At 65.9% G+C, this 112314-nt stretch carries 110 protein-coding genes and 1 pseudogene (1 of these 111 cut by a window edge); 51 read left to right on the top strand and 60 right to left on the bottom strand.

Annotation, left to right across the window (positions count from 1 at the left end; all coding sequences use genetic code 11):
• Positions 1-556: the start of a histidinol-phosphate transaminase gene (gene hisC, locus AC1D14_RS04195; protein WP_230120837.1), read on the bottom strand. Its footprint begins 563 nt before the window's first position; only the first 556 of its 1119 coding nucleotides appear in the window; the start codon lies at positions 554-556; the stop codon falls past the left edge of the window.
• Positions 557-695: 139 nt separating this feature from the next.
• On the opposite strand from hisC, the gene AC1D14_RS04190 reads away from it, so the two are divergent.
• Positions 696-1124, top strand: a complete 429-nt coding sequence (locus tag AC1D14_RS04190; protein ID WP_230120835.1) for a phage holin family protein — start codon at positions 696-698, stop codon at positions 1122-1124.
• A gap of 18 nt (positions 1125-1142) precedes the next feature.
• On the opposite strand, the gene AC1D14_RS04185 is transcribed toward AC1D14_RS04190, so the two are convergent.
• Positions 1143-2618, bottom strand: a complete 1476-nt coding sequence (locus AC1D14_RS04185) for a hypothetical protein (RefSeq protein WP_230120833.1) — start codon at positions 2616-2618, stop codon at positions 1143-1145.
• 503 nt (positions 2619-3121) lie between these two features.
• On the opposite strand from AC1D14_RS04185, the gene purB reads away from it, so the two are divergent.
• From purB to AC1D14_RS04165, 4 genes are all read left to right on the top strand, one after another.
• Positions 3122-4564: an adenylosuccinate lyase gene (purB, locus tag AC1D14_RS04180; protein ID WP_230120831.1), complete on the top strand. Its 1443-nt coding sequence runs from the start codon at positions 3122-3124 to the stop codon at positions 4562-4564.
• Positions 4565-4670: 106 nt separating this feature from the next.
• Complete coding sequence (locus AC1D14_RS04175) at positions 4671-5336, top strand: histidine phosphatase family protein (RefSeq protein WP_230120829.1); 666 nt, start codon at positions 4671-4673, stop codon at positions 5334-5336.
• A 112-nt stretch (positions 5337-5448) separates the two neighbouring features.
• Entirely contained in the window at positions 5449-5952 is a 504-nt protein-coding gene (locus tag AC1D14_RS04170) for a GNAT family N-acetyltransferase (RefSeq protein WP_230120827.1), read from the top strand.
• 106 nt (positions 5953-6058) lie between these two features.
• Entirely contained in the window at positions 6059-6493 is a 435-nt protein-coding gene (locus tag AC1D14_RS04165; RefSeq protein ID WP_230120825.1) for an acyl-CoA thioesterase, read from the top strand.
• 92 nt (positions 6494-6585) lie between these two features.
• On the opposite strand, the gene AC1D14_RS04160 is transcribed toward AC1D14_RS04165, so the two are convergent.
• The 3 genes from AC1D14_RS04160 to AC1D14_RS04150 all read right to left on the bottom strand — a co-directional run bounded on the left by AC1D14_RS04160 (position 6586) and on the right by AC1D14_RS04150 (position 9803).
• Positions 6586-7647 carry an FAD-dependent monooxygenase gene (locus AC1D14_RS04160; protein WP_230120823.1) on the bottom strand — a complete coding sequence of 354 codons (1062 nt, stop codon included), beginning with the start codon at positions 7645-7647 and terminating at the stop codon, positions 6586-6588.
• Between the two features lie 86 nt (positions 7648-7733).
• Positions 7734-8921: a 4-hydroxybenzoate 3-monooxygenase gene (locus AC1D14_RS04155; protein WP_230120821.1), complete on the bottom strand. Its 1188-nt coding sequence runs from the start codon at positions 8919-8921 to the stop codon at positions 7734-7736.
• 102 nt (positions 8922-9023) lie between these two features.
• Positions 9024-9803, bottom strand: a complete 780-nt coding sequence (locus tag AC1D14_RS04150) for an IclR family transcriptional regulator (protein WP_230120819.1) — start codon at positions 9801-9803, stop codon at positions 9024-9026.
• Positions 9804-10037: 234 nt separating this feature from the next.
• On the opposite strand from AC1D14_RS04150, the gene AC1D14_RS04145 reads away from it, so the two are divergent.
• The 3 genes from AC1D14_RS04145 to AC1D14_RS04135 all read left to right on the top strand — a co-directional run bounded on the left by AC1D14_RS04145 (position 10038) and on the right by AC1D14_RS04135 (position 14386).
• Positions 10038-11363, top strand: a complete 1326-nt coding sequence (locus tag AC1D14_RS04145; RefSeq protein ID WP_230120818.1) for an MFS transporter — start codon at positions 10038-10040, stop codon at positions 11361-11363.
• A 156-nt stretch (positions 11364-11519) separates the two neighbouring features.
• On the top strand, positions 11520-13928 hold the full coding sequence (locus AC1D14_RS04140; RefSeq protein ID WP_230120816.1) for a molybdopterin oxidoreductase family protein: 2409 nt from the start codon (positions 11520-11522) through the stop codon (positions 13926-13928).
• The gene (locus AC1D14_RS04135) at positions 13925-14386 is read left to right on the top strand and encodes a hypothetical protein (protein WP_230120814.1); all 462 of its coding nucleotides are present in this window, start codon (positions 13925-13927) and stop codon (positions 14384-14386) included. Before AC1D14_RS04140 ends, AC1D14_RS04135 begins: the two co-directional genes overlap by 4 nt.
• An 18-nt stretch (positions 14387-14404) precedes the next feature.
• Here AC1D14_RS04135 and AC1D14_RS04130 read toward each other — a convergent pair whose 3' ends face one another.
• Both AC1D14_RS04130 and AC1D14_RS04125 read right to left on the bottom strand, forming a co-directional pair.
• Positions 14405-15454 (bottom strand): FUSC family protein, encoded by a 1050-nt coding sequence (locus AC1D14_RS04130; protein ID WP_230120812.1) that lies wholly within the window; start codon positions 15452-15454, stop codon positions 14405-14407.
• 129 nt (positions 15455-15583) lie between these two features.
• Positions 15584-16549: an SMP-30/gluconolactonase/LRE family protein gene (locus AC1D14_RS04125; protein WP_230120810.1), complete on the bottom strand. Its 966-nt coding sequence runs from the start codon at positions 16547-16549 to the stop codon at positions 15584-15586.
• A gap of 202 nt (positions 16550-16751) precedes the next feature.
• Here AC1D14_RS04125 and AC1D14_RS04120 point away from each other — a divergent pair, with 202 nt between their 5' ends.
• From AC1D14_RS04120 to AC1D14_RS04095, 6 genes are all read left to right on the top strand, one after another.
• Positions 16752-17627 (top strand): ACT domain-containing protein, encoded by an 876-nt coding sequence (locus tag AC1D14_RS04120; RefSeq protein ID WP_230120808.1) that lies wholly within the window; start codon positions 16752-16754, stop codon positions 17625-17627.
• A 386-nt stretch (positions 17628-18013) separates the two neighbouring features.
• Positions 18014-19378, top strand: coding sequence for an MFS transporter (locus tag AC1D14_RS04115; protein WP_230120002.1), 1365 nt, complete (start codon positions 18014-18016; stop codon positions 19376-19378).
• An 83-nt stretch (positions 19379-19461) separates the two neighbouring features.
• Positions 19462-20145, top strand: a complete 684-nt coding sequence (locus tag AC1D14_RS04110) for a GntR family transcriptional regulator (protein ID WP_230120003.1) — start codon at positions 19462-19464, stop codon at positions 20143-20145.
• Entirely contained in the window at positions 20142-20933 is a 792-nt protein-coding gene (locus tag AC1D14_RS04105; protein WP_230120004.1) for an aspartate/glutamate racemase family protein, read from the top strand. Before AC1D14_RS04110 ends, AC1D14_RS04105 begins: the two co-directional genes overlap by 4 nt.
• A 53-nt stretch (positions 20934-20986) precedes the next feature.
• Positions 20987-22423 (top strand): amidohydrolase family protein, encoded by a 1437-nt coding sequence (locus tag AC1D14_RS04100; RefSeq protein WP_476968077.1) that lies wholly within the window; start codon positions 20987-20989, stop codon positions 22421-22423.
• An 8-nt stretch (positions 22424-22431) separates the two neighbouring features.
• Complete coding sequence (locus AC1D14_RS04095) at positions 22432-23160, top strand: maleate cis-trans isomerase family protein (RefSeq protein ID WP_230120006.1); 729 nt, start codon at positions 22432-22434, stop codon at positions 23158-23160.
• 130 nt (positions 23161-23290) lie between these two features.
• On the opposite strand, the gene AC1D14_RS04090 is transcribed toward AC1D14_RS04095, so the two are convergent.
• From AC1D14_RS04090 to AC1D14_RS04015, 16 genes are all read right to left on the bottom strand, one after another.
• Positions 23291-24208 carry a diacylglycerol/lipid kinase family protein gene (locus AC1D14_RS04090; RefSeq protein ID WP_230120007.1) on the bottom strand — a complete coding sequence of 306 codons (918 nt, stop codon included), beginning with the start codon at positions 24206-24208 and terminating at the stop codon, positions 23291-23293.
• A gap of 82 nt (positions 24209-24290) precedes the next feature.
• Complete coding sequence (locus AC1D14_RS04085) at positions 24291-25664, bottom strand: NAD(P)(+) transhydrogenase (Re/Si-specific) subunit beta (RefSeq protein ID WP_230120008.1); 1374 nt, start codon at positions 25662-25664, stop codon at positions 24291-24293.
• Positions 25661-26017: an NAD(P) transhydrogenase subunit alpha part 2 gene (locus AC1D14_RS04080; protein WP_230120009.1), complete on the bottom strand. Its 357-nt coding sequence runs from the start codon at positions 26015-26017 to the stop codon at positions 25661-25663. The genes AC1D14_RS04085 and AC1D14_RS04080 overlap by 4 nt, the downstream gene beginning before the upstream one ends.
• Positions 26017-27207, bottom strand: a complete 1191-nt coding sequence (locus AC1D14_RS04075) for a Re/Si-specific NAD(P)(+) transhydrogenase subunit alpha (protein WP_230120010.1) — start codon at positions 27205-27207, stop codon at positions 26017-26019. Before AC1D14_RS04075 ends, AC1D14_RS04080 begins: the two co-directional genes overlap by 1 nt.
• Before the next feature lie 195 nt (positions 27208-27402).
• Complete coding sequence (locus tag AC1D14_RS04070; RefSeq protein ID WP_230120011.1) at positions 27403-28242, bottom strand: IclR family transcriptional regulator domain-containing protein; 840 nt, start codon at positions 28240-28242, stop codon at positions 27403-27405.
• An 87-nt stretch (positions 28243-28329) separates the two neighbouring features.
• Positions 28330-29013 (bottom strand): 3-oxoacid CoA-transferase subunit B, encoded by a 684-nt coding sequence (locus AC1D14_RS04065; RefSeq protein ID WP_476968076.1) that lies wholly within the window; start codon positions 29011-29013, stop codon positions 28330-28332.
• A gap of 1 nt (position 29014) precedes the next feature.
• Positions 29015-29704, bottom strand: coding sequence for a 3-oxoacid CoA-transferase subunit A (locus AC1D14_RS04060; RefSeq protein ID WP_476968075.1), 690 nt, complete (start codon positions 29702-29704; stop codon positions 29015-29017).
• 2 nt (positions 29705-29706) lie between these two features.
• A complete protein-coding gene (locus tag AC1D14_RS04055; protein WP_476968074.1) occupies positions 29707-30906 on the bottom strand; it encodes a thiolase family protein in 1200 nt (399 codons plus the stop codon).
• Positions 30903-31400, bottom strand: a complete 498-nt coding sequence (gene pcaC, locus AC1D14_RS04050) for a 4-carboxymuconolactone decarboxylase (protein ID WP_476968073.1) — start codon at positions 31398-31400, stop codon at positions 30903-30905. Before pcaC ends, AC1D14_RS04055 begins: the two co-directional genes overlap by 4 nt.
• Complete coding sequence (locus AC1D14_RS04045; RefSeq protein WP_476881170.1) at positions 31397-32215, bottom strand: alpha/beta fold hydrolase; 819 nt, start codon at positions 32213-32215, stop codon at positions 31397-31399. The genes pcaC and AC1D14_RS04045 overlap by 4 nt, the downstream gene beginning before the upstream one ends.
• Positions 32208-33677, bottom strand: a complete 1470-nt coding sequence (locus tag AC1D14_RS04040) for a lyase family protein (protein ID WP_476968072.1) — start codon at positions 33675-33677, stop codon at positions 32208-32210. Before AC1D14_RS04040 ends, AC1D14_RS04045 begins: the two co-directional genes overlap by 8 nt.
• Complete coding sequence (gene pcaG, locus AC1D14_RS04035) at positions 33674-34255, bottom strand: protocatechuate 3,4-dioxygenase subunit alpha (protein WP_230120018.1); 582 nt, start codon at positions 34253-34255, stop codon at positions 33674-33676. The genes AC1D14_RS04040 and pcaG overlap by 4 nt, the downstream gene beginning before the upstream one ends.
• The gene (pcaH, locus tag AC1D14_RS04030; RefSeq protein ID WP_476881172.1) at positions 34248-35159 is read right to left on the bottom strand and encodes a protocatechuate 3,4-dioxygenase subunit beta; all 912 of its coding nucleotides are present in this window, start codon (positions 35157-35159) and stop codon (positions 34248-34250) included. Before pcaH ends, pcaG begins: the two co-directional genes overlap by 8 nt.
• 12 nt (positions 35160-35171) lie before the next feature.
• Entirely contained in the window at positions 35172-37160 is a 1989-nt protein-coding gene (locus AC1D14_RS04025) for a bifunctional sugar phosphate isomerase/epimerase/4-hydroxyphenylpyruvate dioxygenase family protein (RefSeq protein ID WP_230120019.1), read from the bottom strand.
• On the bottom strand, positions 37160-38041 hold the full coding sequence (locus AC1D14_RS04020; protein ID WP_230120020.1) for a shikimate dehydrogenase: 882 nt from the start codon (positions 38039-38041) through the stop codon (positions 37160-37162). Before AC1D14_RS04020 ends, AC1D14_RS04025 begins: the two co-directional genes overlap by 1 nt.
• A 149-nt stretch (positions 38042-38190) precedes the next feature.
• Complete coding sequence (locus tag AC1D14_RS04015; protein ID WP_476881173.1) at positions 38191-39090, bottom strand: IclR family transcriptional regulator; 900 nt, start codon at positions 39088-39090, stop codon at positions 38191-38193.
• A 227-nt stretch (positions 39091-39317) separates the two neighbouring features.
• On the opposite strand from AC1D14_RS04015, the gene AC1D14_RS04010 reads away from it, so the two are divergent.
• Positions 39318-40637 (top strand): MFS transporter, encoded by a 1320-nt coding sequence (locus AC1D14_RS04010; protein WP_230120021.1) that lies wholly within the window; start codon positions 39318-39320, stop codon positions 40635-40637.
• Positions 40638-40787: 150 nt separating this feature from the next.
• Here AC1D14_RS04010 and AC1D14_RS04005 read toward each other — a convergent pair whose 3' ends face one another.
• Positions 40788-41855: an ATP-dependent DNA ligase gene (locus AC1D14_RS04005; protein WP_230120022.1), complete on the bottom strand. Its 1068-nt coding sequence runs from the start codon at positions 41853-41855 to the stop codon at positions 40788-40790.
• A gap of 121 nt (positions 41856-41976) precedes the next feature.
• Between AC1D14_RS04005 and AC1D14_RS04000 the strand changes: the two genes are divergently transcribed.
• Positions 41977-42948, top strand: a complete 972-nt coding sequence (locus tag AC1D14_RS04000) for a TIGR03885 family FMN-dependent LLM class oxidoreductase (protein WP_476968071.1) — start codon at positions 41977-41979, stop codon at positions 42946-42948.
• Complete coding sequence (locus AC1D14_RS03995; protein ID WP_476968070.1) at positions 42945-44639, top strand: alpha-amylase family protein; 1695 nt, start codon at positions 42945-42947, stop codon at positions 44637-44639. The genes AC1D14_RS04000 and AC1D14_RS03995 overlap by 4 nt, the downstream gene beginning before the upstream one ends.
• A gap of 70 nt (positions 44640-44709) precedes the next feature.
• Here AC1D14_RS03995 and AC1D14_RS03990 read toward each other — a convergent pair whose 3' ends face one another.
• Positions 44710-46440, bottom strand: a complete 1731-nt coding sequence (locus tag AC1D14_RS03990; RefSeq protein ID WP_230120025.1) for a glycoside hydrolase family 13 protein — start codon at positions 46438-46440, stop codon at positions 44710-44712.
• A 210-nt stretch (positions 46441-46650) separates the two neighbouring features.
• Here AC1D14_RS03990 and AC1D14_RS03985 point away from each other — a divergent pair, with 210 nt between their 5' ends.
• Positions 46651-46887 (top strand): hypothetical protein, encoded by a 237-nt coding sequence (locus AC1D14_RS03985; protein WP_230120026.1) that lies wholly within the window; start codon positions 46651-46653, stop codon positions 46885-46887.
• Positions 46888-46892: 5 nt separating this feature from the next.
• Here AC1D14_RS03985 and AC1D14_RS03980 read toward each other — a convergent pair whose 3' ends face one another.
• The 4 genes from AC1D14_RS03980 to AC1D14_RS03965 form a co-directional block, all read right to left on the bottom strand.
• Positions 46893-47180, bottom strand: coding sequence for a MoaD/ThiS family protein (locus tag AC1D14_RS03980; RefSeq protein WP_230120027.1), 288 nt, complete (start codon positions 47178-47180; stop codon positions 46893-46895).
• Between the two features lie 9 nt (positions 47181-47189).
• Positions 47190-48320: a WD40/YVTN/BNR-like repeat-containing protein gene (locus AC1D14_RS03975; protein WP_476968069.1), complete on the bottom strand. Its 1131-nt coding sequence runs from the start codon at positions 48318-48320 to the stop codon at positions 47190-47192.
• Positions 48321-48379: 59 nt separating this feature from the next.
• Positions 48380-48658, bottom strand: coding sequence for a hypothetical protein (locus AC1D14_RS03970; RefSeq protein WP_476968068.1), 279 nt, complete (start codon positions 48656-48658; stop codon positions 48380-48382).
• A 422-nt stretch (positions 48659-49080) separates the two neighbouring features.
• On the bottom strand, positions 49081-49545 hold the full coding sequence (locus AC1D14_RS03965) for a DUF6194 family protein (protein ID WP_230120030.1): 465 nt from the start codon (positions 49543-49545) through the stop codon (positions 49081-49083).
• Between the two features lie 61 nt (positions 49546-49606).
• Between AC1D14_RS03965 and AC1D14_RS03960 the strand changes: the two genes are divergently transcribed.
• From AC1D14_RS03960 to AC1D14_RS03950, 3 genes are all read left to right on the top strand, one after another.
• On the top strand, positions 49607-50197 hold the full coding sequence (locus AC1D14_RS03960) for a dihydrofolate reductase family protein (protein WP_230120031.1): 591 nt from the start codon (positions 49607-49609) through the stop codon (positions 50195-50197).
• 138 nt (positions 50198-50335) lie between these two features.
• Positions 50336-50800, top strand: coding sequence for a phage tail protein (locus AC1D14_RS03955; protein WP_230120032.1), 465 nt, complete (start codon positions 50336-50338; stop codon positions 50798-50800).
• A gap of 211 nt (positions 50801-51011) precedes the next feature.
• The gene (locus AC1D14_RS03950) at positions 51012-51233 is read left to right on the top strand and encodes a hypothetical protein (RefSeq protein WP_230120033.1); all 222 of its coding nucleotides are present in this window, start codon (positions 51012-51014) and stop codon (positions 51231-51233) included.
• 497 nt (positions 51234-51730) lie between these two features.
• On the opposite strand, the gene AC1D14_RS03945 is transcribed toward AC1D14_RS03950, so the two are convergent.
• Positions 51731-52699 carry a LysR family transcriptional regulator gene (locus tag AC1D14_RS03945; protein WP_476968067.1) on the bottom strand — a complete coding sequence of 323 codons (969 nt, stop codon included), beginning with the start codon at positions 52697-52699 and terminating at the stop codon, positions 51731-51733.
• Between the two features lie 212 nt (positions 52700-52911).
• Between AC1D14_RS03945 and AC1D14_RS03940 the strand changes: the two genes are divergently transcribed.
• The 7 genes from AC1D14_RS03940 to AC1D14_RS03910 all read left to right on the top strand — a co-directional run bounded on the left by AC1D14_RS03940 (position 52912) and on the right by AC1D14_RS03910 (position 57816).
• The gene (locus tag AC1D14_RS03940) at positions 52912-54198 is read left to right on the top strand and encodes a glycine cleavage T C-terminal barrel domain-containing protein (RefSeq protein WP_230120035.1); all 1287 of its coding nucleotides are present in this window, start codon (positions 52912-52914) and stop codon (positions 54196-54198) included.
• Complete coding sequence (gene purU / locus AC1D14_RS03935) at positions 54185-55087, top strand: formyltetrahydrofolate deformylase (protein WP_104174840.1); 903 nt, start codon at positions 54185-54187, stop codon at positions 55085-55087. The genes AC1D14_RS03940 and purU overlap by 14 nt, the downstream gene beginning before the upstream one ends.
• A 2-nt stretch (positions 55088-55089) precedes the next feature.
• Positions 55090-55938: a bifunctional methylenetetrahydrofolate dehydrogenase/methenyltetrahydrofolate cyclohydrolase FolD gene (folD, locus tag AC1D14_RS03930; RefSeq protein WP_230120036.1), complete on the top strand. Its 849-nt coding sequence runs from the start codon at positions 55090-55092 to the stop codon at positions 55936-55938.
• Between the two features lie 83 nt (positions 55939-56021).
• Complete coding sequence (locus AC1D14_RS03925) at positions 56022-56303, top strand: MFS transporter (RefSeq protein WP_476968066.1); 282 nt, start codon at positions 56022-56024, stop codon at positions 56301-56303.
• Positions 56300-56650 (top strand): MFS transporter, encoded by a 351-nt coding sequence (locus AC1D14_RS03920; RefSeq protein WP_476968094.1) that lies wholly within the window; start codon positions 56300-56302, stop codon positions 56648-56650. Before AC1D14_RS03925 ends, AC1D14_RS03920 begins: the two co-directional genes overlap by 4 nt.
• A gap of 136 nt (positions 56651-56786) precedes the next feature.
• Complete coding sequence (locus AC1D14_RS03915; RefSeq protein WP_476968065.1) at positions 56787-57359, top strand: MFS transporter; 573 nt, start codon at positions 56787-56789, stop codon at positions 57357-57359.
• Between the two features lie 175 nt (positions 57360-57534).
• Entirely contained in the window at positions 57535-57816 is a 282-nt protein-coding gene (locus tag AC1D14_RS03910; RefSeq protein WP_104174759.1) for a hypothetical protein, read from the top strand.
• A gap of 51 nt (positions 57817-57867) precedes the next feature.
• Here AC1D14_RS03910 and AC1D14_RS03905 read toward each other — a convergent pair whose 3' ends face one another.
• On the bottom strand, positions 57868-58338 hold the full coding sequence (locus tag AC1D14_RS03905; RefSeq protein ID WP_230120039.1) for a MarR family winged helix-turn-helix transcriptional regulator: 471 nt from the start codon (positions 58336-58338) through the stop codon (positions 57868-57870).
• Between the two features lie 85 nt (positions 58339-58423).
• On the opposite strand from AC1D14_RS03905, the gene AC1D14_RS03900 reads away from it, so the two are divergent.
• The 5 genes and pseudogenes from AC1D14_RS03900 to AC1D14_RS03880 all read left to right on the top strand — a co-directional run.
• Positions 58424-58795 carry a DoxX family protein gene (locus AC1D14_RS03900; RefSeq protein ID WP_181038908.1) on the top strand — a complete coding sequence of 124 codons (372 nt, stop codon included), beginning with the start codon at positions 58424-58426 and terminating at the stop codon, positions 58793-58795.
• A gap of 165 nt (positions 58796-58960) precedes the next feature.
• On the top strand, positions 58961-59530 hold the full coding sequence (locus tag AC1D14_RS03895) for an NADPH-dependent FMN reductase (protein ID WP_230121445.1): 570 nt from the start codon (positions 58961-58963) through the stop codon (positions 59528-59530).
• A gap of 58 nt (positions 59531-59588) precedes the next feature.
• The gene (locus AC1D14_RS03890; protein ID WP_230121446.1) at positions 59589-60221 is read left to right on the top strand and encodes an NADPH-dependent F420 reductase; all 633 of its coding nucleotides are present in this window, start codon (positions 59589-59591) and stop codon (positions 60219-60221) included.
• Positions 60222-60532: 311 nt separating this feature from the next.
• Positions 60533-60715, top strand: a complete 183-nt coding sequence (locus AC1D14_RS03885) for an NAD(P)-binding domain-containing protein (protein WP_230121447.1) — start codon at positions 60533-60535, stop codon at positions 60713-60715.
• A gap of 329 nt (positions 60716-61044) precedes the next feature.
• Positions 61045-61746: pseudogene (locus AC1D14_RS03880) on the top strand (DUF4113 domain-containing protein); the annotation flags it as partial.
• Between the two features lie 18 nt (positions 61747-61764).
• Here AC1D14_RS03880 and AC1D14_RS03875 read toward each other — a convergent pair.
• Positions 61765-61965, bottom strand: a complete 201-nt coding sequence (locus tag AC1D14_RS03875) for a hypothetical protein (protein ID WP_230121448.1) — start codon at positions 61963-61965, stop codon at positions 61765-61767.
• A gap of 167 nt (positions 61966-62132) precedes the next feature.
• On the opposite strand from AC1D14_RS03875, the gene AC1D14_RS03870 reads away from it, so the two are divergent.
• The 4 genes from AC1D14_RS03870 (at position 62133) to AC1D14_RS03855 (ending at position 65936) form a co-directional block, all read left to right on the top strand.
• Entirely contained in the window at positions 62133-62642 is a 510-nt protein-coding gene (locus AC1D14_RS03870) for a universal stress protein (protein ID WP_230121449.1), read from the top strand.
• Positions 62643-62936: 294 nt separating this feature from the next.
• Positions 62937-63281 carry a metal-sensitive transcriptional regulator gene (locus AC1D14_RS03865; protein WP_230121450.1) on the top strand — a complete coding sequence of 115 codons (345 nt, stop codon included), beginning with the start codon at positions 62937-62939 and terminating at the stop codon, positions 63279-63281.
• A 64-nt stretch (positions 63282-63345) separates the two neighbouring features.
• A complete protein-coding gene (locus tag AC1D14_RS03860) occupies positions 63346-63576 on the top strand; it encodes a heavy-metal-associated domain-containing protein (RefSeq protein WP_230121451.1) in 231 nt (76 codons plus the stop codon).
• A gap of 32 nt (positions 63577-63608) precedes the next feature.
• Positions 63609-65936 carry a heavy metal translocating P-type ATPase gene (locus AC1D14_RS03855; RefSeq protein WP_230121452.1) on the top strand — a complete coding sequence of 776 codons (2328 nt, stop codon included), beginning with the start codon at positions 63609-63611 and terminating at the stop codon, positions 65934-65936.
• 8 nt (positions 65937-65944) lie between these two features.
• Here the strand turns inward: AC1D14_RS03855 and AC1D14_RS03850 are convergent, their stop codons facing one another.
• Complete coding sequence (locus AC1D14_RS03850; RefSeq protein WP_230121453.1) at positions 65945-66217, bottom strand: DUF2277 domain-containing protein; 273 nt, start codon at positions 66215-66217, stop codon at positions 65945-65947.
• 212 nt (positions 66218-66429) lie between these two features.
• On the opposite strand from AC1D14_RS03850, the gene AC1D14_RS03845 reads away from it, so the two are divergent.
• A complete protein-coding gene (locus AC1D14_RS03845; RefSeq protein ID WP_230121454.1) occupies positions 66430-66693 on the top strand; it encodes a hypothetical protein in 264 nt (87 codons plus the stop codon).
• Positions 66694-66792: 99 nt separating this feature from the next.
• On the opposite strand, the gene AC1D14_RS03840 is transcribed toward AC1D14_RS03845, so the two are convergent.
• The gene (locus AC1D14_RS03840; protein ID WP_230119169.1) at positions 66793-67830 is read right to left on the bottom strand and encodes an EamA family transporter; all 1038 of its coding nucleotides are present in this window, start codon (positions 67828-67830) and stop codon (positions 66793-66795) included.
• A 97-nt stretch (positions 67831-67927) separates the two neighbouring features.
• Here AC1D14_RS03840 and AC1D14_RS03835 point away from each other — a divergent pair, with 97 nt between their 5' ends.
• On the top strand, positions 67928-68473 hold the full coding sequence (locus AC1D14_RS03835; RefSeq protein WP_230119165.1) for a CGNR zinc finger domain-containing protein: 546 nt from the start codon (positions 67928-67930) through the stop codon (positions 68471-68473).
• 22 nt (positions 68474-68495) lie between these two features.
• On the opposite strand, the gene AC1D14_RS03830 is transcribed toward AC1D14_RS03835, so the two are convergent.
• The 3 genes from AC1D14_RS03830 to AC1D14_RS03820 all read right to left on the bottom strand — a co-directional run bounded on the left by AC1D14_RS03830 (position 68496) and on the right by AC1D14_RS03820 (position 70969).
• Positions 68496-68867: a hypothetical protein gene (locus AC1D14_RS03830; protein WP_230119164.1), complete on the bottom strand. Its 372-nt coding sequence runs from the start codon at positions 68865-68867 to the stop codon at positions 68496-68498.
• Positions 68868-68951: 84 nt separating this feature from the next.
• Positions 68952-69548 carry a hypothetical protein gene (locus tag AC1D14_RS03825; RefSeq protein WP_230119163.1) on the bottom strand — a complete coding sequence of 199 codons (597 nt, stop codon included), beginning with the start codon at positions 69546-69548 and terminating at the stop codon, positions 68952-68954.
• A gap of 68 nt (positions 69549-69616) precedes the next feature.
• A complete protein-coding gene (locus AC1D14_RS03820) occupies positions 69617-70969 on the bottom strand; it encodes an MATE family efflux transporter (protein ID WP_230119162.1) in 1353 nt (450 codons plus the stop codon).
• A 108-nt stretch (positions 70970-71077) separates the two neighbouring features.
• Here AC1D14_RS03820 and AC1D14_RS03815 point away from each other — a divergent pair, with 108 nt between their 5' ends.
• From AC1D14_RS03815 to AC1D14_RS03805, 3 genes are all read left to right on the top strand, one after another.
• Positions 71078-71650, top strand: a complete 573-nt coding sequence (locus AC1D14_RS03815) for an antibiotic biosynthesis monooxygenase (protein WP_230119161.1) — start codon at positions 71078-71080, stop codon at positions 71648-71650.
• A 170-nt stretch (positions 71651-71820) separates the two neighbouring features.
• Positions 71821-72255 (top strand): DoxX family protein, encoded by a 435-nt coding sequence (locus AC1D14_RS03810; RefSeq protein ID WP_476968064.1) that lies wholly within the window; start codon positions 71821-71823, stop codon positions 72253-72255.
• Between the two features lie 328 nt (positions 72256-72583).
• Positions 72584-73555, top strand: a complete 972-nt coding sequence (locus AC1D14_RS03805) for an acyl-CoA thioesterase (protein WP_230119159.1) — start codon at positions 72584-72586, stop codon at positions 73553-73555.
• Positions 73556-73567: 12 nt separating this feature from the next.
• Here AC1D14_RS03805 and dnaB read toward each other — a convergent pair whose 3' ends face one another.
• A complete protein-coding gene (dnaB, locus tag AC1D14_RS03800) occupies positions 73568-74950 on the bottom strand; it encodes a replicative DNA helicase (protein WP_230119158.1) in 1383 nt (460 codons plus the stop codon).
• 687 nt (positions 74951-75637) lie between these two features.
• On the opposite strand from dnaB, the gene AC1D14_RS03795 reads away from it, so the two are divergent.
• Positions 75638-76105 (top strand): hypothetical protein, encoded by a 468-nt coding sequence (locus tag AC1D14_RS03795; protein ID WP_230119157.1) that lies wholly within the window; start codon positions 75638-75640, stop codon positions 76103-76105.
• Positions 76106-76109: 4 nt separating this feature from the next.
• Positions 76110-76676, top strand: coding sequence for a hypothetical protein (locus AC1D14_RS03790; protein WP_230119156.1), 567 nt, complete (start codon positions 76110-76112; stop codon positions 76674-76676).
• A gap of 90 nt (positions 76677-76766) precedes the next feature.
• On the opposite strand, the gene AC1D14_RS03785 is transcribed toward AC1D14_RS03790, so the two are convergent.
• Entirely contained in the window at positions 76767-77159 is a 393-nt protein-coding gene (locus AC1D14_RS03785) for a TFIIB-type zinc ribbon-containing protein (protein WP_290369767.1), read from the bottom strand.
• 48 nt (positions 77160-77207) lie between these two features.
• Positions 77208-77834, bottom strand: a complete 627-nt coding sequence (locus tag AC1D14_RS03780) for an FMN reductase (RefSeq protein ID WP_476968093.1) — start codon at positions 77832-77834, stop codon at positions 77208-77210.
• 175 nt (positions 77835-78009) lie between these two features.
• Here AC1D14_RS03780 and AC1D14_RS03775 point away from each other — a divergent pair, with 175 nt between their 5' ends.
• Complete coding sequence (locus AC1D14_RS03775) at positions 78010-78432, top strand: DUF1801 domain-containing protein (protein ID WP_476881182.1); 423 nt, start codon at positions 78010-78012, stop codon at positions 78430-78432.
• A gap of 112 nt (positions 78433-78544) precedes the next feature.
• On the opposite strand, the gene rplI is transcribed toward AC1D14_RS03775, so the two are convergent.
• The 4 genes from rplI to rpsF all read right to left on the bottom strand — a co-directional run bounded on the left by rplI (position 78545) and on the right by rpsF (position 80324).
• A complete protein-coding gene (gene rplI, locus AC1D14_RS03770; protein ID WP_230119153.1) occupies positions 78545-78997 on the bottom strand; it encodes a 50S ribosomal protein L9 in 453 nt (150 codons plus the stop codon).
• A 17-nt stretch (positions 78998-79014) separates the two neighbouring features.
• Entirely contained in the window at positions 79015-79254 is a 240-nt protein-coding gene (rpsR, locus tag AC1D14_RS03765) for a 30S ribosomal protein S18 (protein WP_003800144.1), read from the bottom strand.
• Positions 79255-79387: 133 nt separating this feature from the next.
• A complete protein-coding gene (locus AC1D14_RS03760; protein ID WP_018775330.1) occupies positions 79388-79963 on the bottom strand; it encodes a single-stranded DNA-binding protein in 576 nt (191 codons plus the stop codon).
• A 55-nt stretch (positions 79964-80018) separates the two neighbouring features.
• The gene (rpsF, locus tag AC1D14_RS03755) at positions 80019-80324 is read right to left on the bottom strand and encodes a 30S ribosomal protein S6 (protein WP_015939036.1); all 306 of its coding nucleotides are present in this window, start codon (positions 80322-80324) and stop codon (positions 80019-80021) included.
• A gap of 323 nt (positions 80325-80647) precedes the next feature.
• On the opposite strand from rpsF, the gene AC1D14_RS03750 reads away from it, so the two are divergent.
• Positions 80648-80983, top strand: coding sequence for a YnfA family protein (locus AC1D14_RS03750; RefSeq protein WP_476968063.1), 336 nt, complete (start codon positions 80648-80650; stop codon positions 80981-80983).
• 106 nt (positions 80984-81089) lie between these two features.
• On the opposite strand, the gene AC1D14_RS03745 is transcribed toward AC1D14_RS03750, so the two are convergent.
• From AC1D14_RS03745 to AC1D14_RS03670, 16 genes are all read right to left on the bottom strand, one after another.
• Complete coding sequence (locus tag AC1D14_RS03745) at positions 81090-82511, bottom strand: amino acid permease (protein ID WP_230119151.1); 1422 nt, start codon at positions 82509-82511, stop codon at positions 81090-81092.
• 258 nt (positions 82512-82769) lie between these two features.
• Complete coding sequence (locus tag AC1D14_RS03740) at positions 82770-84092, bottom strand: M18 family aminopeptidase (RefSeq protein ID WP_230119150.1); 1323 nt, start codon at positions 84090-84092, stop codon at positions 82770-82772.
• 21 nt (positions 84093-84113) lie between these two features.
• A complete protein-coding gene (locus AC1D14_RS03735) occupies positions 84114-85064 on the bottom strand; it encodes an intradiol ring-cleavage dioxygenase (protein ID WP_230119149.1) in 951 nt (316 codons plus the stop codon).
• Between the two features lie 95 nt (positions 85065-85159).
• Entirely contained in the window at positions 85160-85867 is a 708-nt protein-coding gene (locus AC1D14_RS03730; RefSeq protein ID WP_230119148.1) for a response regulator, read from the bottom strand.
• Positions 85864-87159, bottom strand: a complete 1296-nt coding sequence (locus AC1D14_RS03725; RefSeq protein WP_230119147.1) for a sensor histidine kinase — start codon at positions 87157-87159, stop codon at positions 85864-85866. Before AC1D14_RS03725 ends, AC1D14_RS03730 begins: the two co-directional genes overlap by 4 nt.
• Before the next feature lie 22 nt (positions 87160-87181).
• Positions 87182-88069: an ABC transporter permease gene (locus AC1D14_RS03720; RefSeq protein ID WP_230119146.1), complete on the bottom strand. Its 888-nt coding sequence runs from the start codon at positions 88067-88069 to the stop codon at positions 87182-87184.
• Positions 88070-88073: 4 nt separating this feature from the next.
• A complete protein-coding gene (locus tag AC1D14_RS03715) occupies positions 88074-89018 on the bottom strand; it encodes an ABC transporter ATP-binding protein (protein ID WP_230119145.1) in 945 nt (314 codons plus the stop codon).
• Positions 89019-89159: 141 nt separating this feature from the next.
• Entirely contained in the window at positions 89160-90662 is a 1503-nt protein-coding gene (locus AC1D14_RS03710) for a phosphatase PAP2 family protein (protein ID WP_476968062.1), read from the bottom strand.
• Between the two features lie 74 nt (positions 90663-90736).
• A complete protein-coding gene (locus AC1D14_RS03705; protein ID WP_476881187.1) occupies positions 90737-91930 on the bottom strand; it encodes an MFS transporter in 1194 nt (397 codons plus the stop codon).
• A 266-nt stretch (positions 91931-92196) separates the two neighbouring features.
• The gene (locus AC1D14_RS03700) at positions 92197-93879 is read right to left on the bottom strand and encodes an ABC-F family ATP-binding cassette domain-containing protein (RefSeq protein WP_230119142.1); all 1683 of its coding nucleotides are present in this window, start codon (positions 93877-93879) and stop codon (positions 92197-92199) included.
• A 124-nt stretch (positions 93880-94003) separates the two neighbouring features.
• On the bottom strand, positions 94004-96007 hold the full coding sequence (locus AC1D14_RS03695) for a penicillin-binding transpeptidase domain-containing protein (RefSeq protein WP_476968061.1): 2004 nt from the start codon (positions 96005-96007) through the stop codon (positions 94004-94006).
• A 112-nt stretch (positions 96008-96119) separates the two neighbouring features.
• A complete protein-coding gene (locus AC1D14_RS03690; RefSeq protein ID WP_230119140.1) occupies positions 96120-97559 on the bottom strand; it encodes a phytoene desaturase family protein in 1440 nt (479 codons plus the stop codon).
• Entirely contained in the window at positions 97552-99021 is a 1470-nt protein-coding gene (locus tag AC1D14_RS03685) for a glycosyltransferase family 87 protein (RefSeq protein ID WP_230119139.1), read from the bottom strand. Before AC1D14_RS03685 ends, AC1D14_RS03690 begins: the two co-directional genes overlap by 8 nt.
• A gap of 177 nt (positions 99022-99198) precedes the next feature.
• Positions 99199-99336, bottom strand: coding sequence for a hypothetical protein (locus AC1D14_RS03680; RefSeq protein ID WP_230119138.1), 138 nt, complete (start codon positions 99334-99336; stop codon positions 99199-99201).
• A gap of 741 nt (positions 99337-100077) precedes the next feature.
• A complete protein-coding gene (locus AC1D14_RS03675) occupies positions 100078-100659 on the bottom strand; it encodes a histidine phosphatase family protein (protein WP_476881193.1) in 582 nt (193 codons plus the stop codon).
• The gene (locus AC1D14_RS03670; protein WP_230119136.1) at positions 100660-102180 is read right to left on the bottom strand and encodes a CCA tRNA nucleotidyltransferase; all 1521 of its coding nucleotides are present in this window, start codon (positions 102178-102180) and stop codon (positions 100660-100662) included.
• A gap of 196 nt (positions 102181-102376) precedes the next feature.
• Here AC1D14_RS03670 and AC1D14_RS03665 point away from each other — a divergent pair, with 196 nt between their 5' ends.
• The 5 genes from AC1D14_RS03665 (at position 102377) to trxA (ending at position 108657) form a co-directional block, all read left to right on the top strand.
• A complete protein-coding gene (locus AC1D14_RS03665; protein ID WP_230119167.1) occupies positions 102377-102877 on the top strand; it encodes an NUDIX hydrolase in 501 nt (166 codons plus the stop codon).
• 71 nt (positions 102878-102948) lie between these two features.
• On the top strand, positions 102949-105099 hold the full coding sequence (gene murJ, locus AC1D14_RS03660; RefSeq protein ID WP_476968060.1) for a murein biosynthesis integral membrane protein MurJ: 2151 nt from the start codon (positions 102949-102951) through the stop codon (positions 105097-105099).
• A gap of 173 nt (positions 105100-105272) precedes the next feature.
• Entirely contained in the window at positions 105273-107033 is a 1761-nt protein-coding gene (locus AC1D14_RS03655; RefSeq protein ID WP_476968059.1) for an ABC transporter substrate-binding protein, read from the top strand.
• A gap of 302 nt (positions 107034-107335) precedes the next feature.
• Positions 107336-108292 (top strand): thioredoxin-disulfide reductase, encoded by a 957-nt coding sequence (gene trxB, locus AC1D14_RS03650; RefSeq protein WP_476881197.1) that lies wholly within the window; start codon positions 107336-107338, stop codon positions 108290-108292.
• 38 nt (positions 108293-108330) lie between these two features.
• The gene (trxA, locus tag AC1D14_RS03645) at positions 108331-108657 is read left to right on the top strand and encodes a thioredoxin (protein WP_230119132.1); all 327 of its coding nucleotides are present in this window, start codon (positions 108331-108333) and stop codon (positions 108655-108657) included.
• Positions 108658-112314: the final 3657 nt, after the last annotated feature.

Below are 112314 nucleotides of genomic sequence, written 5' to 3'. Positions count from 1 at the left end.
GCTCGGTTTCCTCAGCCGTCAGGATGGGACCGGTGGGGTTGTTCGGTGTGCAGAGCAGGATCACCTTGGTGCGCACCGTGACGGCCGCGGCCATGGCATCGAGATCGTGCCTGCCATCCGCCGTGAGGGGAATCCGGACGCTCTCGGCACCTGCCAGACCTACACAGATGGGATAGGCCTCAAACGACCGCCAGGCGTAGATGACTTCGTCGGCCTTGCCGTCGTCGTTCTGGCCCGCAAAAGTGGTCAGCAACTGGTTAAGGGCGCCGAGGCTGCCCGCGCCGGTGACGATGTCCTCGGCGGGCACGTCCAGGAATTCGGCGAGCGCGGTCCGGAGCTTCGTGCTGAGCGGGTCCGGGTAGCGGTTGAAGTCGGTCTGGGCCGCAATGGCCTCGACGACGGCCGGAATGGGCGGCAACGGGTTTTCGTTGGACGACAGTTTGTAGCTGGCCAGCCCGTCGACGGCGACGGGCGGCTTGCCTGCGGCGTAGCGGGGCAGCCGGTCAACTACCGGTCTCGGCCTGACGCCGCCCGCCATGGTCTCTGATGAAGTCATGCCAACTAGCCTACTTCGCCCTTTCTGTGCCCCGGCTCCGGCCGGACCCGGGGCACCGTCCGGACCCCAGTCCTGCGACCCGAGGCGGAGGGTCTCCGCCCGCGGACCCGTTCCAAGCTCGATGTGACAGCATGGGCGCATGCGATCTTTCATCGTGCGGGTGCTCATCAACGGACTGGCGCTGTGGATTGCCAGCTGGATTCTGCCCGGACTGGACATCTCCACTGCGGCCACCACCGAGGCCGTGGCCAAGACGGGTGTCAGCCAGGGCACCAACGCCATCGGCATCATCCTGGCCTACCTGTTCATTGGGCTGATTTTCGGCGTGGTCAACGCCTTCGTCCGGCCCGTCATCAGCTTCCTGTCCCTGCCCATCACCATCCTCACGCTCGGGCTGTTCACGATCGTGATCAATGCGGCCATGCTGTACCTGACGTCCTGGATCAGCAGCTACACGCCGGTGCATTTCACGATTGACTCCTTCTTCTGGACGGCCGTGCTGGCGGCGATCGTCATCACCATCATTTCCCTGGTGGCCGACAGGATCCCCGGGGCGCGCCGCCGGTAAAAGCGGAATGACAGGGGTTCATCGGCCGCCGGTGGGCCGGATGTCCGCTTGCCTGGGCAATCGCCGGTCCACGTACCGCCGTGTGGCTACCGGCGCTTGCGGTGCGCGGACCAGCTGGAAGCGAGTGGCGGTTGCCGCTCCGCCGGCGCCCACGACGCCCGCAAGCGCGGCGGTGGACGCCACGAGCGACGCGTCGCCGCTCTCCGAGATGGCCCTGGCGCCGGCTTCATAGTTGGCCAGTCTGTGGCCCGGTCCCAGACCGGGCTCCTCCCCCAGAGGCGTCAGCACCCGGTTTTGGACTGTCACCGTAACGCGGTCCCGCGTGTCGGGGCTGGGCACCCCGTCCGCTCCCGGAACCCAGTCCTGACGATGTTCGAGATGCAGCGTGCTAATGCCCGGCTCGGGGTTGATGCCGCCTACCGGTGATCCTGCCGTCAGCACGTACTTGAGGTCATATTCCGCGAGGAAAGCCTTATCTTGGCTGAGGTTCATGGCGTGAATTCCGCCCTGGCTGTAGCCGACGGCCACGACTTGGGCACCAGCCTCCGCGCCGGCCTGCCGCAGCGCGTCCCGGATCGCGGCCCCCGTGTGTTCAGAGCCATACCCCAGGCCTTCGGCGATGCCGTACTCGTCGAAGGGGTTGGAACCGCCTGCGGCACCCGGCTGCGTGCCGGGAATGATGACGATGAAAGCCTCGTGACCGCCCTGTTCCGTCCGGATGATCTCGATCTTGCCGAGGCCGTCCTCATCCACGGTCTCGGCCCTGGCCAGAAGGCCGGCAGACGAAGCGTCAAGGGTGATCGCCGACGTGGATGCTGCTGTTGCAGTGACAGGGCGAGGCCTGAGTTGCGGCATCACACCGCCGGCAAGCATGCGGATGACATCGGGGACGCCGGATCCCTTCATCCCGGTGGCCGCCGCCATAGTGACGGCTCCGAGGAGGGCCGGAGAATTCACCCCCAATAGGGCAAGGAGGACCGCGTAGTTGCCCGCGACCTCCTCCATGCTGTCCCGGTTCAGCAGCCTGCTAAAGTCCGCGCGGAGGGGATCGCCCAGGCCTCCGAGATGCAGATCCATTATTTGAGCCGGCAGGAGCCTCAGCGCATCGATGCCGGAGCGGAGGCTGGCCAGGCTTCGCTGTTCGGCGGCTTCATAGTCGCGCTTGCACGCCTGAACCTGGCTGGCGATGTCCTGCAGTTCCTCGCGCACGGCCGCGACGGCACGCCGTCCTTCCCAGACGCCCGTGACTGCTTCCATCCCGCTGGACGGCGAATCATTCTGGTACGGGCCCAGTGCCGTCCAGACCCTATGCGCATCCAGTTCCACGGCAGCCAGATCCCGGGCAAGGGCGTTGAGCTCGGTCGCCCCTGCCGAGAGTTCCTCGAGTTGGAATGCGATTCCGCCTGCACCGCCGCGTACCAAAAGGAATCCGTCCGAGGCCGGCTCGACCGGCAGCAGCGGGCCTCCACTTTCAGACGGCGTAAGTTCGGCCATCAGAACCCGCCAGCCGCAGTCCGCGGGGAGGACAAGGACACATTGTTGGCGTGCCTTCGCACGGACGCAGCGGCCGAGTCCATCCGCTCTCGGGCCCGGCGCAGGGCTCCGGCCTGCAGTCCTGCGCTTTCCCGGAACGCCCTGCCCGCCGGTGACTGCCAGCCAGACAGCTGCAGGCGCGACAGCCGTGAAAGCGCCTCCTCAACCTGTCCTGCGCACGCCTCCAAACGCCGCGCCAGCAATTGGACTTCAAAGCTGCGTGATGAACACGCCGCGGCGTCAGCCGCGCTGATGCTGGCACTCATCCGGTTACTCCTCCTTCTTCTGCCGCACCCGGCACCCGCCGGTTTTCCCTCCTGCCTCCGACGCTACGGAGCGTGGCTGCGCTCCGGAACACCCGCCGTCGGCTATGTGGACAGACGTCGGGGGTGCGTCCTGTTGGGGAGAAGTCACAACGAACCGCGCGCTTTAGCCGGCGCAGAAGTTCGTGAAAGAATCAGGGCATGCCTGAAACTGCCGCCACAGCTGATACCCGTACGCCCTCCGGACGCCTGGCCCTCGCCGCGTCTCCGGAACAGATTGCGCTCGGCCCGCTGGACGGCCGCTACCAGTCCGCCGTCGCGCCCCTCGTTGACTACCTGTCCGAGGCCGCCCTCAACCGCGACCGCGTGGCCGTCGAGGTGGAGTGGCTCATCCACCTGACCAGCAACAACGTCCTACCCGGCGCTGGTCCTCTCACCGCGGACCAGCAGGACCGGCTCCGCAAGATCGTCACCGAATTCGACGCCGCCTCCGTCTCCGAACTAGCCGAAATCGAGGCCGTCACGGTCCACGACGTCAAGGCCGTGGAATACTACATCGGCCGCCGCCTTCCCGCGATCGGCATCGAGAACCTGACCGCCATGGTGCACTTCGGCTGCACCTCCGAGGACATCAACAACCTCTCCTATGCGCTCGGCGTCAAGGGTGCTGTGGAGGACGTGTGGCTGCCGGCCGCGCGGGCCCTCGTGGCCCAGATCAGCAAGATGGCCGAGGACAACCGCGCCGTCCCCATGCTGTCCCGCACCCACGGCCAGCCGGCCACGCCCACCACGCTGGGCAAGGAACTCGCGGTCATCGCGCACCGCCTGACCCGCCAGCTGGACCGGATCGCCAAGACCGAGTATCTCGGCAAGATCAACGGTGCCACCGGCACCTACGCCGCCCACGTCGCCTCCGTTCCCGGTGCCGACTGGCAGCAGGTCTCCAAGTCGTTCGTCCAGGGCCTGGGCCTGACCTGGAACCCGCTGACCACCCAGATCGAAAGCCACGACTGGCAGGCCGAGCTCTACGCCGACGTCGCCCGCTTCAACCGGATCCTGCACAACGTGTGCACGGACATCTGGAGCTACATCTCGATCGGCTACTTCGCGCAGATCCCCGTGGCGGGCGCCACCGGCTCCTCCACGATGCCGCACAAGGTCAACCCGATCCGCTTTGAAAACGCCGAGGCCAACCTGGAGATCTCCTCCGGGCTCCTGGACGTGCTGGGCTCAACCCTCGTGACCTCCCGTTGGCAGCGCGACCTCACGGACTCCTCCAGCCAGCGCAACATCGGCGTGGCATTCGGCCACTCACTGCTGGCGATCTCCAACGTGGCCAAGGGCCTGGACCGCCTTGACGTGGCAGAGGACGTGCTCGCCGGGGACCTCGACACCAACTGGGAAGTCCTGGGCGAAGCGATCCAGATGGTCATGCGCGCCGAGGCGATTGCCGGCGTCGAAGGCATGGAAAACCCGTACGAGCGGCTCAAGGACCTCACCCGCGGGCAGCGCGTGGACGCCGCCCGGATGCAGGAATTCGTCCAGAGCCTCGGGCTGTCGGCGGATGCCGAGGCCCGCCTGCTCGCGCTGACGCCGGGCAAGTACACGGGCATCGCGGACCAGCTGGTGGACCACCTGAAATAAAGTACGACGGCGGTGCCGGGCCTCGCTGCCCGGCACCGCCGCCGTTTCCGGCCGCGTTTCCAGCGTGTCCCGCTCACCTTCACGACGACGAAAAGGAATGCGAACCATGAGGCTCCTGCTCATCCGCCACGGAGAGACGCCCGGGAACGTGCTGGGGCAGCTGGACACCGCCCACCCCGGACCCGGGCTGACGGAACTTGGAGAACGCCAGGCGGAAGCTCTGCCGAAGGCGCTTGTGAAAGAGCCGATCAGTGCGCTATACGCCTCCACGCTGCTCCGGACCCAGATCACCGCGGCGCCGTTGGGCCGCGAACTCGGGCTGGACGTCAAGGTGCTGGACGGAATCCATGAAATCGAGGCCGGCGCCCTTGAAAAGCTCACGGACCACGAGGCTCACCGGCGGTACATGACAACGGTCTTCGCCTGGGCCAACAAAGACTTCGGCAAGCGGATGCCTGCCGGCCCGAACGGACACGAGTTCTTCGAGCGCTACGATGCCGCGATCGCCAAAGTGACCGCCGGAGCCTCGGACCCCGGTGCCGTGGCCATCGTCAGCCACGGGGCCGCCATCCGCGTCTGGGCAGGCCTCCGGGCGGACAACATCGACATGGAATTTGCGGCGCGGCACGTGCTCGCGAACACCGGCATTGTGGCACTGGAAGGCGATCCCGACGCCGGCTGGACCCTGATCCATTGGGATGCCAGCCCCGTGGGCGGCCTGGCCCTGGCTGACCCCACTGCCGAAGACCCGATGGGACGCTCGGCAGGGTAGCCGGCGGCCTGGTTGCGGCACTGTTCTCTGGACGCTTACGCACGGGAAACACGGCGGAAACGGCGGCCACCTAGGCTTGATATGCATAACCCTTCGGCGAATCGAGGCAGAGATGCAGACCAATCCCAGGCTCAACATTCGGAAAGTCAGCTGGTCCAACCCGGTGGGTGCCGATCTGCGGGCGGCGCAGCAGGCGGAACTCGATGCCCGCTTCGGCTGCACCGACCACGAGCCCGGGCCGAAGCCGTCGGAGGTGGACACCGCCGTCTTCCTGGTGGCGTACGACAAGGGATCGGGCCAGCCGGTGGGCTGTGGAGGGTTGCGGCTACTCGATTCGAACACCGCCGAAATCAAGCGCCTCTACGTTCTGCCCTACACCCGGGGCTCCGGCGTGGCCAGCTCCATCCTGGCGGCCCTCGAGGCGGAGGCCCACGCCCAGGGCATCACCCGCGTCACGGCCGAAGCCGGCTCGGCCCAGCCGGACGGCCGGAACTTCTACGAGAACTCCGGCTTCGAACCGGTGTCCAACTTCGGCCCCTACATCGGCGTCGAGCACTCCTACTGCTACGCCAAGTCCATCGACTCCCACAGCGCGGCGCACACGGCCATGGCTTGACCCGCCCTCATGCCCACAACCGGCCCTGGCCCGCAAGACCGGCCCGGGGCAAGGCCGCGGCCGTCACACTCGGAGCCGGCCGGCCGCCGTCGGCTAATCTCGCTGTATGGCAACCGCAGACATCACTTTCCGCACGCGCAAATGGGTGCGCCCCGAGGACCTCAACGCCAACGGCACGCTGTTCGGCGGAAGCCTGCTGAAGTGGATCGACGAGGAGGCGGCGATCTACGCCATCCTCCAGCTGGGCAACGGCCGTGCGGTCACCAAATACATCTCCGAGATCAACTTCGTCAGCTCCGCGGTGCAGGGCGACCTGGTCGAAATGGGCCTGACCGCCACGCGTTTCGGGCGCACCTCGCTGACCATGCGCGCCGAGGTGCGCAACATGATCACGCGCCAGAGCATTCTCACCATCGAGGAGATTGTGTTCGTGAACCTCAGTGCGCACGGCAAACCAGAGCCGCACGGCTACACCGAGATCACCTACGACCGCGACCGGATCCCCACGCACCACCTCACGGAGACGCTGGAGCAGGACTAGGGCACCGCCGTCGGGCATCCACTCTGTAACCGGCCCTTGCCCGTCCGTCCGGGACCAGGGCCGCCTGTGCGGGCCGGGACCGTCCGTCCGGGTCAGGAACGCCCGACGGCGCCTGCCGGGCTTTGCTGGGTGGCGAGCCTAAGCAGCCGGTCGCGGACGGGCTGCGCACGTTCGGCGAGCGCGAGGCGCGTCATGCCGGAGGAGCCCAGGCGCAGCAGCTGCGTCCGCAGGACCCGCTTCCTGTTGTAGGCCCTGAGCGCCTCAGCAACGGACCGCGAGTTCAGCAGCTCGGCCAGGGTGACGGCGTCCACCAGCGCCTCGCAGGCGCCCCGCCCAAGGTTCGGCGTCATGCCGTGCGCGGCGTCGCCCACCAGCACAGCACCCGGCCGTTCATAGCTGCCGAGGATTGGAACCGTCCAGATCCGCTGGGCGAGGGACGTCGCCGGAGTGGCCGTTTCCAGCACCTGCCTGATGGCGGGCGCGCTTCCCGCAAACCGGCCCCGGGTCTGCTGCAGCGCCTCGGCAACGTCGACGCCTGACGGTCCAAGGTCCGAACGGAATGAGGCGTACCAGTAGGTCCTGCCGCCCGAGGCCGGCGTAATGCCGAACAGCTTCCCCCGGCCCCAGTATTCGCCGCCGGAATCCGCGGCGACCGGATCGGCAAGGACACCTCGCAACGCCAGGTAGGGCGACTGCGTGGCTTCCGAGCGTCCACCCCAGAAGGCGCGCCGGACCACGCTGTGGACACCGTCGGCACCCACCAGCAGGCCTGACGCCAGCGGCCCCGACGCCGGTATGTCCTCCACCCGCGTCGCCACCCGGCGCACGCTGCGGGGAACCGCGGCCCCGAGCAGCCCGAGGAGGTCGGCCCGGGACACGCCCAGCACTCCGCGCACTTCCGGCGAGATCCAGGAATTGCCTGCCGCATCCCGCAGGGCCATCCCGCCGAACGTAGCGGCCACGCCCCTGATGTGCGGCAGGATCCCGAGCAGCGCCAGCGCACTCTGCGCCTCCGGCCACATGGCGAGAGACGATTCCACCGTGGGCGGACCGGGCCGCTGCTCGTGGATAGTGACGTCGAAGCGCTGAGGGTCCAGGCCCGCGGCGAGCGCCAGGCCGGCAACGCCGCCCCCGATGATGGTTATGGCTTCCATGGACCGATGTTAATCCCCGACGGCGGTCTGCAGCTTGACCGGCCCTGGCCGGGGCCGGTTGTGCGGAGAGAGGGATGCGGACCGAGCTAGGCGGAAGGCCAGCCCGTGTAGGCCTCGGCAAGGTAGGCCTGCCCGTGCCGGGACGACACCACCGAGTTGAGCTCGCCCAGCTGGCGCGCCCGGGAGAAATCATCGGCGTCCGCCGGGGTGTGCAGCATGGACGTCATCCAGTACGAGAACTGCTGCGCCTTCCACACGCGGTCCAGGGCGCGGTCGCTGTACGAATCCAGCAGGACCGACGAGCCGGTCCTGTAGAAGCTGTCGAGGCCCTCGAACAGCACTTTGACGTCGTGGATCGCCAGGTTCAGGCCCTTGGCGCCGGTGGGCGGCACGGTGTGCGCGGCATCCCCGGCCAGGAAGAGCTTGCCGTGGCGCATTGGCGTGTGGACGAAACTGCGGAACTTCAGGACCATCTTATCGATCACTGGCCCTTCCTTAAGCTCGAAACCGTTGCCATTGACCCGGCTCCGGAAGGCCTCCCAGATCCGCTCCTCGCTCCAGTTGTTCACGTCCTCGTTCGGGTCGCACTGGAAGTACATCCGCTGGACGGTTTCCGTGCGCTGGCTGATCAGTGCGAAACCCTTCTCAGAGTTGGCATAGATGAGTTCGTCGGAGCTGCGGGGCGCCTCGGCCAAGATGCCGAACCAGGCGAAGGGGTACTCGTGGAAGTACCACTGGCGGTGCGCTTCGGGGATCTGGAACCGGCAATGGCTGCGGGAACCGTCCGCGCCGGCGATGAAGTCTGCCTGCAGTTCGTACTCAACCCCGTCGGCGTCCGTGAACCACACCCTGGGATTGCCCTCGATGTCGTGCACCGTGGTGTCCGTGACGCTGTAGCGGACGTCTCCGGCGTCGGCCTCCCTGCGGGCAGCGAGGTCCATGAAAACGTCAGTCTGCGGGTAGAGCCAGACACTCTCCCCCACCAGGTCCTTGAAGTCGATGCGGTGGCTCTCACCGTTGAAGCGCAGTTCGATGCCATCGTGCCTGTCGCCGTCGCGGAGCACCCGGTCGGAGACTCCGCTGTCCACGAGCATGTTGACCGTGCCGTGTTCCAGGATGCCGGCGCGAACGGTCTCGGAGATCTCCTGGCGGCTGCGGATCTCGATCACAGTGGATTCGATGCCCGCCGTCGCCAGCAGATGGGAAAGCATGAGGCCGGCGGGGCCTGCGCCCATGATGGCCACCTGGGTGGTGATGATTTTGCGTGCTGCCATGTCGTTCCTCGCTTCGTCGCGGGGCCCTCTGCTGGATCACTCTGGACCACTGGGCCGTAAGTTCTTGTGGCTAACAGTGTGCGCCGGGGAGTGTGTTCGGCGTTACAAGGATTCCGTTGATCGGAATTGAGTCAACGTGCCGGCGTCACCAAGCCGCCGCCCGATGCCGCGGGCCGCGGTCTGCAACGCCGGGACCAGGGCCTGGAGCCGCACCTCCCGCAGGGGAACAACTACGCCGAGCGCGGCGACCGCCAGTTTCCGGCCGTCCAGCACGGGGACCGCAATGCCCCACGTATCGGGGTCGATCACACCGGCCAGCTGGGCATAACCCTGATGGGCGGCCTCGCTGAGCAGTGCCCGGAGTTCCTCCGCCGTCACCTTTCCGGCCGGATCAGTGAACTGCTCAAGGTATTCCGTCTGGACGGACCGGGGCTGGTGCGACATCAGCGCCAGCCCGGCCGAGGACACGTGCACGGCCAGGCGCCCGGCGATCTGGGCACGGTTTGCCACGGAACCACGGCGGGACAGGCGCTCCACAAAGAGCGCCTCCCAGCCGTCGAGCACGGCGAGGTTCACGTTTTGGTTGAGCACATGCTGGATGTCTTCCATGAACGGCATTGCCGCCTGGCGCAGCGCCAGGGTGGGCGAATTGCGGTTGACCAGCTCCCACAGCCGCAGGCCCAACCGCACCGAGCCGCCGGCCCCGGCCTCGAGCAGGCCGTGCTGTGCCAGCTGCCGGACCAGCCGGTGGGCCGTGGTGAGGGGCAGCCCCGCCCGCTCGGCCAACTCCGAGAGTTGCAGGACGCTGACACCCTCGGGAAAGGCTGCGATGACGCGGACCACCCGGTCCACCACCGAGTCTCCGGAAACTGAGTTGGCCAAGGCGTTCTGCTTCCATTCAACGGTATAAGTTGTCCCAGATTACACCCGTGGGTGATACAACTCTCATGTCGGACGACGCCGCGGCCTGCGCGGCCGCCCGACCAGTTGCGCAGTTTCCGCTGCCGGACAGTCACTCGAGACCACTACTCGGACCTATGGCTCGAAGCAGTGGCTCCGGACAGCCCCCACAGACAGGCTCCACCCGAACAACTCAACCCGAACAACGAGGTTCCGATGTCAACGCTCTCAGTCGCCCGCCGTTCACAGTGGCCCGTTTGGCTTTGCTGGCTGGCCATGATGCTGGACGGATTCGACCTGGTGGTGCTGGGCACCGTCATTCCCACCCTGATCAAGACCCACGAACTCGGCTTCGACGCCGTGGGAGCCACTTATGCAGCCACCATCTCCCTCGTTGGCGTGGGCATCGGCGCGCTGTTCATTGCTCCCCTCTCCGACCGGTTCGGACGCCGCCGCCTGCTCGTGGCGTGCGTAGCCTGGTTCTCCCTCTTCACCATCGCCGTGGTGTTCGCCCCCAACGTGGCTATGTTCGGCGTTTTCCGGCTCCTCGCCGGCGTGGGCCTCGGCGCCTGCCTGCCGGCTGCACTGGCGTACATGAACGACTACGCCCCGGCCGGCACCGCCGGGAAGTCCACTACCCGGACCATGACCGGCTACCACGTGGGCGCCGTGGCCACTGCGTTTCTAGCCATCATGGTGGTGCCGGACTGGCGCATCATGTTCGTGGTGGGCGGACTTGCCGGCTTCGTTCTGGTGCCGTTCCTCTGGTTCCGGCTCCCGGAAACACTGCCCCCTGTACATGCGCAGGAGGGCGCCGAACTCCAGGACGCGGAAGTCCGCCCGCCCCAGACGAACGCCCGCACACACCGCCCGATCGCAGTCCCCGCCGCCGAGCCCGAGGCTGCGCCTGCGTCCCTGCTGCCCGCCGATCCGGCCGGCCAACGCGCCAGCTTCCGCGACCTCACAAAGAAGCCCTATCCGCTGGTGGCACTCGGCATTGCAGTGGCATCGTTCATGGGGCTCCTCCTCGTGTACGGCCTGAATACCTGGCTGCCGCAACTCATGTCCGCTGCCGGATACACCGTAAGCACCGGGCTGGTCCTGCTGCTCGTGCTCAACGTCGGCGCCGTGGTGGGCCTGATCGTGGCCGGCATCCTGGCGGACAAGCACGGCACCAAGAAGATCGTCCTGCTCTGGTTTGGCCTCTCCGCCGTTTTCCTCGCCGTGCTCAGCGTCAAAATCCAGAGCGAGTTCCTCCTCAACGCCGCCGTCTTTGTCACAGGCGTCTTCGTCTTCAGCTCGCAGGTCCTGGTCTATGCCTGGGTCAGCCAGCTCTTCCCGGCCCGGCTCCGCGGGACCGCCCTCGGCTTCGCCGCCGGCGTGGGACGCTTTGGCGCCATCATGGGCCCTGCCGTGACCGGGACGCTGGTGGCGGCAGGCATCGCGTACCCGTGGGGCTTCTACGTCTTCGGCGCTGCGGCCCTCCTGGCCGTCGTCGCACTGGCGACCGTCCCCCACGCGATCACTGCGGCACGAACCTGATCTCCGTTTGACCGGCCCTTGAGCGCATGACCGGCCCCGCCAGGGCCGGTCGTGCGGGCCAGGGCCGGTCGTGCGGGCCAGGGCCGGTCAAACGCGCGAGGGCGGCGAGTACTCTAGGAACACCAAGCGCACTTACCATCGCTGGAGGGTGAACCGATGACGGACCGGATTACGGAGATCTGGGGCGAGCGAACACCTTATGGGAGCGGCCAGGACTGGCCCGAGCGGGTGGACCAGTTCCTGGCGGAGGGGCTGACCGGGGACGACGTGGACCAGTGGGTGCAGTCGGCCTGCGTCCTGTGCAGCAACGGCTGCGGGTGTGACATCGCCGTCAAGGACGGCCGCATGGTGGGCATCCGCGGCCGCGTGCAGGACCGGGTGAACCGCGGCCGGTTGGGGCCCAAGGGGCTGTACGGAAGCTGGCAGGGCGAGACTCACAAGGACCGGCTGACCCGCCCGCTGATCCGGGTGGACGGCCAGCTCGTGGAGACGGACTGGGACACCGCCATGGGCCGGATCGTGGACCGGAGCAAGGACCTGCTGGCCAGCAAGGGACCGCTCAGCCACGGCTTCTACACCAGCGGCCAGCTGTTCCTGGAGGAGTACTACGCCCTGGGAATCCTTGGCAAGGCCGGGATCGGAACGCCGCACATGGACGGCAACACGCGGCTGTGCACCGCCACTGCCGCCGCGGCCTTGAAGGAATCCTTCGGCGCGGACGGCCAGCCGGGCAGCTACACGGACATAGACCACTGCAGCGCCATGTTCCTGTACGGCCACAACATGGCCGAGACGCAGACGGTTCTCTGGTCACGGGTGCTGGACCGGCTGGACGGCCCCAACCCGCCGCGGCTGGTGTGCGTGGATCCGCGCGACACGGAGGTGGCCCGCCGCGCCGAGGTGCACCTGCCGGTTCATCCGGGGACGAACCTTGCGCTGATGAACGGCCTGATCCGCGAACTCTTCACCAACGGTTGGATCGACGAGGACTACATTGAGCGGCACACGGCCAACGTGGAGCAGCTGCGCAGCGTGGTGGACCCCTGGACGCCGGAAAGGGTTGCCGAAACGTGCGGTGTGGACGCTGCGGACGTCCGCCGCGCCGCCGAAATTTTCGGTACGAGCGACAGGGTGCTCTCCACGGTGCTTCAGGGCTTCTACCAGTCGGCCCACGCCACGGCATCGGCCTGCCAGGTCAACAACCTGCATCTGCTCCGCGGCATGCTGGGCTCCCCCGGCCGCGGCGTCCTGCAGATGAACGGCCAGCCCACCGCGCAGAACAACCGGGAATGCGGCGCCGACGGCGATCTGCCCGCCTTCCGCAACTGGGAGAACGAGGAGCACGTCCGGGAGCTGGCCGGTATCTGGAACGTGGACCCCGGCATCATCCCGCACTGGGCACCTCCCACCCATGCCCTGCAGATCTTCCGCTACGCCGAGCAGGGATCGATCGGGCTGCTGTGGATCTCGGCGACGAATCCGGCAGTGTCGATGCCGCAGCTGAGCCGGATCCGGGACATCCTCCGGAAGGACAGCCTCTTCCTGGTGGTGCAGGACATCTATCTTTCCGAGACCGCCCAGTGCGCCGACGTCGTCCTCCCATGCGCGGCCTGGGGCGAGAAGACCGGAACGTTCACGAACGTGGACCGCACCGTCCATCTGTCCGAAAAGGCCGTGGATCCGCCGGGCGAGGCGAAGAGTGATCTTGATGTCTTCCTCGACTATGCGCGCCGGATGGAGTTCAAAGACAAGGACGGCCGGCCGCTGCTTGACTGGTCGGGCCCGGAAGACGGCTTTGAAGCATGGAAGGAGTGCTCCCGCGGCCGGCCCTGCGATTACACCGGGCTCAGCTACGCGAAACTGAAGGGCGGCAGCGGCATCCAGTGGCCCTGCACCGATGCGCATCCGGACGGCATCGAGCGCCTTTACACCGACGGCGAATTCCCCACCACCCCGCAGTATTGCGAGTCCTACGGGCACGATCTCCTCACCGGCGCCACCACCGGCGAAACCGTCTACAAGGCAACGGTCCAGCCCGGAAAGGCGTGGTTCAAGGCACTGGACTACAGTCCGCCGCACGAGGAGCCCGACGCCGACTACCCGCTGCGATACACCACCGGCCGGACGGTTTATCACTTCCACACACGCACCAAGACCGGCCGCAGCCGCCGCCTGAACGACGCCGCCCCCGAGCCGTGGATCGAAATGTCCGTCCAGGACGCGGCAAGCGCCGGCTGCAAGGAAGGGGACATCGTCCGGGTCACCTCGCGCCGTGGCCGCCTCGAAGTGCCCGTGCGGGTCGGGGACATCCGCCCGGGTACCGTTTTCGCACCGTTCCACTACGGGTACTGGGACACGCCCGACGGCGGAACGTCCGAGGGTGGTTCGCCCGCCAGCCCCACCCGGGCGGCCAACGAACTCACCATCACCGAATGGGATCCGGTGTCCAAGCAGCCGGTCTTCAAGAATGCCGCGGTCCGGGTCGAAAGGTTGCGTGCCGGCGACGGGCCGTCCAAGGCTCCGGACACCGCGGCATCCCGCCCTGCCACAGGAGGCCAGCCGTGAAACTGCCTGTCTACATCGGTATGCTCGACGAGGCGGAGGCGACCCTGGCGGCATCGCTCCGGGTGGTCGCCGAGGGCCACGTGGACGAGCCCGACGTGCACTTAATCCTTCAGACGCTGGCCAAGAAGTGCGACGTCCACCGCGAAGCCCTGAAGCCGGTCATCGAACGCTACGGCGAAGATGTCGAGGGCGAAGAGGAGCACCGCCTGACGGCCAACGGCGTGACGGAGATCCGCTCGGGGCCCCTCGCCCTGCTGCTGGATCTGCAGGACCTGTACGTGCTGGTCCATCACATCGATGTCACCTGGATGTTGGTGGGCCAGGCCGCCCAGGGGGACCGGGACGAGGAACTCCAGCGCATAGTGAAGCAATGCGAGGGAGACACTGAACTGCAGATCAGGTGGCTCAAGACGCGGATGAAACAGGCGGCACCGCAGGCCCTCCTCGTGGCCGAATGAGGCTCGGCCGCATGAGGGCTAGCGCCGCAGCCGCGCCCAGGCGGTAGGCGCGAGCACCACGGCAATACCGACGGCGGCGCCAATCACCGTTTCCACGATCCGGTCCCGGAGCAGGAGATCCGGGTGAGCCGGAGCCGCCAACAGGGTCGAGATCAGCGCGAGCGGCGTCACGAAGACCTGCGCCAGGACGTAGTTGCGGGCGATAAACAGCTCGGCGCCGAACTGGCAGAGTGCGATCACGAGGACGGTCTGCCATGGCACGGGATGCAGCAGCAGGATGCCCGCGAGCAGGATGAGGCCAAGCACTGTGCCGATGATTCTCTGGACGCCGCGCGCGACGCGGTGCCGCGTAGTGCGGCCCACCAGGGGAACCACGGCCGCCACCATGGCCCAGTAGTTGTGGCCAAACCCAAGCCATTGCCCCACGAGGGTTGCCAGGGACCCGGCCAGGCCTGCCGCGACCAGGTAGCCCACGGCCTCAAGCCACGCGGACCGCCGCTCGTCCGGCGTGATCCTCACGGGCGGAGGCATGTCCCACGGCGTCCGGCGGCTGCGCAGCACCCGGGAGGACAGGCCCAGCAGCAGGCAGAAGACCGTGGTCAGAAGGGCCACCAGCATGCATTGCCACAGCGGCGGCTGGTTGGGGATGGAGGCGATCGCGGCGAAGGCGAAGATGTGAAAGAGGGAGCCGGCCGGCCGGTGCCGCCACCTGGCGATGACCAAGGAGCAGGCACCGGCAACCAGCGTGGTGGCCAGGACCAGGAGCCAGCTGCTCGCGGACGCCGAGAGCCCCAGCGCGTCGCTGCTCCGGGCCGACAACGTGGCCAGGAGCATGACCAGGAACATGAGCGACCCGGCCCGCACCTGGATGAACAGACGCTTCCTGTGCAGCTCACCGCGGCCGTAAATCCCTGTGAACGCACCGAATGACGCAAAGATTGCCAAGTCCAGGCGGTCCAGCAGCACGAGGGTGATCAGCGGGACGAAGACCCCCACTGCGCACCGGATGGCGACGCGATGGTCCTTGTTTGCCGGAGCAACGGTGAACATCTCGGCCAGCAGCTTCACGGTGGATTGGCGCCTTTCGTAGCGGTTAGGAACTCACGACGGCGGCGCTGGCGTCCGATTGTAAGTTTACTTGGCTGCTACCCTCCCTCCCGGTGAAACGGGGCGTCGATGGTGTTGCGTTTGTCTCCGTCAGTCGAGCGAGCGGCCCCGCGCGTCCACCACGACAACCTCGAAGGTCTTCGCGTTCGGAACCCCGAACTTGGCGTTGACGGCGGCGAGGTCATCGCCGAAGAGTGCAACCGTCGTCGGGACGTTGAAGTGCTGGCTCTTAATGACCTCGCGCAACTTTGCGGTTGATTCGTGGAAGTTCACGCGGAGGCGGCTGATCTGGTTGGAGGCGTTCTGCACAGCCCAGACCGTGCTGCCCTTCACCAGGATGCCGTCGACATTCGGCAGTTTCACGCCCTTGATTTCGGCACTCGCCCCGGTCCGTGGGCTGACCGTGTACAGCGCCTTGTTGTCGGAGTGGGAAACCACCAGTCGGCGCGCGTCACTGGAATAGGCGATGCCGTTGAGGTTGAAGCCTTTCGTGAGCGCGGCTGCCGGCCCTGTCAGCTTCAGAGTCCGGAGTTTGCCAAGGCCACCGTCGTGACCAACGGGGACGAAGTACAGCTCAGCCGCCTGGGAGTTGGTGAACCAGGCGCCATCGGAGGTCAGAGCCACGTCGTTGATGAAAGACGCCTTCTTCGTTAGTTGGTACGTCTTGACCGTCTTCTTGGTCTCGGTGCTGTACACATAGGCCTGACCGGTGGGCCCGCCGGCAACGAAGAGAAGGTCGTTCCGGGTATCGGCCTTCATGCCCACCGCCACCCGGCCGTCAGGCACGTCGATGAACTTCTTCGCGGTGCCCTTGTGGATGTCGCCGCGGAATATGTCCCCAGTGACAAGGTCGCCCGCGAAAAAGGTGTTGTCTTCGCCGGCCGCGATGCCTTCAGCACCTTTGGCGCCGGGAAGGACGATGACCGAGTGTCCGTCCTCTGACTGCGGCTGGCTGGCGGCCATGACGGGTGCCGGGACCAGCAGCGACGCCAGGGCGATCAGCCCGATGGCGGCACGGCGGCGTGCAGAACCAGAATTTCCTGTGCTGAGGCGCATTTTGCTCTCCGGAGTTGGCTGTTTTCCGTGCGAGCTGGCCGGTGCACGGGAGCTCCGCACGATGGTCTCTTCAGTGTAGATTCGGCCGTTATGGCTGGCCAGAGCGCGACGCAACAGGAAACCCCTGTCCGGCCGGAAATTCTTCCCGAGATCGGAACCCCCGGGCAATGCTCCCGTAACAGCAGCCAGACACGATGAAGGCATGAAGCCTAAAGCACCGATTCCTGCCGCGGCTGAATTGAGCTGCGAAGTGTGCGGCCAGATGCCCGAGCCTCCCAAGACCCGCCTCACGGTGGCCAATGTCGCCGTCATGCTCCCCATCGAACTGCTGGTCCATGCCCTGGTGGTGCAGACACACCTGCCCTACCTGGCAAAGGTCCTGGTCCTCACGCTCACGGCCACCGTCCTGGTGATCTGGGTGGCGGAACCGTCGGCGGCGCGGATCCTGCGGCGCTGGCTTCACGCGCCCGCGCTGCGGCACCGGCGCCGGCTTGGCGCCGCTCCTGCCCTGTGGCGGGCCAGGACCGTTCTGCGGGACCAGCCCGGCTCCCTGAAGAAAATCACCCGGTCGCTGGCGCTGCTGGACGCCAATATCCTGAGCATTCATGTCCATCCCGTCCGCGGCGGCGTGATGGACGAATTCGTACTGTCGGCACCCGGGGAACTTGGCGAGCGCGAGCTGCTCGACGCGCTTGAAGACGGCGGCGGCAGGCATCCGCAGGTGTGGCCGACCACCGCCCTGGCGATGGCTGACGGGCAGACCAAGGCGCTGAGCCTCGCTGCGCGCATCGCCGCGACCCCCGGGGAGCTTCCGCTGGCTGTCGCCGAGCTGCTGTCCGCACGGATCCTCGATCCCGGTGCCGAATCCGCCCAGCTTCCGGGGGAAACGAACGACGCCGGGACCCTCCTTAAGATTCCGACGGCATGGCACGGACCCATCACCTTCTACCGCCCGGGCGAGCCTTTCACGCCCGCCGAATCGGCCCGGGCGCACCGGCTCGCGGAACTCGCCGAGATCCTGGCGCATGTGCCGGCGACTGAGGAAGGGATCCGTCCGGCGACCGCGCAGTCAAGTTAGACGGCGTAGCCAGGCCAGAGACAAGCCGCCGGCGGAAGCCGGCGGCTTGTTCCCTTGCGTCCGGGCATTTCAAGCGCGTCCGGGTCTTGGCCAGTCACAATCGGTAAATAGGGCCGGCGGCGGCCATCTGTCCCGAAACCCTTGACAGTGGGCCGCATCACTTCTACCTTGGATTTTGGGATCCCAAAACGGGATCCCAAATGAGATCCGAACAGGATCCCAGGAACATCAGGTATCGCCAGTGCTTCCGCCACTCAGACTTTGCCCTCCAGAATTCCCGCCGCCCACCCCGCGGCCGCACGTCTCCACCAGCATCACCCCCCAACAAATTTCAGATTCATCCAGCTCGATTCCCTGTCCGTAAACTTCCCCGTGAAGGAGAAGCTGTGTCCATTCCCAATACCGAAACAGTGACCGCAGAGGCTCAAGGCACCACCGGCCCCTCAGCCAACGGCAAGCCCGGCAAGGACGGCGTGCAACGGCGCACCAACGTCCGCTGGAAAATGTTCCTGCTCCTGCTCGTCCTGGTTTCCGTCAACTACATCGACCGGGGCTCCATCTCGGTAGCCCTGCCCATCATCCAAAAGGAGTTCAATCTCGCCCCTGAGCTTGTGGGCCTGCTGCTCTCCGCATTCTTCTGGACCTACGCCCTCATGCAGATCCCGGTCGGCCTGCTGATCGACAAGTTCGGTCCCCGCAAGGTGATGACCGCCTCCTGCGTTGGCTGGGGCGCCGCGACGGCCGCCTCGGGCATGGCCGGCGGCTTCCTGAGCATGTTCATCGCCCGCCTCGGCATCGGCATCACCGAAGCCGGCGTCATGCCGGCCGGCGGCAAGCTCAACGCCATCTGGATGCACAAGTCGGAGCGCGGCCGCGGTGCCACCATCCTGGACGCCGGTGCCCCGCTGGGTGCAGGCTTGGGCGGCATCCTCATCGCCGGCCTGATCGCCTCCACCGGCAGCTGGCGCAGTTCGTTCGTCATTGCCGGTGCCGCAACGGTCCTGATGGGCCTGGCCGTCTGGTGGTACGTCCGCGACAATCCGCGGCAGCACCGCGGCGTCAATGCCGCCGAAGCCGAGTACATCGAAGCCTCGCACGCTGCCGAGGATGCCGAAGCCGAGCTCGACGGCAGCAAGGGCAAGCGCGCCCTGCTGCCTTACCTGAAGTTCCGTTCCTTCTGGGCCATGTGCTTCGGCTGGCTCGGCTTCAACGGAGTGTTCTACGGCCTGCTGACCTGGGGCCCGCTCTACCTCGCCCAGGCCAAGGGCTTTGACTTGAAGACCATTGGCTGGTCCACGTTCGTGATCTTCGGGGCCGGCTTCGTGGGTGAAATCCTGGGCGGCACCATCGCGGACAAATGGCGGGCAACCGGCGCCTCGGCCAACCTCGTGATGCGCACACTCCTGGGCATCTCCAGTGTCGTGGTCATCGGCGGACTGGTAGGCGTCACGGTGGTCGCAGATCCCACGACGGCGGTTGTCCTGCTGTCCGTGGTCATGTTCTTCCTCCGCTGGGTGGGCCTCTTCTGGAGCATCCCCTCCATCCTGGGCGGCCGGACCAACGCCGGCGTGCTGGGCGGCGCCATGAACTTCAGCGGCAACATCTCCGGCTTCGTCACCCCGATCGCCGTGGGACTGATTGTCGGCGCCACCGGCTCCTACACCTGGGCACTGCTTTACTTCGTCGGATCCGCCATCATCATGGGCGTCTCCGTCCTCACCCTGAACTACAACAAGCGGCTTCCTGTCTAGGCCAGCCAGCCTAAGCTAGGCACCGCAGCACCTCCTCCCGCCGCCGGGAGCGCAACGTCACCCGAGAATCCGAATGGAGCACCATGCTTACCGCAGAAGAGACCCAGGACAAGGAACGCCCCCTCCGCGAGGCCGTCCGGGATACCCTCCGCACCCGGATTTTTGAAGGGCACTACGCTCCCGGCACGCGGCTGGTGGAACGCGATCTCGCCACAGAATTCAATGTGTCACGGCTCCCCGTCCGGGAAGCCCTGCGCATGCTCCGCATGGAAGGCCTCATCAGCGACCGCGGTGCCCGGGGCGCAGAAGTCAGCAGCCTCAGCTCCAAGGACGTCGAGGATCTGTTCGACGTCCGGGAGTCGCTCGAGGTGCTGGCCTGCCGGCTGGCAGCCGTCCGCGCCACCGGGGAGGACCTCGCCCGCCTCAAGGGCCTGCTCGATGAGGCGGAGCGCTGCCTCACCAAAGGTGCCGTGATGGAGGCGCACCGCGCCAACAGCGAATTCCATGACGCCATCACCGGCATCGCCGACAACAACTTCCTCAAATCGGCGCTGGAACCCCTCCAGGGCCGCATGCACTGGCTTTTCCGCCACGTCAGCGACCTGCCGGAACTGATCCAGGAACACCGGGAACTTTACGGTGCGATCGCCAGCGGCGACCCGGACCGGGCGGCTGCCCAGTCAGCGTCGCACATCGGCAAGTACCGCGAGCAGTTCCCCGAGGACTTCCAGAAAACCGAACCCACGCTGCATCGGAAGAAAAAATGAAACTGCTCGTCATCAACCCCAACATCAGCGACGACGTCACCGCCCTCATCGAGTCCGAGGCCCTGCGCTCCGCCTCGCCGGATACCGAGCTGGTGGTCCGCACCGCCGGGCGCGGCGTGGAGTACATCGAAACCCGCTTTGAGTCCCTGATAGCCGCCTGTGCCGTCGCCGAGATCATTGCCGAGCACGCCGGCGAAGTCGACGGCGTCGTGGTGGCCGCGTTCGGCGATCCCGGCATGCCGGCTCTGAAGGAACTCGCCGACGTGCCCGTCATCGGCATCACCGAGGCAGCCCTCTGCGCGGCCGCCCTGCAGGGGCACCGGTTCTCCATCATCGCCATTTCGGACCGGATCCGGCCGTGGTATCTGGACTGCGTGGAGCGCTTCGGCCTCGGGGGCCGGCTGGCATCCATCCGTTCCATCAATGAATCCCTGAACGCCATCGGCTCCGTGCAGCAGGACTTCAAGGAAACGCTGCTGGCACTCAGCCGGCAGGCCGTCGCAGCGGACGGGGCCGACGTCGTCATCCTGGCAGGTGCGCCGCTCGCCGGACTTGCCCGCGAACTCCGGGGGCAGATCCCCGTCCCCGTGGTGGACGGCATCTCCGCCGGCATCCGCATGGCGGAGGCCGTGGTGGGGCTCCAGTCCGGACACCACCGCGCCGGCGCCTTCGCACCGCCGCCCGTCAAGGCCCGCAGGGGGCTCTCGGAAAACCTCGACGCCGCCCTCACCACAGCGCAGAACGCCGCCCAGAGCACAGCCCACGCCGCCGCGGCCCCGTCCCACTAGTCCAACCGGCCCCACCAGCTTCCCCTACCGGCTTCGTCCCAAGGAGGACAAAGATGTCCCGCACTCCAGAACTCGTCATCGCCAACGGCACCGTGGTCAACAGCTTTGGCCGCCGGAACGCCCACATTGTCGTCCAGCACGGCAGGATCTCCCGGCTGGTCGATGCCTCCGAGCCCGCCCCCGCCGCTGCCCGCACCATCGACGCCACGGGCCGGCTCGTCATCCCCGGTGGCGTGGACGGCCACTGCCACGTGGCCCAGGTAACCGGACGCTTCCGGACCCTGGACGACTACCGCACCACCTCCACGGCAGCGCTGTGGGGCGGCACCACCACCATCATCGACTTCGGCATACCCCGCGACGCCCAGGAAACCCCGCTGGCAGCAGTGCTCAACAAGAAGGAGCTGGCGCGGGATTCCCGCTGCGACGTCGCCCTCCACGGCTCGGTGGTCAGCTGGGACGAGACGGTGCCGTGGCAGCTCGAACAGCTCGCCGCCAGGGGCGTCCGCTCGGTCAAGATGTACACCACCAACCGCGGCACCACCATGGCCGACGGGGACACCATCCTGAAGGTGATGCGCGAGATGGTCCGGCTGGACGGCCTCACCTATATCCACGCCGAACACGACCCCATCATCAGCGACTGCACGCAGCAGCATGCCGACGACGGCAGGATCGGCATCGAGCACCTGCACCGGACGCGCCCGGAGCTGGCCGAGGAAATCTCCGTCAAGGAAACGCTGGCCATGGCCGAATACACGGGCGCTCCCGTTTATTTCGTGCACCAGTCCACGCCCGGTGCCGTGGACCTGGTCAGCGAGGCCCGCGCCCGCGGCCAGGAGGCCTACTCGGAGACCTGCCCGCACTACCTCACCCTCGATGACTCCGTATACGGGGCGGCGTTTCCGGAGTGGTACGCCTGTTGCCCGCCGATTCGCAGCGCCGAAACCGTTGCCGCCCTGAAGGAACGGCTTGCCGCTGGCGCCATTCACACGGTCTCCTCGGACCATTCCTGCTACGACCTCTCCCAGAAGCGCGAGCGCACGGACGACATCCGTGCCATGCCGCACGGCCTGCCCGGCGTGGAAACACGGATGCCCGTCACGTTCAGCGCGATGATGGAATCCGCCGGGAACACCGTGGAGGACTTCGTTGAGGTCTTCTCCGCCGGACCGGCCCGGATCAACGCCGTCCCCCGCAAGGGGACCATCGCCGAGGGCTTCGACGCCGATCTCGTGGTCTTCGATCCCGCCGAACAACGCACCGTCGATGGCGCTAACCTGCACATGGGCACGGACTTCTCCCCGTTCGACGGCGTGGCACTCACCGGCTGGCCCGCGGTGGTGGTGTCAGCCGGACGCGTGGTGGTGGACGGCGACGGCTTCCACGATCCGGGACCCGTAGGCCGCTTCGTGGCCCGCAACGGCTTCCGCGAACACACCGCGGCAGCACCGGAACCGACCCCCGCGACCCTCTCTGCAGCACAGTAGGAGCATCCATGCCGTCCACAACTCGTAAGACCCGCATCGGCATGATCGTGCCGTCCTCCAACACCTGCCTGGAGCCGCAGAGCTACCGCATCCTGGGCGACCGGGATGACGTCACCATCCACTTCACGCGTATTCCCGTCACGCGGATCGCCCTCGACGATTCCTCGGACAAGCAGTTCGATCCGGCCGTCATGCGCGAAGCGGCCCGGCTGCTCGCGACGGCGGACGTGGACGTCATCGCCTGGAACGGCACCTCGGGCTCGTGGCTGGGAGCCGGCCATGACCGTGAGCTCGTTCGGGAAATTGCCGATGCCACCGGCGTTCCGGCCACGACGTCCACACTCGCCTATCTCGAGGCGTTCCGGTCCTTCGGCACCGAGCGGATCGGGCTGTTCACGCCGTACACGGAGGACGTCAACCACGCCATCATGGCGTCCTACGAGCGGGACGGCATCAAGACCCTCGGCCACCGGGCCCTGGGCCTGAGCGACAACGAGTCCTTCGGGCGGGTCACCGACCAGGAAATGCGGCCGGGCTCGCTGGACCTGGCGGCAGCCGCACCGGACGCCCTTATCTACCTGTGCACCAACCTTTACGGCGCCAACATCGCGGCGGAGATCGAGGCGGAAACCGGCGTTCCGGTGCTGGACTCGGTGGCCGTGACCCTGTGGCACTGCCTCAAACTTGCCGGGTCCCCCTTGCTCGCACCAAGGTGGGGCAGGCTGCTCGCGGACTGACCCCAGCCCGCTGGATTACAGCAGCCCGGACAAGGCAGACGGCGGCGGCCCGCCCACTGGGAGCGGCCCGCCGCCGTCGACATTTGACGCTGCAGCACGGCGCTGCCGTGCCGCTGCCACGCCGGGCGGGCTACATGCGGATCTTGAGTGCGCCGGGATCCAGCCTGATGGCCAGGTGCTTTCCGGCTCCCACGTGGTCACCGTCCAGCTGGAACTCCTGCTCGTGCTCCAGGGTCACCTCTGCGGACTTCCCCTGGAAGTACTCGGCCGATTCGGTCTCGTTCTTCCGCCGGCCAAAGATCCCGGCCGCCACGCCAAGCCAGCCGAGCCTGCCGCGGGGGGCAAGAATGAGCAGATCGAGGACACCGTCGTCGATCTTGGCCTCCGGAAAGATTTCGATTCCGCCCATGATCCGGCCGCAGTTGCCGATCATCACGCTGCGGATGCGGCGCTTGACCGGGTGTTTGCCGTCCACCTGAATGGTGGCCTTGACCGGCTTGCCGGGCAGCTTCCGGATTCCCGCCTCAACGTAGGCGAGCCAGCCCATGCGATCCTTGAGGACATCCACGGTGTCCGCCATGATCGCGGCGTCATAGCCCACGCCGGCCATCACCAGGAACACATTCTCGTCCTCGGAGTGGTCGAAGCTGCTCCTGACCACGTCCACGGTGCGTTCGGTGCCGTTCAGCACGTCGTACGCGGCTGCGACGGGGTCGCTGATGTCCACACCCATGTTGCGGGCCAGCAGATTCCCGGTCCCCAGGGGGATGAGCCCCAGCGGAGTGCCGGTTCCGGCGAGCACCTCGGCAACGCAGCGCACGGTTCCGTCGCCGCCGGCGGCGATGACGACGTCGACGCCCGCCTCCAGTGCCTCGCGCGCCTGCCCGACGCCGGGGTCCTCCTCCGTGGTTTCCAGCCAGAGCGGCTCCGCCCAGCCCTGTGTGTCACAGAGGCGGACCAGCGAGGCGCGGAGGTCGGAACCGACGGCCTTGACGGGGTTGATAACCACGGCTGCCCGTTGGGGTGAGGAGGCTTTGTTGGTTGTCATGGTGTCCTTCGACTTCAGTAAGGGCGGTTAGGCTGCGGAACTCAAATCGTAACCGCGTTGGCTGGAAATCCGCTGCAGCTGCCTACAGCGCTTTCACCGCCCCGAGCACCTTGGTAAGGGATTCCTTCGCGTCGCCGAACAGCAGCGTGGTCTGCGGCTCGTACATAAGATCGTTCTCGATCCCGGCGAATCCTGGCCGCAGTGAGCGCTTCAGGAAGACCACCTGCCGCGCGTCGGCGACTTCGAGGATGGGCATGCCATAGATCGGCGATCCGGAGGACGTCTTCGCGGCGGGGTTGACGACGTCGTTTGCGCCCACCACCAGCGCGACGTCGGCTGTCTTGAATTCGGAGTTGATCTCGCCCATCTCCTTAAGCGACTCATACGGCACATTGGCCTCGGCCAGCAGCACGTTCATGTGCCCGGGCATGCGCCCCGCCACCGGATGGATGGCGAAGTCCACCTTGATGCCGCGGGACTCCAGGGCCTGCGCCAGTTCGGCCGCGGTGTGCTGCCCCTGAGCCACGGCGAGGCCGTACCCGGGCACGATGATCACCCGCTGCGCGTAGCCCAGGAGCACCGCAACGTCCTCAGCGCTGGAGGAGCGCACGGGGCGGTCGCTCACCGCCGTCGACCCCGCCGTCGAACCTCCACGGAAGGCCCCGAACAGGATGCCGGCGACGCTGCGGCCCATGGCCGCCGCCATGGCCCGGGTGAGGATGGTGCCCGAGGCGCCCACCAGGGTGCCCGCCACCACCAGCAGCACGTTGCCCAGCACCAGGCCGGAGGCCGCGACCGCCAGGCCGGTGAAGGCGTTCAGCAGCGAGATCACAATGGGCACGTCCGCCCCGCCCACGGGCAGCACCAGCAGCACGCCGGCCAGCAGCCCCAGCAGCAGGAGCACCAGCGCGAGCGCCAGGGAACCGCCAAGAACCACCGCGACGGCGGCGCCCACCGCCAGGAGCAGCACGCCGCCCATGAGCACCGGCAGGCCCGGGAACACCACCGGGCGGGTGGTCATCAGCTCCTGCAATTTAGCGAACGTGATGCCGGAGCCCGCGAAGGACACGGCTCCGACCAGCAGGGTGAAGACGATGGCCAGGCGCACCCAGGGATCGTCGGCTTCCGGGAGCTCGAGCAAGGCCACGAGCGCGGCCGCGCCGCCACCCACGCCGTTGAAGAGCGCCACGAGCTGCGGCATCTGGGTCATCTTGACGCGCCGGGCCACCGGTGCGGCAACCCCGGATCCCACCGCGATGGCACCCAGGATCCACGGGACGTTGTCCAGCCTGGCGGAGAAGAAGACAGTCACGACGGCGATCAGGGCGCCGAATGCGCCGATGAGGTTGCCGCGGCGTGCGGTTCGCGGCGAGTTGAGGCCCTTGAGGGCCAGGATGAAGCACGCGGCCGCGGCAAGGTACAGCAGCCCGGTGAGGGTGGGGTCGAGGAGTGTCACCGGGCGCCGTCCTTGCTGTCGGACGCTTCCGACCGCGGCCGGTGGCCATCCGGCGGGACCGGCCTGCCACCGTTGCCCCTGCGGCCCCGGAACATCTCCAACATCCGGTCCGTCACCACGAAGCCGCCCACCAGGTTGGCGGTCGCGAGAACCACTGCGAGCAGGGCCACGGCCAGCACCCAGGGATGCGCGGCCTGGCCGGCGACGATGATGGCGCCCACGAGGATGATGCCGTGGATGGCGTTGGCGCCGGACATCAGCGGCGTGTGCAGGGTGCTGGAAACCTTGGAAACCACCTCGAAGCCCACGAAGACCGCCAGCACGGTGATCGTCAGCAGGCTGATGCCGTCCATCACACCACCCCCTCGTTCTCGGACGCCTTCTCGGCCTCGTCTTCCTGGCCGAGCGCCGCGAGTGCCTCTGCCGTCTGCGCATGCCGCACCACGCCGTCGTGCGTCAGGCAGGCACCGGCCACCACGTCGTCGTCGAAATCCGGGGCCACCGTGCCGTCGCAGGTCATCAGTGCCAGGAGGTTGGCCACGTTCTTCGCGTAGAGCCGCGAAGCGTCTGCGGGCATGGCGGACGGGGCGTCCTTCAGCCCTACGAGGGTGACGGCACCTCTTCCGTCGGCGGTCGGAATGTGCACGTCCCTGCCCGGCAGGGAGCCCTCCACGTTGCCGCCGGACTCCGCGGCGAGATCGACGACGACGGATCCCGCGCGCATGCCCTGCACCATCTCCCTGGTCACCAGGAGCGGTGCCCGCCTGCCGGGGATGGCCGCCGTCGTGATCAGCACGTCCGCTTCGGCGACATGCGGTGCCAGGAGCTGGCGCTGCAGCGCGCCGCGGTCCGCGCTGAGCTCCCGCGCGTAACCGCCGGACGCTTCGGCCGTTTCAAGGTCCAGTTTGATGAAGGTGCCGCCCATCGACGTCACCTCTTCCGCAGAGGAGGGTCTGATGTCGTTGGCCGAGACGCGCGCGCCGAGCCTCTTGGCCGTGCCGATGGCCTGCAGGCCGGCCACGCCGACGCCGAGGACCAGCACCCGCGCCGGCGGGACGGTTCCGGCCGCGGTCATGAAGAGGGGGAAGAACCGGGGCAACCGGATGGCCGCCTCGAGCACGCAGCGGTAGCCGGCCACGAGGGCCTGCGAGGACAGGGCGTCCATGGACTGGGCACGGGAGATCCGCGGCACGAGCTCCAGGGCGAACGAGGTGATGCCACCCTCGGACAGCGCCCGGACGGTGGCCAGCTCGGACGATGGCGAGGCCAGGCCCACGGTGACGGCCCCCCGGCGCAAGGCCGCCGCCGTCGGAGGCTCCAGCGGGTGGACATGGGCGTACACGTCGAGGTCCCCGATGTCGAGGTCCTGCACAATCTGGGCGCCCGCCTGGCGGTAGTCGTCGTCACCGTGCCCGGCGAAGACCCCCGCCCGGGACTCAACCAGCACCTCGAGGCCCAGTCCCGCCAGCTGCTTCACGGTCTCCGGCGTGGCGGCAACCCGCCGCTCGCCCTCCCGGCGTTCCCGCGCTATGCCCAGCTTCACCCGCCACTCCCCTTCCAACGGGTGCAGCGGCTCCTGCGTCGTGGGCTCTTCCCCTCGGGGCTCTTGCCTTGGGGCGGAACTCGCAAAGCGGCGCTGCTGCACGTAGTTGGCTAGAGTCTATGGCCCAGCGGCGCTGCGCGGCAGTAGCGGGGGCGTTACGGCTGGTGAACTCTTGGACCCGCCCGGGTCAGGCGTTCAGTGTCCGGTGGAGAAGTCCGAGGAAATCTTTTCCGCGGTGGCCACGATTTCCTTGCGCACGGAGTCCAGGAACGCCTCAGGGTCGGGCTGGGCCGCGACGGACTGGGCTTGGAGCGACACGTTGACCGCGGCCACGGCTTTGCTGCCGTGGTAGACCGGTGCGGCCACCGACATCAGGCCGAGTTCGAGCTCCTGGTCCAGCAGGCACCAGCCCTGGGCGCGAACGGTGTCCAGGACGGCCAGGAGGTCCTTCACGGTGCCGATGGCGCGGGGCGTGAGTGGCTTGATCTCGGCAGTCGACAGGTATTCCTTCAGCTGCTCGGGCGGGAGGGCGGCGAGGAGCACCCTGCCCATGGACGTGGCGTAGGCCGGGAAACGAGTGCCCACGGTGATGCCGATGTTCATGATCCGGCGCGTGGTGACGCGGGCGATGTACGCGATGTCCGTGCCGTCCAGCACCGCGGCCGAGGTGGATTCCCCCAGCTTGAGGGACAGCTCTTCGAGGTGCGGCTGGGCAAGCTGCGGAAGGGAGAGCCCGGAGAGGTATGCGTACCCGAGCTGCAGCACCTGGGCCGTGAGCGCGAAGGTCTTGCCGTCGGTGCGGACGTAGCCGAGCTCCACGAGCGTGTGCAGGAAACGGCGGGCGGTGGCGCGGGTCAGGTCGGTGCGGGCGGCCACCTCGGTGAGGGTCATGACGGCGTGGTCGGTGTCGAACGAGCGGATCACGGCCAGGCCGCGCGCCAGCGACTGCACGTACTGGTCGCTGGCCGTGGGCGCAGCATCAGCTTTCGGCGTGCGGCGTGCCTTCGGTGCGGTCCCTGCTGCTGCGTCGGTCATGGTTATCTATCCTATTGGCGCGAACGAACACTTGCGGCCCCCTCCCCCTGGCGCGAACGGGGATGAGGGGGTCGGGTTTCGACCGGCTCAACCAGCGACGGCGGGGGCTGCTGTAAGGGGCACCGGCACCAGGGCCTGGAGTTCCTCGAGGGTGCAGCCGAAAGTTTCGCGGACGGTGACGCCGTCGGGTCCCGTGAGGAACACCGCCTTGTCGGTGTACACCCGGGTCACGCAGCCCACGCCGGTGAGCGGGTAGGTGCACGCCTCGACGATCTTGGATGCGCCGTCCCGGGTCAGGAGCGTCATCATCACGAACACGTCCTTGGCGCCGGTGGCCAGGTCCATCGCTCCGCCCACGGCAGGAATCGCGTCCGGGGCGCCGGTATGCCAGTTCGCGAGGTCACCGGTCGCCGAGACCTGGAACGCGCCCAGGACGCAGATGTCCAGGTGCCCGCCGCGCATGATCGCGAACGAGTCGGCGTGGTGGAAGTAGGACGCCCCGGGCTGTTCGGTGACGGGGATCTTGCCTGCATTGATGAGGTCGCCGTCGATCTGGTCGCCCTCGGCGACCGGGCCCATGCCCAGCATGCCGTTCTCGGTGTGGAGCGTGATGTTCTGCTCCGGCTGAAGGTAGTTGGAGACCAGGGTGGGCTGGCCGATTCCGAGGTTCACGAAGGAGCCGGGTTTGATGTCCCGTGCCACGAGGCGGGCGAGGTCGTCGCGGCCCAGGGGCGTCTCGCTGGTCTGAAGGGATGCTGTCTGTGCGTTCATCTCAGGCCACCTGTTCTGTCTTGCCGGCGGCGGTGTTCACGCGGACAATGCTGTTGACGTAAATGCCGGGGGTCACGACGTTCTCCGGGTCCAGCCCGCCCGTGGGCAGGATCTCGGAGACCTGGACGATCGTGTGCTTGGCCGCTGCGGCCATGATCGGGCCGAAGTTCCGTGCGGTCTTGCGGTACACCAGGTTTCCGACGCCGTCGGCCTTGAGTGCCTTGATGAGGGCGACGTCGGCGTGGATGGGGGTCTCGAAGACCTGGCCGCGGCCGTCGATGATCCGGGTTTCCTTGCCCTCGGCCAGCATGGTGCCGTAGCCGGTGGGCGTGAAGAAACCGCCGATGCCGGCGCCGGCGGCCCGGATGCGCTCGGCCAGGTTGCCCTGCGGCACGAGCTCCAGCTCAATCTCGCCGGCCTTGTACTTGGCGTCGAAGTGCCAGGAGTCGGACTGCCGCGGGAACGAGCAGATCATCTTGCGCACCCGCCCTTCCTTGATCAGCAGGGCCAGGCCCTGGTCGCCCTGGCCGGCGTTGTTGTTCACCACGGTCAGGTCAGTCGCGCCGCCCTCCAGCAGCGCGTCGATCAGTTCAAACGGCTGGCCGGCGTTGCCGAACCCGCCGATCATCACCGTGGAGCCGTCCTTGATGCCGGCAACGGCCTCGCCGACGGTGTCAATGAAATGCAGCATGGTCAGCCCTTAACTCCCGAAGTAACGTTCTCAAGCACCACGGCGAGGCCCTGCCCGACGCCGATGCAGATCGCAGCGACGCCCCAGCGCTCACCGGACGCTTGCAGGCTGCGGGCGAGCGTGCCGAGGATCCGGGCGCCGGAGGCGCCCAGCGGGTGGCCCATCGCGATGGCGCCGCCGTGCCGGTTCACCATCGAATGGTCGATGCCCCAGGCGTTGATGCACGCCAGGGACTGCGCGGCGAACGCTTCGTTAAGTTCGACGGCGCCCACCTGGTCCCAGCCGATGCCCGCCTTCTCGAGGGCCTTATTCGCCGCCTCCACCGGGGCGTAGCCGAAGTACTGCGGATCGTTGGCATGCGCGCCGCGGCCCGCGATCCGGGCCAAAGGCTCCATGTTCAGCAGCCCGGCGGCGTTCTCGGATCCGATCCAGGCCGCAGACGCGCCGTCGGACAGCGGGGACGCGTTCCCGGCGGTGACGGTGCCGTTCTCGGCGCGGAACACGGTCTTGAGCCCGGCGAGCTTCTCCACCGAGGACCCGGCACGGATGCCTTCGTCCCGGACCAGGTCCGTGCCCGGCACCGGCGCCACGAGGTTGTCATAGAACCCCTCGTCCCAGGCCGCAGCCGACAGGTTGTGGGAGTTCGCGGCGAACTCGTCCTGTTGCTCGCGGGTCACGCCGTACTTCTCGCGCAGCCGCTCGGTGGCCTCGCCCAGGGAAATGGTCCACTCCTTCGGCATCGCCTTGTTCACCAGGCGCCAGCCCAGCGTGGTGGACGCCAGGGTCATGTCGCCGGCCGGGTATGGTCTTTCGGTCTTGGGCAGCACCCAGGGTGCCCGGGACATGGATTCGGCGCCGCCGATGAGCATCAGCTCGGCGTCCCCTGCGTTGATCTGGCGGGAGGCGATGATCGCCGCATCCAGGGATGAGCCGCAGAGCCGGTTGACCGTGGTGCCCGGGATCGAGACCGGTAAACCGGCCAGCAGCGTGCCCATCCTGGCGATGTTGCGGTTCTCCTCACCGGCGCCGTTGGCGTTGCCGAAGACGACCTCGTCGATCCGCTCCACGTCGAGCTGCGGCGCGCGCTTTACGGACTCGCTGATCACATGCGCGGCAAGGTCATCCGGGCGGACCCCGGCAAGGCCGGAGCCGAACTTACCGAAAGGGGTGCGTACGGCGTCGTACACAAAAGCCTGATTCATGCGTTGTCCATTTCTGTGTTGTCCATTGCTGCGTTGTCCATTGCTGCGTTGTCCATTGCATGGAAGACCTGCTGGGCGGTCTTGAAGGCGGTGTTGGCGGAGGGGACTCCGCAGTAGATGGCGGTCTGAAGCAGGATTTCCTTGATTTCGTCCCTGCTCAGGCCGTTGGTGATGGCGGCGCGGATGTGCATGGCCAGTTCTTCCCAGTGCCCGTGCGCCACCATGGCGGTGATGGTGACGGCGGAGCGCATCTGGCGCGGGAGGCCGGGACGGGTCCAGATCCCGCCCCACGCGATGCGGGTGATCATGTCCTGGAAGTCCTCGGTGAAGGAGTCCTTGTTGGCGTTGGCGCGGTCCACGTGCGCGGCGCCGAGCACCTCGCGCCGGACCACCATGCCGCCGTCGTAAATTTCCTGGCTGGTGGCGTCCGGCTGGACTACACCGTTGCGTTCTGGCCCGTTGCGTTCGGGGGCGTTGCGTTCGGGGGCGGTCACTTGGCTTCCCCCCGTGATTCGCTCCAGGTGATGAGGCTCCGGAGCAGCTCGGCAACGTGGGCGGGCGCCTCGGCCGGAGCCAGGTGCGCCACGCCTTCAAGGGTGACGGCCGAGGCCGTGCCGCCCCCTGCCGTAATTCCTGCCGCCACTTCTTCGGCCAACGCCGGCGTCGCCACACCGTCCTCGGCGCCCGCGACGGCCTGGGTGGGGACGGTGATGCTGCCGAGCTGGTCCCGGACGTCGAAGCCGGCCAGGGCCTCGCAGCAGAAAGCGTAGCTGAACCGGTCGGCGTCGCGGAGGGCGTGCAGGAGGCGGCTGCTGAGCTCCGGTTCGCGGTCCATGAACCCCGGGCCGAACCAGCGCTCGGCCGAACCCTGGATCATCACGGGAGTTCCCTGCGTCCTGACTGTTTCAGCACGTTCCAGCCAGCCCTCCGGTGTGCCGAGCTTGGCGCCCGAGCACTGCACGGACAGACTCTTGAGGCGGTCGCCGTGCTTGATGCCGAGCTGCAGGCCGGTGGCTCCGCCGAGGGAGACGCCTGCGTAGTGGAATCTCTCGCCGGGGGCGAGCGAGTCGACAAGCCCGACGACGGCGTCGGCGAGGTCCGCGACGCTGAACGTTTCCGACGCGGCAGGCGACACACCATGCCCGGGCAGATCCCAGGCCACGATGTCAAAGTCGCCGCCCAGCAGGGAGCCGGCCTGGGTCCAGAGCACCGAGGAGGTGCCGAGCGACGGCCCCACCACCAGGAGCGGTTTCCCGCCCAGAGCGCGCTGGGGCGAAAGCAGCACTGCCTTCACTGTTGGTCTAGCCACGGGAGTCTCCGTTTCGGTCTGTTTCGGTTGGGGTTGGCGCATAGTCGGGGAAGGCGGCCAGGATCCGGCGGGAAATTTCGGCGGCCTGGCCGAGGTAGCTCGCGGGGTCCAGCAGTTCGTCCAGCCTTGCGTCGGAGAGCCGGTCAGCCGGAACCGCTTCCCGAAGGAGCCGGCGGTACGTGGCGCCCTGTTCGGCGGCCGGCACCTCCAGGGTTCTGTCCACCACCGACTGAAGCTGCTGCTTTCCGTCACCACCGGCCCCGCCCTCACCCAGCAGGGGCGCCACTGCTGCGGACACGCCCTCGCTCAGGAGCAACGGCCCGGACAGGTCCAGGTTGCGGCGCATGCCCTCCGGGAAGACCTGCAGCCCTTCGGCCAGTTCGCGGACGTGACCGGCGGCCCCCAAGGCCAGGGCGAGCAGCCGGCGCAGGGCCGGCCATTCGGTGTGCCAGGCGCCGTCGGGGCGTTCGTCGTTGAAGGTGGCGGCGGCCAGGTGCATCTGGGCGGCCAGGCCGGGAGCCTGGAGCGCTGCGCTGCGGACCAACACGGAGAGCACCGGGTTCTGCTTCTGAGGCATGGCCGAGGAGACGCCACGGCCGGGTGCCCGGGGTTCGGCCAGTTCAGCCACCTCGGGCCGGCTCAGGAACAGGACGTCCGCGGCGATCTTGCCCAGCGCGTCCACCACCGCGGCCAGGGAATCCCCCAGCGCGGTGACGGTGAACCGGTTGGTGTGCCACGGTGCCGGTGTTCGGGCGAGACCCAGCTGCGCGGCCAGGTCGTCCGCGAGGCCAAAGGGGTCCGTGGCCGAGCCCACGGTCAGCGCGGTGCCGGCGGCCAGCGTTCCCGCAGCGCCGCCGGTCTGCACCGGCAGCTCGAGTGCCTCGAGCCGGCGTGCGGCGGCGGCCAGCCCGTGGAACCACTGCGCAGCCTTCAGCCCGAACGTGAACGGCAGTGAATGCTGCGTCAGGCTCCTGCCGACGCACAGCGTGTCCGTGTGCTGTCGGGCCAGGCGGGCGAGCGCCGTCGTCGTGCCCTTCACGTCTGCGAGCAGGGCCGAAACGGTGTTCCGGGCCAGCAACATGAGGGCGGTGTCCAGCACGTCCTGGCTGGTCAGTGACGTGTGCACGGCGCGGGCAGCACCCACGTTGCTCGTATCCAGGGCTATGACCTGCGCGCGGAAATCCGCCAGCAGCGGGATCACCGGGTTGCCGCCGCCCTGCGCCCGGCGGGAAATATCGGCAAGATCGTAGCGGGACGCGTCGGCCGCATGGGCTACTACGGCCGCTGAGCCGGCCGGAACGAGATCGGCCTTCTCCAGCACGGCGGCCCAGCCGGCCTCGACGGCGAGAATCGCCGCCAAGAACGCACGGTCACCGGTCAGTGCCGCCACCAGGGGCGACGCCGACACGGGACTGAGCAGCCCGACGTCACCGTCGGTGCCGGCTGGCTGGGGAGTGGTCACTGGGCGGCACCCTCGGTTCCGGTTCCCTCGAAGTCGAGGAAGACGGTTTCGCCCTCGCCCTGGAGACGGATGTCCCAGGTGAGTCCGCCGTCGGCGTCGCGGCGGGCAATCAGCGTCTTGCGGCGCTCGGGGTCCAGTGAGGACAGCAGCGGGTCCTTCGCCAGTGCTTCCTCGTTCTCCGGCAGGTAAACGCGCGTGAAGAGGCGGTTCATCAGGCCGCGGGCAAAGATGGCGACCGAGATGAAGGCGGCTGCGCCGGGCTCCGTGGGGCCGGGGTTGACCGTGGTGAAGGTGTACACGCCGGAGTTGCCCACGGCGCTGCGGCCGAAGCCGGTGAAGGTGTAGCCGTCGCGGACCAGCGACCCGGTGCGGCGGACAATGTTGCCGTCGGAATCCGGCTGCCAGATCTCGAGGATGGCGTCGGGAATGGCGTGCCCGGCGCCGTCGTACACGGTGCCCTGGAGGCGGACGGACCCCGGCGAGCCGGGAGCCAGCAGCTCGCGGTCCTTGTCGTAGGGCAGCGCGTAGCCGTAGAAGGGGCCCACGGTCTGGCCGGGTGTTGCGGTGAGTTTACTCATGGTCGTCTCCGTCTGCTCCGAGGGCCTCGTTTTCGGTCCAGGTCCGCTTGGAACCGGTCAGGACTATGTCCCAGTTGTAGCCCAGGGCCCATTCGGGCTGGGTAAGGTCGTGGTCGTAGTCGGCCACGAGCCGGTCACGGGCGTCCTGGTCAACGATCGACTGGTAGATCGGGTCGAGCGGGAAGAGCTGGTCCCCCGGGAAGTACATCTGGGTGACGATCCGCTGGGTGAACTCCGTGCCGAACAGGGAGAAGTGGATGTGCGCGGGCCGCCAGGCATTGAGGTGGTTCTTCCACGGGTAGGCGCCGGGCTTGATGGTGGTGAACCGGTAGGAGCCGTCCGGGCCGGTGATGCAGCGGCCCACACCGGTGAAGTTTGGGTCCAGGGGTGCCGGATGCTGGTCGCGCTTGTGGATGTAGCGGCCGGAGGAGTTGGCCTGCCAGATCTCCACAAGCTGGCCGGCCACGGGGCGGCCGTCGCCGTCCAGCACGCGGCCGGCAACGATGATGCGTTCGCCCTGGGGCTCGCCGTTATGCTGGATGGTGAGATCCGATTCCAGGGCGTGCACGTCCTGGTGCCCGAACGCCGGGGAGTACAGCTCGATGGTCTCCGGGTCTGCGTGGTGCAGGCTCTTGGTGGGGTGGCGAAGGATGCTGCTGCGGTACGGGGCGAAGTCCAGCCGCGGCTGGGTTTCCCTCTTCGCACCGCCCTTCACTGCCTCGGCGTAGGCCTCTCCGAGTGCCTTGATCTCCGCGCTGAGGTCCTGCTGGGTTTCCACGAAGGGTGCAGGCGTCTGGGCGGCAGTCTGGGGCGCAGCAGTCTGGGGCGCAGCGGGCACTGCGTCGGACAGGTCCTCGGTGAGCGCATCGGCGTTGTACGTCTCAAGGTTCAGGTCTTCAGGCACAGCAGCCTCCTTTCAGTAGGTGATGGTGTTGGTTGGGCTGGTCAGTTGGTGCAGGTGGTCATACTGGACGGCGTGGCGTACCGGAGCATTGGGCGCCCCGTAGCCGTCGTAGTTGCCGCGGCGTTCCACCATTTCGAAGAACACGCTGCCCACGGTGGCGGTGTAGAAGTGCAGGAACTCGCCGTCCGCGTCGCGGTCGTAGAGCAGGTTGAGCTCCTGAAGCGTGGCCAGGAACGCCGGATCAAGCCCGAAGCGGGCGTCCAGGTCCTCGTAGTAGTTCGCCGGGATCTGCAGGAAGTCCAATCCCCTCTCCTGCGCCGCCCGGGCGGTGGCCACGAGGTCGTCCACGGCGAACGCGATGTGCTCCTGGTAGGTCTTCCGCTGGCCCGTAACCGACGCGCCGGCGCCCGTTTCGGAGGCCCCATCCTGCTGGATGACCGGTGCCAGATTCAGCACCAGCCGCACGGCGCGGTCGGAGGTCTGCATGACCTGGGAGCGGACCAGTCCGCTGGGGCTGGCCACCTCCGCGTACGGCTGCGGTTCCAGGGCCAGGGCGCTGGTGTAGAAGAGGACGGCCTCGTCGAAGTGCTGCCATGGCTGCGCGAGGTTCACGTGGTCGATCACCGCATTCCGCGCACCGGAGGGGACTTCCAGCCCCCCGACGGACCCGCGGGTCTCGCCAAATTCGTTGATCCAGGCGGCGATGCCGTCCGGGCTGCCCTGGCACAGGAAGATCTCGGTGGAGTCCGGGGCCGCGAAGCCCTGGAACACCTCTTCGTCGGCCTGGCTCTTGCGCGGCACTGCGGGCGCCTTGAGTTGCTGGGCGCGGGCCGAGGCAATGACCGGGGAGTCGACGTCGAACCCGACGGCGGCGATGGCCGGCGCGCCCGAGCCCACGGCACCGGGGGCCTGTTCGTTGATGATCACCCGGGCGTGGCCCATGGTCCACAGCTGGACGTCCTTGGTGCGGTGGCGGCCGTTAAACTCGAAACCGAGCTGCCCCAGGACGGTTTCCAGTGCGGCGGTGTCCGCGGCCTTGACCTCGGCGAAGTTGAAGCCGGCCGGTTCGGCCACCTGCGGGAGCGTGGCCAGTTCCATGGGGTAACGACGGCGGCCGGCAGCTTTGGCGCCCGCCCCGCCACTGGCGGTTCCGGCCCCGTTAAGAGCGGATGCCGCGTTGGCATCCAGCCACTTGGCGCTCTGCTCCTCCAGCCAAATCAGCGAGCGCATGGCGTCCACGGCGGTGCGCTCGACGTCAGACTGGCGGAACACGTCATTGAACACCTCGAGCGACACCGGTCCGGTGTAGCCGGCGCGGACCACGTGGCCCATGAACTTGGCGAGCTCGAACTGTCCTTCTCCCGGGAACACGCGGTAGTGGCGGCTCCAGGACAGCACGTCCAAGGAGAGCTTGGGGGCGTCCGCCACCTGGACGAAGAAGATCTTGTCCGGGTCGAAGTCCTCGATGGGCGCGGTGTCCCAGTCGCGGGACAGGATATGGAAGGAGTCCAGGCATGTGCCGAGGTTGGGGTGGTCCACCATCTCCACCAGGCGGTGCGCGTGCTCGTAGTCATTGACGTACTTGCCCCAGGCGAGCGCCTCGTAGGCCACCTTGACGCCGTGGTCGCCGGCAAGGGCGGCGAGGTCGGCCAGTTGCCCGGCGCGGAGGCCGTCGTCGTCGATCGTGGCTGTGGCCACGTTGGAGCAGACCAGGATGGTGTCCATGCCCAGCCGGGACATCAGCCCGAACTTGGCGTCGGCCCGGCGGAGGTTAGCGGAAAGCAGGTCCTCGGTGACGCTGTCGAAATCGCGGAACGGCTGGTAAAGGTCCAGTGTGAGGCCGAGGTCCGCGGCCATCTTGCGGACGTCCTCCGGGCTCAGCGGTGAGGTGACCAGGTCCTGTTCGAAGATTTCTATGCCGTCGAAGCCCGCAATGGCGCAGGCCTGCATCTTTTCCTTCAGGGTGCCGGAGAGGCACACGGTGGCGATGCCGGTGCGCATCAGACGGCCACCTCTTCCGCCGCGATGAGTTCCAGGAAGTGGGCGCGCATGCGCTCGGCGTCGGCTTCCAGGCCGGTGAAGATCCGGAAGGCGTCCGCGGCCTGGCCCACGGCCATGCGGCCGCCGTCGAGCACTTCGCAGCCCTTGGCACGGGCCTCGCGGACCAGTTCGGTCTCGATGGGGCGGTATACGATGTCCGCCACCCAGTGGCGCGGTTCCACGAGGGCCATGTCCAGGGGCGTGCCGGGGTGGGCTGCCATGCCCACTGGGGTGCAGTGCACCAGGCCGTCGGCCGAAGGCATGAGCTGCGGCAGCTCCGACGTCGTGCGTCCCGTGATGGTGCGGTCGGGGAAGAAGCCGGACAGCTCGGCGGCGCGTTCGGCGCTCCGCGCCGGGTCCATGTCCACGAGGTCCAGCGTCTGCACGCCGGCGGTGAGCAGGGCGTAGGCGACGGCGGACCCGGCACCGCCCGCTCCCAGCTGAACTACGCGGTCCAGCTTGGCGTCCGGGAGCCCGGAGGCCAGGGCGGCGGCAAAGCCGGAGAAGTCGGTGTTGTGGCCGATGAAGCGGCCGTCCTGGATCACCACGGTGTTCACGGCGCCAAGCTTTTCGGCGTCGGGTGCGATCTCGTCCAGGTGCTCCAGGACCAGCTGCTTGCACGGGTGGGTGATGTTCAGCCCGTTGAAGCCCAGCCGGTAGGCGCTCTGCAGCAGGTCACCGATGGACGTGGCGGGAAGGTCCAGCTCGCGGAGGTCTATGGGGCGGTAGAGGTAGCGGAGCCCTTGGACATCGCCTTCGCGCTCATGCATGTGGGGGGAAAGTGACGGCATCACGCCATCGCCGACCAGTCCCACGAGGTAGGACTCAGTTCGATTGCTCATGCGTGCGGCTCCTTTGACTGCGGCACACGGCCGGCTGGGGCACTCGGGCGCCTGCCGCTGGCCAGGTGATAGGGATTACAGTACAACAAAAGTTCATATGATGCACTCTTGTTCTTGATACGAACAAATACGTGATGAATGAGCGCGTATTACCGCTGAGGCAGGCGTGCTGCCAGCTCGGCAGCCGCCTCCTGCAGCAGCGGAACGTGAGCCACGAGGGCGTCCATGCTGAGCCGAAAGACGGGCACGGCGGTGGCCAGCGAGGCGAAGGCGACCCCCTGGGAGTTGAAAACCGGCACTGCCACGGCGCGCATTCCAAGCTCGTTTTCCTCGTCCATGACCGCGAAGCCCTGGCGCCTGACCTTGTCTATCTCGGCACGGAAGACACCACGGTCGGTGATGGAGACATTCGTCAGCGGATCCAGCGGCAGCTCCTCCAATAGCCGCTCGCGATCTGCGTCCTCGGCGAAGGCCACAAGCGCCTTGCCCACCGACGTGGTGTGGAGGGCGCCGAGGAAGCCCGGATCGCTGGTCACGCGGAAGGTCTGCGGGCCGTCCACCTTGTTCACCGTGAGGTGGTGGATGCCATCCCGGACGGACAGGATGGTGGCCTCGCCCGTCTGTTCCGTGACGCGCCGCAGAATGGGAAGCGCGGTGCCGGCGAAGCCGTGGTGGTTGGACACCCGCTGGCCGAGCTGGAAGATCCGCAGGCCGAGGTGGTAGCGGCGGCCGTCCGGCTCGTAGTCCACAAAGCCGTCCCGCGTCAAAGAACCCAGCAGCCGGTAGGTGGTGCTGAAGGGAAGGTCGGCGCGCCGGGAAAGCGCGGAGGCACTGGCGCCGCGCGGCTCGTCCCCCAGCAGGACCAAGAGGCCCAGGGCCTTGCCCACCATGTCCGTGCGGGAGTCATCCTTTCCCGGCTTGGCGGACTTGGCCTTCAGGCCTCCCTCCGCCGCCGATGCTTCGTCGGGGAACCGGGCATCATCCGGGGCCTTGATTTCTTCCGGGGGCTGGATGCCGGCGTCATTGCCTGTGGCTTCTTTCACACTCATAACTCGATGTTGCCACAATGTGAGAGCTATTTCTAGATGGTGAACAATCTTCTTGACAAGTGACTGCCCTCACAGCCATAGTTGCTGTATCGCACAAGTAGCTCTCACCATGTGGCTACTTAGTCCGGGTCTTTCCAAGGACCTCCAGCCGCCCTTTCCCCATCCAGGACGGCGGCTGCGACCCTCCTGATACATCCGCGACAATGTCGTCACACTGAAGGAACACCATGAGCCAGACACTCCCGTCCATGACGCCGGGCACTGTTGCCCCGGCCGGGACCCCGAAGAAGGCAGCCCTTGCCAGCTTCCTCGGCAGCGCCGTCGAGTACTACGACTTCTTTATCTTTGGCTCGGCAGCTGCCCTAATCTTCCCTAAGGTCTTCTTCCCGGACGCCGACACTAACGCGGCCATCATGTCCTTTGCCACGTTCGGCTTTGCCTACGTGGCGCGCCCCGTGGGTGCCGTCATCCTGGGCCACTTCGGCGACCGGGTGGGCCGCCGCAAGGTCCTCATGTTCACCCTGCTCCTCATGGGCGCCTCCACCTTCGTGATCGGCTGCCTGCCGGACTTCAAGACCGTTGGCTGGTGGGCCCCGGTCCTCCTGGTGCTGGCGCGCCTCTGCCAGGGGCTTTCCGCCGCCGGCGAGCAGGCCGGAGCCTCCTCCATGACGCTCGAGCACGCCCCGGACAACCGCCGCTCCTTCTTCACCTCCTGGACCCTCACCGGCACCCAGGGCGGCCAGATCCTCGCGGCCCTCGTTTTCATCCCCGTCCTCGCCCTGCCTGACGAGATCAAGTACGGTATCGGCTGGCGCATTCCGTTCTGGCTCAGCGCCGTGGTGGTCATGGTTGCCTTCTTCATCCGCCGCACCCTGCACGAGCCGCCGGCCTTCGCGGAAGCCCAGAAGACCGCCCAGATCGCCAAGCTTCCCGTTGCCGACCTGCTCAAGAGCCACTGGCGCGACGTACTCCGCGTCATCTGCTGCGCGTTCATCGCCGCCGTCTCCACCGTGTTCGGCACCCTCGCCATCAGCTACGCCAAGACAGTTGCCGGCGTGGACGGCACCACCACCCTGTGGCTTGTGGTCGGCGCCAACCTCGTGGCCCTGGGCACGCAGCCGCTGTTCGGCAAGCTCGCAGACAGGATCGGCCGCAAGCCCGTCTTCATCTACGGCGCACTCTCCAGCGCTGTCCTCACCCCGGTCTTCCTGCTCAGCCTCGAATCCCACAGCGTCCCGCTGATGTTCCTGGCCGCCATCGGCTTCTTCTCGTGCGGCTATGCAGCCTCGAACGCCGTCTGGCCGTCCTTCTACGCTGAAATGTTCAGCACCAAGGTCCGCTTCTCCGGCCTCGCGATCGGCACCCAGCTCGGCTTCCTCATGGCAGGGTTCGCCCCCGCCATCGTGGCGGCCATGGGCGGCATCAAGCCCGGCGGCTGGGTCCAGATCAGCATCTTCACGGCCGTGATCTGCGTCGTTGCGGCCGTCTCGGCCCTGACGGCCAAGGAAACCTTCAAGGTTCCCACCAAGCAGCTCGGCCTCAAGTAACCCGACCGGCCCGGGCGCGTCCCGCCGTCGTGACCCCGTTTGCCCGCCAAACGCCTCACGCCACGGCGAGTCCCCGGCCTACTCGGCCTGTTCGGCTTCAAAGAAGGTCACGACGGCGGCCCTCCCCTCATGAGGGGCGGGCCGCCTTTCTCATGTGGCCAGCACCTCGGCGAGGTCGAACTTCACGGGCTCCTCGAGCTGCTCGTAGGTGCACGTGTCCGGGTCCCGGTCCGGGCGCCAGCGCACAAACTGCGCGGTATGACGGAACCTTTCGCCCTCCATGTGGTCGTACTTGACCTCCACAACGCGGTCGGGACGCAGCGGCGTGAAGGAAAGGTCTTTGCCTGCGCTCCAGCGGCTGCCCTCGGCCTTGCGCGGCGTGCGCGCGCCTTCCTCCTGTTTGGCCCAGGCCCACGGGTGTTCATCGAAGCTGGTGACCAGCGGCTGGAGTTCCTCGAAGAGCTCCCGGCGCCGCTGCATCGGGAAGGCGCCCACCACACCGACGCTGGCCAGTTCGCCGCCGGGCTTGTACAGGCCCAGGAGCAGCGAACCGATCGCGTCCGGCCCGCTCTTGTGCACCCGGTAGCCGGCCACCACGCAGTCGGCAGTGCGCTCGTGCTTGATCTTGAACATGACCCGCTTGTCCGGCTGGTACACGCCGTCGAGGGGCTTGGCGATGATTCCGTCCAGGCCTGCGCCTTCAAACTGGTGGAACCACTTCCCGGCGATCTCCCGGTCCTGCGTCGCGGCCGTCAGGTGGAGCGGTGGAGCGGCGCTGGCGAAGACCTGTTCCAAAGCTGCGCGCCGCTCGGTGAACGGCCGGCCGCTGAAGTCCTCATCCCCCAGGGCCAGAAGATCGAACGCCACAAACTTCACCGGTGTCTGTTCTGCAAGGAGCCTGACGCGGCTGGCCGCAGGATGGATCCGCTGCTGCAGGGCGTCGAAATCGAGCCGGTCCCCTGACGCGCCCACCAGCACGATTTCGCCGTCGAGCACGCACCGCGGGGGCAGGTTGGCCTTGAGCGCCTCCACCAGTTCGGGAAAGTAGCGCGTCATGGGTTTTTCGTTGCGGCTGCCGATCTCCACGTCGTCGCCGTCGCGGAAAACGATCGACCGGAAACCGTCCCACTTCGGCTCGTAGCTCATGGCGCCGTCCGGAATGGCGGGCACCGCCTTCGCGAGCATCGGAGCAATGGGGGGCATGACCGGCAGCTGCATACGCCCCATTCTTGCCCGGGGGCCATCCCGGCGCCAGCCCCCGCGGCCCGGCAATCCTCCGCAGCGGACCTTTCCACACCGGGCCCTCGACACAGCCACCGGCCGCCGGTAGACATTAACGATGGCAGCCATCGGTTTTCACGCGTCGCATGAACAGATCAGCCCGGGACAGCTTCTGAAGGACGTCCAGCGTGCCGAGGAGGCAGGCTTCGACGCCGCCATGTGCTCGGACCACATCGAGCCATGGTCCGCACGGCAGGGGCATTCCGGCTTTGCGTGGTCCTGGCTGGGCGCCGCGCTGGCCACCACCGGACTGCGGTTCGGCGTGGTCAACGCCCCGGGCCAGCGGTACCACCCCGCCATCATCGCCCACGCCTCGGCCACGCTGGCGTCGATGTTCCCGGGCCGGTTCTGGATGGCGCTGGGCAGCGGGGAGAACATGAACGAACACATCACAGGTGACCCGTGGCCGCAGAAAGACACCCGCCAGCGCCGGCTGGAGGAATGCGTGGACGTCATCCGCCGCCTGCACGACGGCGGGGAGGTCACGCACCACGGGCTGGTCACCGTGGAGCAGGCAAGGATCTGGGACGTTCCGGTGCCCAGGCCGCAGCTCATTGCCCCGGCCGTCAGCGTGGAGACGGCGCGCCGTTCGGCCACCTGGGCTGACGGGCTGGTGACCGTGAACCAGCCCCACGGGAAGCTCAAGGAGATGCTCGCCGCCTACCGGGACAACGGCGGCCGCGGCAAGGCAGTCCTGCAGATCCACCTGTCCTGGGCGCCCGGGGAGCAGGACGCGGTGGCCATTGCACTGGACCAGTGGCGGACCAACGTTTTCGCCCCGCCCATCCCCTGGGACCTGCCCACCGCTTCCCATTTCGACGGCGTCAGCGCAGATGTCGGGGAGGAACAGGTCCGGAAGTCGGTGAATATCTCGACCAGCCTTGACCAGCACGCCCAGTGGCTCGGTGAGTACGCCGAGCTCGGCTTCGACGAGCTGTACCTGCACTTCGTTGGGCAGGATCAGGCCCCGTTCATCGATGCCTTCGCCGAAAAGGTGCTGCCCCAGCTGCGGACGGTACCGGTCGCATGAGAATCGCTGAAACCTCGGACCTGTGGTGGAAGAACGCCGTGATCTACTGCCTCGACGTCGAGACATTTTTCGACGACGACGGCGACGGCACCGGCGATTTCGCCGGGCTCACCCAGCGCGTGGACTATCTCGCGGCGCTGGGCGTGAGCTGCATCTGGCTCATGCCGTTCTATCCCTCGCCTGACCGCGACGACGGCTACGACGTTACCGATTTCTTCAGCGTGGACAGCCGGCTGGGCACCATGGGTGACCTCGTGGAGTTCATCCGTACGGCCAAGGACCGCGGGCTCAGGGTGATCGCGGATTTCGTGGTCAACCACACCTCGAACCAGCATCCGTGGTTCCAGGAGGCGCGGAAGTCCGTGGACAACCCGTACCGCGACTACTACGTGTGGCGGAAGGACACACCGCCGGACACGTCCTCGGAGGTGGTGTTCCCGGGCGAGCAGACTTCCATCTGGACCCAGGACGACGCCACCGGCGAGTGGTACCTGCACATGTTCGCGGAGCACCAGCCGGACCTGAACGTCACGAACCCCAACGTCAGGAACGAGATCGCCAAGGCCATGGGGGTGTGGCTGCAGCTCGGGCTGGACGGGTTCCGCCTCGACGCCGTGCCGTTTTTCCTGGAAACCCGCGGCGAGCCCAAGGACGAGGCGGCCAAGATCGACCCGCACGACTACCTCAGCGCCCTGCGCAGTTTCCTCAACCGCCGCAACGGCAGCGCGGTCCTGCTCGGCGAGGTGAACCTGCCGTACAAGGAGCAGCTGGAGTACTTCGGCGGCGCCGAGGGCAACGAGCTGAACATGCAGTTCGACTTCATGTCCATGCAGCACATGTATCTCTCGCTGGCCAGGCGGGACGCCCGACCGCTCGCGGAGACGCTGAAGAGCCGCCCGCAATTGCACCCTGACAACCACTGGGCCATGTTCGTCCGCAACCATGACGAGCTCACGCTGGACAAGCTTAGCGACGGCGAGCGCGAGGAGGTTTTTGCCGCGTTCGGCCCGGAGAAGAACATGCAGGTCTACGGCCGGGGCCTCCGGCGCAGGCTGCCGCCGATGCTTGACGGCGATACCGGCAGGATCAAAATGGTCTATTCGCTGATGTTCTCCCTGCCCGGCACTCCCGTGCTGTACTACGGCGAGGAAATCGGGATGGGCGAGGACCTGCGGCAGAAGAGCCGGGCCGCCGTCCGCACGCCCATGCAGTGGAACAGCGAAAAGAACGGCGGCTTCTCCGAAGCCCGGGCATCGCAGCTGGTGGCGCCGCTGGTGCGTGGGGAGTTCGGCCCGGACAAGGTCAACGCGGCGCAGGCCAAGCGGGATCCGGAGTCGCTGTGGAACTTCATCGCCACACTGATCCAGCGCTACCGCGAATCCCCGGAGCTGGGCTGGGGCGACTTCGCCGTCATCGACCAGCCCGAGCCGGCGGTCTTTGCCCACTCTTGCAGCTCGGCGGGAGCAACGCTGGTGCTGCTGCACAACTTTGGCCAAGACACGGTGAAGGTCAGCGGCACAGTGGGGCCGAAGGAGGCGCCCCGGGCGGCCTTCAGGGGCGCCGTCCTGCTGGACCTGCTCGACGGCGGCAACGTTCCATTGAAGCCCGACGGCGGGTTCACCGTGGAGCTGGGACGCTACGGCTACCGCTGGTTCCGCGTCCACCGGCCTGGCGACCGCCTGGCCCCGTGAAACCGCCTGGCCCCCTGCGGGCGCGTGTCCCCATGGGAGCGCCGCCCCGCGTCGTGGCCTCTCGGCGCCCCTACAGCCCCCGGCGGAACACCTTCACTGCCCAGGGACGCAGCCCAAGGCCGGGCTCGGCCGGGTAGTTGCCGAGCACCTGTCCGGCATCTTCCCAGGAGCCGTCGATGTCGGCGCGCTGTTCCGTTCCGGAGAAGTTGCCAAGCACCAGCATCTCGGCGTCCGGCAGCGAGCGCCGGAATGCATAGACGTGCTCGTCGTCGGGCAGCAGCATAGTGAAGTCGCCGTAGGCCACCACGGGGTCCGCATGGCGCAGCGCGATGACCTTCCGGTAAAAGCTGAAGACCGACTCGGGGTCATCCACCTGGGCAGCGGCGTTGATGGAATTGGCGTTCGGGTTCACCGCGATCCACGGGGCACCGGTGGTGAAGCCGGCGTGCCGGCTGGCATCCCACTGCACCGGCGTGCGGGCGTTGTCCCGGTTCAGGGGCGCCAGAGCGGCGAGGACCTCGGCATCGGTGTGCCCGAGGTGGGTTGTTGCCTCCCGGTGGTGGTTCAGGACCTCGATGTCGCGGTAGTCGCTGATCGCGCCAAACGACATGTTCGTCATGCCCAGCTCCTCGCCCTGGTACACATACGGGGTGCCGCGGTGCAGATGGAGGATGGCGGCGAGCATCTTGGCGGAGAGCTCCCGGTACTGGCCGTCGTCACCGAAGCGGGATACGGCGCGGGCCTGGTCATGGTTGCCCCAGTAGAGGCTGTTCCAGCCGCGCTCCCCGAGTCCTTCCTGCCAGCGGCCCAGGGACTTCTTCAGGTCGGTGAGCAGGAGCTTCTTGGGACGCCACTTATTGCCGCCCTCCTGGTCCAGGGCCACGTGTTCGAATTGGAACACCATGTCCACTTCCTGGCGTCTGGGGTCAGTGAAGAGCGCGGCGTCCTCCACCGTCACTCCGGGCATCTCGCCCACAGTGAGCAGTTCCTTGTCCCGCCCGGCGAACACTTCCTGGTGCATTTCCTGCAGGAACTCGTGGATCCGCGGGCCACAGATAAAGTGCGGGCCGCCGTCGCCGTACAGCATGCCTTCAGCAATCGGTCCGTCCGGCAGCGACTGCTCCTTGGAAATGAAGTTGATGACGTCCATCCGGAATCCGTCCACGCCACGGTCCAGCCACCAGTTCATCATGTCGTAGATGGCGGCCCGCACTTCCGGGTTTTCCCAGTTCAGGTCCGGCTGCTTCCGGGAGAACAGGTGGAGGTAACACTCTCCGGTGGCGGCGTCGTACTCCCAGGCGGGGCCGGAAAACGCGGAGCCCCAGTTGTTGGGTTCCGCCCAGGCCGCCCCAGGCTCAGCACCGGACCGCGGCGGCCGCCACCAGTACCAGTCGCGTTTCGGGTTGTCCTTGCTCGAGCGCGACTCCACGAACCACGGGTGTTCGTCCGATGTGTGGTTGACCACGAGGTCCATCACGAGCTTCATGCCGCGGGCGTGCAGTCCTTCGAGGAGCTCATCCAGCGTTTCCAGGTCTCCGAAGATGGGATCGATGTCGCGGTAGTCGCTGATGTCGTAGCCGTTGTCGTCCTGCGGTGAGCGGTACACGGGGGAAAGCCAGACGACGTCGACGCCCAGCGTCTGCAGATAGTCGAGCCTGCCGATGATGCCACGGAGGTCCCCCACCCCGTCGCCGTCAGAATCGGCGAAGCTGCGCGGATAGATCTGATAGACCACTGCACTCTTGAACCACTCGCGGCCTGCTCTGAAGGCCGCTTCTGCCTCGGTTTCCTGGATCGTCATTGCTGGTCCCTCCTGGTCGGCGGCGTGACGGATGCAAGCCCACTGAAAGTCTGCTGGCTCTGCTTTCGGCGGTCAATGGCATGCTGAAACCGGAGCGGCGCGGGAAACTAACCGCGTGCTAACGGGCAGGAAACGCAGGCGCAACATTCCCCCGCCACACTGGAAGTGCCGGCAATAGCAGGCACCAGCTCCAGCTCGGGAGGCCACGCCATGTTGAAGGAAGCCAAAGCCCACATAACCCGCGTCCGCGCCTTGGACCAGCTCCACCGCGGGGACGAGATCGAAGCCCGCCTCTCGGTGGGTCCCAGTTACGACGACGTCGTCATCCGCCGCGGCAGCGTCCAGGAGACGGCGCCCGGGATCGGCGTCGTGTGGATCATGGACCATCACACCGGGATGCGCCGAGCCATCAATACGGATGAGTGCAGCGTTTGGCGCGTCGCCTGAGCCAGCTATCCCCCGGCCACGGACTGAATGATCAGCACTTCCTGGCCGGCAGCGACTTCCGTATCCAGGCCCTGGAGACGCCGGACCTCGTCGCCGTTCACGTAAATATTCACGTAGCGGCGGAGTGCACCGGTTTCGTCCCGCAGCCTCCTGGCAAGCACCGGGTAGTCCCCGGTCACGGAATCCAGCACCCGGCCCACAGTCACCGTCCCGTCGGCGGGCGCAGTCAGCAAGGACTGCCCGCCGGCGAGCGGCTGAAGGACGCTGGGAAGCACCACGCTGATCTCACCCACAACGGATCCTCATGCGGAGGCCGGCGCGGGAACCGTGGCATCCGCCACGACGGCAGCGCGCACGCACAGGACGTCCGGCAGGTGGGACGCAACCTCCGCGAAGGTTTCGCCCTCGTCTGCGCTGGCGTACACCGAGCCTCCGCGCGTTCCGAAGTACACCCCGGCAGGTTCGGCGGAATCCACGGCCGCGGCGTCACGGAGCACGGCGTTGTATTCGGACTGCGGCAGTCCCGCATCCAGCCGCTTCCAGGTGTCGCCGGCGTCGTCGGTGCGGTGCACGGCGAGCTTCCCCTCGGGCGGGATCCTTTCGCCGTCGGCCTTGAGCGGAACCACCCAGGCCGTGCCCGCCCTCCGCGGGTGCGTCAGCATCACGAAACCGAAGTCGGCGGGCAGCCCCTCCGCGATTGATTGCCAGCTCTCGGCATTGTCGTCACTGCGGTACACGCCGTGGTGATTTTGCGCGTAAAGACGGCCTTCGACGGCGGCATCCGCTGCAATCTTGTGGACACACTGGCCGAACTCCGGGTTGGGGTCCGGCATGAAGTAGGCCGAAATTCCCTTGTTCCGGGGCTCCCAGGACGTCCCGCCGTCGAGCGAGCGGTAAACGCCGCCCGTGCTCATGGCGATGTGCACGTTGTCCCCGGACGGGTTGACGACGATCGAGTGGGCGGCGGCGCCGCCATAGCCGGCGCCCCATTCGCTGCGGTGGGGGTGGTCCCACAGTCCGCGGTTCAGCTCAAAGTGTTCGCCGCCGTCGGTGGACTTCCAGACCGAAATCGGCTCGGCGCCGGCCCACACCACGCCGGGCCGCGACTCGGCGTCGGGGTGGATCTGCCAAATGCGTTCGACGGCGGCGTCGGTGCCGTCGGGGAACTTGATGGCACCCTGTTCGGGCTCGGTCCAGGTGGCGCCGAGATCATCCGAGTGGGCCACGGTGGGGCCCCAGTGTTCAGACCGCACGCCCACCATGATGCGGGTGCGGCCGTCCCGCGTGTCGATTCCGATGCTCGGTATCTCGCTCATCAGGAAGTGCGGGCCGGAGAGGGACCATTGCTTCCGGTCCTGGCTGGTCGCCAGCCAGAGTCCTTTTTTGGTCCCGATCGCTAAGAGGTAAGTCTCTGGGGTAGCCATGAACCCCATGCAACCACTCCGGCAGAGAGGCCGCAATGGTTTTCCAGGCAATCAGAAGGAACCGCGCCTCAGCGCTTGGTTGCGGTCCGCGTCCTGGCAGCCGCGCGCAACTGGCCGCGCCGGTGCTTGCGCCACCACCGCCGCACCAGGTCGAAGGCGGCCAAAAGTCCGGCGAGGGGCGACAGAACGGCCAGGGCGTAGACGAAGAGCAGCCATGTCAGCGTTGCCAGGGGAGGCTGATTCTTGCTCAAGAGCGACAGCCCGCCAAAGAGGCCGGCAGTCCAAAAGAGCACCACGAACACCAGCACGGCAGCCGCGGGAAAGTACTCATTCCGTACGATTCTCATCAGGGTCCCCATGCCTGCTCCTCCTACCGTCCCCGCACAATTGGCCTGTCCGTTCCAGTATGCGGCGCCCGGACCGGACTTCCCGCGCGCCACGGGCCGATGTGATCAAACCGACCCCTGCCGGGCCGGCCGACCTGCGTCAGGGGGTCCTTGGCGTGACCCGAACGCCGGCGACTGCCCCTGAGACGTTGCCGGACGGGAGCCGTGCGAGCCTGGCAAGGAGGGGCCGCATCCCCAACCGGTCGAGTATTCGCAGCCGGTGACGCCAGCAACCAGCAGCACGGCCGCCAGAACTATCTTCCCGCAGCGGCCCTGTCGGTTTCCCCCAAAACGTGACATGCACCGAGCGTGCACAGGAGGTGGATCACGGACGTGGGACGCCTGCATCAATGTTCGGCATCAAAGTTCGGTGCGGAGCACGCCTAGCGGTTCATTCTGCGTTCGAAGCGGGCGCGAGCGAGGTCGTAGGCCTGGCGGAGCAGCGTCCGGGCGGTCTGGGCTGTCGATGGTCCCGGATTGACTATGGCCAGCCACCCCAGGGATCCGTAGACAGGATGAGCAATTACACTGTCAGCGACGCTTGGATCAACGTCGTCGGCCGGCTCCCCTGGTTGGTGGCCGGTCCACTCAACGAAGGCGGCCCTTCCGGCGGCAATATTTACGCGGAAGAATCCTGGCCGGTCAAGGCGCGACTGCTCATCTTCGGGGTAGTCCTTTGCCACGATCGTCGCAAAGGGTTGAGTTGCTTGGGGCATGATGCCGTCGGGGGCGTAGTAGAAGAATGTGTCACCCCAGGCAAGTTCTGGCGAGCCATCTCCTTGGCCGGCCGTGACGGCCAGTGCACCGTCGAAGCTTTTCACCAAAGCAATAATTTCATCGATGGTCATGCCTCAAGCATTTCATTTAATTTGGTCGTCCCGATCAGCCGAGCGGTGTCATGATGGGCGCATGAGCCAAGTCACGTGCGATCTGACCATCTCCCTCGACGGATTCGCCGCCGGACCGAACCAAAGCCTGACGGACCCCCTGGGCGAGGGCGGAGAGCTCCTGCACCGGTGGCAGTTCGAAGAACCCGAGCCCAACGCAGCCGCGCTCGACGGCATCCTCGCGGCCGGCGCCTACATCATGGGACGGAACATGTTCGCAGGGCGCGGGGCGTGGGATGAGGAATGGCGGGGCTGGTGGGGTGAGGAACCGCCCTATCACGCACCCGTGTTCGTTCTCAGCCATCATCGACGCGAGCCTCTGGAGATGCAGGGCGGCACCACGTTCAACTTCGTGACTGATGGGATCGAATCCGCGCTGGCCCAGGCGCGGAAGGCCGCTGGCGGCAAGGACGTGGCCGTTGCCGGAGGAGCGCAGACCGTCCGCCAATTCCTTTCGGCGGGGCTGATCGACGAGCTGCGGCTCCACATCGCGCCCATCGTCCTGGGAGCGGGCGAGCGGCTGCTGGACGGCGTCGAGAATCTCAAGCTTGAGCCGACGGAAGTGAGCGGTACCCGCCTCGTCACCCACGTGCGCTACCGGGTAATCCGCTGAAAATCCGACGAAACTCCGGAGTAGCTTGCTGACCGGCCTGTCACGGGGCTCTGCACGGTACGCACGTACGCGTTCTGCCGTCCGGGCGGCACGCCGTCGCGTTAGCATTGGTCCCGACACGTCTGACCAGGAGGATGCATGCCGTACACCGTTGACTTCGAGAACGTTTCTACTGTCGGCTTGGAATCGTCTCCGGTCGCCGAGGCCCTCGCCGGGTTGCGCGCCAACGAGGCCCGCTATTACCGGAACAAGTACGACCATGCCTTCACCGTGAGCCCTGCAAGCGAGGTTCCGGAGGTGGTCGACCGGGTGAGCCGGATCCTCCGGGACGAGCGCGACATCGTCATTGGATCCCGGCCGCTGGAAGCGACCGCCTTCGAAGTCGACGGCTTGCGGATGGCCTACGTTTTCTACGAGTCGGGGCTGTCGATCAACGTCATGTACAGCATCGAGGACGGCGGGAAGCGGGCGGTCGGGTTCAAGCTTGCCGAGGGCATGGAAATTCCGGAGGAGTTGGCGCCGCGCTTCAAGTTCGCCCGCCAAAAATCGAAGCTGGCTGGCGTTATTCGCGGCTCCTACTTCGTGATCAAGGGCGAGTACTGACCGGGGGATGGCCCTCATGTCCGGATTGTCGAGCATCAAGCGCATGCTCCGGGTCATGCGGCGCTGTTGATTGAGGAACGCGGGGTTCTCGTCGCCGGTCACATGCTTTCTGATGTCTTGATTCCGATGCTCGACTTGAACGACACCGCTGACCCGATCGAGGATTGCCTCGCCGCGCTGCGGCTGCTCGAGGGCGTGGTGGGCGACGTCGATGTCCCCGTCCCCGGCCACGGGTCCATCGGCGGAGCTGATCAGGTACGCGCACGGATCGACCAGGATCGGGCGTACGTGCACGCCCTGCGTGACCCATGTTGCCAGCGATCCGCGGGTCGGGCCGTCGGCTATGCCGGGCTGGGACTGGGTGGGCGGCGTGCACGCACGGCAACTCCAGCAGCTCGCCCGAAGAAACCAGCGCGACGGAACGCCCGGCTAGCCATCGCATACCGGGCACTGCGGGCTGTCCCCGCGCACCCCGCGACTGGACGAACTGCTTCGAGCCTGCCCGGAGCCAATTGGTCGAAGTATGCAAACTGTCCGACCCCGGGGCTACACTAAAGTATCGAACATATATTCCCATTAGCCTGGGGTGGGTTTTGGGCGTCTGAACTGCGGTTTTACTGCCCAGACAGGTGTCCTTGACGCCAAGATGGAGAAGGTCGAAGCACGTTCATGCGTGGTCCAGACCCACGCGCCTGGACAGGGCTGACGTGCCGCCCCGTGGCAGAGCGGGCATGCCTTCTTCATAGTTTTCATGGCTGGAGCGTATGGCCAGGGTCGGCCATGGTTCGGCTGCGGATCATGGCCGGGCCTCACAACCGGCCAGGGAGTTTCTCGAGATGGGCGCCCTGCTGGGTGTACTGACGGCTGGTGCATGTCCACAATCCGCCACTTAGAGGTCCAACTGCTCGGACACGCGGGCTTCCGGGCCGGCTAGTCGACTGCTATTGCTTGCTGCACGCCACGTAAGGCAGCCCCTCTGACGTACTTCGGGTAGGGGTACTGCGTCAGGGACGTGGCGATTATTTCACGGAGCCAGTCCACGGGAGGAGATGGGATGTCGCGTCGGTAGGTATACAGGGTGACGCGGCCGGGTGCGATGTTGAAAGGGAGCGCAAACTGGCGGACCGATCCGTGGGACTCGATGATGTCGGCGAGGGCTTTGGGTACGACGCTGATGTGGTCTGTCACGGCAAGGGTCTGCGCGACCACGGCAAAACTTGGGAGGGTGATGGTCACGGAGTCACGGACGCCCAGTTCGGCCAGCCTGTGGACGACATGCTCGTGCCCCAACGCCTTCGACACGACAACATGTTTTTCGGCGGCGATTTCCTCCATCGATGGGTTGTCGGAGATGCGCGGGTGCGTCCTGGCACAGACGCCCACGTAGGGCATGTCCATAAGGTGCTCACCCAGCACGTCACTCTCGGGTATGGCAGGGATCCCGATTGCCGCGTCGATTTCGTTGCGCCGTAGTCGATCGTGGAGCTGGGAGATGTCCAGCGGTATGACGTCGAGACGAACATTCGGCGCGGCCTCCAGCACGGCCGAAACGATGTAAGGAAACAGTGCCATGAGACCGAGGTCGGTCATCATGAGCCGGAACCGGTGGGACGTGCTGGCAGGATCGAATTCGGAGACGCCTTGAACCGCTGAGTCGATCATCCGGAGTGACTGACTCAATTCCGGATAGAGACCACTTGCCGTCGGTGTCGCTTCCAGGCCCTTCGGTCCGCGGTGAAAAAGCGGATCTCCGAAGAGTTTGCGCAACTTCGACAACGCATAGCTCACGGATGGCTGGCTGATGGCCAGGATTTCCGCGGCCTCGGTGACGCTGCGTGTCTCGTATACAAGCACGAAAACCCGCAGAAGATTCAGATCATACTTGCCCGGTTCGTCCATACAGCAAGGCTAGAGGATTCCCCCTTCTCTGTATAGAGAATATCTATATCAGCATACCTACATTCTATTTGCTAAATATCGGTGGGAAATCTAGCCTTGAATCAGTGGTGATCTACACCACAGAACGACCAGGTCAAAGTTGATATCCGTTCAGCCGGCACTCCGAGCAAACAACAATCCTTTGGCCGACCTAGCTATTAGAGGTGGCAACGATGAAGTACACCGTCGACTCAATGCGCACGGCACCGGAGACTTACGCCTGGAGCCGCTTCGGGCAGCCGGAGTACACGAACTGGCTTGACGAGAGCATGTCGTGGAAGGAGACCTGCTACATCGGCGACTGGTCCTTCCTGTGGCAGCACCGGTTCACCGGTCCCGACGCGCTCCGGCTGTTTTCCGACATCACCGTGAACAGCTACAAGAAGTTCGACATCGGCCAGTCCAAGCACGCGATCCACACGAACAAGGACGGCAAAGTCATTCATGAAGGCGTCCTCACCCGCTTTGGCGAGGAAGAATTCGTCGTCCATGGCCGCGGCGGTTTCTGGGCCGCATTCAACTTGGAACGCGGCGGCTACGACGCGCGGGGAACCAAAGAGGACTGGTTCATTTTCCAGGTCTCCGGCCCCAACGCCGTAAAAGTTCTGCACGAGCTCACCGACTCCCGGGACCTCCTGGAAGCAAAGTACATGCACGTCGTGCCCATCACCGTGGCCGGGCACAGTATCTACGCACTGCGCCAGGGCATGGCAGGTGAGGTCGGCTTCGAACTTCAGGGACCCAAGGAAATTGCCCAGGAGATCTACAACGCTGTCCTCGAAGCCGGCAAAGTCCACGGCATCCGTAAACTGGGCGGCCGGGTCGCCCTGATCAACCACCTTGAGGCCTGCTTCCCCACCATCGCCACGGATTACATCCCGGCCATCTTCGACGAAGACATGGCCGAGTACCTGGAGTACTTCCGTGCCGCGATGCCGGCTTTCGCCCAGCCTGCCTACATCGCGGGCAGCTACGACGGTCAGGACATCAGCGAGTACTACCGCAGCCCGGTGGAACTGGGATGGGGCAAGGTCGTCAACACCGAACATGAGTTCCTTGGCCGCGTTGCATTGACCGCCGAAAAGGCATTTCCGAACAGGGTCATCCGGACCCTTGAGTGGAACGGCGAGGACGTCGCCGATGTCCAGGCATCCCTCTTCCAGGAAGGGGACCACTACGACTTCATGGAAATGCCCCGTGACCAGCGAGGTTTCATGTGGGCAGACCGGGTCGAGATCGACGGTCAGCTCGTCGGGGTCGCGACATCACGCGGATACTCCTACTACTTCCGCAAGATGCTCTCGCTGGCAACCGTCGATGTGGAGCACTCCGAGCCCGGCACCGAGGTAACCGTCATCTGGGGAGCCCCGGGCCACCCCCAAAAAGCGATCCGGGCCATTGTCCGCCCGGCCCCCTACAAGACCGACAAGTCACGAGGTGATCTCCTTGCAACCGTCTAGCACCACCCTCCCGGCCAAGCCCGCCGCAACTGGCGGCACCGCCGATAATGGCTGCCTTAACGTCAGCTGCCCCGATCAGCCCGGAATCGTCGCCAAGCTGACCCAGCTTCTCGGTGCCCACGGGGCGAACATCGTATCCCTCGACCAGTTCACCACCGGGCCCGAAAACGGCACGCTGTACCAGCGCACGGTCTTCCACCTTCCCGGGTTCGCCGCTAAGCGGGAGACTTTGGAAGCGGACATCCAGACAAAACTCGCCGAACCGCTGCAGATGGAGTGGAAACTCACTGACACATCCAAGCGCAAGCGGGTCGCGATCTTCGCATCCAAAACCGACCACTGCCTGCTGGACTTGTTGTGGCGGCACCGCCGCGGGGAAATCCCCATGGACATCGTCATGGTCATCTCCAACCACCCGGATCTGGCCGACCAGGTGCGCCCGTTCGACATCCCCTATTTCTACGTACCCGTTAGCGGGGATAAGAAGGACGCAGAGCGCAGGCACCTGGAACTCCTGAACGGCAACGTGGACCTCGTAGTCCTTGCCCGCTACATGCAGATCATCTCCGCGGAATTCCTCGACGAAGTCCAGGTCCCGGTGATCAACATCCACCACTCGTTCCTGCCCGCGTTTATCGGCGCCGGACCGTACCAGAAAGCCAAGGACCGCGGGGTCAAGCTCATCGGAGCGACGGCCCACTACGTGACCAAGGACCTGGATGAGGGACCGATCATCGAACAGGACGTCATCCGCGTCTCCCACCGTGAATCGACCCCGGAGCTGATGCGCTTCGGAGCCGACGTCGAACGAAGCGTACTCTCCCGTGCGGTCACGTGGCACTGCCAGGACAAGGTCATGCGCGACGGCAACACAACGATTGTGTTCTGACCATGACAGCACACATCATCGACGGCAAAGCACTCGCCAAGAAGATCCGAGAAGAGCTGCGCGCCGACGTGGAAAGCTTCAAACGTTCCACGGGCGGGCCCATCGGTCTGGCGACCGTTCTGGTCGGGGATGACCCGGCCTCAGAGGTCTATGTAGGCAGCAAACGCAAGCTCTCCAAGGAGGCCGGCATCGAGGACCTCCACCGCCGGCTGCCAATGGATGCCACCCAGGAACAGGTGGCTGCGGCACTGGACGAACTCGCAGCCGACCCCGCGGTCTCGGGCATCCTGCTCCAGCTTCCCCTCCCTTCGCATCTGGATGCCAAAGCCCTGATCGACCGGATCCCTTGGGAAAAGGACGTGGACGGGCTGACGACAACCAGCGCCGGGCGCTTGGCACGCAGCGTGGAAGGGCTGCTGCCGTGCACGCCGCAGGGAGTCATCTCCCTGCTCGAAGACGAGGGTGTTGAGTTGCAGGGCGCCAACGCCGTTGTCGTCGGGCGCTCGGACCTAGTCGGAAAACCGCTGGCCCAGCTCCTGCTGCAAAGGAACGCCACAGTGACCATCGCGCACTCGAAGACGAAGGACCTGGCGGCCGTCACGCGCCAGGCCGAGGTGGTCATTGCCGCTGCCGGTGTTCCCCACCTGATCGGCGCTGAACACATTTCCGCAGGGGCTGTCGTGATCGACGTCGGCATCCACCGTTCCGGTGAAGGGCTCATCGGTGACGTCGACTTCGACGCCGTCAGCAAGATCGCGTCAAAGATCACCCCGGTCCCCGGCGGTGTCGGTCCGATGACGATCGCCGAACTTCTCCGCAACACACTCAAAGCAGCACAGCTCCAAAACTAATCACGCAATTTGCCGGCCTATTGAGGCTGGGCCGGCCCCCACCGCGCGCCCGCACGGTGGACCTCCCCTCCCAAGGAATCCCCATGTCCCAAACCAGTGTCGCCACCGTCGTCGGCAGCGCCAAAATCTCCCGTTTCCACCTCAAGGCAGCCGCCATTTGCGCACTGCTTATGATCGCCGATGGATACGACCTTGTATCCTTTGGCTCCGTCATCCCCCACCTAATGAAGGACTGGGGCACTGACCCCATCACCCTCGGCGTCGTGGGTTCCACGGCCCTTGCCGGCATGTTCGCCGGCGGGCTTGTGGTCGCACCACTGGCTGACAAGTACGGCCGCCGCAAACTCATCGTCGCCGGGGGCTGATCCTCGCCAGTATCGCTGCGTTCGCGTGCGCGTTCGCCGACACCCCGCTGGTACTGGGTGCGTTGCGCTTCGTCGTAGGCGTGGCCCTGGGCGCGTTGGTTCCAAACTTCATGGCGCTCACGGGAGAACTCTCTCCCACCAAGTCCAAGGCGTTCTTCGTAGCCACCGTCTCGGCGTTCTACGCAGTTGGAGGAGTCGGCGCAGCGCTGCTGGCCATCTACATCGAGCCGGTACTGGGCTGGCGCGGAGTGTTTTACGTGGCCGGCTTGTCCATCCTGCTGGTGCCCGTAGTGCTCAAGCACCTTCCTGAATCCCCGGAATACCTGGCCCACGTCGGCCAAGCGTGAACGCCTGGACGCGGTGATGAAGCAGATCGAACCCAGCTAGAGTCTGAATACAGTAATCGCACTCCCGACCCCGGCCTCCGGCAAGTCCCGCATCGCGCAGCTCTTCACTCACGGGAACGCCCTGGCGACCTCACTCATGTGGGTCTTCTTCATCATGACGATGGTCCTCAGCTACGCCTTGAACACCTGGCTACCCAAGCTGATGCAAAACGCCGGCTTCGAGCTCGGCCCTGCCATGTGGACGCTCGTTATCCTCAACGCCGGCGGCCTGTTCGGCTCAATCGCAGGCGGCTGGATCGCCGGACGGACCTCCTACCGCAAGACCCTCGTTGGCTACTTCGCCCTGGCCATCGTGTCCTTAGTCCTTCTGTCCATAAAACCCAACGCGTTCATGTTGAATGTCCTTCTGTTCACTGCTGGAGCCGCAGTGATCGGGATCCTGGCCATCATCCATGCCTTCGCAGTGGAGTTCTACCCGGTCCACATCCGCAGCACCGGCGTCGGCTGGGCCACCGGCACAGGGAGAATCGGCGCCATAGCAGGTCCCATTCTCGGAGGCGCTCTGGTCGCGTCGGGCCTTCCCCTACAGATGAATTTCGTGCTCCTGACTATTCCCGCAGTTCTCGGCGTCACCGCAGTCATCATCGTTACAGCGCGCCGATTCAAATCAGCAGCCACCAAAGGCGAAAAACCCGTCCTCGTACCCTGACCACCCAACAACCCGGCGTCCCCGATCGGCAACAAACAGACACTGGATGGAAAAGATCGGAACAGATTCCATCAGGTCCCCGTCTCTGGACAAACAATCCCAGAGGCGGGGATTCCGGGCTCATGCCGCTGGCGTTTCCGCCAGCACGCTCGCGCCGGATCAGAAGGAGCCTCTTTTGCACCACAAACACACACTTGCAAGCGCAGGCGACCATTCCCTGCTGCTGGCGAGGCCGGAGTCCGGAACCTCACGACGGAAGCTGGTCCTAGCCACCGACTGGACCACACTGGTCACCGGCGAGAAGGTGTGGACCCGCACCCAGACCCCGCCCCACACAGCAGGATGGGTCGATGAAGTCACACCGGATGGAAGCATCGCCTGGATCGTTACGAGCGGAGCCATTCGGCGCATGTATCACCACAGCGATGGTGACGAGCTGTGGACGGGCCAGGACTAGGCCGGCCGCCCAACCCATGAACGGATGCTTACGCGTGGAGGCAGCCAGTGCTCATGATTCCTGTTCGAGTTCTGCCAGTCGCGCCCGCACCTGGTCGCCGAGCCCGCAGATCAAGTCGAGCTGCTCCGGGGTGAGGTGGTCGATCAGAACCTTGCGCACGTCCATCACGTGCGGCGCGGCGGCAGCCTCGATGACCTCGCGACCTTGCGGTGTGATGACCACGACGGCGCCGCGCTGGTCCGCCGCGCAGCGTTCACGGCCCACGAGACCGCGCTTTTCCATCCGGGTCAGATGCTGCGAGAGCCGGCTCTTCTCCCAGCGCAGAACGTCGCCTAGCGCAAACGCCCGCAGCCGCCCGTCCGGCGCCTCCGACAGGTGGGCCAGCACCTCGTAATCGGCGCTCGACAGACCGCTGCGCTGGCGCAGCTGCCGCTCGATGTACTGGGACAGATCGGCCTGCATCGTCATCAGGCTGCGCCAGGCACGCTGCTCCCGGTGGTCCAGCCAACGTTGATCACTCATATCTGTCACGTTACCCCATGGTTGACATGTTAACCATTCGACGCCTATGGTTTGGTTAACACATAAACTACCTGGAGGTTTTGCCGTGACCATCACAGCCATCGTTCTCAGCGCTCTGCTGGCCCTCGCCGCACTGGGCGCGGGCATCCCGAAGATCAGGCTCAAGGGCGATATCCCGCGCCAACTGCAGGAACACATGGGCGCCAGCGCCTCCCTCACCCGGTTCATCGGCCTGGCCGAGGCCGCCGCGGCGATCGGACTGGCGGTCGGAATCTTCTGGCACCCGCTTGGCATCGCGGCCGCTGCCGGCCTGGCCGTCGTGTTCGCCGGAGCGATCGCCTACCACCGCCGCGCCGGCGACTACGCCAACCCCAAGACCCGGGGCCCGGCGATGGCCCCGGCCGTCCTGGGCCTGGTCTCCGTGGTAACCGTGGCCACCTTGTCCCTGACTGCATAAACCACGCGCCCAGCGGAACCCGTGCCTGGCGCAGGCGCAGGTTGCCATGCCGTCGGCAGATCGCTCCGCCGCCCGGCCCGCCCCACTCCAACCAGAGCCCCCCTCACTCTGAACCAGCACCGTCCGCCCGGACGCGTGCCTCAACAAGCAGCACCAGGAGACGCCATGTCAATCCACATCCTTGCCCTCGTCGGTTCCGTACGCGCCGGATCACACAACGGCCAGCTCGCCCAGGCCGCCGCCAAGCTCACCCCGGAGCTAGTCGAGCTGTCCATACAGGAAAACCTCGAGCAGGTGCCCTTCTATAACGAGGACCTCGACAGCGAGGGGAGCATCCCGCAGCACGCCGCAGCCCTGCGGGAGTCCGCCGCGCGTGCCGATGCCCTCCTGCTGTTCGTCCCCGAGTACAACGGCACCATGTCAGCCGTTCTGAAGAACGCCATCGACTGGCTCTCCCGCCCCTACGGAGCCGGCGCCCTCTCCGGAAAGCCCGTCGCCGTCATCGGCGCCTCGGGCGGCCAGTACGGCGGCGTCTGGGCACACCAAGATGCCCGGAAGGCAGCAACAGCCGCGCAGGCCAATGTGATTGAGGACATCACCCTCTCCATTCCCAACTCGCTGACACGGTTCGCCGACACCCACCCGATCGACGACAGCGAGATCTCCACCGAACTCAAGTCCGTCGTCGCGCGCCTTGCCAAGGCGGCCGAACGCACCACCGCAGCGCACGTCTGACCGACTCCCACCCCCCGACACCCTCCTCAGCTTCGACTATGAAAAGCAGGCACACATCATGAGCAGCATCAGTATCATCGGTCTTGGAACCATGGCCCGAATCCTCGGCACCCGGGCGGTCGCCGCCGGCCACAGCGTCCAGGTCATCGGCCGTGACGGTACCAAGGCTGCCGCCCTGGCCGGCGGACTCGGTAGCCATGCCACAGCAGGGACGATCGCAAGCGGCGCGCTCACCGGTGACATCGTCATCCTGGCTGTGCCGTACACCAGCGCCTCGTCCATCGTCGGCCAGTACGGGGACGCCCTGACCGGCAAGGTCATCGTCGACATCACGAACCCCTTCGATCTCACCACGTTCGCCGCGCTCGTCACTCCCGAGGACAGCTCCGCCGCACAGGAGATCGCAAAGGCCGCCCCTGCGGGGGCGCATGTCGTCAAGGCGTTCAACACGCTCTTCGGCGGCGTCCTCGCGTCCGGTGAGGTCGAGGGCCGCCCCCTCGATGTGTTCATCGCCGGTGACGACGCCAACGCCAAGGCGTCCGTGTCCTCGTTCGTCGAGAGCCTCGGACTGCGCCCGTTGGTCACCGGTAACCTGAAGACCGCGCACTGGCTGGAAGGAGCGGGTCTGCTGCTTCTCGGTCAGGCCCAGCGGCAGAAGAACTTCTCCCTCAGCATTAAGTTTCTTGGCTGAACCCACGTCAAAGCGCCGCTCCCGATCCGGATCGGCCGGGACAACAACGGAGTAACCGGGCCCGCGGGACCAGATCGACCAATCCGGCGACCGGTGCGGAGACTCGATCTCTGAGATCGAGTCCCCGCTCGCCCCACTCCTCGACCCGATGCCGCACAGGCGGCGCGTGATGCAACCACTCACAAGGTGGGCTCCCGGCCAGGCCCCCGGCCGGCCGCACGGCCGACAACACCCCGATACGCCGACGCATGGCCCCGGCACGCACGCATGGCGGTGCGTCGGGCAACCCCAACCAGCGAAGGAACGAGCCCATGAAGTCCGGAATGATCGATTCGGGAACGCTCTCCCGCGCCATAGCCGGTCACTCAGTAAAGGCCGGTCACGACGTGGTCTTCAGCAATAGCCGCGGCCCCGAGACGCTCAAGGAAATCGTGAACGCCTTCGGGCCGGACCTTCACTTGCCCCACCTCTGGCGATACCGCTCCCAGTACTGATCCGCTGCGCTGAGAAAGTTCGCTTGCGAGTTCGCTCGGTGACAATCGGGTAACCCTCAAGCTCAGGAAGTCGCATGCCCTGCGCCAGAGCCGCGACGATAATCCTTGCCGGCGGTGCGACGACCCGGACACCCGCAGATAGAACGACGCCAAAAACCGCTGCGATTCACGGCCAGGACGGTGCACGATCAAGTGCACGGAGACGCGGGGACTACTGTGACGTCAACGCCGGGCCTCGCGCAGCGCTCCATGCGCCCGTGCCAGCCGATCCTGCAGACGGCGGTTCTCGTCCGTCAGCTGCCGGATGCGTTGGTGGGCAAGCTGAAGCCCGGCTCACCAGGCGCCTGAACGCCATCGGCATCCACTCAATCCTTGACCTCAGCCGCGCAGACCCCGTGATGATCAGGGACCGGTTCTCCGTGGTCACGACGCGGACCGTGCTCGAACTGCAGGGAACACCCTGCATCCCACTTGAGGAAGAACGGATCGGGCGGGATCAGCTGATCTTTTCCCGCTCCTTTTCCACGCCCATTACAACGTCCGCTGAGCTGCGCCAGGTCCTGAGCGTCTACGCACAACAGGCAAGCGCACGGCTGGCCCGGCATGGGCTGCAGGCCAAGATCCTCACCGCATTCGCGGGCACATCAGAGTACAACCCGCAGGATAAGTCCTTTCCGTCCGTGTGCATTCGGCTGCCGATGCCCACCGCCGACCCTGTGCTCCTGACACGGGCAGCGCACGGGCTCCTGCCCGCCATCCAGGATGGCAGCAAGTATGTCCGCGCCGGGATCATGGTCACCGACCTTCGGCCAACCGGAATCCAGAAGCCCCTGGAACTGTTCGAGAACCTTCACGAGGAGGGCAACATCGGCCCACTCGTGGAGGAAATCAGCCGCAGGTACGGCAGGGGCGCAATCGGACTCGGGTTTGCCGGGCTGCGCAGCGGCGTCGATTGGAGCATGAAGCGCGACATGCGATCACCCCGCTACACGACGCACTGGGATGAGATGCCGGTTGTCAGGGCAGCCTGATGGGCTCTGAGGTTGCCCTCAGTCCACGAATTCAGATTGAGTCTCGATGAAATCCCACTCTGCTTCAGTCAGGATGCTTTGCGGGGTGTCCGGATGAGGGCCCCCGGCTTCTGCGATTCCCTGCACAACAAAGAGCGGAAGTTCCTCGGCCCTGAGGTTTTCCCGGAGCCACTCCTTGCTTTTCAGGTCCAGATCAAGCCACCACATGTAAATCTGCATGTCCCGCCGCCTCTCTACGACTCAACGCTATGCGTGCTGCACCCCAGACACAAGGGACAAAACGGTGGCCTCGCCGCCCCGGTTTACGGGATCCGCCACGCGGCCGCCGGCAGGCAACCGCCCAGTTCAAGCCTAGTTATTCCCTGTGCCGGGGAACACAATGGAGTATGTCCCCAGAGCGCTTCAGCGGCCCGCCTCCCCTGCTCGTCGGCGTAATGCCGGGCCAGCATCCCGAAGTCCTCAAGACGGCAGCCACGCTGGCCCAACAACTCGCTGCGCCGCTCCTGTGCGCCTACGTGGACGAGGCAAGCTACCTCGTGGAATGGGATCCGGCGCGCTCTGCCCACCGCCTTTCGCTGCATCCGGACAAGGACGATGAGGACATCCGATCCGTGACGGAGGGCCTCAAATCCGTCATCGGCTCCGCAGTCCGGCCCGGGCCGCCCACGGAGTGGACGCTGCGCACACTTGCCGGCGATCCCGCCCGGGCGCTTGGAAGACTTGCGGCCGAGGTCAACGCACCGATGATTATTGTGGGCACGGCCGAGCGCGGCTGGGCACACCGGATCACGGAGGCGCTTAATGGGTCCGTGGGTGACTGGCTCAGCCACCACCAAAACCGGCCCGTCCTGGTGGTGCCCTTTCGGAGACCCGCCCATGAAGACGGTTCCGACTAGAGTTGCGGCGCTCAGTAGCCGCGTAATTCCCGGTGCTGTCGTGGCAAAATTCACCCCCTGAAAAGTAAAGCGAAAGTAGTTATTCGAGGTGGTGGCGAACTTCATTACCGGCAAGTAAGCTGGTGTTCGCAGGTTGATTTAGCGTCTGCCCAAAAAGCTGCTCCGGAGTGCGTATCCCCCAATAACGCACTCCGGAGCTTTTTTGTGCCCACTGGCGGCCGAGGGCACCAATGCGGGGCCCAAAACCAAAAGCGGGTCATTGACTCATACCCCCCAGGGGTATAGCTTGGACTTATGAGCACTCCTGAAGGACCGCCACCGGCGGTGCACGAAGAGTCACCGCCGCAGCATGGCTACACTTCGGACAAGGACGCCTATCTCCGCCGGCTTCGCCGGATCGAGGGCCAAGTGCGGGGAATCGCCCGCATGGTGGAGGAAGACAAGTACTGCATCGACATCCTGACCCAGGTCTCGGCCGTCACCAAGGCCTTGCACGCCGTCAGCCTGGGCCTCGTCGAGGAACATATCGGCCACTGCGTTATCGGCGCGGCCGCCGAGCCTGACCCTGACCTGCGTGCCGAGGCCATAGACATCAAAGTGAAAGAAGCCGCGGACGCCATTGGACGCCTGCTGCGGTAGCGGCAAGACCACCAACCGAAGCCAGCTGACCGACCCTGTCAGCCAGTTAATGAGGAGCCAGCAAATGAGCACCATCTCCACCACCGTCCACGTTTCCGGCATGACCTGCGGGCACTGCGTCTCGGCCGTCAGCGAAGAGCTGGAGTCGCTCGCCGGCGTCGAGGAGATCGACATCGCCCTCAATGCGGGCGGCCTCTCCACGGTCACCATTACCTCCACCCAAGAGCTCTCCCCGTCCGAAATCGGGGAAGCCGTGGCTGAAGCCGGCTACCTCGTGGTGGCGAACGAGGCCTGAATCCCACCCGGCGAAACCAACCAGGAACCGAAATGAGCACCGAGCAACTGCCGGGCAGCCCCGAGGACAGAGTGATCGAACTCGCGATCGAGGGCATGACGTGCGCATCCTGCGTCAACCGGGTGGAAAAGAAACTCGGCAAGCTCGACGGCGTCCAGGCATCGGTCAACCTCCCCCTGGAATCCGCCCACGTCACAGTCCCGGCCGGAATCACAGACCAACAGATCACCGACCAGGTAGCCTCAGCAGGCTACAAGGCCCGGATTAAGCCAGCCTTACAACCTTCGGCCGCCGCGGCGGAGCACCAAGGCGACCACGAAGACCACATGGCACACGGCGGCACGGCCTCGGCACTGAAGCCGCGCCTGGTCGCCGCGGCCATCCTCACGGTCCCCGTCTTCCTGATCTCGATGCTCCCGACCTTCCAGTTCCCGAACTGGGCCTGGGTGGTGGCTGCCCTGGCGTTGCCGGTGGTCAGCTGGGCGGCGTGGCCGTTCCACCGGGCGGCGGCCATCAATGCCCGGCATCTGGCATCCACCATGGACACGCTGGTATCCCTCGGCGTCATCGCCGCCTACGCCTTCTCGCTCGCGCAGCTCCTCGCGGACCCGGGCATCACCGGGAATCCAGCCATGGAACGGATGGAAGGCACAGGCTCCGGCGGCCTGTACTTCGAGGTCGCTGCCGTCGTCACCACATTCCTGCTGCTGGGCCGGTTCCTTGAGGCGAACGCCAAAGCCAAAGCCGGGGACGCCCTCAAGGCGCTGCTCAACCTCGGCGCCAAGGATGCCACGGTGCTCGTCAACGGCGCAGAAGTGAAAATTCCGGCCGCTCAGCTCTCCGTGGACGACGTCATTGTGGTGCGGCCCGGTGAGAAAATCGCCACCGACGGCGTCGTTGTCAGCGGTTCCTCCGCCATCGACGCGTCGCTGGTCACCGGAGAATCCGTACCCGTTGAAGTGGGCCCCGGCAGCCCCGTCACGGGTGCCACCATCAACGCCTCCGGCCGGCTGCTGGTCCGTGCCACGCGCGTCGGCGCTGAAACCACGCTGGCCCAGATGGGCAGGCTCGTGGCCCAGGCCCAGACCGGCAAGGCCCCGATCGCCAGGCTCGCGGACCGCATCAGCGCGGTGTTCGTGCCCGTCGTCCTGGCCATAGCCGTCCTCACGTTCGCCGGCTGGCTGCTGGTTGCCGGCCCGGACGTCAGCGGTCAAGAGCTGCGTACGGCGTTCACGGCAGCCGTGGCGGTCCTCGTGATCGCCTGCCCCTGCGCCCTGGGTCTGGCCACTCCGGTGGGCCTTCTGACCGGAACCGGGCGCGGCGCGCAGCTGGGCATTCTCATCAGGGGCCCTCAGGTGCTGGAGGACACCCGCACGGTGGACACCATTCTGCTGGACAAGACCGGCACCGTCACCAGCGGGCAGCTTGCCGTTGACGCCACCCTTTCCTTTCCCCCGTTCAGCGACGCCGATGTACTGCGGCTCGCCGGCGCGGTGGAAGCTGCCTCGGAGCATCCGATAGCGCACGCCATCGCCGCTGCCGCACGGGCCGACGTCCCTGCCATGAGCCTCCGGACGGACGACGGCGCCGGGCTCCCCGCCGTCGTCGGCTTCCGTTCAGCACCGGGCGGCGGAGTGGTGGGCACCGTGGCAGGGCGGCCGGTGGTCGCCGGCCGGACCGGCTGGCTCGAGGAAAACGGCGTCGGCCTGACCCCCGAAAACCACCGCGCACTCCGCTCCGCCGAACACTCCGGGGCCACAGCCATCTGGGTCGCGGTGGACGGCGGGGCCGCGGGCATCATCTGTCTGCGCGACACCATCAAGCCCGGCTCCGAGGCAGCAATCAGCCGGCTCAAGGGGCTTGGGCTGCGGCCCATCCTGCTGACCGGTGACAATGGCGCCGTCGCCGCGCAGGTGGCTGCCGCCGTCGGGATTCCCGCGGACGACGTATTCGCCGGCGTCCTGCCCGAGGGCAAGGTGGACGCAGTCCGCCGACTGCAGGCCGGCGGCGCAACGGTGGCCATGGCGGGTGACGGCGTGAACGACGCCGCTGCGCTGGCTCAGGCGGACCTGGGCATCGCAATGGGCTCCGGCACCGACGTGGCCATCGAGGCAGCGGACCTCACGGTCATGGGCGACGACCTCGGCCAGGTGGCGACCGCCATCGAGCTTTCGCGCCGCACGCTGGCCACCATCAAGACCAATCTTTTCTGGGCGTTCTTCTACAACGCCGTAGGCATCCCGGTAGCTGCGCTGGCGCTGCTCAACCCGATGATCGCCGGCGGTGCCATGGCCGCAAGCTCAGTGCTGGTGGTGGCCAACTCGCTCCGGCTTCGCAGGTTCGCCCGGCCTGGGAAGTAGCGGCGGGGTCAGGCGGCGCCGAAGCGGACCGCCGCCCTGGCCTTGGCCTTCGCAGCTTCCTCGGCCCGGTCCTTCGCCGGCGCGTGCGTCACGAGGGCGTCGAGCAGGTGCTGCGTTGCGTGCGCCACCTCATGCACGGCACGTTCGAAGGCTTCCTCGTTGGCCTTGGAGGGCTTGGTGCTGCCGCTGATCTTGCGCACGTACTGCAGGGCCGCGGCGTGCACCTCCTCCGACGTGGCGTGCGGTTCGTAGTTGTGAAGTGTATGGATGTTCCGGCACATACCCCCATGCTAGGCTCTGGACCGCCTGGGATCGACCCTCCGGGCACCATTCGGGAGGGGCGCGGCACCCATGGGAGGGCTGCATGGGGAGCGGTGCCCATCGACACCGTTTTGGGTTGGAGGATAGCTTTTAGGCAATGGATCTTCCGGACGAGCCGGAGGCCGCTGGGGATGCCGACTGGATCGGGTCCGTTGATTGAAGGAGATATCGAATGGCTATTTGGGGTGCAGACATTGCCCAGCTGAAGAACCTGGGCACCAAGCTTCAGGCGGGTTCGGCTGAGATCGAAAAGCAGAAGTCCCTGCTGACCAAGGTGCTCCAGGGCACCGACTGGAAGGGCCCGGACGCAGACAAGTTCCGCAGCGAATGGTCCGGACAGCACGCCGCCGCCCTTGCCAAGGTTGCGCAGGCGCTGGAAGAGGCCGGCAAGCAGGCCTCCCGCAACGCCACCCAGCAGGAAGAAGCTTCCCGCTAAGGCAGGATTCACGGGAGGGCCGGACGCCATGGCGTCCGGCCCTCCCGCCGTATAAGCATGCGCCGAGGGCGCCGTGCCGGACTCTTGGCGGAAAACGTCCTAGCGGACGGGCTCGACGTCGTTCGCGTGGTCGAGCGGCGCGGTCACGGCGGCCCCTGGTTCCGTCTGGCGGCCGGATCCCCTGAGCTCGTCGAGCCGGACCAGCACCACGCCGCCGACGATGAGTACCCCGCCGACCAGCTGGATCGCTCCCGGCAGTTCCCCCAGCAGCATCCACGCCCAGATCACGGCAAACAGCACCTCTGTGAGGGAGACGAAGGAGGCCACCTTGGAGCCCAGGGCGCGGGCCGCCATGATTCCCGATACATAGGCCACGACGGTTGCGAGCACCACGAGACCACCCAGCGAAACCCACCACGGCGTGGTCCAGGGTCCCAGTTTCGTGTCGGCAGTGCTGAAGGCCATGGGCAGCAGGCCTGTGGCTGCCGCCAGCCACATGACTGCGGCCCCGACAAGAAGCCCGCCCGAGGCCAGCACGATCGGCGGAAGCGTGTCGTTTTCCTTTGCCGTGATGAAGAAGTAGATGGCCAGGCAGACGGCTGCCGCCATCCCCCAGAGCACGCCGACGACGTCAACCTTCACGGCACCGGTAAGGTCCAGCACCAGGGCCAGTCCGCCGAGCGACAGCAGGGTACCGGCGATGGTGAGGGGCCGCGGGCGCCTCCGGCTCGCTGCCCAGAGCCACAGCACGATGAGCACCGGGGCGAGGTACTCCAGCAGCAGAGCCACGCCCACGGAGAGCCGGGAAACCGCGTTGAAGTAGAACAGCTGGCACGCCGCCACGCCGATCAGGCCAAACAGCACGATGGTCAGCCAGTTCTCCCGCAGCTGGTGCCAGCGTCCGCGGAGTGCCGGGATGGCAGGGATCGCAAGGATGATGGCTGCGCCGGTCAGCCGGGCCGTGACTGCGGCGCCAGGGGTCCAGCCGGTTTCCAGGAGTGCTTTCGCGAATGATCCGGAAAGCCCGAACACGGCCGAGGAAAAGAGGGCCGTGCCGAGGCCTGACGCCATGAAGCCCCGCGCGCGGGCGGCTGCCGGGGCGGCCGGAGAGATCGAGGGGCCTGCCTGGAGCGGCATCTTGGCACGGTTGCTGGCTGCAGGCACAGCTGCCTCCTGTCAGGAGTAAAGTGGGGTATTGGTCATGACATTACGCCGGGCACTGTAAGGAGTCAAGATGGTTTTTGCCCCTGACACGGAGGTGGCGCTGCGCACCGCGGTGAACCTGATTAACAGCGCGGCAAACGGGGAGGAAAAGCTCGCCACCGTGACGGACCTGGACCAGTTCCTGGCGGCGGAGGGCTTCACCGGGTCGCGGACGAAGGACGCTGCCGAACTGGCGAGCGTGCAGGCTCTCCGGACGGAGCTCGCAAGGCTCTGGACGGCCGACGAAGATACAGCCGTGGAGGGGGTAAACCGCCTCCTGCGCGAGGCGCATGCCCTGCCCCAGCTCCTTAAGCACGACCAGTGGGACTGGCACCTTCACGCCACCACACGCGAGGCGCCGCTGGCGTACAGAATGGGCACGGAGGCAGCCATGGCACTGGTGGACGTGATCCGCAGCAAGGAAATGGACCGCATGCTCTTGTGCGCGGCCGATGACTGTGACGCCGTGGTTCTGGACCTCAGCCGCAACCGGTCAAAGAGGTATTGCGACACCGGCAACTGTGCCAACAGGGCGCATGTGGCAGCCTATCGGGCGCGCCGGGCGGCAGGGGAGTAGGCGGATAGGTGCGACGGCGGCGCTAGGGGGTTTCGCCGTCGGGGTTTGAACTGTCAGCGGAGCGGGGAGTACTTGGCGGCGTCTGCGGGCCGGGGCCGCCGTAGCCATGGGACGGCCGCTTGGCCGAGCTGAGGTTCACGCCGGATCCCTTGCCCAGGTGCGCGGCGTTGTCCTTGTAGCTCATGGACAGCATGGCCGCGATGACAAGGGTGACAATGAATGCGATGCCGGCGCCCGTGAAAGCGAGGTCGAACCGCGGCGAGTGGGCACTGCCGCCCGAGGCGAAGATCAGCACGCCGAAAAAGGCCACAACACCCCAGAAGGCTGAGAACATCAGCGGTCCCTTAACCGAGGTCCGCGGATTGCGCGGTTGTCCTGGCATCTGGTTTGCCACGGTGTGTCCTCCCATGCGGGCGGCAGCGACACGGCCCACCCGTTTTGATGTGTGATTGTTCTACAAGGAGTAGAACCCTTACCTCTAGTTTACGGCCTTCGCGGTGGCCGTCCTCGCATCGTGCCTGAGCGAAAGGCCCGCAAGGATCCAAAGCACGCCCGAGATGATGGCGCCTCCGCCGGCAACCCCCAGCAGGGCGTGGGGACCAAGCGGGATAAAGAACGGCAGTGCGGCGGCAGTCCCAAGACCGACAAAGCCGGAGGTGACCCAGTCGCGGGCCAGGGTGTGGCGGCGCCGGAACCTCAGGCCCAGGTATAGTTCAGCGGCGCCCGCGAGGCCGATTCCGAGGGCCGCGATGACGCCGAAGAGCAGGCTCCCCTGCAGGATCAGCAGAGTGACGCCGGCGCCGATCAGGATGGATGCCGCCGCGGACATGGTCCTGCCGGGAGCCACGTCCCGGCGAAGGCCGGCCAGGGGGATGCCCCAGAGCAGCACGGCACCGGTAGCCAGAAGGTACAGCCCGCCGGCGAATCCCATTCCGGCCACGGAGGGCGCCGCCCAAAAAACGGTCACCGCACCGAAGGCCAGCGCCGCCGCCGCGCGGAGCAGCACGGGCTTCCACAGCTCCGCTTGGTGGGCAGTCACGGATGCCGGCTCGGCTGGGTTCACGGGGGAAGTCACCGCTCCAGTTTAGTGCGCCCCTGTGCAGCGTCGAACCTGTGCGGCGTCGAACCTGTGGGGAACGGGGCTCAGGAGCCCAGCACCATCCAGCGGTCCGTACGGGCCCGAAGCCCAAGAGTCACAGCCCTGGCCAGCATGTACCCCAGCGAAAAGGCAGCCCACACCCATACGAGCGCCGCGGCACCGCCTGCGCCCGCGAACGGGACCGCCAGGAGCAACGGGACGTACACCGCAAGGTTTATGACGCCGGCAATCGCCAGGTATTTCGCGTCGCCGGCCCCGATCAGCACGCCGTCGAGGACGAACACGTAGCCGGCGATCGGCTGCCCTGCGGCCAGCACCCAGAGTGCGAGCGTGAGCACGGACCGGACTCCTTCGTCGGAGGTGAACAGGGCGCCGGCAAAGGGGGCCGCCACCGCGAGCAGCACGCCGGTCACCACGCCAAAACCGGTGCCCCAGCGGATCATGGTGCGGGTCAGCAGCCGTGCCTTCGCCGGCTTGGAGGCGCCCAGCTCCTTGCCGATGAGAGCCTGCGCGGCAATCGCCAGGGCGTCCAGCGCGAAAGCCAGGAACGTAAACATGGTCATGGCCAGCTGGTGTGCCGCGAGGTTCACGGCACCCTGGGCGGTGACCACCAGCACGGTGGCCAGGATGGCGATCCGCAGACTGAGCGTCCGGAGCATCAGCCAGGAGCCCACCCTCGTCATGGACCGGATCCCGTGCCAGTCGGGCAGCAGGGAAACGCCGTGGTTTCGGGCGCTGCGCTGGACCATCACCAGGTACACGGCAGCCATGGCCCACTGCGCGATGCTGGTGCCCACAGCCGATCCGGTCACCGACCAGCCCAGGCCGTAAACCAGTACGAGGTTCAGCGCAACGTTCACGGTGAAGCCCGCGGTGGCCACCACCAGCGGGGTGCGGGTGTCCTGAAGTCCCCGCAGGACCCCCGTTCCTGCGAAGATCAGGAGCATCGCCACCAGCCCGGGCATGGACCAGCGCAGGTAGTCCACGGCGAACTGCCGGACGTCGCCGCCGGCACCCATGAGCCCCACCAGGGGTTCGGCCGCAAGGAAGCCCGCCACGGCCAGGACGGCGCCGAGCAGCAGGGCGAGCCAGACGCCGTCTCGTCCGGCGGCGAGTGCCTTGGCGAACTGGCCGTCGCCAACCGCCCGCGCCACTGCGGGGGTGGTGGAGTAGGCAAGGAACACCATCAGGCCCACCGCCGTGTGAAGCACAGCGGAGGCCAGACCCACGCCGGCCAACTGGGACACGCCGAGGTGACCCACGATGGCCGAATCGGCGAGCAGGAAGAGCGGCTCGGCGATGAGCGCTCCGAATGCGGGCACGGCGAGCCGCAGGATTTCGCGGGAATGGCTCGCTGGTTTCAGGTCCGAAACAGCGGTCGCAGGTGAGTCAGGCACGGTTTCAGCCTAGCGGCCGCCCCAACGAATGGTCCCCCGGAGCGCTGCGGGCAGGCCGCAGGCTGCCTTGCGGCGGGGCGGCCGCAGGCTGCCGGTAGGATTTCTGCAGTGCCCCTGACTGAGTCCCTCCCCCAGCCCGTTACCGTCTCCGTTGCCCGCACTGTGCTCCCCGGCCGTACGCGCCAGGCCAGTGCCTGGGCCCATGCCGGCCAGGAACTCGCCCGCGAATGGCCCGGCTACCTCGGATCCGGCTGGGTCCGCTCGGCGGCCGATTCGGATGAGTGGCACATGCTGTACCGTTTTGCCGATGCCGACCTCCTCAACGACTGGGAGCAGTCCGAGGAACGGCGCTGGTGGATCGACAGCGCCTCAGGCCTCGTGGAGATCACTCGGGTTGAGCGCCGCACGGGGATTGAGGGCTGGTTCGCGCAACAGGGCGACGTCCACCTTGCCGTTCCCGAAACCGTGGTGCCTCCCCGGTGGAAGCAGATGGTCAGCATCTTCCTGCCGTTCTTTCCGCTCAGCCTGCTGGCTAATTTCCTGCTTCACCCGGTGACCCAGGGCTGGCCGCTTGTCTTCCAGGTGCTGCTGGCCACCTGCCTCCTGACGCCGCTCATGACCTACATCTTCCTTCCCGTCACCACCCGGCTGCTGGGCCCGTGGCTCCGGAAGATGCGCTGACGGGGCGGACTTCCGCTGCGCGGCGGGCTTAGAGAATGTGGGAAAAGCCACAGCGCGTCACATTTAGTTGACACTTCAACCAATGACACGAGACAGTGGAATGGAAGCCGGCGATCCGATCGCCCGCTCATACGACCGAACGCAACCGATACGAACGGTGAAAATTTTCCATGAACCAGTCCACCCTTGCCACCACAGCCCTCACGATCCTGCGCGTCATTGTCGGATTCCTGTTCGCAGCCCACGGCTGGCAGAAGTTCAACGAGTTCACCATCGCCGGCACGCAGGCATCATTCACCAAGATGGGGATTCCTGCAGCTGAGGCCGCTGCCCCCATCGTGGCCACCCTTGAACTGGTGGGCGGTGTCGCACTGATCCTCGGGGTCCTGGCCCGGGTCTTCGCTGCACTGCTGGCCCTGGACATGCTCGGCGCGCTCTTCCTGGTTCACGCCCCGGCAGGCGTTTTCGCTGCCAACGGCGGCTACGAACTGGTCCTCCTGCTGGCCGCGGCCGCCCTCGCCGTAGCACTCGCCGGTGCGGGGTGCCTCTCGCTTGACCGCGCCCTCTTCGGCCGCCCCGGCTCGAAGCTGAACGTCCTCGCCTAGTCTTCCCCGGCAAAACGTCTTCTTCGAAAAAGGGCGACGGCGGCTGCGCACTTCGGTGCGCAGCCGCCGTCTTTCGTTGGACCTCCTCGAGGAACGGGTCTGGAGCCTTAGCCCGTAACGCCAGTCAGCTCGTCCGGAGCGTGTTCCAGCCCGCCTGTCCGGGCAGCCTTCGAGCTCCACCCCGCCCACAGACTCAAGAGTGGCCGCATCCAGCTAAGTGGCGTTTTAGAGATGCCCACCGGCGCTGCCCGGTCCGCTTGTGGCGTGCGGTGCAGCGTTTGTGTCGGTCCGGCTGCTGCGCGGCGCCCGGCGTCAGTAAGATCGCAGCATGAGCGAGACTGCGGCGAATTCCGTGACCCTCCGATTCCTTGCGGCCCCCACCGACGTCGGCCACAGCGGTTCCGTGGACGCCGGAACGGTCCTGGAGTGGGTGGACAAGGCTGCCTACGCAGCCGCCGTCGGATGGGCCAAGTCCTATTGCGTCACCGCCTACGTGGGCAACATCCACTTTGCGGACCCCGTGAACAGCGGCGACATGGTGGAAGTCACCGCCACTATCGTCTACACCGGCCGGTCCTCCATGCACATCCGCACTGTTGTTTCCTCAGGCGATCCCAAGGGCGGCCCGGCCACCATGCGGAGTCAGTGCATGGTGATCTTCGTGGCCGTGGGCGAGGACGGAAAACCCACCCCCGTCAAGCAGTTCGAGCCCACCACGGCGGAGGAACTCGAACGACGCGACCACGCCCTGGCCCGGATCAAGATCCGTGAACAGATCGTGGAAGCCATGAACGCACAGGAATATACGGACGCAGGCACCGCGGAGCGCGTTGTGCTGCGGTTTATGGCCGCACCCACTGACGTCAACTGGGGCGGGAAGGTCCACGGCGGCATCGTCATGAAGTGGATCGACGAAGCCGCGTACGTCTGCGCATCGCGCTACTGCGGCAAGGACACCGTGGCAGTGTTCTCCGGCGGGGTGCGGTTCTACCGCCCGCTGCTGATAGGGCATGTGGTGGAAGTGGAGGCACGGCTCGTCTACACCGGCACCAAAGGCATGCACGTGGCGGTACATGTCCGCTCGGGCGATCCCAAAAGCGGCGAACTCAACCTCACCACCTACTGCCTCACGGTGATGGTGGCCCGGGACGCCGAGGGCACCTCGGTACCCATCCCCGAATGGGTCCCGGTCTCTGACGAGGACAAGCGCCTCCAGGCGCATGCCCGCCACCTTCTGGAAATCCGTGCAGCGGCGCCGGGAAACCGTCTGCCGAACCACCTCCTGCAGCAGAGGGCGTAGCAGGCGCTCCGGCTAGAACCCGCCGCCTCCGGCGTCTGCTGCCATATTGGCGAAGCGGGAGTAGTGACCCTGGAAGGCGACCACGATGTCCTTGGTGGGGCCGTTACGGTGCTTGGCGATCAGGATGTCCGCCTCGCCGGCGCGCGGCGACTCCTTGTCATAGACGTCCTCGCGGTGGAGCAGGATGACCATGTCCGCGTCCTGCTCGATGGAACCCGACTCACGGAGGTCCGAGACCATGGGCCGCTTGTCCTGTCGCTGCTCGGAACCACGGTTCAACTGGGACAGGGCAATGACGGGGACCTGGAGCTCCTTGGCCAGCAGCTTCAAGGCACGGGAGAACTCCGAGACTTCCTGCTGGCGGGACTCAACCTTCTTGCCGGAGCTCATGAGCTGCAGGTAGTCGAGGATAACCAGCTTGAGGTCATGCTGCTGCTTGAGGCGGCGGCACTTGGCACGGATCTCCATCAGGGACATGTTGGGGCTGTCGTCGATGAACAGCGGGGCATCATTCATCCGGCCCATTGTGGTGGCGATCTTGGACCACTGCTCGTCCTTGATCGTGCCCTTGCGGAGGTCCTGCAGGCCGATGGTGGCCTCCGCCGAAAGAAGTCGCATGGCAATCTCGTTCCGGCCCATTTCCAGGGAGAACATGACGGTGGCCAGATTGTTCTTGATGGCAGCGGACCGGGCAAAGTCCAGGGCGAACGTGGACTTACCCACAGCAGGGCGGGCGGCGATGACGATCATCTGCCCCGGATGCAGACCGTGGGTCAACTCATCCAGTTCGTAGAAGCCCGTGGGCACGCCCGTCATGCCCTCGCCGCGGTGGCCCGAAGCTTCGATCTCGTCCACCGTGGATTCCATGACGTCCTTGAGGACCACGTAGTCCTCTGCAGTGCGCCGTTCGGCTACGGCGTAGATCTCAGCCTGGGCCTGGTTGACAAGGTCTTCGACTTCGCCGTCGGATCCGTAGCCCAGCTGGACGATCTTGGTGCCGGCGTTGACCAGCCGCCGCAGGACTGCGCGCTCGGCCACGATTTCCGCGTAGTATCCCGCGTTGGCAGCGGTGGGGACTGTCTGGATGAGCTCGTGCAGGTAGGCCGGACCGCCGATTCTGTTGATCTCGCCGCGCTTGGTCAGCTCGTCCGAAACCGTCACCGCATCCGCGGGTTCGCCGCGGCCATAGAGGTCGATGACGGCCTCGTAGATAGTCTCGTGGGCGGGGCGGTAGAAGTCCTGGCCCCGAAGGATCTCCACCACATCAGCGATGGCGTCTTTGGAGAGCATCATGCCGCCAAGCACGGACTGTTCGGCAGGAATGTCCTGTGGAGGCTTGCGGCTGCCTTCGGATCCGCGGGTGCCCTCGATTGAGTCCAGGTGCGTAACTGACAAAGCTGCCGTCCTCCATAGTGTCCGCAGTCCCCTGATGGAGGCCTGCGGCAAGTCTGCCGTGTGCCGTTGAACGCGCGTTTCCGCGAAAGCTGCAGCGCCGGCTAATGAAAAGTTGTACCAGCCAGCCCTGACAATTTAAGCCGGAAGCCGTGGCCTCGGCCGACGCCTCATCCACAGGTTTTCCACAGGGCACCGCGGATTATCCGAAACCCTGAAATGGGGGCCCCGGTCCGGTTGGCTGATGTGGAGCGCATGTCCCGATTCGGTGTCTCCGCTACGTTAGCGCCCGCCGGGCAACGCACAAAGCCCGGAGTTTTGCACGTCTGTGGATAACCTGTGCACAATGGGCCGCTGCTTGTGCACAGTCTGTGGGCGAAGGTGTGGATATCAAATTTCTTTCACGCCTATATGCGGCCTGACCTGCGGAAACGCCCGTCGAGGCCTGTGGACTCAAAATTCTTTTCTTGAACCTTCATCCACAGCCGGAACGCCGCGACTGGGGATACTCGCCGGTAATTTCCGCGTGTTGACCGCCGGGGATGGGCGGAATGTGATCATTATCGCGAACGCTCCCCGAACCGCTCCACGCCGGGCTGCGACGTTCGGCCACGTTCGGCCCGACAGGACCGCCGCATGCGTACCGCTGCGTATGCTGTGGATAACGACTAACTGGCCTAAGCTCTATCTATGGGCGACGTTCTGATAGCCATAGTGCCTGTCCTCGTTCTGGCGGCGGTCCTTTGGGCCCTCTCCACGGCACTGAAGCCGCGCGACACCGGAATGTCGGAGGCCGACCGCTACCAGTTGGATCTGGCCAGGCGCTCACAGGCCCACTATGCGGCCCAGGTGCAGGCTGCGACGGCCGCGCGTGCACGGGTTGATGCGGCGACGCGTCCCAGCCAGAACGAGCAGCAGCAGACCCAACAGAACGATCACGCCCGGGCCGCGCTTCTGGCTCAGGCGGCCTCTGGTCCCGCCTCAGGCCACCCTGGCTACCAGGGGTACGTCCTGCCCGGGGGGCAGGTCAACGCGCAGTTGGCGCTCCAGCTGCAGTCGATGGCGCGTAACGGGCAAAAGCTCCAGGCCATCAAGCTCCTGCGCCAGGCAACGCACTCCGACCTTTTGACCGCCAAGCAATACGTAGATCGGCTTTAGAACCATGGAACCGCTCGTGATCCCCGTCCTGATCCTCGTGGCCGTCGCCGTCGCCCTGGCCTTCGCCGTCCGGGCATGGAACCGCCGCCAGCGGACTGCCGTCGGGCCGGCGCAAGCACCGCCGGACTCTGTCGAACTGGCCAGGGCGGCTGCGACCAAGCTGTCCGAGGACGAACACCGGAGGCTTTATGCGCTGATCGCGCAGGGACAGGCCATGGCTGCCATAAAGCTCTACTACGAGGTGTCAGGTCTCGGCCTTCGGGCCTCGCGGGACGCCGTGGCGGCCTTGGCTGCCCACCCCCAGCCATTCCATACCCCGGCGGCGGAGGCCAGCGAACCAGACCCCGACGACGAAACGCCGCAGCGGTTCCCCTACCGGTACCGGGCAATCGCGAGCAAGGGCGACGTCACGCGGGAAGTCAGCAGCAACATGCTGAACGACGAGATTTACGGCCGTATCCGGACCCTGGCCAAAAGCGGTAACACGGAGGCGGCGGCCACCGCCCTCTCCAGGCATTCGGACATCACCATGAAGCAGGCCCGCGAATTCATCGCGCTGTTGGACGACTGATCGTCCAAGTGGAGGACACGCCGCATTTCTGGGGCGTCTGACCGCTGAGTCTTCCTGCGCGGGCCAACGTCGCGCAGAACCCGCGAACGGTCAGAAATCGAAGAGGTCGCCCAGCCATCCTTCCTTCTTTTTTGGCCGCCGGCCGTCGTACTCGCGGTCATAGCCCTTGCCGTAGCCACGGTCGTCATAACGGGGCTTGTCGTAACCGGGCTTGTCATAGTTCGGCTGCTCATACCGGGGCCGTTCCCGCGGTGCCTCGTGGTTCTGGTACAGGGGAGGCGGGACCATGCCCGGAGCTGGCGGGGCCGGTACTGGCGGCGCCGCAGGCGCGCCCGCTCCCCCGAACGAGTCGGCCGCACGGTCAATGATCTTGTCCAGCTCCCCTCGGTCAAGCCATACGCCGCGGCACTGGGGGCAGTAATCAATCTCCACTCCACTGCGTTCGCTCATGATCAGGTCTACGGAATCAACAGGACACTTCATGACCGGCACAACGAGCGGGTCCCGGGAATAGTTCACCGGTCCGCACCACTACCGCGCGGCGGATATCCCGGCCAGCAGCTGTTCAAAAGGCAGCGACTCCAGGGGCGCCTGCTTCCTGCCGGGCTGCACCCCGTCCAGCAGGCCGGCAAACTCGCCCGCCGCCCGCCCGATTCGCGCCGAAAGGGGAGAGCCGCCGTCGTCCGTGTTCCCCCAGTCCTGGGGGCCGGCAAAGACGGCTGTCGGAGCCACCCTGGTGCGGAGGTAGCTGAACAGTGGGCGCATGGCGTACTCGAGGACCATCTGGTGGCGGTCGGTTCCGCCCGTGGCGCCCAGCAGCACAGCCTTCCCGTCCAGTGACTTGGGGTCCAGCACGTCGATGAAGGACTTGAAGAGGCCGCTGTACGAGGCGCTGAAGACAGGCGTGACCGCGATGATTCCGTCGGACGCCTCCACCCCGGCGATAACCTCTGCGAGGCGCGGAGCCGCGTAGCCGGTGACGAAGTTGTTGGCGATGTCCACGGCCAGATCGCGGAGTTCCACCACATCAACGGTCACCTCGTACCCGGCTGCCTCAAGCTGTTGGCTGGCGGCGCCGGCCAACTGGTCGGCCAGCAGCCTGCTCGACGACGGAACCCCCAGGCCGGCGGACAGAACGGTTATGCGGCGGGTCTCCACGGTGATCTCCTCAGGGTCGACTGTCTGCGACAGTGCATGCGTTTGCATCTACTCCCTCAACCCGGGCCCTTCCGTGTTTATTCCGGACTTCGGAGTTGGTGGCGGCGCTGCGGAGTGCGGGCCGTTCAGTTCGCGAACTATCAGCGCCGGCAGCAAGGCGACGTACACTGCCTCCATGGCGGAAAACAAGACGCAAGTAACCGGCGCCTCGGTGGATGAGTTCCTGGCCGGTGTGGAACATCCTGTCCGGCGCCAGGACGCCCTCCGGCTGCGGGCCCTCATGGCGGAGCTGACCGGCGAGGAACCCGAGATGTGGGGGCCCACCATCGTGGGATTCGGCAGGTACCACTACAAATACGACAGCGGGCGGGAAGGCGATGCCGCGGCGGTCGGATTCTCTCCGCGCAAAGCCAGCCTGTCCCTGTACGGTTTGAGCGCGGCACCGGAAGCCCCTGAACTCCTCGCGAGGCTGGGCAACCACAAGATGGGTGCCGGCTGCGTGTACGTCAACAAGCTCGAGGACATCGATGAAACCGCACTGGCTGAACTGATCCGGGCGGGTTACCGCTACTACACCACCGTGGTCCAACGCCACTGAACCGACCGTGACGGAAAGCGAAAGCCCCCGTTGTCGGGTTCCCGGGGGAACCGACAGCGGGGGCTTTCAGCAGTTCAGGACTGCGCAGCAATCTGGCTTAGAGCCGGAAAGACTACTTGCCTGCGACTACGTCGAGTTCGATCACAGCGGCAACGTCGTCGTGCAGACGGACGTTCGCCTGGTAGGAACCGACCGACTTGATGTGCGTCGGCAGTTCAACCTTGCGCTTGTCGATGCGGCCAAGGCCAGCGGCCTCAACAGCGTCAGCAACGTCGGCCTGCTTGACCGTGCCGAACAGGCGGCCGCTTTCGCCAGCCTTGACGACCAGCTTGACCGGCTTGGCGGACAGCGCAGCGGCCTGCTTCTGAGCATCTTCCAGGGAAGCGTGCTCGCGGGCGACGCGGGCAGCCTTGATGGACTCAACCTGCTTCTCGCCACCCTTGGACCAGGTCAGAGCGAAGCCGCGGGGCAGCAGGTAGTTACGTGCGTAACCGTCCTTGACCTCGATAACGTCGCCTGCAGCACCGAGACCGGTTACTTCGTGGGTCAGAATGAGCTTTGCCATGTTAGTTAATCCCTTCCTTAGCCGCGGCCAGCGCCGGAGTAAGGCAGCAGAGCAACTTCGCGGGCGTTCTTGATTGCCTGGGCGATCTTGCGCTGTTCCTGCACCGTGACGCCGGTGACGCGACGGGCGCGGATCTTTCCGCGGTCGGAGATGAACTTGCGCAGCAATGCTACGTCCTTGTAGTCGATGACGGTGATGTCAGCGGCCTTCAAGGGGTTGGACTTTGGTTTGGGCTTACGGAGTTCAGCCTTAGCCATCGTGGAGCTCCTATTCTTTGGAGCCCGTGGACATTGATCCACGGGATGGTGGTGGTCCGACGGCGGCGGTGACCAAAACGTGCCATATGGCACGCTTCAGGGGTTGCCGGCGTAGAACCTTTGATGTGTTTATTTAGAAGGGAGGTTCGGAATCCGGGCCGTTGCCCCAGCCGCCGCCTGCATTGCTGACCCCGGGCGTGGCCCAAGGGTCTTCCTGCGCTGCGGGCTGGTTGCCACCCCAGGTTCCGCCGGTGTTGCCGCCCTGGTTTGCACCCTGGCCGCCACCGAATCCACCGCCGCTGTTGCCGCCGCCGAAGCCGCCCTGTCCACCCTGACCGCCGGAGCGCTGGGTGCGGTTGACCTTGGCGTTGGCGTAGCGCAGGCTCGGGCCGATTTCATCGACCTCGAGCTCGATAACGGTGCGCTTTTCGCCCTCTTTTGTTTCGTAGGAACGGCTCTTCAGTCGGCCGGAAACGATCACGCGCATGCCCTTTGTCAGGGACTCGGCGACGTTTTCAGCTGCTTCGCGCCACACCGATGCGCGGAGGAACAGGGTTTCCCCGTCCTTCCACTCATTGGACTGGCGGTCAAAAGTGCGGGGCGTAGAAGCGATGGTGAAGTTCGCTACTGCCGAACCTGACGGTGTGAACCTCAGTTCGGGGTCATTGGTGAGATTACCGATGACCGTAATAGTGGTTTCGCCTGCCATCTACTGCCTCCTTGTTCGTTCCTGCGGGGTAAAGAATGAATGCCGGGAGCTGAAATTACTCAGCAACGACCTTCTGCTCTTCGGGGCGGGTGATCTTGGTGCGCATGATGGTCTCATTGAGACTCAGCTGGCGGTCAAGTTCCTTGGCGGTTTCCGGCTTGGCGGTGAAGTTCACCACGGCGTAGATACCCTCGGACTTCTTCTTGATGTCGTAAGCGAGGCGACGGCGGCCCCAGATGTCGACCTTTTCGATGGTTCCACCATCGTTGGTGATGACATTCAGGAACTTCTGAAGCGACGGCTCTACGGTACGCTCTTCGACCTCGGGGTCGATGATTACCATCAATTCGTAAGGACGCATATGTGAACCCACCTCCTTTGGGCTAAGCGGTTACGGCATTTCCGTAACAGGAGGTTCATTTGCGGTGCCGTGCAGGCCAGGCTCCAAAACGGAGGCAGGGCGCAGCACAGACTTCAATATCTTAGTGCATCGGGGAGGGATTCCGCGATTCGTGCTCTGACTCGAGGCTAACGTGCTGCTGCCGGCGGGTGCAGCAGCAGAGACTCCTATGTGGAAAACGTGACGCCGGTACTGACCGGCGCTGCACCCGGGGAAGACGGCCACGGTTCCAGCCACATGACGGCCGGCTGTGGATAAATCACGCCCAAGGAAATACTGGAGCCATGACGACTCTGAAATCGGTCCTGCTGTTCGCCCTTGCCGCGGCCGCGGAAATCAGTGGCGCCTGGCTGATCTGGCAGGCTGTGCGGGAGGACAGGGCATGGTGGTGGGCCGGACTCGGCGTCGTGGCCCTGGGGATCTACGGATTTGTGGCCGCGCTCCAGCCCGACGCCAATTTTGGCCGTGTCCTGGCTGCCTACGGCGGCGTATTCATCGTGGGCTCGTTGGCTTGGGGCGTGATCCTGGACAGCTTCAGGCCAGATCGCTGGGACCTCATCGGCGCCGCTGTGTGCCTCGCGGGCGTGGCTTTGATCATGTTCGCGCCGCGACAGGGCTGACTGCTGTTCACCCGCCGACGGCAACGCAAAACCGTCCGCGCGGCGGGCCTTAACGGCACACCGGGCGGACGGTTCGGGTATTCAAGCTGCGCGTTGCAACCGCGGACTACGACGTCGGCTCTGCGCCCACGCTGGCCGCTTCGGTTTCCGGAACGGCGGCTTCCAGAGGGCCGCTTTCCGCGTTGCCCCTGCGGTAACGCCATACGCCGATGCCGACCACGACCGCAGCGAGGCCGACTGACAGCAGGAGTGACTCCCTGGTGGATTCGAGAATCACCATGCCGATGATGAGCGCGACGATGCTGCCGATGGCCAACCACGTCAGGTAGGGGAACAGCCACATCTTCAGGGCAAGGTCCTTGGCGGCGGAACCCATCCGGCGGCGCAGGATCAGCTGCGACACGGCAATGACCAGCCAGACGAACAGCGCGATGGCACCGGAGGTGTTCACCAGAAACAGGAACACGGTGTCCGGAGCGATGTAGTTCAGGCCCACGGTAATGAAGCCCACCACGGTGGAGGCCAGAACAGCCGCGGCCGGCACGCCGCGGCGGGAGATCTTCATCCAGGACTTCGGGGCATCCCCGCGCCGGGAGAGTGAGAAGAGCATCCGACTGGCCGTGTAGAGGCCGGAGTTCAGGCAGGACAGCACGGACGTGAGCACAACGATGTCCATGATGGTGCCGGCGCCGGGGATGCCGAACAGTTCGATCACCGCAACATACGGGCTTTTGGCGACGTTGGCTGAGTTCCACGGCAGCAGGGTGACAACAATGGCAATGGAGCCGATGTAGAAGACCAAGATGCGCCAGACCGTGGACTTCACGGCCTTCTTCACGGCATCCACGGGGTTCTCGGACTCGCCGGCGGCGATGGTGGCGATTTCGGCGCCGAAGAAGGAGAAGACCACCACGAGGATGCCGGCGAGCACCGCTCCCGGCCCGTTCGGCAGGAAGCCGCCGTTGTCGGTCAGGTTGCTCAGTCCCGGTGCCGGAACGCCGGGGACCAGGCCCAGGATGGCTGCCACACCAAAGAGCAGGAAGAGGACAATGGCCGCGACCTTGATGGAGGCAAACCAGAACTCGAACTCACCGTAGGACTTCACCGAGCCAAGGTTGGTCAGTGTCAGCAGGACCATGAGGAGCAGGGCCCAGATCCACTGGTCGATGCCGGGAACCCAGCGGTGCATGATGGCGGCACCGGCGGTCGCCTCGATTCCGAGCACGATGATCCAGAACCAGGCGTAGAGCCAGCCGATGCTGAAGCCTGCCCAACTGCCCAGAGCCTTGTCGGCGTACGTGGAGAAGGATCCGGTCTCGGGATTGGCGGCAGCCATCTCACCCAGCATCCGCATCACCAGGATGACCACGATTCCGGCGGCCGTGTAGGCAAGCAGGATGCCCGGTCCTGCCTGCTGGATTGCGGCACCGGAGCCGACGAACAGCCCTGCGCCAATGACCCCGGCGATGGCGATCATGGACAGGTGGCGGGGTTTCAGGGATTTCGAGAGTTGCTGGTCAGCGTGCATGAATGCGCCGTCCTCTTGTTGATTTCAGATCTTGGGTGTGGGCCGGAGCCGGCAGGAGCGTGTGCCGCGTCCCACATGATGCGTCCCACATGATGCGTTTCACACTAGGCGAGCAGCCAAGGGCAGAGACTTATGCAGTCGCACAGTTTGCCTCGCCGGAAAACGGGCAGACTTCCAACGGGAAGTACTAATAGTCAACGCAAGTTTTCTGGGGCGGACTTTTGTAACGGAGCGGAAATCTTCGCCCAGCGGGCACATCTATGCCGGAACCGCGAAGAACCGTTCCGTCACCTTAGCAAGACGGTGCGGATCCTCCACGCCGCACAGTTCCCTCGCGGAGTGCATCGACAGGAGGGGCACCCCCACGTCCACGGTCCTGATGCCCAGCCGGGTGGCCGTCAGCGGCCCGATGGTGGAGCCGCACGGCATGACGTTGTTGGACACGAATTCCTGGTAGGGAACGCCGGCTTCGCCGCAGAGCCGTGCCCAGAGGGCGGCACCGGCGGCGTCCGTGGCATAGCGCTGGTTGGCATTGATCTTGAGCAACGGCCCCCCGTTGAGGAGGGGATGGTTGACGGGATCATGCCGCTCGGGATAGTTCGGGTGGACAGCGTGTCCGGCATCCGCGGAAACGCAGAACGACGCCGCAAACGCCTGCCGCCGCTGGCTCACCGACGCCCCCAGCCCGTCCGAAATGCGGACCAGGACGTCCTCGAGCACGGGCCCGCAGGCGCCCGAGCGCGACGCCGAACCGATTTCCTCATGATCAAACGCAGCAAGCACGGCAATCGGGGCCGGTACGGTGGTGGAGGAACCGCCCCCCGGCCGTGACGCGAGGGCGATAAGGGCCATCAGCCCGGCGTGCGTCGCGGAGAGGTTATCCAGCCGGCCGGAGGCGAAAAACTCGCCCTTGGCCCCGAAAACGGCAGCCGGCTGCGTGTCCGCAATGACGACGTCGTATCCCCCGATCTGCGCAGGGTCAACAGTCCCGGCGCCGGACACACGCTGGGCCAGGAGTCCCAGCAGGTCCTCCCCGGCTGGATCGCCGAGGCCGAACACCGGATTCATGTGCTGCTGCTTGTCCAGGGCCAAGCCCTCATTCACGGCACGGTCGAGGTGGATGGCGAGTTGAGGAAAGCGCAGGAGCGGACCGGTGGCGGTGAGGTGCTGGGTGCCGTCGAGCATGACCAGGCGTCCGGCAAGCTGCAGTTCGCGGTCCAGCCACGAGTTCAGCAGGGGTCCGCCGTAGACTTCCACGCCGGCCTGCAGCCAGCCGAACCTGCCGGTGGTGGGCTTGGGCTTGAGCTTGAAAGACGGCGAATCCGTGTGCGCGCCCAGAATGTTGAAGCCGGTGGTGGGGCCGGCACCATCGGGGGTCACCCAGGCGATCAGTGCGCCGTCGCGGATCACATAAAACTTGCCTGCCGCCGCTTCCCACGGCTCAAGCTCGTCCAGCCCGGTAAAGCCCGCCCCGTCCAGCCTCCGCGCCGCTTCGTGGACGGCGTGAAAGCTCGACGGCGATGCGCTGACATAGTCGCCCAGGTCCCGGATGTGGTCTGCGGCAGAGGTGTGGAGAGGCATGGCTCCGAGTCTAGCGCCGCGTTAGACAGTGACGTTGAGACCTGCGGTATAGCCGGCCGATACTGAACCCGACATGGTGGCGAGCTGGTAGATGCCGCCGTCGTCGCCGAAGACGTTGTCCGACTGCAAGGTGGTGTTGGGGAAATTCTGGGCGCTGGTCTCATAGCCAGGGGACGTGTAGACCACCTTGCAGGCCGCATCGGTCATCGCGATCTGCGAGACCGCCAGCACCTGCCCGGCCGCTGTGGCGTTATTCATGGATTCAAAGACTTCGAAGTGGATGTGCGGCCAGCGGCCGTTGTAGGCACCCGGGTAGACGGTCTTGAAGGTGACCTGCCCGTTAGCGTCCGCTTCCTGCACGCCGCGGAGGTAGTTCTCGTTTTCCAACCCGGAATCGTACAGGGAGTACTTTCCGTCCCGGTCACAGTGCCAGGCGTAGACGGCGGCGCCGGCCAGCGGAACGCAGCCGTTGGCGTTGTCGAGCAGGGTCAGCGTGACGGTCAGCGGTACGCCGTCGACCTTCGTGGCTGACGTACCGAAGCTGGACGTGATGTCCTGCCGCACCACGCCGGAGGCCTCGAGGACGTTCGGGCCGTTGGACCCGTCGCCCGGGTAGGGACCGGCCGTTTCCTGCGGGATCTCCACACCGCACTCGGCGATCGCCCGGGTCACCGTAGGGGAAGCTGTGGGGGATGCACTGGCGGAGGATGCGGCGGAAGCCGCGGGCGCCGTCGTCGTGCCCGTGGATCCGGCCGGCGCGGACGCCGAGGTTCCGGTGGTGCCCGCAGAACCGGACGACCCACCCGGCGTGCACGCAGCCAGCGCAGCAGCCGCCGTGCCGGCGCCAAAGAACATGCCCAGGGATCGCCTGCTCATCAGCGTCGTGAGGTCGAACTGGAGGCCACGGTCGTGGTCGGGATGCGGCCTGTGCGGGGAGTGCTGCACGTCGGGGGTGCGGGGTGATGTGCTCATGGATCCATGAAACGCCAGGCAGCTATGGCCCGCATAGGGCAATCCTGTGCGGAAGCTGTGCGCGGGGCGCCTGGCGGTACCTGCCGGCGGCCGGTTCAGTAGTCCGGGTTGCTGGGGGTCACGAGTCCTGTTTCGTAGGCATAGACCACGGCCTGGACCCGGTCCCGCAGGTGGAGTTTGGTGAGGATCCGCCGGACATGGGTCTTCACCGTGGCCTCCGAGAGGAAGTACCGGTGCGCGATTTCGGCATTGGACAGGCCCTCGGCCATTGCCTCCAGCATTTCGGTTTCCCGCGGAGTCAGAGCTTCCAGCAGCGGATCCCGGTGGGCGGGGGTGGCGGCAGCCGCGGCCGGCGCGTTGGCAGCCGCACCACGGACGTAGGTTTCCAGGAGCCGTTGGGTAACGCGGGGCGCGACGACGGCGTCACCGCTGGCCACCACCCGCACGGCCTGGACCAGCTCGGACGGCGCCACGTCCTTGAGCAGAAAGGCCGACGCTCCGGCCTGCAGCCCGGCAAAAGCGTACTCATCGAGGTCGAAGGTGGTCAGGATGATGATCCTGGCGCACGAGCCGGAGACGGTGATGGCGCGGGTGGCCTCAATCCCGTCCAGGACCGGCATCCGGACGTCCATGAGAACGACGTCGGGCTTGAGCTCGCGGACCTCCCGGACTGCCTCGGCCCCGTCCGAGGCTTCGCCCACCACTTCCAGATCGTCTTCGCCCTCCAGAATGAGCCGGAAGCCCATCCTCAGTAGCGGCTGGTCATCCACCAGCAAAACCCGGATGCGTCCGGCGTCGCTCATTCTTCCCCCTTGTTGCCGTTGAGTGCCAGGACAGCCTTCACCCGCCAGCCGCCGCTGGTGGTCCGCCCAGCCTCCACGGTACCCCCGTAGATCCCGGCCCGTTCCTTCATGCCCGTCAATCCCTGCCCCGAACCAAGCGCGCCTGTGCCGGTGGGTGCGGAGCCGGTGCCCCGGCCGTCATCCACTACTTCGATGGTGACCGTGGACGGGTCACGGACCACCGTAACGTCAACGCGGCTCAGCGCCCTGCCATATCGCAGCACGTTGGTCAGCGACTCCTGAACAATGCGGTAGACGGTCAGCTGGAACGCGGCATCCGCCGGCAGCGCGGGTCCGGTGTGCGAGTAGTGCACGGGAAGCCCTGCCGCACGGAACCCGTCCAGGAGCTTGGCGAGGTTGTCCCCGGCAGCCAGCGGCTCGCGCGGCGCCTGCCCCGCGGACGCGTCGTCGCGCAGGACCCCGAGAACGCGGCGCATATCCGCCAGGGCGGTACGCCCGGTCCGGGACATCTCTGCCAAGACCTCTGCCGCGCGTTCGGGATCCTTCCGGACCACCACGGCGGCCCCGTCCGAAAGTGTGACCATGACGGTCAGCGAGTGCGCCACGACGTCATGCATTTCCCGTGCGATCCGGTTCCGTTCGTTGACGGAGCCGAGCTTGGCCGCCTGGGCCGCCCACGCGGCAATCTCCTGTTCGTGTTCCCGGCGCTGGCGAACCGATATTCCGATGCCTGTGGCGAGAACGTTTGAGAGCGCGATGGTTGTGCCCGCCGCGATGCTTGAGATCAGCTGGAACTCTTCGGGCGACGTTGCAGAGGCGGGCAGTTCCCTCTCCAGCGGACCCACAGCCGCGAAGAAGTAGAGCAGCGCCAGCGGTGCCGTCGCGAGCGCAAGCGTAACCAGGGCGAACCGCCTGGTGCGCACCACGGCGAGGGCGTAAAGCGAGAACCAGAGCCCGGCGGAAACGTTGGTCCCCCAGGGATGCAGCACGGTGACAGCCACCTCCACGGCCGCAATGAACGCCACAAGAGGAACCGGATAACGTCGCCGGAGAAACAAGGACAGGGCGACGGCGGTGAGCAGCCCGGCTGCCAGCCAAACCCCGGCGCGTACGGCGTCCACCATGGTGGGTGTCACCAGCAGGAGATAGCAGAGAACCACCACGGCATCCATGACGCGCGGATGCTGGTGCAGGTAGCGGCGCAGGCGGCCGCGGCGCCTGGCCGCTATCTCGGCGAAGGACGCGCCGCCCTGGCCGGCCGGCGCGTCCTTCAGTGGAACAGCTTCAGTCATGAAACGAGCCTAGGCTCTGACCCTAGACGTCGCGGATTTTCAGCAGGATCGTGGCGAGGGCCAGCGGCACCACTACCCAGGCGCCCAGGACAAGTCCGGCCTGCCAGACTTCGAGGGTGTCCGGGACGTGCTCTACGGCCGTCAGGGGCGTCAGCGTGTTGCCGGGCAGGTACTTGCGGGCTTCCACGAAGAAGTCGCCCGGAATCAGCTGGAAGGCGATGGGTGCCACGAAGAACAGTCCCACGAGGCTCATGATGCCTCCGGCCGAGTTCCGCACCAGAGTCCCGAGGGCCATGCCGATCGCGGCCACGGCAGCCACATAGGCACTGTTGACGAGCAGCAGCTTGATTGACTGGGAACTGGCAAGATCCAGCTTCAGGCCGTAGTTGTCCAGGATCGGCACGGCAACCAGGCCCGCAACGTAGGTGGATACGGCCGTCAGGATGAAGGCGCTGACCATCACCACGGCGAGCTTGGCGACGAACGCGGGGATCCGTTTGGGCACGGCGGCAAACGTGGAGCGGGCCATTCCTGTGGTGAACTCGGAGCTCATGAGCAGCACGCCCAGCGAGCCAAGGATGAGCTGGGCGAAGGCGATGCCGGACGTGGGGACAGTGACTGCGAGGTCCCCGCCCTGGGCCGCCAGTGCTTCCGCCGCCTGGGGATCGGAGCCGGCCGCATCAGCGAACTGGCCGGTTCCCCAGGCGGACAGGGCGCCGAACCCCACCATCACCACGGCCGTGGCGGCGAGCAGGATCAGGGTGGACAGAAGCGTCCGGAACTTGATGAATTCAGAGTTCAGCACGCGGAAGAAACTGGGTCCAGGACCCGGGCTGGCGGTACGGGCGTTGCTGGAGTGCGCGGGGCCGGCGCTGCGGGGGCCGGGCTGGGCGACGGTTGATGTGCTCATGGCTTTAGTTGCCTCCGGACTGGACGGGGACGGGGACTCCCGTGGTAATCAGCGAGTGGTATTCGACCTCATCCTTGGTCAGCTCCATGTACGCCTCTTCGAGGCTGGCCTGCAGCGGAGTGAGTTCGTAGATCATGACGCGGCTGTCGAGCGCCGCCCGTGCGATCTGGCGGGGGTCCAGGCCCTTGACCTCGAGCAGTTCGTGGTCCTGGACTTCAACGGAGACGCCGGTTCCGGCGAGGACGTTCATAAGCTGGTCGGGCTGGTCCGTGCGGACCCGCGTCCGGGTCTGTCCCTTGCCGGTGATGATGTCCTTGATGGGTGCATCGGCGATGATCTTGCCGCGGCCGATCACGATGAGATGGTCGGCGGTCAGCGCCATCTCGCTCATGAGGTGGCTGGACAGGAACACCGTGCGGCCCTCGGAGGCCAGGAACTTGACCAGATTGCGGACCCACACCACGCCTTCGGGGTCGAGGCCATTGACCGGTTCGTCCAGGATGATGGTCTGCGGGTCGCCCAGGAGCGCGGCGGCGATGCCCAGGCGCTGCCCCATGCCAAGTGAGAAACCCTTGACCTTTTTTCGGGCCACGTCGGCCAGGCCCGTCATCTCGATGACTTCGTGAACACGTTTCTTGGGGATGCTGTGGGTGGCGGCCATGGCCAGGAGATGGTTGTAGGCCGACCGGCTCGTGTGGACAGCCTTCGCGTCCAGGAGGGCGCCGATCTCACGGAGCGGGGCCACGTGCCGGGCGAACGGGACGCCGTTCACGGTGACCGTTCCCGCCGTCGGGCGGTCCAGTCCCATGATCATGCGCATGGTGGTTGATTTGCCGGCCCCGTTGGGGCCCAGGAAGCCGGTGACCCGTCCGGCCTGGACGGTGAAGTCGACGCCGCCGACGGCGGTTTTGTCGCCGTAGACCTTCGTCAGGCCTTGTGCCTCGATCATGGAGCGGTCCTTTGCCTAGCTGCGGAGTGCTGATTGGTCTGCACGTTCCACGCTACCGATGCGGACGGCCGAATTCGCCGGTCTCAGGGATGATTCAGGGGCGAATCAGGGTTGTCCGGCGTAGTCCGGACGGATGAGCCCCTAGTCCTTCGGACGCGGCGAGTAGTACTTCAGTGCGCCGCGCTTGAGAGTGATTTCAACTGCTCGCACACCCGGCATGGTTTCACCGTCCACAGCGAGCACCATGGGCACCGTTCCGCATTCAAGCCGCACGTGGCTGGCCTCCCTGAGGTGGGTAATTTTGGAGGTGGCCACGGTGCCTGTCAGCACGGACCAGAGCATGCGGAGGCGCGCAAAGGATTCGTCGGCGGTGATCATCCTGACATCCAGCACTCCGTCGTCGAGCACCGGGCGGAAGAGCGGGGCATGGTCCCTGGGGTAGTAGCGGCCCCGGCCAAGGTACATGATCCACAGTTTGTGGCGGACGCCGTCCACAATCAGCGTGACGGGCTTTTCCACTGCGAACGTGCGGAACATCGCCGCGACCCCTGCCAGCGGCTTTCCCAAGGCCGGCTGCAGCTGTTCGCGGCGGCGGACCAGGTTGGGGTAGAGCCCGATACTGGCGGTGTTGAGCATGATGAGCTCCACCATTTCGGGGTCGTCCGCCAGCCCTCGTTCCACGGCCACGATCCCGACGTCGGCCTGCGCCGCCTCGCCCTTTCCCGCGGCTTCGACCGCTTCCTGGAGCGAGGGCGTTCCGGCGTCCCTGGCGAAATGGTTGAGCGTGCCGCCCGCCAGTACCAGCAGGGGAAGGTCATGTCCGACGGCGACCGCAGCGGCCGTGCCCACGGTTCCGTCACCGCCCCACACCGCCAGCGCACGCGTCCCGGGCCGCGTCGCCGCCGTTTCTATCTGTTCGGCCAGGTCTTGGTCCGGCGCGATCGTGGTTATATGTGCAAGCGGGAATACTTCCCGAAGGGCCTCCGCGGTCTCCTCCGTGAAAGAACCCCCCAACGAATTCACCGCGATGCTCAGGCCCTCGCCGCTGGGCACCTGGGCCGTCTTGATCCACGTGCGGGTAGTGGGCGGGAACGGGGGCCGGACGGGCCACCATTTCCTGGTGATGAGGGCGGCCCCGGCTCCGATGGCCGAGCCGAAGAGGACGTCTGACGGCCAATGGGCCCCTGTATGCACCCGGGAGTATGCAACTCCGGCAGCAACGGGCGCCACCGCCGCGCCCAGAACCGGCTGGACGAGTCCTGTCCCGAGGGCGAAAGCGACTGCCGACGCAGAATGGCCGGACGGCATGGAGGAGCTGGTGGGCTGGGGATGGACGAAACGGAAAACCGGCAGGTGCTCGGGCAGCGGGCGCGTGCGGGGCAGCAGGGTCTTGAAGACGATGTTGGTGACGGCCGAAGCCACGCCCTGTGCGAGCAGCCCGTGAACGGCGGCCCTCCTTGTGCGTCCGGGAACAAGGGCGGCCACGGCGGCCACACCGAACCAGAGCTTGCCCTTGTTCGCTGACGCGGAAAGCCGGCGGAAGAAGGTGTCATGATGCCCGCCTGGAAATCCCGAGACCGCCCGCATCAGTGCGCGGTCCATCCCCGCCACCCAGCCCGGGCCCCGTCGCAGCATTCTTCGCATCAGCCCACCCTACCGCCGGGGTGCGGGGCTGGGCGTTGGCCCGCCCGGGTCGCGGTTCGCTCCTTCGAGGTTCATTACCTCGAGGACAACGGCTTCGCGGCTCCGGCCAGCAGCAGCGCCACCAGGATCGGTGCGCCGATGGCAAGGAGCGCCAGGTGGATACCGGTGAGGTCGCCCAGATAACCGAGCAGCGGAGGGCCGGCGAGGAACGCCACGTAGCCGATGGTGGAGACCACCGAAACCCTCGCAGCGGCGTGCTTGGGGTCATCGGCGGCGGCGGACATTCCCATGGGGAACGCCAAGGCTGCCCCGACTCCCCACAGGGCGGCACCCACGGCGGCAAGCCAAACGTCGCCCGCGAAGACGAACAGCGCGAGGCCGGCAGCCGCCGCGGCCATGCTCGCCCGGAGCACGGCCACCCGCCCGTACCTGTCGATGACGCCGCCTCCGAAAAAGCGCATGGCTGTCATGGCCAGCACAAAGAGTGCGAAGAGCAGCGCCCCGGTGGACTCCGTCGTGCCGAGGCCGTCCACCGATGCCTTGGCGATCCAGTCGTTGCCCGCCCCTTCGGTCAGAGTGGCACCGAGAACCACTACCCCGATCAGCAAAGTGCGGGAATTTCGCCAGGCGGACGGACCGCGGGCCGGTTTGGATTCACCGGCGTCCGGCACCTGCGGTGCTTCATGGGGAAGAAAGTAGCGCGGCGTGATGAAGGTCAGCAGGGCAACGGCGGCTGCGATGACCAGGAGGTGCTCGGGCAGGCCCACGCCAACTCCGGAAAGCCCCGCACCGATGAGTGCACCCAAGAAAGCCCCGCCGCTAAAAGCCGCATGGAACTTGGGCATGATCGTCCGGCGGAGGCGATGCTCGACGTCGGCCCCTTCGACATTCTGGGAAACATCCCACAGACCGACGCCCATGCCGAAAAAGAAGAGCGCGACGGCAGTACCCGGAACAGACTCCGCGAGCAGCGCGATCGCGATGCCCACACCCGCCATCGCCGCCAGCAAGCCACTTGCCCGGACACTGTTGGCCGTGCCGATCCTGCTGATGACATGCCCGGCGGTGGGCAGCGCGATCAGCGAGCCGACGGCGGTGCACAGCAGAAGCGTGCCCATCTGCCCGGACGAGATGTGCAGGATTTCGGTGACCGCCGGAATCCGGGCCGCCCAGCTGGCGAAGACCAGGCCGTTGGCGCCGAAAATAATGAATGTGGCAACGGCTGCGGCGGAGACCTGCCGGTCGGCGATCTGCTGGGTGGAAGTCATTCGACAACTCTAGCCAAAGGTCGCTGGCTGGGCGTGCCGAAACCCGGGTCCACCTCGGGATTCAGCAGGTGCCCAACGCTCTCTCACTTCCCGCCGCCCCATCCCCAACGCTCTCTCACTTCCTGCCGCCGCATCCCCAACGCTCTTTCACTCCCTGCAGCCACATCCCCAACGCTCTCTCACTTGTCGCAAATAACGCCAAACGCTCCCTCACCGTGTGAGAGAGCGTTGGCACAAAACGTGCAGAAAGTGAGAGAGCGTCGTGCTTAGCGGGCGCGCTCCACGCGCTTTTCGTCCCAGACCGGCTCCGCGGATTCGTAGACGCGCCCGTCGGAACCGAACACCAGGAAGCGGTCGAAAGTCCGGGCGAACCAGCGGTCGTGGGTGACAGCGAGGACTGTGCCCTCAAAGTGGTCGATGGCCCGCTCGAGGGCCTCTGCGGAATGCAGGTCCAGGTTGTCGGTGGGCTCGTCCAGCAGCAGCAACGTGGCACCGGAGAGCTGCAGCAGCAGGATCTGGAACCGCGCCTGCTGCCCGCCGGAGAGCGACTCGTATTTCTGCTCGGACTGGCCTGCGAGCCCGTAGCCGTCCAGCGCTCCGGCGGCGGCCTCGCGCGCCAGTCCGGAGCGGTGTTCGTCGCCGCGGTGCAGAATCTGCAGCAGGGTCTTCCCGAGCAGGTCCGGCCGCACGTGGGTCTGCGCGAAGAAGCCGGGGCGGATGCGGGCGCCGAGTTTTACGGTTCCTTCGTGGGGCACTTCGGCGATTTCGACGTCGGACACCGGCAGGTGTTCGCGCTCCGGGTCGGTGCCCCCGGTGGCGAGCAGCCGCAGGAAGTGGGATTTACCGGAGCCGTTGGAGCCCAGCACGCCCACCCGGTCCCCGAACCAGATTTCGGTGGAGAACGGCTTCATGAGGCCTGTCAGTTCGAGCTTTTCGGCCACGATGGCGCGTTTGGCCGTGCGGCCGCCCTTGAGACGCATCCGCACGTTCTGCTCGATGGGCAGCGCCTCGGGCGGCCCGACCTCCAAGAACTTTGCGAGGCGCGTCTGGGCGGCGTGGTACCGGTTGGCCATGTCCGAGCGGAATGCCGCCTTGTTCTTGTACATGTTGACGAGTTCTTTGAGCTTGATGTGCTCCTCGTCCCAGCGTTTGCGGAGCTCCTCGAAGCGGGCATTGCGGTCGGCGCGTGCCTCCACGTACGACCCGAAGCCGCCGCCGTGTACCCAGGCACCGGCACCGTTGATGCCCGGCTCAAGGGTGACGATGCGGCCGGCAGCGTTGTTCAGCAGCTCGCGGTCGTGGCTGATGAAGAATACGGTCTTCTTCGACTCATTGAGCCTTCCCTCGAGCCACCGCTTGCCCGGGACGTCGAGGTAGTTGTCCGGTTCGTCGAGGAGCAGCAGCTCATCAGGGCCCGCGAACAGCGCCTCCAGCACCAGGCGCTTCTGCTCGCCGCCGGAAAGGCTCGACGCCGGGCGGTGCTGCGCGCGGTCAAACGGCAGTCCCAGCGCGGCCATGCAGACTTCGTCCCAGACGGTCTCGACGTCGTAGCCGCCGGCGTCTCCCCAGTCGACGATCGCCTGGGCGTACCGCATCTGGGTGGGTTCGTCGTCGTGCTCCATCATAGCGAGCTCGGCGTCGTCCACGGCGCGGGCAGCGGCCGCCAGTGCCGCCGGGGCGGCAGAAACCAAGAGGTCCTTGACCGTGGAATCATCCCGGACCTGGCCCACGAACTGGCGCATGATGCCCATGTTGCCGGATCGGCCGATCACGCCCTCGTCCGGAATGAGATCGCCGGCGATGATGCGGAACAGTGTGGTTTTTCCGGTGCCGTTGGGGCCGATCAGGGCTGTCTTGGTGCCGTCGGGGACCTTGAAGGTCACCCCGTTGAGCAGCTGGGTGCCGTCGGAGAGGAAGTAGTCGATGCCGGAAACGTCAATATGGGCCACCCGGCAATCTTCCCATGGCTGACTCCTACGCTCCCGCACGTCCCGTCACCAGGCGGCCAAACCCTCCTGCGTTCGCTGCAGGAGGGTTTCGCGGAACGTTGCGGGAGCTGCGGGAGCGTTCGGATCAGCCGGCGGCAGTCAGGAACTTCTTTAGGAGTGGCCCGGACGTGGTGGCGCCCAGCCCGCCGTCTTCAACAAAGACCGCCACAGCCAGGTCACCATGTACTGCGATGATCCAGGCGTGCGTCTTCGGCGGCTTGGCGTCGCCAAACTCCGCTGTGCCGGTCTTGGCGCCCACGGGTTCGCCCGGCACATCAGCCAGGAAGCCCGCATGTCCGGAGGTCACCACCGCGCGCATCATGTCGGCGAGGGAAGCGGCCTCCACCTTGGTCACCGGAGTCTGCGCATTTTTCGCGGGAGCCTCTGCCGTGACGGTCGACGACGGCGACGCGCCTTCTGCGGGTTGCGTGCCTGCCGCTCCGCTGGCGGCGGGTGAGGCACCCGGGGTGGCGTCCGGGTTGAGGACCAGCACCGGCGACACCGGTGCGCCCTTGGCGACTGAGCCGGCCATGATGGCAGCGGAAAGCGGGGACATCAGCACCCTGCCCTGGCCGATCATGGCCGCCGCGTGCTCGGTACCCTCGGCCTCACCGGGAACGGAACCAAGAAAGGCATCAGCCCCCAGCTTCGGGGCCTCAACCGCCACGCCCAGGGACGTTGCCGCTGATTCAAGCTGCGCCTGCGACACCTTCTCCCGTACTGAGATGAAGGCCGTGTTGCACGAGTGGGCAAAGGCGTCGCGCAGTGTCACCGAGCCCAGCGAATCGGCGGGATAGCCTTCCGCATTCTTGAACTTGCGTCCATCCACCGTCAGCGTCGGCGTGCATTCCACCGTTGAATCTGGGGTGAACCCGTTGCGCAGCATGGCCAGGGAGTCCACCACCTTAAAGGTGGAGCCGGGTGCGTACTGGCCGAGCATTGCGGTGTTGTAGCCGTTGCTCCCGGGGCCGGACGCCGCGGCCAGCACGGCTCCCGTGGACGGACGGAGGGCCACGATGGCGGAGGCAGGCTTGATGTCCGCGAGGGTGTCTTCCGCGAGCTGCTGCAGCTTTGGGTCGAGAGTAGTCTTGAGCGGCGTTCCGGCGGTCGCCTTGATCTCGAAGACGGTGCGGCGCGGATCGGTCGGGGCGGCCTGGATCTCTTCCCTCGTGAGATCCGCGCGCTGCACCCTGATCGCAAGGCCGGCCGTTCCACGGAGCTGCTCGTCGTACTGCTGCTGCAAACCGCCGGTGCCTGTGACGTCGCCGGCGGTCAGGGCGCCGTCGGACTTTTCGATCTGTTCTGCGCTGGCCTCGCCGACGGTGCCGAGTATGGCGCGGGCAAAGTTGCGGGTGGGGGCGAGCGGCAGCTTGTCGGGGATGGCGCGGCCGCCGGGAATGGCCTCGATCTGGGCGTCGGTGACGGTGCGGCTGTTGGTGTCCCGGAGGGTGATGGCGGGAACAAAGGCTTCCGGTCCGGAGGCCTCAACCTGCTGGGCGTAGGCCGCGGGGTCGATACCCACGAGTTTGGCCAGCTTGGTGGCTGAATCGGCCGCAGCCGCGGTGCCGAGCTGTGGTTTGTCGATGCCGACGTTGACCACGGGCCGGTAGGTGACGAGTTGAGCATCCTGCGCGCCCAGGATGTCCGCGCGCTGCGGGGACTGTGTGGACTTGCTGAGGATCTCCCCTTCGACGAGGTCCGGCACAAGCATGCCCGGGGACCAGACCGTGAGCCACTTGTCTGCGGACTTCCGGAGCCCGGCAGAAACGGTGTACTTCCATTCGCCGGAGTCGATCTTCCAGCTGTAGCTCAGCGGAAAGCTGGCCGTGTCTCCGTCAAGCTTGAGTTCTCCCGCTTCCACGGACGGCTTGGCAGGCTCGAGGGCCTTGAATACCTGTTTCAGCTGGTCGTTGGCCACGGAAGAGTCCCGGCCATCGAATGCAACGGGGCGGAGATCCAGCCCCGCCACGGCCGATGCCAGCTGCTTTGCGGCCGCTTCGGCACCGCCGCGGCCGTCATCGCAGGCCACCAACGACGTGCCAAGAATAAGACCGATGAGAGCAAGTGAAATTTTTTTTGAGTTCCCCACTGCGCCATTATGCCCCTTCCGGCAGCCCACCGCCTGTCACACCGCCGGTGGGCGGGCAGGAGTCGACTCAACCCTCGACCCCCAAGGCGCGCGTGAGGCGCGGTGAGCGTTGTCAGACGCCCAGCGCCGGTACATCCAAGCCAAATATGTCCTTGAGGGCATACTTTGCTGCATGAAAACCGGGCATCCCCGTGACGCCGGGGCCAGGCGGCGTGGACGAGGAGCACAGGTAGACGCCGCGGGCAGGGGTCCGCCACGGGACCGGTGACACCACGGGACGCTGGAGCAGTCCGCGGATGTCCAGAAGCCCAGCACTGAAATCGCCGCCGACGTAGTTCTCGTTATACGCGGCCAATTCGGCGGCAGTAGTCACCTTGTATTTGAGCACCACGTCCCTGAACCCCGGCGCGAATCGCTCCAGCTGATTTATCACGGCCTCGCCCATGTCCACCGTGGAGCCTGCAGGAACGTGGCAATAGCTCCACAGGATTTGCCGGCCGCCGGGGGCACGGCTGGAGTCAAAGGGGGAGGGTTGTGACACGAGCAAGTACGGCCGCTCCGGATGCCTGCCGACGGCGACGTCGTGTTCAGCCTGTGCCGTCTCGGCCCGCGTGCCGCCTACGTGGACTGTGCCGGCGTCGGCCAGTCCCGGGGCGGCCCACGGAACAGGTCCTGAGAGGATGAAGTCCACTTTGCAGGCACCGTTGCCGAAGCGGAAGGACTCCAGGGCGCGGCGATACGATGCCGGCAACCTGCTGCCCGCGAGTCTGGACAGGGCCGGTGGCGCCACGTCCAGCAGGACGGCCTTGGCAGGTTGTAGCTCCGCCAGTGAGGACACCGTGACCCCAGTATGGATTTCGCCCCCGTGCGCGCGAATATCCTCGGCCATGGCAGCGGCAATCGCCGCTGATCCGCCCACTGGAATGGGCCAGCCGTCCGCATGCGCAAGGGCATTCAGTAGCAGGCCCGCGCCCGCCGCGGCTAGGGACGGCAGCCGCGCCACCGCATGGGCCGCCACACCACTGACCAAAGCAGGTGCCAGATCCCCTCTGAACCGCAGGTTCCACAGCGGTGAGCCCTGTTCCAACGTCCTAAGACCCAGGATTGCGGCGGAAAATGGATGAGCCGGGATGCGCAGCAACTGGTCCGAGGTGGTTTCCACGATGCCGTCGAGGTGCCGGACCAGCGGAGCCATGAGCCGGCGGTAGGCGTGGCCATCTCGGCCCAGTTCGTCAGCGGTACGGTCCAGGGAGCGGTAGGCCAGCGCTGACCGCCCGCGGTCGAGCGGCGAGCCAAACTGGACTTTGGGCAGGGCAAGCTCGATGCGGCGTGGCAACTCGAAGGCCTTGAAAAACGGGGAAGCAAGCGCCATGGGATGGACGGCAGAACAGACATCGTGCCAGTGATCGGCCTCAATCACCTGCGATGTCCGGGTTCCGCCGCCAATCTCCGCCGCAGCCTCGTAGACCTGCACTTTCAGCCCGGCGCGGGCCATCACCACGGCTGCTGCGAGGCCGTTGGGTCCGGAACCGACGACGGCGACGTCAGGCATCGCGCGCAGCCGTCCGCCAAGGCAGCAGAGATACTGAGGGACGCAGGGGATCCAGCCGAAGCCGGTCAATGGCGTTATTGAAAGGCCCGCCGTGAGGGTCATCCATGAAATGGCGGCGGATAGGGTCGTATCGGGGGTCCCAGACATCCATTGCCACGCGCGCCATAAGATATGCCGTTGCAAGCATATGTCCCGCCACGGCCAGAACGTAGTAAGGCATGTCGATGTTGTGCTGTGAAACGCCGCCACTGGTCACTTGGCCAAGATACATCCAGATGGCAGCCCAGTGCAGCCCTTCGATCCCTTGCCAGACCAGGAAGTCCCGCCAACGGGGCCGAGCCAGGGCCAGCAGCGGGACCAGCCAGATCACGAACTGGGGGGAATACACCTTGTTGGTCAGGATGAAGGCGGCCACGATCAGGAACGTCAGTTGCGCGATACGCGGACGCCGGGGTGCGGTGAGCGCCAGAACAGTGATGAGAACACAGGCGAGCAGGAACAGGTTCAGGGCTAGGGTGTTGATGGCCTCGGGCGTGAGTATGGTCCATCGGACACGCTCTGCCACGAGGTTGTATGCGAACCAGGGAGAGCTGAATCCGGCCGGGCGGTCCTGCGTGAACTCGAAGAAATACTTCCAGCCGGCGGGGTCCTTCACGGCAAAGGGAACGTTGACGGCCAGCCAGGCAGCCGCGGCCGCCGCTGCGGGAATGACGAAAGCCCGGATCTTTCCGGTGCGCAGGGCCAGCAGAAGGATCGCACCGAAGACCAGCACCGGGTACAGCTTGGTGGCAGTCCCCAGGCCTATCAGGATCCCGGCGAGCACCAGCCGCTCCTTCGAGAAGAAGTACATGCCGAGAGCCAGCATTGCCACGGCCCACATGTCCCAGTTGATCACACCGGCCAAGACGATTCCCGGCGCCAAGGCCACCATGGCGGCGTCCCACGGGCGGCGGCGGGTCATCCGGGCCGTTGCAAGGACAGTGACGATCCAAACGGCCGCAATCAGCGTCGCGTTGACATCGAAGTAGCCCAGGACGCGCGAATCCGTAGCCCCTCTGCCCGGGACAAGCCAGGCCGTTGCTCCGGCGATGAGTCCCATCAGGACCGGGTACTCAAAAAGGGTGCCCTGGGTGAAGAAGGGGAAGGCGCCGTCGCCCAGTCCTCGGTTGCGGAACAGCTCCGGAAAGTCGGAATAGCAGGTGGAGTAAAACTGCGATGGGGTTGCCCATCCGTTGACCCGGCAATAGTCCTTGATGAGAATCCCGGCGAGGGCTGCCACCACGGTGAGGATGATCAGCACGCGTTCCACCGTGAAAAAGCCGGGGGAGACGATACCCGGTGCTGACCGCTGTCCTAAGGGGCCGCCGACAAGTTCAGTGAAATTTTTCAGCAGACGGTCGCTGCGGCTGGGTACCACCACGCGCGCACGCTTTCGATGGGGCGGCGGCTGTGTCTCCTGCATGGGTTCGAGCTTACCGGGGCCGTGTACCTCTTAGCGGATCGTTCAAGAGCGGGTGAAGCTTAACTGCGAAAGCCCGCGCGTGGCCGCGCGGGCTCTCTGCCGAATGCTGTGGGCAGTGCAGTCCATCAGTACCTCCCTTTACCGGAAACGTATTGGAGGGATCGTGCCGACGTGGACTCAGCGCATGCTGCTCATTTGCTGATGCATCAGCGTGTAGACGTCTTCCCGGTTCTGGTCCAGCAGCTGGCCGTTGAACTGCGGTTGCTCCAGCTCTTCGTTTCGGCTGGAAAGAAGCTCTTGAAGCTGGCGAAGCATGGCATTCACCTCCTTTCGGTGTCGGATCAGTCGGCGGGTGAGGCGGGGGCGGGTGCTTCCCCTGGCGGACACGTTCGCAGCCGGGGCCGCTACGGGGGACGCCGCGCCGGCGGGGGCGGCGCTGCTACTACTGGGAGTCACGGTGGATCCTTTGATTCGGGTTCGGTAAATTCAGACAGGGAAATCAAGCAGAATTCCGGGCATGACAAGTAGAGCCATCTAATTTGTCAGAGAATGGCCATAAATGGGCAAAGAAATGCCCGGGCTAATGAAGGGAAATCTGTAAAAGCGGGTGAGTGGCCCCGAAGCGGTGGCGAGGCAGACCCCCCAACAAGAAGCCAGGGTTCTGAATCATGGGGGTGCGGCGCAAGCGCGTGGCTCCGCCATATCAGACCGCCGAGGTCAGAAAGTCCTCCGAAGAAGCAGGATTATCGTCCTGTTATCGCAGCGCCGGTGCGGGCACCGGGAGCGAAGGGTCAGGAGACGGCGAGTCCGTGATGAGGGCGCGGGCCAGCAACGAAGGCCGGGAACGCGGTGATGGTCAACGTCCATCCGCTAGTCAAAGTAATCATTGTCCCAACCTCCTTTTCTGCTCTGCCGGTGTACAAGCCGAATGGCCGGACAACGCGCGCCGTGACCCTGGCAAAGTCGCTCTGGGGTCAGAAATAAAAATACACCAGGAATGATGCAGTTGACTAGTTAATTCTCAAACGAAGTTTTAGAATCCCGAACAAAGCATTCTTAGAGCCCCCAGCGGACAATAGCCGGTGTCCTTTTATCCCAGCCAAGGGTGCACACTTTTGCGGTACCCAAAATGAAGTGCCGGCCTTCCTCCGGGTCGAGTTCCAGCCATCGGGCGGTGAGGATGCGGGAGAAGTGGCCGTGCGCCACGATCAGGACGTTGTCGAGGCCAGACTCCAAGACCCGGGCCACTATCTTGTCCGCGCGGGCCGCCACGTCCTGCAGTTTCTCCCCGTTGGGAACCCCGTGGGTCCAGATCAGGTAATCCGGGTTGTCCTTGCGGATCAGGTCCGAGCTGATGCCTTCGTAGTCGCCGTAATCCCACTCGACGGCCAGGGGCTCGTGGACGGCGTCGGGGAATCCCGCGAGTTCGGCGGTCCGGCGGGCGCGCCGCAGCGGGGAGGTCAGCACGAGGTCGAAATCCACACTGTCCAGGACCTTGCGGGCCTCCACCGCCTGCTGTTCGCCTTCCACGGTCAACGGGAGGTCGGTGAGCCCTGTGTACTGACCACTCTTGGACCACTCAGTTTCGCCGTGCCGCAGGATCCAGAGCTGGGGACGGGGGATGTTGGCAGCGTTCACTTAGGACTCCTCGGTTGGGGAAGGTTCGACGTCGGCGGGGGACTTTGCGGAGTCGGTCGCCGTGGGCTGAGGTGCTTCAGCTGCTGATTCGGGCTGGGCCGCCCACCAGACGCGAAGCCGTGACTCGGCGTCGGACGGTTCGAGCGGACCGTTCTCCATCCGTTCCTCCAGCAGGAAATTGTAGGCCCTGCCCACCACGGGCCCAGGTTTTAGGCCTAGCAGGGACATGATCTGGGCGCCGTTAAGGTCCGGGCGCACGGCGTCCAGGGATTCCTGCTCTCGAAGGGCGGCAATCCTGGTTTCAAGGTCGTCGTAGGCGAAAGCCAGCCGCTCAGCCTTGCGCTGGTTTCGGGTGGTGACGTCCGAGCGGGTCAGGCGGTGCAGGCGTTCCAGCAGGGGTCCGGCGTCGGTGATATAGCGGCGGACGGCCGAGTCGGTCCACCCGGCCTCGCCGTAGCCGTAGAAGCGCATGTGAAGTTCCACAAGGCGGGCGACGGCCTTGATGGTGTCGTTGTCGAGGCGAAGGGTCTTCATCCGCTTGGCGGTGAGTTTGGCGCCCACCATGTCGTGGTGGCGGAAGCTGACCGCGCCGCCCGGTTCGAAACGCCGCGTAGCCGGCTTCCCGACGTCGTGCATCAAGGCGGCGAACCGCAGAACAAAATCGGGACCCGGCACGGGGCCTTCCTCGTCGGTCTCCAGGCTGGCCGCCTGCTCGAGGACCTGAAGGGAATGCTGATAGACGTCCTTGTGACGGTGGTGCTCGTCGGATTCGAGGCGCAGTGCGGACACCTCGGGAAGCACGAACTCGGCCAGGCCGGTGTCCACCAGCAGGTCCACGCCGACGCGCGGGTGGCGCCCGCAGATCAGCTTGACGAGTTCATCGCGCACCCGCTCGGCGGAGATGATGGTAATCCGCTCGGCCATCTGGGTCATGGCCAGCCGGACGTCGTCATGGACGGCCACGCCCAGCTGGGACGCAAAGCGCGCCGCACGCATCATGCGCAGGGGGTCGTCCGAAAAGGAGGCCTCGGGGGCACCGGGGGTTGCCAGGACGGAGGCGTGCAGATCCCGGACACCGCCGAAAGGGTCGATCAGCTCCATGGACGGCAGCCGCAGCGCCATCGCGTTAATGGTGAAATCCCGCCGGAGCAGGTCATCCGTCAGTGAGGATCCGAACGCGACCACCGGCTTCCGGGATTCCGGGTCGTATGCCTCGGCGCGGTACGTGGTGATCTCGATCTGGAAGCCGGCCTTGCGCATCCCGATCGTTCCGAAGGCGCGCCCGATCTCCCAAAAGTTGTCCGCCCACTTCTTAATCAGCGCCACCGTCTGGTCAGGCGTGGCGTCGGTGGTGAAATCGAGGTCCGGGGACGTGCGGCCAAGGAACAGATCCCTTACCGGACCGCCCACGAGCGACAGCTCATGACCGGCGTCCACGAAGCGCTGGCCGAGCTCCAGGACCACCGGGTCCACCTGGAAGTCAACGGTGTGGAGATCAGTCTTTTCATGTGCGTGCGCCATAGTTACTTAAGCTTGTCAGAAAACCACTCCCAACCACACCAAATCACGGGGATTGCAGGGATGAGGATGCAAAGTGCGTCACATGCAGTCCATCTTGAAGCCATGTTCCGGTCATCACCACGGGGCAAGAGTCGTTAGAGTGGACTGCATGGCCCATCCCGTACCGAGCGCCCCCGGCAGGAGGACAAACCCACCGTTGCCGTCGGCAATCGGTGCCCATATCGCGCCTGCCCCGCACTCGGCTCCGGCCTCCCTCCCCACGGTCGAGGAGATCTCCGCCGGCGGCGTCGTGGTGGACACGTCCGACGACGAACTGAGGGTTGCGATTATCGCCCGCCTTAATAGGGGCGGACGGCTGGAATGGTGCCTGCCGAAGGGCCATCCGGAAGGCCGGGAAAACAACGAGGAAGCCGCCGTGCGCGAGATCGCCGAGGAGACCGGCATCGACGGCAACATCCTGGCCCCCTTGGGCAGCATCGACTACTGGTTCACCGTCAGCGGGCACCGTGTGCACAAGACCGTCCACCATTACCTGCTGCGCGCCACTGGTGGCGAGCTCACCATCGAAAATGATCCTGACAAGGAAGCAGTGGATGTTGCCTGGGTACCGATCCACGAGCTCGCCCGGAAACTGTCCTTTCCCAATGAGCGCCGTATCGCGGACCTGGCCCGCGAAGTCCTCCCCGAACACCTCTGACGGCCCACGGACCCGTGCCTGGTCCCCGCGGATTGCGGCATTATGCGCGCGCGGGTGAGACGATGAAGACGATGTCAGCAGCCAATCCAGCGTCCGAACAGCCCGCGCAGCCAGGCGAAGCACCTTCCGGTGTGGTGCCCGCCAGTGGGGCTGCTTCCGGCGCCGCCAATTCCGGTGGCGCACAGCCCGGGGAGGCCCGCTCCAGCGCCATCATGGCTGCCGGAACGCTGGTTTCCCGCATCCTGGGCTTCGGCAAGACCTGGATGCTGGGCGCCGCGCTGGGCCTGGGTTCCACGGTCAACGACACGTTTATCAACGCCAACAACCTGCCAAACCTGATCTTCCTGCTGGTGGCGGGCGGTGTCTTCAATGCTGTGCTGGTGCCGCAGATTATCAAGGCAAGCAAGGCGCCGGACAGGGGAGCGGATTACATCAGCCGGCTCCTCACCCTGGCCGTGCTGGTGCTGCTGTCCCTCACCCTGCTGGTGACCCTGCTCGCACCATCGGTCATCGAACTGACCACCCAGGGTTACTCGCCGCAGCAGAAGTCGCTGGCCGTTGCCTTCGCCTTCTGGTGCCTGCCGCAGATATTCTTCTACGGCCTGTACGCCCTGCTGACCCAGGTCCTCAATGCCAACGGCGCCTTTGGCCCGGCCATGTGGGCACCCATCCTTAACAACGTGGTGGCCATCACCGGCCTGGGCATGTTCATCTGGCTTTTCGGTGCCAACGTCGCCAATCCGCATTCCCTGGACAACTGGGGCGCCTCACAGACGTTTTTCGTGGCAGGCTTCTCCACGATTGGCGTCATGACCCAGACGGCCATCCTGCTGATCCCGGTGTTCCGGCTGAAACTCGGCCTCCGTCCGCGCTTCGGCTGGCGGGGAGTGGGACTCGGCCAGGCGGCAAAGCTGAGCGTCTGGACGCTCCTGACCGCCGCCGTCGGGCAGCTCGCTTTCCTGTACGTCATGCGCATCGCCACCATCCCCGGCGCCGAGCGGCTCCGGCTGGAGAAAGCCGGCGACCTCGCCGGCGCGGCCATGCTGCCCGGCAATGCCGTGCTTGAGGTGGCCAGCCAGCTGTACCTGCTGCCGCACTCGATCATCGCCCTCTCCCTGGCCACAGTACTGTTCAACCGCATGACCCGCGCCTCGCAGGATGGCAACCGGAACGAACTGCGCGATGCCCTGTCACAGGGATTGCGGACCATGGCGGTGGCCACCGTGTTCGGTGCCCTGGCGCTTTTCGCCCTGGCGGGGCCGCTGGGCATGTTCTTCTCCGGCGGGCTGCGGACGGACGGTGTCATGCTGGCCCAGACGCTCACCATCCTGGCTCTCAGCACGCCGTTCATGAGCGCGAACTTCATGATGTCCCGGGTCTTCTACGCCAACGAGGACGCCCGGACTCCGTTTTACATCCAGCTGGTCCTGGCGCTGGTCAATGTCGTGTCGGCGTTCTTCATCCAGTTCCTCCCGTTCGACCAGATCATCTTCGCCATCGCCATCCTCTACACCGGCGGAAACATCCTCTCCGTGATCGTGAGTGCGTCCTTCCTGCGCCGCCTCCTGGGCCATCTGGACGGGCCGAGGATCGCCAACTCATATATACGGATGGGCTACGCCGCACTCGGCGCAGCTGTGGCAGGTGTCGGCGCTCTCTGGCTGCTGGGCAGTTACAGTCCGGTGGGCTTCGCGTGGAGCAGCCGGCCTGCCGCACTGGTGACCATCGTCGTCGTCGGGCCGGTCATGCTGGCCGTCTACTTGCTCCTGCTCAAGCTGTTCCGTGTCACCGAACTGCGGGACCTTTTGCGGCCGCTGCTCGGGCGGCTCGGCCGCGGAGCTGCTGCGCCGCCCGCGACGCCGGCCGGACGTCCGGCCGGAGCTTCCGCCGGAACGGCTTCGGCGGCCGGCGCCCCTGCTGCCAACGCTTTAACAGGGCGTCCGACGGCGGAACGCGCCACGGTGTCGATGGACACCGGCTTGATTCCACGGATCTCGGGCGAATTCGATTCCGCTTCCTTCCGCGCGGGACCGGCACCGCTGCCGGAACCGGACGTTCACCCTTCCGGCGATGTTGTTTCCTACCTGCCGGAGGAAGAGGTGCCCAGCACGGCCCGCGGCCACGCCCTGCGCGACGAGATCCCCCTCCCTGGCCGGAGGACGTTCCAGGGAAAGACCGGGCAAAACCCGTATTTCAAGTCCGGACGCAAGAAGAGAAAATAACCGCCTACCCGATTTGTCCAGCCCCGTCTCACACGGCCGTTGCGCAGCATCGGCTAGGATCGAAAAAGAACAAGGGTAGTTGCAGGTCAGGGTCAACCGGCTTGCCGGAGGTCTTCCCGCGGTGACGAAATCACCACGGCCCGCGCAATTCCCGGACAGCCTAGGAGGAACACGTGTCCCACCCGATCGATGTCGGATCAGTACTTGGCGGCCGCTACAAGGTCACGGCCACAGTACTGACCTCACATGACCAGGATCTGGTGCTGGACGGTGTGGACCAGGTGCTCAACCGGCCGGTCAGCATCCTGGTGGCCGGTCCCCACAACGCGGACCAGGTGGCCCAGAGTGCGCGCGAGGTGGCCACCGGCGAACGCCCGGGCAGCGTGCAGATCCTCGACCTTGGCGTCAGCGAAGCCACCACGTACCTCATCACCAACCACACGTCCGCCGCTGACCTGCTGGACCTGGTGGTCGCTTCTAACCTTCCTTACGTCGAGCCGTTCTTTACGGACACCCTGGGCAGCGAAATTTTCGGCCAGGCCCGCTCCCACGAGCCGGAAGTCTATGACGACGAGGAAGAGGTTGACGCCGGCTACATCAATTACGGCGGCACCCAAGCGCGGCAGGTTGACCCTTATCCGGCGCCTGCAGACAGTCCTGCATCCGGGCGCGGTTCCGGTGATCGTACGCCCGGTGAGCGCTCATCGGACCAACCGGCCGGCGCCAACGCTGCGGGTGCACCGGTGCGTAAGGCACCCGTTGTTCCGCCGCTTCCGCAAAGCCGCCCGGCTGCCGTGCCGTCCGCGGGTGCCCGCAACATTGGCGTAGGCGCCGGTATCGCGGCAGGTGCCGGTGTTGCAGCCGGCACCGCAGCAGCCGCCCAAGGCAGACAGCAGACTGAAGCCCCCGAGAACACGGCACCGCAGCCCGTCCAGCGTGAGAACGTTGAACAGGCACTGCTCCAGCGCGAAGGCAACCGCTCCGCAAACGTGGCTGCCGGCTCGCGGGAGGGAGCAGCTGCCGGCGTCGTAGGCGGCCAGGAGAAGCCCAAGGTGTCTTTGTGGTCTCAGGACGACTACGGCTACGGCCCCGGGGACCAGGACACCGGGGACCGGGACGAGTTCGCCGACGACGGGTTCGCCGAGGACGAGTTTGCCGACGATGGGGACACCCAGCTTCGGCCCACGGACCGGCGGGCCGGTAATTTCCCTGCCGTCGCCAAGACCAGCAGCCCTGCCGCTGCAGGCGACTATTACGACGAAGATGACGAGCCCCGGCGGGAACCGCGCTCCATGCGCTGGCTCGTTGGCGGGCTGCTGGCAGCCGTGCTGATCGTCGGCCTCATTTTCGCCGTCACCAACCTCGGCAGCCTCTTCAAGAGTGCCCCGCAAGCCGAGGCAACCCCCGGGTCAGCGGCCTCGTCGGCCGCTGGGCAGTCCGGCACCGCAAAGCCTTCGCCGACCCAGAGCACGGCCCCTGCGGCGGGTCCGCCCGCCGTGGAGGGTGTTACGCGTCTCGGCACCTTCGATTTTGCCTCCACGTATGACAACGACCTCACCAAGACGTTTGACGGCAACGCGGCCAGCTACTGGTCTGACATGGAGTTCGCCACCGAGGACTGGGGTGGCCTGGCTCCGGACGGCGTTCCCCTCGTGGTCAAGCTGAAGGGCCCGTCGAAGGTATCTTCAATCACCCTGAACCAGTTGGGGGCGTCAGGCGGCAGCATCAGCGTCCTAACCAACGACCGTCCTTCCCTGGACGGCGCCAAGCAGGTCGGCACCAACAGCTTCACGTCCACTGACCTCACCATGCCGTTGGCTGAACCCGTCACCGCCCAGTACGTGATCGTCACCATCAAGAACCTACCCCGGCTCGCTGCCCCGAAGACCCGCTACGGCTTCGGCCTGCGCCTCGCAGAAATCAAGGTTCAGTAGCAGCAAGGTTCAGTAGCAGCGAGTCACAGAGCTGCTGCCGCCTGCTCTTGGCAGGGCCTGTCGGCATGAGATCCAGTTGGCACGGGCCTCCCCTGGACGGTCGCTGCAAGGTAACGCGCACGCCCTGACACAGCCCAAGACGGTAACCTTGGGGGACGTCTTGTGATGGCGTGTGCGTGCAGCCCCGAACCGGCTGCACCAGGCCTCCCACTACGTCTGGAATATTCGGCACCACGAATCAGTTGTGCCATGTGGCCGGCCGCAAGGCTGGCGCATCGACTAAGGAAGAGGTTCACCGTTCAGTGAGCAACGCAGAAAACAGCGCGTCAGAAGTACGTGATGTCATCATCGTCGGCTCCGGTCCGGCAGGCTACACGGCCGCCGTGTACACGGCGCGCGCCAACCTCAATCCATTGCTTTTGGCCGGATCCGTCACCGCGGGCGGCGAGCTGATGAACACCACCGACGTCGAGAACTACCCTGGCTTCCCCGAAGGCATCATGGGTCCGGACCTGATGGAGAACTTCGAAAAGCAGGCTGTCCGCTTTGGCACGGAGGTCCAGTTTGAGGACGTCACGGCGCTGGACCTCGACGGCGACGTCAAGTCTGTCACCATCGCCACGGGGGAGACCTTCCGCGCCCGGTCGATTATTCTTTCCACCGGTTCCGCGTACCGGGAGCTTGGCCTCGTGAACGAGAAGCGTCTCTCCGGCCATGGCGTTAGCTGGTGCGCAACCTGCGACGGTTTCTTTTTCAAGGACCAGGACATTGCCGTCATTGGCGGTGGTGACTCCGCGATGGAAGAGGCACTGTTCCTGACCAAGTTCGCCCGGTCCGTAACGGTGATTCACCGCCGCGATACATTGAAGGCGTCAAAGATCATGGGCGACCGCGCGCAGTCGCACGAGAAGATCAAATTCGTCTGGAACACGGCCGTGGAGGACGTACTCGGGAACGACAAGGTCACCGGCCTGAAACTGAAAAACCTTCTCGACGGTACGGAATCCGAGCTGCCCGTAACGGGTATCTTTGTGGCGATCGGCAACGATCCCCGGACCGAACTAGTCAAGGACGCGCTGAAGATAACCGACGCCGGAACCATCGCCGTCGAGGGCCGCAGCTCGCGAACGAGCATCAAGGGGGTCTTCGCGGCCGGGGATGTCGTGGACCCTACGTACCGCCAGGCCATCACGGCCTCCGGCTCGGGCTGCGTCGCGGCGATCGACGTAGAGCACTACCTCGCTGACCTTCACGCCTGACCGGCGCTGAACACCATTCGAAGAGAGAGACAAGGGTTATGAGCAACGCAAAAGATGTAACAGACGCAAGCTTCAGCACGGACGTACTCGCTGCTGACAAGCCGGTAATCGTGGACTTCTGGGCTGAATGGTGCGGTCCTTGCCGTAAGCTCGGCCCCATCCTGGACGAAATCTCGGTGGAGTACGGGGAGAAGGTAAACGTCGTCAAGGTAAACGTGGACGATAACCCCGACATCGCAGCCCAATACGGAATCACCTCAATTCCTGCCGTCTACCTGTTCCAGGACGGCGAAGTGAAGAGCACCGTCATCGGCGCCAAGCCGAAGCAGTTCTTCGAGAAGGAATTCGCGGACGTTCTGTCCTGACAAGAGCACGACGCCTGCCGCCTGACGGCAAACCGGTGGCCACCACTCCAGGGGAGCGGTGGCCACTTTTGTTTTGCTTGCAGCCTGAATGGCCCTTGTCGATCGCTGCCTCGCGCTCTTTACCCCGGTGTGGACTGCTTGCCGCAGTTGCAGGTAATCCTTAGCCGTTTGTTGGTGCCGGCGTCCGATTGCGGCGGTCGGCGAGCGTGTTTAGGCAAAGTTGCGCAAGGAGAGAGGTGCAGTGGTCCGCACCAGCGACTGTCCGCATACCCTCGAGTGTGCATAACAACCGACATCCGTACCAAACACGGGCACTGTTCCCTCAAATCTTCTGTGGGACGAGGCAGCACTGCTGCAGCGGCGGACCTACGTCGTTCGGCTCAGTAATCCCTGGGAATCGATCCCGCTGGGAGTCGATCACAGGTTGGCCCCATTGATCTCTTGCCTGCCATGCTGGCCGGACACTTGCTTCAGGATGTGCGCCGGCTGTAGGACACTCGTCAGCGCAGAGCGGATCGAGTACTCCGACAGAAGGCTGCACCCTTCCCCGTCTGCTCACTGCCTCGGACGGTGGACGCGGGCGCCGTCGTAGGACCCCTGCGTCGTAGGTGACCGGTGACGTGGCTTGCGACGTGGCGGTAGGGCCCGGGTGTCTATTCAGGTAGCACCAAGCTGTGCCTGACGCCGCATGTTTCACGTGAAACCCTTTGGCCCAAACGGGATGTCTTCTGCAAGAATACGCACCAACACCCCGAAGTACTTGGAACTGCTCTCGACAGCCATTGGCCGGAATATCGCTTGGGATTCAGAGGATCGGATCACGGGGCAATCGACTGCCTTCCTTTGTTTGCGGGGACCGGGTATGCCGCGCGGTTCCAGCGGGCTACATGCGGCTTTTCGACTTGGCAGTGAATTTGCCGACTACCAGGGTCTGCTGGGCAATGGGGGACCAAGGCCCGAATACTGCTATGCCTGCCCGGATTCACGCGCACTGAGTTGCTGGCCAGCCTGATGTCGTGTTTCACGTGAAACACGTCATTGCATTTTCCGGCCTCCATGCCCGCGACTCAGCGGATTGGCGACCCAGCAGCCTGACGACGCAACGGCGTCCGTCCCCAGGCGCCGGCTGCCCGACAAACCCGTCTGCTCGCAGGCTCAAGCCCTATCAACCCACAACCCTCGTACGGCGTGCCTTCACTCTCAGGAGCCCTAATCGTCTCATTCTGCATTTACCATGCACTCTTGCGCCTATGAGCCTTCCGCTGCCGGCGAACTGCACCTCTGCCGCCTAGCTGGTCCACTGCGCAAGAAGACGATCCGATGTCGGTGGACGCGCAACAATCGTCGTTCGGCAGCTTAGAAGCACATGACAAAACAACCCACGGACGCGAATGAACTGGCGGAAGCGCTATGGACCTCCTCTCTACCTTCCCCCTGAAGGCCCAATTTTTGTCGCCGAACTGCCACTGCAAGCAGTCAACGCCAGCACGCGACCGGGCGATCGAGACCGCCGAGGGATCCAACGGTGCTTCGGGAAGAAATCGCCATCGTCCCTTGAGACAGTCGGCCAAACAAGAACCGCCTGGGTGTTCAGGCCAGGAGACGTGGGGAGAACGAGCGCCCGCAGGACAGGCGAACGGCACGCTGGCTGAAAACCGACCGCGCGCTGCAGACACTCGCCGGAGAGGAGGGAACCGAAGCGAAAACTTGCCCCTAGATGTCTCAGCTCGACGAGCCCTACATTTCTGACCACTTCAGAAGACGACTCCTGTGATTCATTATTCCGGCTTCCGGGGCCGAAGAAGGCCCGGGGAAAACCTGCACCTTGCTGAGTCCCACAGCTTGCTGAGGGCCAGTTCTGACACGCAGAAGCCTGCAGAATCTGATGAAGACCGAGAAGACGGGGGAAAGTGGAGCGCAGACGTGAGTATTAGCGCTGTCCCGTTGAGGCAAGCCTGAAGGCGTCCGAGCAAGCTTGCGGGGCACTAAAGATGACGTGGGCTAGTGCTAGTGCCGGCCAAACACCGTTGAGTTCCCAGGCATCCACGTATACGCAGCCCCGAAACCCGATAGTGCAGCACTTTGGCTGCCGCACCTGTACTGGCGATCCGCACGGGAGGGTTCGCCGTGCACGTTGATTCACGTGAAACACCCTCGCAACGGACTGTCCCATCCACACCGTGCTGGGATCGCGCAGTCAGTCGCCCTAGCGATCCGTGTTGTACATGCCGGGATGTCTGAACAGGGCCCGGCTCCTCAAGGCGGCTCATCCCACGGGGCAACAGGCTCAATGATGTCTGGCCGATTGCGCCGCCGTCCTGCTGTCGGATGCCCCTGCCCACCTCGGGGGTGGTGATGAGGACGAATGATGGACGATGTTTCACGTGAAACAGCGCCCAACTGTTCCGCCGCCCGGCGATCCTTGGGCAAGCGAGTGATCGGGTCGCTGGGTTGTTGTTAGTGGGCATGTCCCGTCAATCCTGCTATTCCCGTGAAGAGATCATTGCTTTCGGCCACAGCCAAGGACGTCTCGCGCGGAGCCTGCAACTCGGACAAGACTGCAACTCGGACAGTGGATGGACGCACTAACGCACGAAGTAGCCTGCCAGGCTGACATATCTTTCTGCTCCGCGGCCCCAGAGGAGTGGACCAAGGCAGCGGCCGTCGATTCGACTCAATTCAGAATGGTCTATTCGGACCGGCCTAACGAAGCTCCGTCGGCGACGTCGCGCACGAGGTGTTTCACGTGAAACCTCTACTCGCGGGCACCGAAGCGCCGACGGTGCACCACAGACCAACGGAGACCACGTGTGAGTGTCCGTTCGCGTCGCCCAAGATTGTGGCGAGTGCGGACATCCGCATGAGTACTTCTGGCGCGCTTAGCTACGAGTGCGCTTAGCTACCAGCCGCTTGGCTTGGGGTCAGGCAGACGGGCGGGGAAAGGAACCGGCAGTCCAACAGCCTGCAGATCTACAGCCAGCGCCAATCTATACACAACACAAGCCCAGGTGGAATGCACTCGCGCTGCCCGCCCCATCAGCCACGACATGGCTCAGCAGACCCTGGCGCATACCGTCGCCGCCCCCCAAGACTCGTTCACCGTCACCGGCTCCCGCGACTCGTCTGCCGTCGCTGCCCCACGACGTCGCCACCTGAGTGAGCAGGCGCAGCTCGGAAGAACCTCAGGACCCTGCCTGGCGACGTACTACGACGCGGTGGACCATGCGACGGCAGTGCAGCATCCCGGCCTCGACAGCGCAGCCGCGGCATACTGCAATGACCCACCATGTGCGTGGCACCGACCCCACGGCCATTCGCGAAACTCACGGACGAGGCCGCGCCACGTACGCTCATGGAACTGCACAGGCCGAAGTCGCTGTAGGCACGTTTACAGCAGAATGCGTCATCGCACCAGGCCAAGCTTCGGCCACAGCGCGGTCCTGCTTTCGAGGCGCCTCCTGCTGCCAGCCGGAGCCAGTGTTCCTCGGGCACGGCCCCATTCCTAGCCGTTGCGGGATGTCTGTGGAGCCCCCAACGTAGGATGGCCACTGAGCCACTCGATGAAGATACCGCCCGGCTCCGGCTTGCCGGCCGGGTACAAAAGCTCCTCTGGAACGCCTTGGGCCCCGGGGCATCCGGCACCCCACGAAACTTCCA

The organism is Arthrobacter sp. P1_B11 (genome assembly GCF_056406715.1).
The sequence above is the reverse complement of the archived record's forward strand: the minus strand, read 5'-3'. Positions and strand labels throughout refer to the sequence as shown.

Excerpts from the sequence above, each read along its gene's own strand:
- AC1D14_RS04160 (WP_230120823.1), bottom strand. The coding sequence starts at position 7,647 with ATGGAAGCCATAACCATCATCGGGGGCGGCGTTGCCGGCCTGGCGCTC.
- AC1D14_RS03740 (WP_230119150.1), bottom strand. The coding sequence starts at position 84,092 with ATGCCTCTCCACACCTCTGCCGCAGACCACATCCGGGACCTGGGCGAC.
- AC1D14_RS03710 (WP_476968062.1), bottom strand. The coding sequence starts at position 90,662 with ATGCGAAGAATGCTGCGACGGGGCCCGGGCTGGGTGGCGGGGATGGAC.
- AC1D14_RS04170 (WP_230120827.1), top strand. The coding sequence starts at position 5,449 with ATGCAGACCAATCCCAGGCTCAACATTCGGAAAGTCAGCTGGTCCAAC.
- AC1D14_RS03790 (WP_230119156.1), top strand. The coding sequence starts at position 76,110 with ATGGAACCGCTCGTGATCCCCGTCCTGATCCTCGTGGCCGTCGCCGTC.
- AC1D14_RS04070 (WP_230120011.1), bottom strand. The coding sequence starts at position 28,242 with ATGACCGACGCAGCAGCAGGGACCGCACCGAAGGCACGCCGCACGCCG.
- AC1D14_RS03940 (WP_230120035.1), top strand. The coding sequence starts at position 52,912 with ATGAAGTACACCGTCGACTCAATGCGCACGGCACCGGAGACTTACGCC.
- AC1D14_RS03915 (WP_476968065.1), top strand. The coding sequence starts at position 56,787 with ATGTGGGTCTTCTTCATCATGACGATGGTCCTCAGCTACGCCTTGAAC.
- AC1D14_RS03925 (WP_476968066.1), top strand. The coding sequence starts at position 56,022 with ATGTCCCAAACCAGTGTCGCCACCGTCGTCGGCAGCGCCAAAATCTCC.
- AC1D14_RS03905 (WP_230120039.1), bottom strand. The coding sequence starts at position 58,338 with ATGAGTGATCAACGTTGGCTGGACCACCGGGAGCAGCGTGCCTGGCGC.
- AC1D14_RS04110 (WP_230120003.1), top strand. The coding sequence starts at position 19,462 with ATGCTTACCGCAGAAGAGACCCAGGACAAGGAACGCCCCCTCCGCGAG.
- AC1D14_RS03845 (WP_230121454.1), top strand. The coding sequence starts at position 66,430 with ATGGCTATTTGGGGTGCAGACATTGCCCAGCTGAAGAACCTGGGCACC.
- AC1D14_RS04055 (WP_476968074.1), bottom strand. The coding sequence starts at position 30,906 with ATGAATCAGGCTTTTGTGTACGACGCCGTACGCACCCCTTTCGGTAAG.
- AC1D14_RS04020 (WP_230120020.1), bottom strand. The coding sequence starts at position 38,041 with ATGAGCAATCGAACTGAGTCCTACCTCGTGGGACTGGTCGGCGATGGC.
- AC1D14_RS03715 (WP_230119145.1), bottom strand. The coding sequence starts at position 89,018 with ATGATCGAGGCACAAGGCCTGACGAAGGTCTACGGCGACAAAACCGCC.
- AC1D14_RS03805 (WP_230119159.1), top strand. The coding sequence starts at position 72,584 with ATGAGCGAGACTGCGGCGAATTCCGTGACCCTCCGATTCCTTGCGGCC.
- rpsF (WP_015939036.1), bottom strand. The coding sequence starts at position 80,324 with ATGCGTCCTTACGAATTGATGGTAATCATCGACCCCGAGGTCGAAGAG.
- AC1D14_RS04025 (WP_230120019.1), bottom strand. The coding sequence starts at position 37,160 with ATGCGCACCGGCATCGCCACCGTGTGCCTCTCCGGCACCCTGAAGGAA.
- AC1D14_RS03835 (WP_230119165.1), top strand. The coding sequence starts at position 67,928 with ATGGTTTTTGCCCCTGACACGGAGGTGGCGCTGCGCACCGCGGTGAAC.
- AC1D14_RS04100 (WP_476968077.1), top strand. The coding sequence starts at position 20,987 with ATGTCCCGCACTCCAGAACTCGTCATCGCCAACGGCACCGTGGTCAAC.
- AC1D14_RS04095 (WP_230120006.1), top strand. The coding sequence starts at position 22,432 with ATGCCGTCCACAACTCGTAAGACCCGCATCGGCATGATCGTGCCGTCC.
- AC1D14_RS04175 (WP_230120829.1), top strand. The coding sequence starts at position 4,671 with ATGAGGCTCCTGCTCATCCGCCACGGAGAGACGCCCGGGAACGTGCTG.
- AC1D14_RS03890 (WP_230121446.1), top strand. The coding sequence starts at position 59,589 with ATGAGCAGCATCAGTATCATCGGTCTTGGAACCATGGCCCGAATCCTC.
- AC1D14_RS04140 (WP_230120816.1), top strand. The coding sequence starts at position 11,520 with ATGACGGACCGGATTACGGAGATCTGGGGCGAGCGAACACCTTATGGG.
- AC1D14_RS03995 (WP_476968070.1), top strand. The coding sequence starts at position 42,945 with ATGAGAATCGCTGAAACCTCGGACCTGTGGTGGAAGAACGCCGTGATC.
- AC1D14_RS03735 (WP_230119149.1), bottom strand. The coding sequence starts at position 85,064 with ATGAGCACATCACCCCGCACCCCCGACGTGCAGCACTCCCCGCACAGG.
- AC1D14_RS03870 (WP_230121449.1), top strand. The coding sequence starts at position 62,133 with ATGTCCCCAGAGCGCTTCAGCGGCCCGCCTCCCCTGCTCGTCGGCGTA.
- AC1D14_RS03680 (WP_230119138.1), bottom strand. The coding sequence starts at position 99,336 with ATGCTTCGCCAGCTTCAAGAGCTTCTTTCCAGCCGAAACGAAGAGCTG.
- AC1D14_RS03945 (WP_476968067.1), bottom strand. The coding sequence starts at position 52,699 with ATGGACGAACCGGGCAAGTATGATCTGAATCTTCTGCGGGTTTTCGTG.
- AC1D14_RS03985 (WP_230120026.1), top strand. The coding sequence starts at position 46,651 with ATGTTGAAGGAAGCCAAAGCCCACATAACCCGCGTCCGCGCCTTGGAC.
- AC1D14_RS04120 (WP_230120808.1), top strand. The coding sequence starts at position 16,752 with ATGAAGCCTAAAGCACCGATTCCTGCCGCGGCTGAATTGAGCTGCGAA.
- AC1D14_RS03685 (WP_230119139.1), bottom strand. The coding sequence starts at position 99,021 with ATGCAGGAGACACAGCCGCCGCCCCATCGAAAGCGTGCGCGCGTGGTG.
- AC1D14_RS03970 (WP_476968068.1), bottom strand. The coding sequence starts at position 48,658 with ATGAGAATCGTACGGAATGAGTACTTTCCCGCGGCTGCCGTGCTGGTG.
- rplI (WP_230119153.1), bottom strand. The coding sequence starts at position 78,997 with ATGGCAAAGCTCATTCTGACCCACGAAGTAACCGGTCTCGGTGCTGCA.
- AC1D14_RS04060 (WP_476968075.1), bottom strand. The coding sequence starts at position 29,704 with ATGCTGCATTTCATTGACACCGTCGGCGAGGCCGTTGCCGGCATCAAG.
- AC1D14_RS04185 (WP_230120833.1), bottom strand. The coding sequence starts at position 2,618 with ATGGCCGAACTTACGCCGTCTGAAAGTGGAGGCCCGCTGCTGCCGGTC.
- AC1D14_RS03855 (WP_230121452.1), top strand. The coding sequence starts at position 63,609 with ATGAGCACCGAGCAACTGCCGGGCAGCCCCGAGGACAGAGTGATCGAA.
- AC1D14_RS03720 (WP_230119146.1), bottom strand. The coding sequence starts at position 88,069 with ATGAGCACATCAACCGTCGCCCAGCCCGGCCCCCGCAGCGCCGGCCCC.
- AC1D14_RS04005 (WP_230120022.1), bottom strand. The coding sequence starts at position 41,855 with ATGCAGCTGCCGGTCATGCCCCCCATTGCTCCGATGCTCGCGAAGGCG.
- AC1D14_RS03950 (WP_230120033.1), top strand. The coding sequence starts at position 51,012 with ATGTCCCCGTCCCCGGCCACGGGTCCATCGGCGGAGCTGATCAGGTAC.
- AC1D14_RS03965 (WP_230120030.1), bottom strand. The coding sequence starts at position 49,545 with ATGACCATCGATGAAATTATTGCTTTGGTGAAAAGCTTCGACGGTGCA.
- AC1D14_RS03795 (WP_230119157.1), top strand. The coding sequence starts at position 75,638 with ATGGGCGACGTTCTGATAGCCATAGTGCCTGTCCTCGTTCTGGCGGCG.
- AC1D14_RS03885 (WP_230121447.1), top strand. The coding sequence starts at position 60,533 with ATGAAGTCCGGAATGATCGATTCGGGAACGCTCTCCCGCGCCATAGCC.
- AC1D14_RS03875 (WP_230121448.1), bottom strand. The coding sequence starts at position 61,965 with ATGCAGATTTACATGTGGTGGCTTGATCTGGACCTGAAAAGCAAGGAG.
- AC1D14_RS03895 (WP_230121445.1), top strand. The coding sequence starts at position 58,961 with ATGTCAATCCACATCCTTGCCCTCGTCGGTTCCGTACGCGCCGGATCA.
- AC1D14_RS03745 (WP_230119151.1), bottom strand. The coding sequence starts at position 82,511 with ATGCACGCTGACCAGCAACTCTCGAAATCCCTGAAACCCCGCCACCTG.
- AC1D14_RS04090 (WP_230120007.1), bottom strand. The coding sequence starts at position 24,208 with ATGACAACCAACAAAGCCTCCTCACCCCAACGGGCAGCCGTGGTTATC.
- AC1D14_RS04065 (WP_476968076.1), bottom strand. The coding sequence starts at position 29,013 with ATGAACGCACAGACAGCATCCCTTCAGACCAGCGAGACGCCCCTGGGC.
- AC1D14_RS03810 (WP_476968064.1), top strand. The coding sequence starts at position 71,821 with ATGAACCAGTCCACCCTTGCCACCACAGCCCTCACGATCCTGCGCGTC.
- AC1D14_RS03705 (WP_476881187.1), bottom strand. The coding sequence starts at position 91,930 with ATGACTTCCACCCAGCAGATCGCCGACCGGCAGGTCTCCGCCGCAGCC.
- AC1D14_RS04010 (WP_230120021.1), top strand. The coding sequence starts at position 39,318 with ATGAGCCAGACACTCCCGTCCATGACGCCGGGCACTGTTGCCCCGGCC.
- AC1D14_RS03760 (WP_018775330.1), bottom strand. The coding sequence starts at position 79,963 with ATGGCAGGCGAAACCACTATTACGGTCATCGGTAATCTCACCAATGAC.
- AC1D14_RS04105 (WP_230120004.1), top strand. The coding sequence starts at position 20,142 with ATGAAACTGCTCGTCATCAACCCCAACATCAGCGACGACGTCACCGCC.
- AC1D14_RS04015 (WP_476881173.1), bottom strand. The coding sequence starts at position 39,090 with ATGAGTGTGAAAGAAGCCACAGGCAATGACGCCGGCATCCAGCCCCCG.
- AC1D14_RS04080 (WP_230120009.1), bottom strand. The coding sequence starts at position 26,017 with ATGGACGGCATCAGCCTGCTGACGATCACCGTGCTGGCGGTCTTCGTG.
- AC1D14_RS03860 (WP_230121451.1), top strand. The coding sequence starts at position 63,346 with ATGAGCACCATCTCCACCACCGTCCACGTTTCCGGCATGACCTGCGGG.
- AC1D14_RS04145 (WP_230120818.1), top strand. The coding sequence starts at position 10,038 with ATGTCAACGCTCTCAGTCGCCCGCCGTTCACAGTGGCCCGTTTGGCTT.
- folD (WP_230120036.1), top strand. The coding sequence starts at position 55,090 with ATGACAGCACACATCATCGACGGCAAAGCACTCGCCAAGAAGATCCGA.
- AC1D14_RS03725 (WP_230119147.1), bottom strand. The coding sequence starts at position 87,159 with ATGACTGAAGCTGTTCCACTGAAGGACGCGCCGGCCGGCCAGGGCGGC.
- AC1D14_RS03730 (WP_230119148.1), bottom strand. The coding sequence starts at position 85,867 with ATGAGCGACGCCGGACGCATCCGGGTTTTGCTGGTGGATGACCAGCCG.
- AC1D14_RS03775 (WP_476881182.1), top strand. The coding sequence starts at position 78,010 with ATGGCGGAAAACAAGACGCAAGTAACCGGCGCCTCGGTGGATGAGTTC.
- AC1D14_RS03750 (WP_476968063.1), top strand. The coding sequence starts at position 80,648 with ATGACGACTCTGAAATCGGTCCTGCTGTTCGCCCTTGCCGCGGCCGCG.
- AC1D14_RS03865 (WP_230121450.1), top strand. The coding sequence starts at position 62,937 with ATGAGCACTCCTGAAGGACCGCCACCGGCGGTGCACGAAGAGTCACCG.
- AC1D14_RS03990 (WP_230120025.1), bottom strand. The coding sequence starts at position 46,440 with ATGACGATCCAGGAAACCGAGGCAGAAGCGGCCTTCAGAGCAGGCCGC.
- AC1D14_RS04155 (WP_230120821.1), bottom strand. The coding sequence starts at position 8,921 with ATGGCAGCACGCAAAATCATCACCACCCAGGTGGCCATCATGGGCGCA.
- AC1D14_RS04000 (WP_476968071.1), top strand. The coding sequence starts at position 41,977 with ATGGCAGCCATCGGTTTTCACGCGTCGCATGAACAGATCAGCCCGGGA.
- AC1D14_RS03690 (WP_230119140.1), bottom strand. The coding sequence starts at position 97,559 with ATGCCTGACGTCGCCGTCGTCGGTTCCGGACCCAACGGCCTCGCAGCA.
- AC1D14_RS03670 (WP_230119136.1), bottom strand. The coding sequence starts at position 102,180 with ATGGCGCACGCACATGAAAAGACTGATCTCCACACCGTTGACTTCCAG.
- AC1D14_RS03960 (WP_230120031.1), top strand. The coding sequence starts at position 49,607 with ATGAGCCAAGTCACGTGCGATCTGACCATCTCCCTCGACGGATTCGCC.
- AC1D14_RS03850 (WP_230121453.1), bottom strand. The coding sequence starts at position 66,217 with ATGTGCCGGAACATCCATACACTTCACAACTACGAACCGCACGCCACG.
- pcaG (WP_230120018.1), bottom strand. The coding sequence starts at position 34,255 with ATGAGTAAACTCACCGCAACACCCGGCCAGACCGTGGGCCCCTTCTAC.
- murJ (WP_476968060.1), top strand. The coding sequence starts at position 102,949 with ATGTCAGCAGCCAATCCAGCGTCCGAACAGCCCGCGCAGCCAGGCGAA.
- trxA (WP_230119132.1), top strand. The coding sequence starts at position 108,331 with ATGAGCAACGCAAAAGATGTAACAGACGCAAGCTTCAGCACGGACGTA.
- purB (WP_230120831.1), top strand. The coding sequence starts at position 3,122 with ATGCCTGAAACTGCCGCCACAGCTGATACCCGTACGCCCTCCGGACGC.
- AC1D14_RS04165 (WP_230120825.1), top strand. The coding sequence starts at position 6,059 with ATGGCAACCGCAGACATCACTTTCCGCACGCGCAAATGGGTGCGCCCC.
- rpsR (WP_003800144.1), bottom strand. The coding sequence starts at position 79,254 with ATGGCTAAGGCTGAACTCCGTAAGCCCAAACCAAAGTCCAACCCCTTG.
- AC1D14_RS04125 (WP_230120810.1), bottom strand. The coding sequence starts at position 16,549 with ATGCGCCTCAGCACAGGAAATTCTGGTTCTGCACGCCGCCGTGCCGCC.
- AC1D14_RS03955 (WP_230120032.1), top strand. The coding sequence starts at position 50,336 with ATGCCGTACACCGTTGACTTCGAGAACGTTTCTACTGTCGGCTTGGAA.
- AC1D14_RS04190 (WP_230120835.1), top strand. The coding sequence starts at position 696 with ATGCGATCTTTCATCGTGCGGGTGCTCATCAACGGACTGGCGCTGTGG.
- AC1D14_RS03975 (WP_476968069.1), bottom strand. The coding sequence starts at position 48,320 with ATGGGGTTCATGGCTACCCCAGAGACTTACCTCTTAGCGATCGGGACC.
- AC1D14_RS03785 (WP_290369767.1), bottom strand. The coding sequence starts at position 77,159 with ATGAAGTGTCCTGTTGATTCCGTAGACCTGATCATGAGCGAACGCAGT.
- AC1D14_RS03840 (WP_230119169.1), bottom strand. The coding sequence starts at position 67,830 with ATGCCGCTCCAGGCAGGCCCCTCGATCTCTCCGGCCGCCCCGGCAGCC.